Origin of the sequence: Hymenobacter persicinus (assembly GCF_004167665.1) — a bacterium.
GTDB lineage: Bacteria > Bacteroidota > Bacteroidia > Cytophagales > Hymenobacteraceae > Hymenobacter > Hymenobacter persicinus.
The window spans coordinates 1-87,104 of record NZ_SEWE01000017.1; the positions used below are offsets into that span (position 1 = coordinate 1).

Here is an 87,104-nt window from a genome sequence, read left to right on the forward strand (position 1 = left end):
CAGCCCGGCACCTACCGCTCGGCCAGTCTGGCGCTGGCCACCGGCACGAAGGTGCGCCTGCGCATCCGCACGGGCCGCGAGCAGGAGTACGGCTCCGACTTTGTGGCCGTCAAAACCACCCCGCCCATCGACTCCGTGACCTGGAAGGCCGAAACCGACCGGGTGCAGATCTACACCCACGCCCACGACGACACCAAGCAAAGCCGCTACTACCGCTGGACTTACGACGAGACCTGGCAGTTTCGCTCGGCCTTCGATTCGTACTACGAGCTCAAGGATGGCCGGATCCAGCTGCGCACGGAGGATATTTTCACCTGCTGGGGCAATGAAAGCTCCAGCTCAGTACGGCTCACTAACACGCTTAAGCTCGACCAGGACGTGGTGTCGGCCTACCCGCTTACGTTTCTGCTCTCGACTTCCAAAAAGCTGCCCATCAAGTACAGCATCCTGGTGCGGCAGTACGCGCTGACGCCCGAAGAATACGCCTACTGGGAGGAAATCCGCAAGACGACGGAAAACATCGGGGGCCTCTACGACCCGCTACCCACCCAGGTTACGGGCAACGTGCACAACCTCTCGGACCCCGACGAGGTGGTGCTGGGCTTCGTGGGGGCGCAATCGGTGACCCAGCAGCGAATCTTCATCGACAACAAGCAGCTGCCCCAGATTATGCCCACCTGGCGCGCCATCACCGGCTACGAAGCCGAGGTTTGTGGCTTTACTGTCTATCCGCCTCCCCTGGGGCCGCCGCCGCTGCCGGTGAACGTGTTCTTCCGGGACGGGACCTTTGTGCCAATTGATGAAATTTCTCCCCAGCGGAGCTATACTTATTCCACGGCCGAGTGCGTGGACTGCCGCAAGCGCGGGACCAACGTGAAGCCCAGCTTCTGGCCGTAGCGGTTCGGAACCAGTGAAAAGCAACAAAAAAGGACGCCTGCCTGGGCGTCCTTTCTTGTTTGGGCTGACTTCGATGGCGTCTAGTGCGGGGCGCTGAGCACCAGTACTTCCCCGATGCGGACCCCGTCGTCGGACTTGTGGTTCCAGGCCCGGAGCTGGGCCGGCGTGACGCCGTACTGCCGACAGATGCCAAAGAGCGTGTCGCCTTTCTGAACTGTGTGGCGCGTGCCCGCGGCCGGAGCCGGGGTAGTGGGAGCGGCCGGTTTGGTAGCGGGAGCTACTGACTGAGCCGAGGTCGGCGCTTTCGGACTTACCAGAGCCACGGCCGGGGCCGGCTTGCGGGCCTTGTCGGGCGGCAGGGCGATGGTGCCGGTGGGCTCGGGGGCTGCTGGAGGCGGGGCCTGCACCCGGGCCGTGCCCGCAAAGCCGGAGGCGTGCAGCCGCTCGGCGGCCGCTTTCAGCTCGGGCTGCTTGGCGGCGCGGGCATCGAAGCCCCGAAACTGCGGGCTGCGCATCAGGGTCTGCAACTCAATCTGCCAGGGCTGCTGGCGCAGACGCTGGGCCAAAAGCTGCTGCTGTTCCCGCGGCAGGCTGGCGGTGTAGTGGCTCAGGCGCTGATTCAGGGCCGGAATGCTCACCAGAGCTTCGTCGATGAGCTGCACGGCCCGGGCATCGTTGGGCTCGAAGTAGATGCCGCGCAACTGCCGCACACTGGACTGCACCAGCGTGGCCATCACCCGCACGGAATCATCGGAAAGGGCGGCGGGGGCCGTCTGCTGGGCCCAGGCAGCGGGGGCGGCGGTCAGCAGGGCGGCGCCGGCGAGCAGGCCGCGGAAGGGAAAACGCATAAAAACGGGCAATTGAAAACTTATTTAACCGGCTTAATCAGAAGTTCCTCCCCGGGCTTCACGCTGAAGTCGGGCTTGTTGTTCCACTCCATGATCTGCGTGATGGTGACGCCGTAGCGCTTGGAAATGCCGTACATCGACTCACCGGCCAGCACCTTGTGGCGCACCGGGGCCAAGGCAGCGCCCGGGGCGGGGGCAGTGCTGCCCGCGGGTTTGGCCTCGGTGGGCGCCGGGGCTGAGGCCGGCAGAGCCGTCGGGGCGGCTACGCGCAGCGTTTGGCCCAGCCGCAATGACGGATTCGGGGGCAGGTTGTTCCAGGCAATCAGGTCGGCGGGACGCAGGCCGTAGCGGCGGGCAATGGCGTACAGGCTCTCACTTTTCTGCACCACGTGCACGCCCGAAGCCGGCACGGACTCTACGGGGGCCGCCGGAGCGGTAGGGGGCAGCGGGCGGGGCGCCGGGGCGGCTGGCGCGGGTGCCGGCTTGGCGGCCTCCACTGCTGCCGCTGGGGCAGGCTTTACCGTTTCGGCCGGGACGGGCTTGGCCGGGGCTTTCGGAGCCGGCGCGGGGCTTTCCTGACGTACTGGGGCCGCGGGCTTGCTTACCGGAACCGGCTCGGCCGAGTCGGGCTCGTCGCTGGGCTCATCGGCAATGGGGGCGGAGGCGGGGAAAGGCTTTTTGCCGGCCGCGGCGGGCTCGGGGCTGCGCATCGGCGCCGGCGCCGGGGCCGGGCGGCCGGGGCCCGGAACCGGCTTGGAAGCCTGGGCCGCGGGCAGCTCATTGAGGTTTTCCATGTGGTCGTCCGTCACGCTCTCGGGCTGGGTGACGGTGGAGGTAGTTGCGGCCGAGTCGGCTTCGGTGGCGTCCTCGATCAGGCGGCTGTCGGCGGCGGTGCGGCCGGTGTAGACCTCGGCTTCGTCCTTCACCTTGATCTTGACTTTCTTACGGGCTGCCTCGGTTGGGACGGCCGGGGCAGGCTGGGCGTCGGCGGGCCGCTCGAAGGCCGCTACCGCCCCGGCGTCCTTGCTGGGCGCATACTCAATGGCAACTTCCTTGGGTCGGGTGTGCTGGAGCCACAGAATGCGGCCCGTGCGTAGCTCCTCGTTGCGGGGCATGCGGTTTTTGGCCCAGATGGCCTTGGCCCGCACCCCGTACTTCTGCGAAATCGTGGAAACGCTTTCCCCGGGCTGGGCAATGTGGTACTCAACGGCGGCCTTGTCGCGCTTTTTCTGGGTGAAGTAGGGCTGGCCCACCACGATGTTATCGAAGGCGAACAGGTCGTTGTACTGCATGAACCGGCGCATTTTCAGCTTGGCCCGTTCCGCCAGGCTCTCCTTCGTGTCGCCCGGCAGGGCGATGAGGGCCCGCAGGCCGTTGATCTGCACGAATTCGGCGTTTTGAGGGTCCACGGTAGGTTCGTGCAGCAGTTGGCCGCCCACCGTCGCTTTTTGCAGGGATGCCATGGCCGTGAGCTGAATCGGGTCCGTGACGGGTACCAGCAGCGTGTAGGGCTTGTCGGCGGGCACGGCCGTGCCGGCCAGCAGCCAGCGGTTGTGCTTGGCCAGCTCGTTGGCATCGGTTTGCAGGGAAGCCGCCAGGGCCGGCAGCTGCTGCCCGGCCAGGGCCGGAAACTCCTGGAGCAGCATGGCCGGCTTGGGATTTTGCCCGCACACGGGCTCGTAGGCTACTTTGTGGGCCAAAAACGTCAGAATGTACGGGTGGGTCTGCTCCGTAATCTGCATTTCGGTGGCGTTGTAGTCGGTCGGCAGCGTGTAGGGCTTGGCCCCGGTCAGGCCCAGGTTGTAGCTGAGCAGGGTGTTGAGCCAGTTGTGAAACGTGGCGTTGCTGCGCAGAAAATACTTGGCCGCCGCCCGCGACGATACCACGATGTGCTTGCGCTCATCCACGGCCTCGTTCACGACCACGCCCAGCTCCGTGGCCGACTCGCGCTTGAACTGCCAGTAGCCCACCGCGTCGTGAATCGACTGGGCCTCGCCCTGCAGGCCGCTTTCCTGGAGCACCAGGTAGCGAAAATCCTGGGGCATGGCCTCGGCCTGAAACACCCGGTCGATAAGCGGGAAGTAGGCGTCGGCGAGGGCCACGCGGGCCTGGAAGGAGGCGGCGTGACTGCGCAGGGCGTCGGCTTTCTGCTGGACGGCCTTGCGGGCGCCCTCGGTGAGGCGCAGGTGCAGGCCGGCAAAGTAGAGGTCGGCGGGAACCGCGGCATTCTGGCCGGCCGCCAGCAGCGGCAGCACGCAGAGCAGCGTGAGTAAGAGTCGTTTCATAGAAAGCAAAGCCGGAATTCCGGGCGCACTCCTGAAGCTCACCAGATTCCGACTCTACAAAGTAGGCGAAAAATCGGGGGATGACGGGTCCCACGCCGCAAAATCCCCGATATGCTCTGCTCCCGAGGTCGTTGCATCGGGGGCCGTGGCAAAATATTTTGCAACGGCCCCCGATGCAACAACTCAAGTAGGGCTGGTGGCTTGCTGCCCGGTCAGGCCGAAAACATAAGCCCTTCCCCGCGTCGACGGAGAAGGGCATTAGCCATTAAAATGAGCTGGCTCCGCAAAGCAGGCAGGTTCTTCGCGCCGCCTGCGCCTGCGGAAGGATGACGGGCAGGCCAGGGCGTTAGCCGCCGAAGCCACCCCCTCCGCCGCCGCCCCCGGGAGGAGGGCCGCCGGGGCCGCCGCCGGGCGGGCCGAAGCGCCGTTCCCCGCCGCCTTCCCGGGGCGCGTCAGCGGGGCCGGCCCCGCTGAAGTTGCGGATGTTGTAGGTGAACATCAGCATCAGGTAGCGCTGCAGGATGTTGGTGCGCACGTCCTCAGTGTAGGCGTCGGTGATGTTGCGGCTGATGCTGTTGTTCTGGCCCAACAGGTCAAAGGCGTAGAGCTTGATTTCGCCCTGCTGCTTGGCAAAGAGCTTCTTGCCCAGGCTGGCGTTCCAGAGCACGTAGCTTTGGTTGTAGCCCGCCGTCAGGCCCGAGTATGCCACGTGGTTCACGTCGGTTTGCAGCGTGACGCCCTTGACCAGAATCCAGTTCAGGCGCAAAGTGGTGTTCTGGCGGAAGTAGTTGCTGTTGTTCTGGCTCAGCAGCGTGTTGCGGGCGTAGGTCTGGCTGGAGTTCGAGGAGAGGGTAAAGTCCAGCTCGGGGCTGATGTTGGAGCTCAGCACCGCGCCCAGCCCGAAGCTAGGGGCGCGGTTGTAGTTCAAACCCAGGTTCACGATGCCCGGGGTCTGGGAGAAGGTCGCGTTGGCGTTCAGGTTCAGGTTCGACTTGATGACCTTCAGCGGCAGGGTGTAGTTGGCAAAGGAGCGCAGCGAGTACTGCTTGTTCAGGTTCACGGGCCGGGTGATCTGGCCGCCGGCGGGTACGGTCACGCCGCCGAAGTCCTGGGCCCGCTGCAGGATGGTGGTGCTGCTGCCGATGTAGTTGTCGGTGTAGGAGCCGCCGAGCAGGGCGAAGAAGGAGCGCGAGGTTTCGGGCTGGGAGGAGGAGTAGCGCAGAAACAGGTTGTGCGAGTACTCCTGCTCCAGGTCGGGGTTGCCGGTCCGGATCTGAAGCTGGTTGGAGTTGTTGACCACTTCCTGGAGCTGGCTGATGCTGGGGTTCTGGGTGCGCATGTTGTAGTTCAGGCGCAGGTTCTGCTGGCGCGAAAACTTGTACTGCAGCGTCGCGTTGGGCAGCACGTTGTAGAACGTGCGCCGGGTGGTCAGGTCGCGGGGGAAGGTCTGGTCGTTGTCGAGCTTGGCCTGCTGCATCGAGGCGCCGGCGGCCCACTCCACCTTCTCGAACTGGTAGCGGTAGGTCAGGCCCGCCGAGTTCGTGAGGTAGTTGCTGCGAAACACGTTGCTCAGCGCCTCGTTGGGCGTGCGGTTGCCGTCGAGCTGGTCGTAGGTGCGCTTGTCGGAGTCGTTGGGGGCGTAGGAAACCGTGTAGTTGGCCTGCAGCTGGCTTTTCAGGCCCAGCGGCTCGGTGTAGTTGGCACTCACGTTCCAGTTCCAGCCCACCTGGTCGAGGCGGGAGTACTGGTTGGTGGCGGTAACATCCCGGCGCGGGAAATCCAGGCTGTCGATGCTGGTGGAGAGCAGGTAGTTGTCGGCGTTGCGGTTGTTGTAGGCCGTATTCACGCCCAGCGAGAAGGTGCGCCCGCGCAGGGCGAAGCGGTGGCGGTAGAGCACCTGGTTGTTGAGCGTGATGCCGTTCTGAGCCGAGTTGTAGCTGCTGTTGTTGGTGCTCTGGATGGTCTGGGGCACGTCGGAGGAGCCGCTCAGAAAAGTGCGCCCATCGAGGCCGCTGGTGCTGGTGTTGCGCTGCATGGTGAAGCGCGGCTGCCAGAGTATCGAGTTTAGGGTATCAAACTTGTGCTCCAGGCGCAGGCTGAAGCGGTTGTTGATGTTGCGCGCCGTGGCCCGGGAGGTTTCGTCGTAGCCGAGCTTGCGGCCCTGCTCCAGCACGTTGTAGAGGCGGTTGGTGGTGCTAGTGGTGGTGTTGTCGCTCAGGTTGAAGAAGTAGCTGGCCTGCACGTCGGTTTTCTTCTTCCAGGTGTCGGAGTAGTTCAGGCCGATGGCGTGGGTGGTGGAAATGCCGCCGGTCTGGTTTACCAGAAAGTTGCCGGCGCTGCTGCCCCCGCCGCCCTGACCGCCTCCCCCGCGGTTGCCGCCCTGCCCGCCTTGTCCGCCGCGAGGGCCCCCGCCCCGGTTGCCACCCCCGCCCTGGGCCGAGGTGCCAATAACGCCGAGCAAGTCGTCGGTGCCGAAGTTCTGCTCGTTCACGTTGTTGGACTGGGCCACGATGGACAGGCGCTGGCTGCCCTTGAACGAGTTCAGGTTGCCGCTGACCCGGTACTTGCCGTCGTTGAGGCTGGTACTGCCGCTGGTGGGGCCGGCTCCGGCCAAGATGCGCCCAAACTGCCCGTTGCGGAAGCTGGGCTTGGTGGTGATGTTGATGGTTTTCTCGGTGTTGCCGTCGTTGAAGCCCGTGAAGGCCGACTGGTCGCTGCGGCGGTCAAACACCTGGATTTTGTCGATGGCTTCGGCGGGCAGGTTTTTGAGCACGGCGTCGGGGTCGGAGCCGAAAAACTCCTTGCCATCGACCAGAATGCGCTGCACCTGCTCGCCCTGGGCCTGCACCTTGCCGTCGGTGACCGTGACGCCGGGCATCTTGGTAATCAGGTCCTGGGCGTTGGCGTCGGGGTTGGTTTTGAAGGCCCGGGCGTCGTACTGGGCCGTGTCGCCCTTCTGCACGGCGGCGGCGGCCTGGCCCACCACTTCCACGCCCTTCAACGCCACGGCGCCCCCGCTCTGCAGCGTCAGGGCGCCCAGGTTCAGGGGCTGCGTGCCCAGCTCCACGGGGCGGCGCAGGGTGTTGTAGCTCAGAAAGGAAACCGCCAGCACGTAGCGGCCCGGCGCGAGGCCGGTAAACGAAAAGGCGCCGTTGGCATCGGCCGCGGCGCCCTGCCGCACCGAGTCGGGCAGGTGGGTGAGCAGCACGTTGGAGCCAATCAGCGGGGACTGGTCCTTGCCATCCACGACGCGGCCACTAATGGATAAATTCTGGGCCCACGCCCCGGAAACCGAAAACAGACAGAATAGCAGCCACAGCGCTTTTCTCATAACTACCAGCTTAAAGAGTACACAAGCCGGTTAGACGCACCCGCGCAGGTAATGTTTAAGTTTGGTGGGCAAGAATTGCCGCCGGCCCGCCGGGCTTAGCGCTTCCGGACCAGCAGCAGCCCGTCGCGCAGGGGCAGAAACACGTTTTCCACCCGCGTGTCCTGCTGCACCAGGTCGTTGAAGGCCCGCACGGCGTGGGCGTCCTTGTCGGCGGCCCGAAGCGGGTAGGAGGGCAGCACCTTGCCGCTCCAGAGCACGTTGTCGATGAGGATAAAGCCGCCGGGCCGCACCTGGGGCAGCACCAGCTCATAGTACACGGCGTTGTTGATTTTGTCGGCGTCGATAAACACCAAGTCCCAGGCCTGGGGCGGAAGCGCAGCCAGCACGGCCGCCGCGTCGCCGATGTGCAGCTGTACCCGGTCGGTGAGGCCGGCCTCGGCCAGATAGCGGCGGATTCGGTCTTCCTGCTCGGGGTTTTGCTCCACGGTGTGCAGCTCTCCATCCGGGGCCAGGCCCTCGGCTAAGCACAGCGCCGAGTAGCCGGTAAAGGTGCCCAGCTCCAGAATCCGGGTCGGGTGCACCATGTGGCTGACCATGCTCAGCAGGCGGCCCTGGAGCTGCCCCGAGAGCATGCGCGGGGCCAGCACCTGCACGTGGGTTTCGCGGTTGAGGCGGCGCAGCAGGTCGGTTTCGGGGCTGGTGTGGGCCTCAGCGTAGGCCTGGAGTTCGTCGTCGTTGGATTGCACGGGTAGAAGGAGCGTCAGGGGGCAAAGATAGGGGCCCGGCGGCCGCCGCGGCAGTCGAGCTTGGCGGTTGTCGGGCGCGGGCGGCAAACAATCGGGTGGGTAAGCGGCTTATTCAACACCTCATTCGAGCCGGCCCAGGGCTGGCCATTTCATCTTTACGCACTTTCTTCATGTCTACCCCAACCACTTCCACCAACCCCGCCACGTTTACCCTCGGCGACAAAACGGTGAACCGCCTCGGCTATGGGGCCATGCGCATCACCGGCGCCGGCATCTGGGGCCCGCCCGCCGACCACGACGAGTCTATCCGGGTGCTGCGCCGGGCCGTGGAGCTGGGCGTCAACTTCATCGACACGGCCGACAGCTACGGCCCCAACGTGTCGGAGGAGCTCATTGCCGAAGCCCTGCACCCGTACCCCGCCGACCTGGTTATCGGTACCAAGGGCGGTCTGCTGCGCACCGGCCCCAACGAGTGGCCCATCGACGCCAGTCCCAAGCACCTGGAAGAAGCCCTGCACGGCAGCTTGAAGCGCCTTAAGCTCGAGCAGATTGACCTCTACCAGCTCCACCGCGTCGACCCGCAGGTGCCGTTTGAGCGCACTCTGGAGTTTTTGCAGAAAGCCCAGCAGCAGGGCCTGATCAAGCACATCGGCCTGTCGGAGGTCACGGTGGAGCAGATCAAAAAGGCCCAGCAGTACGTCAAAGTCGTGTCGGTGCAGAACATGTACAGCGTCGACAACCGCAAGTGGGAAGCCGAGCTGACTTACACCCGGGAGCAGGGCATGGCCTTTATTCCGTGGTACCCGCTGGCCGGCGGCAACGCCGACGCCCTGGCGGCGCTGGGGCAGCTGGCCGCCAAGCACCAGGCCACGACCCAGCAGATTGCTCTGAGCTGGCTGCTGCACCACTCGCCCAACATCCTGCTCATCCCCGGCACGTCCAAGGTGAAGCACCTGGAAGAGAACATGAAAACGGCCGATATTCAGCTCTCGGCCGAGGACATGCAGACGCTCAATAACATCAGCCCGGCCTAGCTGCTGGCGCTGGAGTAAAGAAAAAGCCCCCGCGACGCGAGTTGCGGGGGCTTTTTAGTTGACGAGTAACTAGTTTTTATGAAAAATATGCCGGCGGTGATACTGGGCCCATTCGGGGCGGAGGCCATGCGCCGGATGCAGTACAAGCTGGCCTGCCAAACCAGCTAAGCTGAAATTGTCCTCCAAACTCCAAGCACCCATATCCAACAGCACATGGTGATTCGGACACAAGCATAGTAAATTATTGAGCGTGTCTGGGCCGTGGTGGGGTGAGCCCAAGGGCTGTACGTGGGCGGCTTCGGCGTAAAGCTTGCGCCCGTTGGCCAGCTGATTACCGCAAACCTGACAGTGATACTCGTACAAATCTTTAACTCGGCGCATCACTCTCGTATCCCGCACTAACCGAGCAGCAGTAGTGATGCGACGGGGTACGGGCGTGTACAGAGCTGCTCGCTCAGCGACTGCATCTTCTGGAGTTACTGTTGCTGCCTGGAGCTCTTCAGACTCAATTTGCTCTAGAAGGAAACGCCAAATCATAAAGCCGGAACGACCTCGCTGATATTCGCAAGAGGTAACACTGTATAGACCGGCGTATTGGTAATAGTCTCCGAGGCTCTTGCTGCGTATTTTACGGATTACTCGGACGGGCGTCTTGTTAGTAAAGCTTAAGTGTAAGGATAGGTTTCCGCCCATCAGTGTTTGATCAGCAACTTGCTTCTTATCCTGATTGCCGCCTTCGCCAGTATACAAAATAGTGCCCCCAGCGTCAAAATCGTCCTCGTAGCCTCCGGACAGTACAATGGCTTCCGCTGGGTTACCCATCAGGTGCGAAATCCCCTTGACCCAATCCCGGTGGAGCCCGGCGGCCTTGACCTCCTTGCGGTTGCGGAACTCATGACCAGGCAGCACACCTGCAATGGCACCCAACACAATAGGAGCAGGAGCTTTTGCCATAACGTTACTCCGGCAAATACTGCAGCACGCTCAGGTTGTCCTCGTGCAAGACCTCATTGGCCAGGTCGCAGAGCTGGTTGGCCGAGATGCTGCGGATCTGGGCGAAGATTTCGTTGATGGACTCGACCCGACCCAGGTCCAGGGTGCTTTTGCCCAGCAGCTGCATCAGCCCGCCATTACTTTCCTCGGCCATGGCCAGCTGGCCCATGAGCTGCTCCTTGGCCGTGTGGAGCTGGCTGGTGCCGAGTGGTTTTTCGCGCAGCAGCTTGAGCTCCTTCTGGACCAAGCCAATGGTGCGCTTGACCTGGTTTTTCTCGGTGCCGAAGTAGATGCCGAACAGGCCCGTATCGGTATAGGGGCTGTAGGTAGAGTCGATGGAATACACCAGGCCGTGTTTTTCGCGCACGCCCAGATTCAGGCGGGAGTTCATGCCGGGGCCGCCCAGGATGTTGTTGAGCATGAAAAACGGCACCCGCCGCGGGTCCTTGATGGCGTAGGCCGGCCCCCCGATCAGGCAGTGGGCCTGGGTGATGGAGCGCCGCTCGAGCTGCTCGGTGCGCTGGTAGCTGGTAAACGGCATGCGGGGCCGGGCACCGAGCCGGGCCGGCAACGGAGCCAGGTACTTATCGGCCAGCTTCTTGACCTCGGAAAAAGGCAGGTTGCTCACCGAGGAAAACGCCAGCCGGTCGGTGCGCACGTTTTCGGCCAGAAACTGCCGGAAGTCAGCCTGCTGGAAGTCGGTCACGCTCTGGCGGGTACCCAGAATGTTGTGGCCCAGGGAATGCTGCCCGTACACCACGGTGTCGAAGTCGTCAATGATGGCGTCCTCGGGGGCGTCCTGGTACATGCTCATCTCCTCCAGAATCACGGTGCGCTCCTTCTCGATTTCGCGCTCCGGAAACACGGAGTTGAAGGTCAGGTCGGTCAGCAGCTCAAAGGCCCGCTCGAAGTGGGTGCTGAGCAGGGAGGCGTAGAAGCAGATTTTCTCCTTGGTGGTGTAGGCGTTCAGCTCCCCGCCCACGGTTTCGAGCCGGTTCAGGATGTGAAACGAGCGGCGCTTCTCGGTGCCCTTGAAGGCCATGTGCTCCCAGAAATGGGCCAGGCCCTGCTGGTGGGGTTTTTCGTCGCGGGAGCCAATGTCAAGCAGGAAGCCGCAGTGCGCAATCTTGGTATGCGGCACCTGCTTGTGGAGCAAGCGGATGCCGTTGGGGTATTCGTGAAAATCGTATTCAGACATTGAGTTGGGTCTTGGAGTCCGGGGTGCCTGGGTTCTTGGACGTTGCCACCCCGCCCCTATAACCGGGCGGCCCGGCCGGTAGTTGCAAAGGTACGAGCGGTGAGATGGTGAAATTGTGAAATGGTGGGTTGACGTTCTGTTTGCGCTACATGCGCCACTGGCGCCGGCTGAACATCAACTCACCATTTCACCACCTCACTATTTCACCGCCTCCGCCTCGGCCAGCACGGCCAGCAACTGGCTGGTTTGGATGCCGTGGGCGCAGTAAAAGTGGTTGAGTGGGCACTGGCGGTAGCCGTGCAGGCCGCAGGGGCGGCATTCGAGTTCCTCGGCCAGCTCTACCACCCGCGCAAACGGGCTCAGGGGGCCAAAGCCGAAGTAAGGCACCGTGGAGCAGTACACCGCGCAGGTGGGCGCGCCCTGGGCCGAGCATAAGTGCATCGGGGCCGAGTCGTTGACGTAGTTAAGCACCGCGCCCCGCATCAGCGCCGCCGAGGCTAATAAGGAGAGCTTACCGGCCAGATTCACCACCTGGGGCAGCCCGCTTTCGGCCAGCAGGCTGGCGCAGGCGTCGGCGTCGGGGGGGCCGCCGATTAGATACACGGTGTACTTGGGCGGCAGGGCCCGCAGCAGCTTCACCCACTGCTCTTGGGGAAATTGCTTCGTGAACCACACCGAGGTGGGCGCAAGGCAGATATAGGGCCCCACGGCGGCGTAGGGCGCCGCGGCGGCCTCGTCGGCGGCGGGAGGGTAGAGGCGGGGCGGGGTCAGGGGCACCTCCGCGGCCGGGTCGAGCAAGTGCAGGTTGCGCGACACCTCGTGGATGCCGGCCCCGATGATGTGGGGCACCACCCGGGTGAAGCCGAAGGAAAATGGGTTTTTATCGAAGCCAATGCGCTGCCGAGCCCCGGAAAAGGCCGTCAGCAGGCCCGTAGAGGCAAAGCGCTGGAGCGTCACAACCCGGTCGTAGCCGGTGGCCCGAATTTGCCGGAGCAGCCGCCACAGGCCGGGATACTTGCTGTGCTTTTTGTCCCAGATCAGCACCTGCCGCACGTGCGGATGGTGGCGCAGCAGTCCCTCGTTGCCCTTGCGGACCAGAAAATCGACGGGCGTGTCGGGCTCGGTCTGGTGCAGGTATTCCAGCAGGGCCGTGGCCAGAATCACGTCGCCGATAAAGGCCGTCTGAATCAGCAGAATGGCGCGGGAAGAAGGCGAGGGTGCGGGCATGAACGAGGCGAAGGGAACGGCAAAACTACGCAGGATGTGGGGTTAATAGAAGTGCCGCCGCAACTAGACAAAACCGGCCGCCGCCTTCGCGCTGCTCGGCTTTCTTTTAACTTGCAGCCCGCCCCTGCCCGGCGCGTCCCTTGTCTTTCACCCCAAGCCCCCTGCTATGCGCTACGGCCCCATCTCGCCCGAACTGTTCATACAAAACCGCCGCAATTTCGTCCAGCAGCTGCCCGCCGCCTCGCTGGCCATTTTCCACTCCAACGACGTGATGCCGACCAATGCCGACGGGCACATGGCCTTCCGGCAAAACAACGACCTGTTCTACCTCTCCGGCGTGGACCAGGAGGAAAGCATCCTCGTCATCTTCCCCGACGCGAAGCTGCCCCAGTACCGCGAAATCCTGTTTCTGAAGGAAACCAGTGACCATATCCTGGTCTGGGAAGGCTACAAGCTGACCAAAGACGAGGCCCGCGCCCAATCCGGGGTCCGTACCATCATGTGGCTCGACTCGTTTGAGCAGGTGCTACCCGCGCTGATGAACGAGGCCGAAAACGTGTACCTCAACACGAATGAGCACATCCGGGCCGTGGTGGAGGTCGAAACCCGGGACGCCCGCCGGGGCAAGGAGTTGCGGGCCGCCTACCCGCTGCACCAGTACCGCCGCGTGGCGCCCATCATGCACCAGCTGCGGGCCATCAAGAGCCAGGAGGAAATCCGGCTGATGCAGGAGGCGGCCAACATCACCGAGAAGGCCTTTCGCCGGGTGCTGGGCTTCGTGCAGCCCGGCGTGTGGGAATACGAAATTGAAGCCGAGCTGTACCACGAGTTTCTGCGCAACCGCAGCCGCGGGCCGGCCTACGGCAGCATCATTGCCTCGGGCGCCAATGCCTGCATTCTGCACTACGTGAGCAACGACCGGGAGTGCAAGGACGGCGACGTGCTGCTGCTCGACTTCGGCGCCGAGTACGCCAACTACGCCGCGGACTTGTCGCGCTCCATTCCCGTCAACGGCACCTTCACCAAGCGGCAGCGCGACGTGTACGAGGCCGTGCTGCGGGTCATGAAGTTTGCCACTTCCCGCCTGATTGCCGGCAACAACATCGAGGACTACCACGCCGAAGTGGGCCGCACCATGGAACAGGAGCTCATCAAGCTCGACCTGCTCAATGCCAACGACGTGCTCAACCAAGACCCCTCGGCCCCGCTCTACAAGAAGTACTTCATGCACGGCACCAGCCACTACCTGGGCCTCGATGTGCACGACGTGGGCGCCAAGTACCGCACCTTCGAGCCGGGCATGGTCTACACCTGCGAGCCGGGCATCTACATCCGCGAGGAAGGCCTGGGCATCCGCCTCGAAAACGACATTCTCATCACCCGCTCCCAGCCCGAGGATCTGATGAAAAACATTCCGCTGGAGGCCGACGACATCGAGCGCCTCATGCGCGAAGCCCGGCAGAAGTAAGGGCTGGCCAAACCGCATACTAAACAGAAGGGCCACCCGGCAATCGGGTGGCCCTTTTTCGTGTTTGGCAGCCTGGGTAAAGTGCCAACTCCTGGTTTTTTTACAAAAAAATGCCCGGTCGCGACTTCCTGAGCAACAGCCGACAAGGCCCCGAAAATGCCACTGGCGGGCTCTAAACGCGGAACTCGGCCGCAACTTTATCCCGGACAATAAGTATAGGCGTGTTACTATGTTTGCTGTCGGGTCCTTGGGCTGGGCGGCGGCAGAGTGAATTCTCTCACCCAAATTCCGTGCTCATGAAACACAATCTAACCTCCTTTCTGGCCCTGGGACTGACGCTGCTGGCGGCGGCCCCGCGCGGGCACGCGCAGACGGCCGACCGTAAAACGGCCCTGAGCCTCTATGGCAGCGCGTACCAGTATAAGGGCAGCCTCGGTTCCGACTTCTGGAAGTGGGACCGTAACGCGTATGGTCCCGGCATCAGCATCAACCGCTACCTCACCCCGGGCCTCGACCTGGGCCTGCAGGGCAGCTACGTGGAGCTCAAGGGCACCAAGGATGCCGCTACGTTCTTCGCCACCAACGTGGTGAACGTGAACCTGGCTCTGAAGCTCAAGCTCAACAACGGCTGGGCCCTGAAGGAAGACGCCGTGGTGCAGCCCTACCTGCTGCTGGCCCCGGGCTTCGCTTACACCAGCCGCGAAGGCCAGGTCCGTACGGTGCGCGTCGATGAAGACAAAATCTACTTCGACGCCTTTGGCGCGGCCGGCATCAACTTCCGCCTCAGCGACGCCGTGGGGCTGTTCGTGCAAACCGGCCAGCACATTCCGCTCAACGCCAACCTCGACGGCGAGCCCAACCGCGACGAAAACAAGATTGACGACCGGTACCTGCAGCACACCGTGGGCCTGACGGTTGCTTTTGGCAAAGCCAAGGACACCGACCAGGACGGCGTGCCCGACCGTAAGGACAAGTGCCCCGATACGCCCACCGGCGTGGCCGTCGACGAAAACGGTTGCCCCCTCGACGGCGACGCCGATGGGGTGCCGGATTACCAGGATAAGTGTCCGACCGAAAAAGGTCTGGCGGCGCTGGAAGGCTGCCCCGACCGGGACGGCGACGGCGTGCGCGACGGTGACGACGCCTGCCCCGACGTGGCCGGCAAAGCCGAGCTCAAAGGCTGCCCCGATGCCGACAACGACGGCGTGACGGATGCCAACGACAAGTGCCCCGACACCCCGGCCGGTACTCAGGTTGATGACAATGGCTGCCCGCTGGTGCTGGATCAGGACGGTGACGGCGTGCCCGATAACGTGGACAAATGCCCCGGTACCCCCGCTGGCGCCCGCGTCGACTCGACGGGCTGCCCCATGGTCGTGGACCCCGCCATTCAGCGCCTCGAAGTGCCGGTGCGGTTCAAAACCAACAGCACCGTGATTGAGCGAAGCTCATATCCGGCCCTGAACAAGATGGTGAAAGCCCTCCAGGACCACCCCGAGTACAGCCTGCGCATCACGGGCCACGCCGACAGCCGCGGTACCGACGAGTACAACCAGGGTCTTTCGGAGCGCCGCGCCGCCTCGGTGAAGCGCTACTTCACGGCCCGCAAGCTCGACCCGAGCCGTATCGTAACCGAAGGCCACGGCGAGAGTGAGCCCGCTGCTCCGAACACTTCGGCGGCCGGCATGGCCAAAAACCGCCGCGTGGAATTCAAGTTCGAGTTCTTCACCACCCCGGCCCCGGCTCTGTAAAGACGTCGCGGTACAGCAAAAAGACCCTCGCCAGCCCGGCGAGGGTCTTTTTTTGTGAGCAAGCTTGCCGTACCCCGCCGGATTTAGCTCTTCGCTGATGCTGCCTGGCGTACTCATGCATAGCCGTGCGGCTGGCGGCTTAGCCTCCTGCGCCCCCGGTCGGGCCGACGGCTCAGACTGGTTACGCTGGAACGGCTGCCAAGAAAAAAGGGACTGCCGGGCGGCAGTCCCTTTGGGGGTTTCGGTGACGGACTAAGGAAAGTTATTTGCTGATTTCGGACTTCACCTTGGGCAGAAACTTAACCAGCTGCTGGAGCTGGTCCTGGGTGAAGTTGCCGGAAATAGCCACCAGCATAAACGATTCGGGGGCGCCATCCACGTTGCCGGTAGCCACTACTTCCTGCACTTTGTCGCCCTGCTGGCGGGCGGCGTAGCGCAGCACGGCCGTGCCCGACTCCGTAACCGGCAGGGGCGTGTACCGCTCACTGGCCAGCAACCCGTCCACTTCCTTGTTGAGCCCATCGGCCACCAACTGCCGGGCGCTGCTCGACGAGGGCACGAAGGTGAGCACCTTCACGCTGCGCACCGCCGACAAAGCCTGGGTCACGGAGTTTTCGCCGCCGAGGCTGCCGACTTTCATCAGCAGCAGCCGGGTGGTGAGGCCCGCCGACCAGTCGTTGACTTTAAAGCCGGAGCGGCCCTCGTACTTGCGGAAAAACTGGTCTACGGTCTTGGCGGGCTGGCCGGGGCCGGCGCTGCGGCAGCTGGTCACGGCCAACAGAGCGGCCATAGCGAAAAAGGTAAGCAGGCGGATTTTCATGGCGTAAAGAGAGTGAAAAATACGAACTGCTACCCTCTACGCAGATTCAGGCCGGCCGTTGGAATCACTCAAACGCCACGGCATTAACGAAAAACACGTCTCGATCCTGTCCGCCTTCCACGCGCACATGCTGAAAGCCATAGGCCAGAAACCGGTTGCCGTACCAGGCCTGCAAGTCCCCGTCGCTGGTGGAGGACGGCTTTTCCGGGTTCTTGGACGCGGCCGTGGTGGTTTGAATCGGCACGCTCAGGTCGTTGGGCGAGGAGGCCGTCCGGTCGATAATCTTGTAGCGGATAACGTCCTCGTCGAGGTAAGCCAGCGCCAGCCGCTTGCCGTCGGGCAGGGGGCGCAGGCGCACGGTAGCCACCAGGTCGTGACTCTTGACGTCTTTCAAAACGAAGGTATTGTCCCACAACAGGTTGCCCCTGCGGTCGAAGCCGCAAACGATGGCGTGGGTGGTGGTGTACTGCTCGAAGCCGCGGGTGCGGTTCAGCAGGTAGTTGTAACCCCGGTTGTAGCCGTAGCCCGGCCCGTAGCCAAAGCCGGGGTTGAAGCCGTAGGTGTTGCCCTGGTAATGCGGGTAATACACTTCCGCCACCAGCACGTAGCCGTTCTGGAAGGGCACCAAGTCGTGCATTAACAGGCGGTAGTGCAGCCGAAACTCCCCCGCCGTGGCCCGGCGCCGCTCCCCGCGCTGCCGAAACCGCGCCTCCCGGGCCGGGTGCATAAAGTCGAAAAAGTGCTTGAGGTTGAAAAAGTCATAAAACCGCAGCGACTCCCGGGCCCCGCTGGGCGTCACGCCGGCCGACAAATCGGTGGCGAACAGGCCCTGGGAGTAGCGGGAGTCGCGCAGGGTGTAGGTGCCGGTCAGCAGCCGCTCGGTGGTGTCGCCGGGGCTGAGCTGGGCCGTGAGCAGGCCCCGGTCGCTGGCCGCCTGCACGTAGTCGGTGCGCAGCAGCTGGCCCTGGGGCGAAAGCTGCTTGACCTGCAGGCGCGACTTAAACCCGTTTGATTGGCTGACCACGAACTTGGCCCGCTTGCTGATGGAGTCGGCCGTGAAGGTGAGGGCCGCGGGAATCTCCTCATACACCGAGGGCAGAAACTGGAGCTGGCCCGTGCGCAGATTCAGCAGCAGTACCGTCACGTGCTGCTCCACCTGCACCGTCACGAACAGATTGCCGCCCAGGGCCTTGGTTTCGTAGATTTCCCGGCTGGTCTTGGTATCGAAAGTGGTGGTGGTGATTTCCCCCGAGCGGCTATTCAACGCGGCCACCCACAGCCGGTGGCCGGGGCTGCTGTCCTGAAACAGGGCGTAGACCATGGGCTCCTCGGCGCAGAGGTCGGTGAGCTCGAAGCCGACGGGCACGTCCAGGGCCTTGGTCCAGCCGGGCTGCAGGGCGTGGTTGAGCTTCTGGAAGCTGAACTTTCCGCGGCGCAGTCCCCCGCTTTCCCGCTCGACCAGCAGCACGGCGCTGCTGTCTTCGGGCAGCACCTGCACGTGCACTTCACTGTTGAAGGGGTGCAAATCCAACTCGAGGCGGGCCGGTTGGGTAGGGGCGTTGGCCGGGGGCAGCTTGGCAGATTGCCGGCGTTGGGCCGAGCCAGCCAGGGACCCGGCCAGCACCAGCAGGAGGGCGAGTAGAGCGTGTTTCATAGCGGGGAGAGCCACTACTGACGGCGTGGCGCTTAGTAAGATACGACGAAGCCCCGGCAAAGTCACCTCCCGCGCCCGATAATTCGCGCGGCTTCCGCTAACTGCCCAGCTCCAGAATCGTGTCGAATTCCTCGGCGCGCAGCGGCATCACCGATAGGCGCGACTGGCGCAGCAGCCCGATTTGGGTCAGGCGGGCGTCCTGTTTGATTTGAGCCAGAGAAACGGGCTGGGGCAGCCGTTCGTGGGGCTGCAAGGCCACGGCCACCCAGCCGCTGCCGGCCTCGGCGGTGGCGTCGGGGGCGGCAGCGGCGTGCACCCGGGCCACGCCCACCACGGTTTTGTCGGTTACGCTGTGGTAAAACAACACCAGGTCGTCGGGCTGCATCTGCTGCAGGTAGTTGCGGGCCTGGAAGTTGCGCACGCCGGTCCAGTCGGTGCCGCCGTCGCGGGTGAAATCAGCCCAGGAATAAGCGCCGGGTTCTGATTTTACGAGCCAATAGTTCATGGCCGCAAGCTACGCAAGAAACCGGCCGCTGGCACAAACGCGGGGCTAGGGCAGACGCCGCAGCTGGAGCAGACTGTCGCGCAGGGAAATGATCTGGAAGCCGAAGCTGCGGCCAGCCCGGGCGGGCAGAATGCGGAGCGTGTTGTTGGGCTCCATCAGCCAGCGGCCCGGGTATACCACCCCGCCCTCGGTTACGGCCGACGGACTATGGCCGGTAAATACGCCCTCGGCGTCGAAGCGGAAACTGTTGCGCGGCGAAAGGCCCGGACGCAGCGAGGTTTCGGGACGAAACAGCCGCACGTCGCTGCCGGGCTGCTCTTCCTCCACCGATTCCACCCAGGTGCGGCCCATGATCTGGGTTTCGAACAGAGCGGGCGCCACGGAATCAGCTTCCTTGTGGCAGCTGGCGAGCAGCAGGGGAGAGAGCAGCAAGAGAAGGGCAGCGCGCATGGTAAGCCGGTGGTTTCACCAGCATAGAGCCCGCGTACGGGGTCAGGGTTGCGGCTAGCGCCAAAAAAAATGCCCCGGCGCGCTACTCCAGGCGGCGCACCTTCAGCACATCCTTGTCCAGGGACACGATTTCGAGGGTGTAGTCCGGGTCGCGCTTGTCGTCGAGGCTGATAACAATTTTAGAACTGCCATCGGCTTTCCAGGTACCCTTGCGGCCTTCGAGGCCGTCGGTGGGGGCAATATCGTACTGGGTGAACAGGCCGTTGTGGTCGAACTGAAAGCCCGTGCGGCCCCGGGCCGGCGGAAAGGCGTAGGTGTTGGGGCGGTACACGCGCACGTCGCCCTGATCTTCTTCCTGGGCGTGGAGCCAAGTGCGTTCCAGTTGTTTCATAACGGGCGCTGAGGTGACGGAGGCGGTAGTGCCGGCATCGGGGTTGCAGGTGCCCGCCAGCAGTACGGTGCTCAAACAGGCCAGACCAAGAAACAAGCGCATAAGCCGAAACCGGAAAAAAAGTGGGGCAAAAATCGGGACCCGGCCCAGCGCGGGCCGTAGCAGCGAATGTACGACATTGCCCCGTACCTTTGACCGCCGCCCTTTTTACTGGTTTTTGGTTCGTAGTTTTTGGTTGTTGGCCGCTGCCGATGACTGAAAACCAAAAACCGAAAACCGAAAACCAAAAACCAAGTGGATAACCGCGCCCTCATCCGTGCCTTTCGCCTCACCGCGTCGCTCATGGAGCTGCACGACGAAAACCCGTTCAAGATCCGGGCCTACGAAGGCACTGCCGCCGTGCTGGACCGCCTGGAAAGCCCCGTGGCCGACATGGACCGCACCGGCCTGCCCGACCGCACGGGCCTGAGCAAAACGGCCGCCGCCAAAGTCGCTGAACTGCTCGATACGGGCACGTTTCCCGAACTGCAGAAGCTGCTCGACACTACTCCGCCCGGGGTGGTCGAAATGCTGGGCATCAAAGGCATCGGGCCCAAAAAAATCCGCTCGTTGTGGCGGGAACTGGGCGTGGAAAGCATCAGTCAGCTGCGCGAGGCCGCCGAAAACGACGAGGTCAGCAAGCTCAAGGGCTTTGGCAAAAAGACCCAGGACATGATTCTGGCGGCGCTGGAGTTCAACCAGGAAAGCCGGGGCAAGCTGCTCTATCCGCAGGCCGAAACTCTGGCCCACGATCTGGCCCAGCACCTGCGCACGGCTCTCAAAACCGAGCAGGTGGCCGTGGCTGGCGAGGTGCGCCGCCGCCTGGAGGTGGTCGAAACTGTGACGCTGGTGGCCGCTACCGCCCAGCCCTGGCAGGCCCACAAGCTGCTCGATACAATGGATGGCCTCACCGCCGATGCCCACCGCTCCGGCCCCTTTGCCTGGCGCGGCACGGCCACGGCCTCGGGCGTGAAAGTGGAAGTGTATCTGGTCAGCAAGGAGGAGTTCGTCAACCAGCTGTTTTTGCTCACGGCCACCGAAACTCACCTGAGCGAGCCGCTGGCCGGGCCCTACGGCTCGCTGCGGCAGCTCGTGAAACGGGAGCGGTTTTACCAGGAAGACGCCATTTACAGCAAGGCCGGCCTGCAGTACGTGGAACCCGAGCTGCGTGAGGGCCTCGGCGAAATTGCCCTGGCCCAGGCCCAGCAACTGCCCCAGCTTATCGAGGAAAAGGATTTGCGTGGCTCGTTGCACAACCACAGCACCTATTCCGACGGCGCCCATACCCTGCGCCAGATGGCCGAGTTTCTGCGCGACAACGGCTACGAGTACCTCGGCATCTGCGACCATTCCCAGGCTGCGCACTACGCCAACGGGCTCAGCCCCGAGCGGGTGCGGCAGCAGCAGCGCGAAATTGACCAGCTCAACCAGGAGCTGGCCCCGTTCCGCATTTTCAAGGGCATCGAAGCCGACATTCTCTCCGACGGCAGCCTCGATTATGCGCCGTCGGTGCTCGAAACCTTCGACTTCGTGGTGGCTTCGGTGCACAGCAACCTGCGCATGGATGAGCGCAAAGCCACCGAGCGGCTGCTGCGGGCCATTGCCAACCCCTACACCACCATGCTCGGCCATCCTACCGGTCGGTTGCTGCTGCGTCGGGAAGGCTACCCCATCAACTACAAGGCCGTTATCGACGCCTGCGCCAAGCACAAGGTTATCATCGAAATCAACTCCAACCCCTGGCGCCTCGACCTGGACTGGCGCTGGGTGCGCTACGCCCTCGACCAGGGCGTGCAGCTCAGCATCAACCCCGACGCCCACCACACCGACGGCTACGCCGACATGCGCTACGGCGTGATGATGGGCCGCAAGGGCGGGCTGACCAAAGCCATGACCTTCAACGCGCTGACCGCCGCCGAAATGGCGGAGTACTTTGCCCAGCGCAAGGCTGGCATTAAGCCCGCCGAGGAGTTCAAGGCGACGCTGTTCGGGTAATTCAGTTACCAGTTGCCGGTCGCGAGTTGCCAGGTCGTTCAACAACCCAACCGGCAACTGGCAACTGGCAACTCATAACCGGCAACTGAAATGAAAATCCTCATTCTGCGCTTTTCCTCCATCGGCGACATTGTGCTGACTACGCCGGTGGTGCGGGCCCTGCACCAGCAGATTCCCGGAGCCCAGGTGCATTTTGCCACCAAGCCGGCTTACCGCGGGTTGGTAGCCAACAACCCGCACGTGGCCAAAGTGCACTGTCTGACCGGCTCGCTGGGGGAGCTGGTGGCCGAACTGCGGGCCGAGCAGTTCGACTACATCATCGATTTGCACAACAACCTGCGCACCCGCCTGCTCAAGCTGCGCCTGGGCGTGCCGGCCAGTAGTTTCGACAAGCTCAACCCGCAGAAGTGGCTGCTGGTGAACTTGAAAATCAACCGGCTGCCGGCCGTGCACATCGTGCAGCGTTATCTGGCCGCCGCGGCCCCGCTGGGCGTCCGGGATGATGGCCAAGGCCTCGACTACTTTATTCCCGCTCAGGATGAGGTCGACGTGACAACGGCGCTGCCCGCTGGCTTTGCGGCCGGCTACGTAGCATTTGCCATCGGGGCCCAGCACGCTACCAAACGCCTGCCTACCGAGCGAATCATCGAGCTTTGCGCCCAGCTACCCGGCCCCGTGGTGCTGCTCGGCGGGCCCGAAGACCAGGCCACCGGCGACGAAATCGTGCAAGCCCTGCAAGCCGGCCTGAGCAACTCCCCAACCCACCATTTCACCAATTCACCATTCAACGCCTGCGGCAAATTCAACCTGAACCAGTCGGCTTCCCTGGTGCGGCAGGCAGCCTCCGTCATCAGCCACGACACCGGCCTGATGCACATTGCGGCGGCTTTCGGCAAGGAAATTACGAGCGTGTGGGGCAATACCGTGCCCGAATTCGGCATGTACCCGTACCGCACGCCGTTTCGGGTCTGGGAAGTGAACGGGCTCGACTGCCGGCCGTGCTCGAAAATCGGGTACGCCCAGTGCCCGCGCGGCCACTTCAAGTGCATGCGCGACCTGCGCTTCGACCTGACGCTGCCCCTGGAGCCCGGCACCGCCTCGCGCCCAGGTCGCACTCCGGCAGGGTAGCGGAAAAGCATCGAAAAACTACTATCTTATAGTCCACACCGATTCCGTTCAGCCATGAGCCAGCCTTCCTACGATACGCTTACCCAGGCCGTGCGCGCCCTGCAGCAGCGCGGCTACACCGACGACTTCAACATCCAGGACGGCCACCTGCACCATCCCGGGCTGGCCATGCGCCTGCATCCCCAGCAGTTTCAGGTGCGCGAGTTTTACCGCTTCGAGGGCGAAACCGACCCCGGCGACGAAAGCGTGGTCTACGCCATTGAGTCGGATCAGGGCGTGAAGGGCTTGCTGGTGAGTGCCTACGGCGCTTATTCCGAGCCCCTCAACGACGAGCTGATGCACAAGCTCAACATGCCCCGCGCCTAGCCCCATGCTCGAGCAGTCCGAAAAAACCGTGGTGGTCAGAGTGGGTGCTGAAGCCCTGCTGGCCGACGTGCAGGCTGGCCGCCACACCTATTTCGTGGATGAGCCCGTGGCCGTTGGGGGCCAGGACCGCGGCCCCACGCCCTACGATTTGCTGCTCTCGGCCCTGGGCGCCTGCACGGCCATCACCCTGCGCCTGTACGCCACCCAGAAAAAATGGCCCCTCGAAGGCATTGAAGTGCGCCTGAGCCACCAGCGCGTGCACGAGCTCGACTGCGAAAAGTGTGAGCAGCCCGGGCAGATGCTGGAGGAGGTGACCAAGGAGCTACGCCTGCTCGGCCCCCTCACTGAGGAGCAGCGCCAGCGCCTGGAAGCTATTTCGCACAAGTGCCCGGTGCAAAAAGCGCTCAGCGGCGGCCTGCGCATCGTCACGCGGCTGATGCCGGCCTAGCGGGCCGTAGAATTACTTTTGTTTGCGTTGAAAACTTTCTGCCAATGGCCCTCTGTACTCACCTCAGTGCCCTGCAAACCCTGATTCCGGCCCCCGCCGACCCCGTCTGCCCCGAGTGCGTGGCCCTGGGCGACACCTGGGTGCACCTGCGCGTGTGCCAGGACTGCGGCCACGTCGGCTGCTGCGACTCATCGAAAAACAAGCACGCCACCCGGCATTTTCAGGCCACGAGCCACCCGGTGGTAACTTCTGCCGAACCCGGCGAACAGTGGGCCTGGTGCTACGTAGACCAGCAAATGGCCGAATACTAACACGGCCGCCTGGCTTTGGACTCCCGGAAATGTACCGTACTCCCTACACCACCGATATTCTTGAAATCACCTTCCGCACCGACACTGGCCTGCTGATCGGGCGCTGGATGCGGCCCGTGTCGCCGGCCGAAATGCGCACCGGCTACGAAACCATGCTGGCCGCCGCCCTGCACTACGACTGCCGACACTGGCTGCTCGATATTCGCCGCCGCAGCCACAGCGACGAGGAAACCGCACGCTGGGTCACCGAGGAATTTTTGCCCCAGGCCGCCGGTCAGCTGCACGGCACGCTCTACATGTCGGTGCTGCTGTCGCCGACTTACCTCTACGAAGTTAACTCCCGGCCCACGCTGGCCGCCCTGCCCGTCGAGACGCACCGCAGCTACCGCATCCAGTACTTCACCGACGAGCGGGAGGCCAACGACTGGCTGGCCGCCAAGGTGGAAAAGTGAGTGCGGCAGCCTGAATTAAAGTGCAGAATAGTGGAAGGCGAAGTCCGGGATTCTTAAGCGGGAGAGCAAGGCTTTAAATTCTGCTGCCGGAAGCGGGCCCAGTAAAGCCTTCTGCACGGTCGGGTCGCTACTGTCGGTGGGTTGGTCAAGTGCCCTGTCGAGCAAGTAAAAGCCTTGCGCTGATTCCACAAAGATGAACTCGGCCGTGTAGCCCGCCCGGCGTACGTTGGGGACTCTTTCAAAGTCCAAGCCGTCGGGGCCGCGGTAATAGAGCGTTTTGTAGGATGCTGCCGGGTCCTGCGCCACGTAGTAAGGTCCGCCAAGTGCCGTTTCGCCCAAGCTTATGCAGGAAGTGCAGAGCATCAGCAGTAGCATCAGGCCATAGCAGTATTTCATTTCAGGATTTTAACAGAAAAGGGCCGCTGTAGCAAATACAGCGGCCCTTTTCAGGGTGCACTATTATCTATACCTAGCCTACCCGATTTTCTCGAAGCCGCAGTAGGAGTGCAGTACCTCGGGCAAACGGATGCCGTCGGGCGTCTGGTTGTTTTCCAGCAGCGCCGCCACGATGCGGGGCAAGGCCAGGGCCGAGCCGTTGAGCGTGTGCAGGAGCTGGGTTTTGCCGCCCTCGGCCCGGTAGCGCAGCTTAAGGCGGTTGGCCTGGTAGGTTTCGAAGTTTGAGGCCGAGCTTACTTCCAGCCAGCGGCCCTGGGCGGCGCTCCACACTTCCAAATCGAAGGTGAGGGCCGAGGTGAAGCCCATGTCGCCGCCGCAGAGGCGCAGCACGCGGTAAGGCAGCTCCAGCTTCTGCAGGAGCCCTTCGATGTGAGCCACCATGCCGTCGAGGGCCGCGTAGCTGTTCTCAGGCTGGGTTATCTGCACGATTTCCACCTTGTCGAACTGGTGCAAGCGGTTGAGGCCGCGCACGTCGGCGCCCCAGGAGCCGGCTTCGCGGCGGAAGCAGGGCGTGTAGCCGGTGTTGCGAATCGGCAGCTGGTCGGCGGCCACGATTTCGTCGCGGTAGAGGTTGGTAATCGGTACCTCCGAGGTCGGAATCAGGAACAGATTGTCCTTGGCGTCGTGGTACATCTGGCCTTCCTTGTCGGGGAGCTGGCCCGTGCCGTAGCCGCTGGCCTCGTTCACCAGAATCGGGGGCTGCACCTCGTCGTAGCCCGCGTCGCGGGCCTGGTCGAGGAAAAAGTTGATCAGGGCGCGCTGCAGCCGGGCGCCCTGTTTTTTATACACCGGAAAGCCCGCGCCGGTAATCTTGTTGCCGAGCTCAAAGTCGATGATATCGTACTTCTTAATCAGCTCCCAGTGGGGCAGCGCATCGGCGGGCAGGTCGGGCTTGGTGCCGCCTTCGCGCACCACCTCATTGTCCTGGGCACTGCGGCCCTCGGGCACGCTGCTGTGGGGCAGGTTGGGTAGCTTATACAGGGTCTGCTGCAGGCCGTCTTCCACCTGGGCCAGCTCGTCGTCGGCCGTTTTGGTGAGCTGCTTCAGCTCGGCCGTGCGCAGCTTCAGGGCTTCGGCCCCGGTTTTGTCGCCGCTTTTCATCAGGCCGCCGATTTGCCGGGCCAGCTCGTTGGCTTCAGCCTGGGCCGAGTCGCGCGAGGTTTGCAGCTCCCGACGGCGCTGGTCGAGGCTCAGAATGGCCGCCACGTCGGCTTCGGCGGTTTTATAGTGCTTTTTAGCCAACCCGGCCAATACCAGCTCGGGGTTTTCTTTCAGAACGGAAACTTGCAGCATAAGGCAGAAATACGCGGATTAGAACGCGGGCAAAAGTAGGTTTTTTTAAGAAGTGCCCTGGCGAAACCACCGAACTTCGCTGTCCAACTGCGTCCAGCTGCGGTTACTGAATTCAAAAAACTGCCCCCGAAGCCGGCAAAGATGCCCAGCCAAAGCGACGGCGGCAGAAAAAAACGAACCAAGGAGTACGCATTGCCGTTCTGCTCCTATAAGGCCCTGGCCGCGGGCTGGTTTGGACGATACGGCACCGATGATAGCACGGGCTTCGGCGGGGTAGAACCGCTTCTCCCCAGCCAGTTAAAAAATCGGTATCCCGTTTGGCGGTTCCGGCGTATTACGCTAACATTGCGTAAGTAAATCGGCAGCTGATGCCGGACCCGGAGTCAGTTTATCCCCGTACGGTCCGAATTATCTCCAGCGCCTCCCGTACTACCCCTCGTTTTTCGAATTCTCAGTGCCCAGCGCCGCGCCGCGGCTGCTCCTCGTTTGCCCGGATTGGCCTGTGTTGCTCCGTGTCGGCTTCGTACCCGCTCGTTTTTCTCCCCCGTTTTAGTGTATGTACAATATTGAAGAGTTGAAGGACCGTCTGCTTTCCGAGCTAAAGGAAATTGCAGAGAAACTGAACGTCGGTAACTTCAAAAAACTCAGCAAACAGGATCTTATCTACAAGATTCTCGATCAGCAGGCCATCACGCCAACTGACAAGCTCCCCAGTAAAGTGAAATCGGCCGATGAGCAGCCCGTAGCGGCGCCGTTGGCTTTTTCAGACGTGGCTCCCGCCGCCCCGGCCGCCCGCCGCGAGCCCGCGGCCCGCACCACCGCCGCCCGCACACCCCGCTCGACGCCCGCCGCCGTGGCCGTGCAGCCGCTGAAAGCCGCGGCGCCCGTTGTGGAAGCTGCCTCATCGGTGGTGGCCGAGGCTCCTGCCGCCCCAGCGCCGGATGCTGCCCCGCCCGCCGAAGCTGCCGACCCCGCTAGCCGCCCCGTAAAAGTGTACCAGCGCCCCGAGCGCCGCAGCCGCACCGACCAGCGCCGCGAAACCGCCGCGCCTGCTGACGCAGAAGCCGCTCCCGCCGTGGTGCTGCCCGAAGCGCCGGCCGTTCCGGCCCCCGCGCCGGCCGCGGAGCCAACGGCTGAAATGCCTGCCGCGCCCACCATGGCGCCCTTCGTGTATCGGGAGCCCCGTCCCGAAAACGGCACCGGCCGCGACCAGCGCGACAACCGGGACCGGGACAATACTCCCCGCGAAAACCGGGAGCCGCGTGACGGCCGCGAGCCCCGTACGGACGCCCCCCGTGGGGAATACCGCAACGATGCGCCGCGGGAAAACCGCGACCAGGGCCGTCGGGAAGACCGGCCCCTGCGTAGCGACCGGACGGACGTGGTGCGGGAGCCCCGCCCGGACCGCCCCGACCGAGAGCAGCGCGAGCAAAGCCGCCGCGAGGACCGTTTTGCCGCCCGTGAGCAGCAGCGCCAGGCCCGCCAGAACGAGCGGAGTGAGCGAGGAGGTGAAACCGGCCAGCAGCGCCCCGTGCGCAACGACTTCGACATTACCATTCCGGGCTCCGGCACGCTGGAAATGATGCCCGACGGCGGCTACGGCTTCCTGCGCAGCCCATTCTACAACTACCTGGCCTCGCCCGACGATATTTACGTCTCGCCCCAGCAGGTGAAGCAGTTTGCCCTCAAAGCCGGCGACACGGTGAAATGCACCATCCGTCCGCCCCGGGAAGGCGAGAAGTACTTCGCCCTGGTGAACGTGGAAGGCATCAACGGCCGCACGGTGGAAGAAGCCCGGGACCGGATTCCGTTCAGCAACCTGACCCCGCTCTTCGCCGAGGAGCGCCTGAAGCTGACCACTAAGTCGACCCAGCTCAGTACCCGCATCATGGACCTGTTTGCCCCCATTGGCAAAGGCCAGCGCGGCCTGATTGTGGCCCAGCCCAAGACGGGTAAGACGGTGCTGCTCCAGGAAATTGCCAACGCTATCAGCGAAAACCACCCCGAAGTCTACCTCATCATCCTGCTCATCGACGAGCGGCCGGAAGAGGTGACGGACATGGCCCGCTCGGTGAAGGCCGAGGTGCTTAGCTCCACCTTCGACGAAACCGCCGACCGCCACGTCAAGATTGCCAGCATTGCCCTCGACAAGGCCAAGCGCCTCGTGGAGTGCGGGCACGACGTGGTGATTCTGCTCGACTCGATTACCCGCCTGGCCCGCGCCTACAACACGGTGCAGCCCGCTTCGGGCAAGATCCTGTCGGGTGGCGTGGATGCCAACGCCCTGCACAAGCCCAAGCGCTTCTTTGGCGCGGCCCGCAACGTGGAGAATGGCGGCTCGCTCACCATCATTGCTACCGCCCTGATTGAAACCGGCTCCAAGATGGACGAGGTTATCTTCGAGGAATTTAAGGGTACCGGCAACATGGAACTGCAGCTGGACCGCAAGCTGGCCAACAAGCGCGTGTTCCCGGCCATCGACATTCCGGCTTCCGGCACCCGCCGCGAAGACCTGCTCATGGGCAAGGAAGAGCTGAACCGCATCTGGGTGCTCCGCAAGTTCATGGCCGACATGACGGCCATTGAAGCTATGGAGTTCCTCAAGGACCGCATCAAGAATACCAAGAGCAACGAAGAGTTCTTGGTGTCGATGAACGGCTAAGTCGAGATTCCTGAATGAAAACAAAAAAGGCCCGCTGCACTGCTGCAGCGGGCCTTTTTTGTTTTCTGCGCCCTGTTACCCGGCCGCGTCGAGCTGCTCCAGGATAAAAGTAATCCGGGTGCCGTCGTAGAAGCGGTAGTGCATTTCGGTGAAGCCGTAGAGGGGGTGAAAGTATAAGTCGAGCGTGTTGCGGCCCAGTCGGCTGTGTTGGCCGACGGCCTCAACCAGCCAGCAGCCGGCCACGTCCCGTTGGCCATAGCGGCGGGTGGTCGGCGCTTGTACCCGGTAGGTGGGTTGAACCGAGCCTTTAAAGTCGCCCCAGCCGCCCAAAATAAACAGCCGGCCGCCGCGCCAGCTGCCACCCGGAGTTAGGTGGGCCGGCTTCACCTGCGGAAACGGCGCTATTTCGGTGTAGGCGTACTGGTTGCTGCGAAACGGGTGCATCCAGATTTCCCGCCGGTTTTCGATAACCCCGGTCACGGTTGTTTTCTGCCACTCGTAGGGCATGGGTGGGCGGCCAGGCTGGCTTTGCGGGTTGGGCCGGGCCGTGAACGTGAGCGAATCGGCGGCGCGGTAGGAATACTGCACGGTGCAGGCCGTCTGCACCCGGGGTTGACCTGCCCAGGGCCGGCCAGACGGCTGCATCGTTATCCGCTCCCGCGAAAGAGTGTCGCCGGTCGGGCTGATGAAAAACGCCTGGTACTGATACGTTCGGCGCGCGTTGAAAATGACCAAGCTGTCGTCAGGACCCGCCGGGGCAGTGGCAGTCAGCAGCGCTAGGGCGCAAGAAACAAGGGGGAGCATAAGTTAGGGAGCCGGCAACGAACCCGGAAGGTTGGCAGGGACGGGAAAATACTTCGTTGGTGGGCGCATGGCGGGGCCGAGTGGGCTGCCGTTGTCACGTCGGCGCCCGGCGCTACCTTTGCGGGCATGGAAACGACCCCCGACCTGCCCGAAATCCTGTATATCTCCGACCCACTCTGCGCTTGGTGCTACGGCATGAGCCCCGTGCTTCAGCGCATTAAAACCGAGTACGCCGGCCGAGTGCAGGTGTCAGTGCTCAGCGGGGGCATGGTGACGGGGGCGGAGGTCGGGCCCATCGGCGAGGTGTGGGCAGATTTGAGCAGCGCCCTGGAGCCGGTGGCCAAGGTGACGGGCGTGGAGTTTGGCGCCGCGTTTCGGGCGCTGGGCGAGGAAGGTCGTCTGGTTCAGAACTCCGAGCCACCCTGCCGGGCCATTGCCATCTTCCGCCAGCTCGACGACGTGCAGCACCGCGCCGTCAGCTTTGCTCACGACGTGCAGCGCGCCTACTTCCACGCCGGCCAGGACCTGAACAATCCGGCCACCTACGAGCCGCTGGTGGCGCGCTACGGCCTCGACGTGGCCGAGTTCCGGCGGCGCTGGGCCTCGGCCGAGGCCGCCCAGGCCACGCAGAAAGAATTTGCGGCCGTGGCCAAACTCGGCGTCAAGGGCTTTCCGACCACGATTCTGCGCGTCGGCAACCAGGGCTACCTGCTGGCCCGGGGCTTCGAGCCCTACGCCCAATTTGCCCGCGGTCTGGAGCAAGCCCTGGCGCAGGCTGGAGAAGAAGCCGGACAGTAGCGGAGCTTAGCCGCCGAAGCCGGGCAGGTGCACCACCTGCTTTTTAAGCGGCGACCAGGCAATGCGCCGCCGGTCTTCCTTGCCCACCAAATACTGAAAGCTGACCGATTTGGGCTGCTTTTTCAGCTCGTCCCAGGTGGGTCGGTCCAGCTCGCCGGGCTGGTAGGCTTCCCGGGCCCCGAGGGCGGGCGTGGAGAAATTCTTGGCGGCAAAAAACTCGTCCATGCGCTTGCGGATAAAGGTTTCTCGCTGGGCTTCGGTGGCGGAGCTGCCGGCCATTTCGTACACCATCGAGGCCTCCAGGTCGGCGGCGCTGAGCATTTCGCGGAAGATAACCTGGCCCCCGGCGTCGGTGATGGTCAGCGTGGCCTCGCCGCCCACCACGGAAGACCCGCGCAGGGCCAGCGTAAACAAATCGGGCGCGGAAAGCGAGGAAAACAGGTGGCGGGCCCGCACTATCTTGAGCGTGTCGGACTGGGCCGTGACGGCCGGCACCCGGGCCGTGTCCATGGGTTCGAGGGCAGCAGCCGAGTCGGCGGGGGCGGTGGTGCCGGCAGTGGTCTGGGCCGAATCGGGGGCGGAGCAGGCGGCCGTGCACAGCAGCAGAGCAGCCAGGGCGGAATAGCGCATCGTCAGCAAAGGTTGGTTGGCCGCAAATACGCAGGCCCGGGGCAAACTGTTGGGCTTGCCGGCCCGGGGCTTACCCGTGGTGCAGCACCAGCATCACGATGAAGGCCGCGCTCAGACACAATGACGACACTTGGTTCATGCGCATGGTGTGGGCAAAGTCGGCCGCGGCCGCATCGTGCCACACGGTCCAGGCCCAGCGCCCGAACAGGTACACCACCGGACCGGTAGCGACCAGGAAAATGAGCAGATTGACCGGCTCCCCGCGCAGCCAGTAGGTGCCCCCCAGCACCGCCGCCCCGAGCAGCAGACCCGCCGCGGCAAACCCAAACGTACCCCGCAGCCCCAGCCACAAACTCAGGGTCAGGTCGCCGCGCTGCCGGTCTTCCTGGTGCTGGTACACCTGAGTGAGCGGGTAGGAGCCGCACAGAAACAGCGTGCTGACCAGCGCCAGCAGCAGGTTGGTGGGTTCCAGCATAACGGCCTTCGGCGCGCCCACGCCCACCTGGGTCATCAGGAAGGTGAAGGCGCCCTGGAACACGACTACCACGAGCGTGCTCAAAAACGGGTATTTCTTGAGGCGGATACCCTCGTAGCTATAGGCCTTGGAAATCAGCAGGTAGATGGCCACCAGCAAAGCGAAAAACGGGCTCAGCAGTGCGGCGCCCAGCACGGCCAGCGCGTCGAACAGCCAGACGAGGTGAATCAGCTCCTCCGATACTTTCGGGGGCTTCTCCAGCCCGCCGATGCTGCCCTCGTCCCGGTCGTAGTAGGAGTTGTAGCCGTTGGAAGCCGGGTAGGCCAGTAGGTGCAACACCACGAACACACCCAGGGCCCGGCCGACATCAATTGGGCCGCGCAGGGCGCTGAGGCCAAACCAGAACACCGGCATCAGGTAAACCGAAAACGGGATGCGCAGCAGGGGCAGCGCCTTTTTGTAGTTGGTAAGCAGCAAGTAGAAAAGAGCAACGAGTGGGAGAGAGGCAACGGCCGCAAAGGTGAGCAAAAGCCGCCACTGCGGGAGCCCCGGTGTTCAGGTGTACGAATTGACTTTCGGCCAGCCTACCAGATAGGTCACCTGCGGACCCCAGGCGTGGCGCGCCCGGCCGGCCTGCCACTGAAAGCGCTGGTCGGGGTCGGCGCGCCGGGCCAGGGCCAGCAGTTGCTCGGGCGGGTAGAGGCGCAGAATGGACACGGTGCCGTCCCAGATGGTAAAGAGCGGAATTAGCGGCACAACATAAGTGAAAAACAGCCGGCTCAGCCGGAAGGGCCGGATAAAGGGCGTAATCAGCAGCTGGGCCACGGGCAGTACGGTCCAGGCCAGCAGGATTTCCAGCCAGTGCTTGCCGGCGCCCTCGAATACGCCGATGCCCGAGTTCTGGCGCACGGCGTCGGCCAGTAAGGCTTCCGCGGCGGCGGGGGCGAAGTGGTGAAAGGCGGAAAAAATCGTGCGAAACCCCGTCAGGGCCGGCGTTACGGCCAGGGCATCCACCGGGGCCGGCTCGAAGTCGATAACCGGGGCGTTGCGCTGGGCCAGGAGCTGCCAGGCGGCGGGCTGGGGGTAGAGGTCGGTGAGCGTGACGCGCAGCTGGTCCAGCTCGGGGTAGCGGCGCAGCGCCAGCGCCACGCCCTCCGTGCCGCCTCCCGCTCCGGCCCCCAGCTCTAGTAGCCGCCGCTGCCCGGTGGCTTGCAACCCTTCGCGCAGCAGCGGCACAATCGGCTGGTAGGTGCGCAGGGCGCTGATCATGAAGCGCAGGTAGTCCATCATGCCCGCCCGGATTACCGACGGAAACCAGGGCAAATCTTCAAACTCAAACAGCTGGAGGCGCAGACGCATGCAATATCAGGGCGTGACGGAAGAAATGGAGCGCAGGTAGCGGCGGTTTAACCAGGGAGTCAGCAGGTAAGCTGCCACCAGCCAGGGCCGGCACACGGCTACGGACCAGGCCAGGCTAACGTCAAGCAGCTCCGACCACGCCGCCCGCAGGTGCAGTACGGGTAACGCGGCTGCCAGGGTTAGGCCCAGCAGCAGCAGGCCGCGCTGCCACACCGGCCAGCGCCGGCCGCGAGTCCGCAGCAGGGTCAGCGTGAGCAGTAGCCCCAGAAAAGCCGGCCAGGAAAAGCGCAGGGCCATGTACGTCAGCAGCAGCAACCCGCCGAGCTCTTCGCCGGGCTCCTGCGTCGGCTCAGCTTGGTCGAAGCCAACCCCCGGCACCAGCGCCAGCAAGGTCCCGACCGATAGGATGAGGACGTATTGCCCCGCCGTGGTCAGCAGCAGGCAACCCAGGGGCCGCCAACGGCGCGGAAGTAGGGGAGGGACAGGAGTCATGGGCCGAGGTGATTTTTTTCGCAGGTTAATCGGCGGGAGCTTGGATTGTAACCTGGTAGTATTAGCTTTGCAATACAAAGTGCTCTGAAAATATGAAGCCAGCTACCGATCCACTAGCCCAACTCACCGAGATTCGCGCCATCATGGAGCGCTCTTCCCGCTTTTTGTCGCTCAGCGGCTTGTCGGGAGTGGGAGCGGGGGTGGTGGCACTGGCCGGCGCGGCCACCGGCCATTGGTACTTGCACACCCACTACGGGGCCCAGGCATTTTTGCGGTTGGTGGAGGGCTCGGCCCAGGAGCGGCAGCAGGCCCTGCCTGCGCTGCTGACGTTGGCGCTGGGCATGATCGGACTGGCGCTGGTGGTGGCGTTTTACTTCACCCGCCGCCGGGCCGCCCAGGACGGCCGCGCCCTCTGGGACGCTCCGGCCCGCCGGCTGCTGCTGAGTCTGGCCGTGCCGCTGACGGCCGGCGGCTTGTTCTGCGTCGGGTTGTATCTTCGCGGCGCGGCATCGTTTGTGATTCCGGGGATGCTGCTGTTTTACGGCTTGGCCCTGCTCAACGCCAGCAAATACACCCTCGACGAAATTCGCCTGCTGGGCCTGACCCAGATCCTGCTGGGCCTAGTGGCCATGCTGCTGCCCGGCTGGGGCCTGATTTTCTTCGCCCTGGGTTTTGGGCTGGGCCACATCGGCTACGGCCTGCTTATGTACAACCGCTACGAAAGGTGAAATAGTGGAGTGGTGAAATGGGGAGTTTGCTGTTCTGACGGTGCCCGCTCCGGCCCGACAGCCGCTCACCCGCTTGCTACCTCACCCGCTCATCCCGCACGACATTGAAACACCTCATCCATACGCTCAATAAGGCTTTCGACAACCGCGTGCGGTTGGGCGTCATGGCGGTGCTCATGGCCAACGAATCAGTGAGCTTCAACGAACTCAAGGAAGCCCTCGACCTGACCGACGGCAACCTCGCCAGCCACGTGTCGGCCCTGGAAAAGGTGGGCTACGTGCTGGTCAGCAAGCAGTTCGTGGGTAAAAAACCTAACACCACCTACCAGGCCTCGAAGGAAGGCAAAACCGCCTTTCAGGACCACCTGACGGCCCTCGAAAAGTTATTGCGCGGCCCCGCGTGATATTTTTTTGCCGATTTACTTTGAAACACAAAGTTCTTTTTAAAAATAAATCATGACTACCTACCCAGTTTCAGCGGCGGCTTGGCCGGCCGCCGCCACGCCCCCGGTGCCCCCGTTTCCGCTCACGGCCCTGCAAAAGCTGCTGCTGCCGGTGGGCGCCATTCTGTTCGACCTGCTGTTCTGGCAGGAACGGGCCGCCCTGAACCTGCTGCTGTACACGGTTTTCGTGGTGGGAGCGGTACTGGCCGGCCTGCCGCGAGCTTCGGCTGCCTGGCGCTCGGGCTACTTCTGGCTGACGCTCCTGGGCACGCTGCTCAGTGCCGGCTTGGTAGCCTACTACGGCTCCGACGCCGCCCGGCTGAGCTGCGTGGCCTCGCTGGCAACCTGGCTGGGCTACGTCAACCAGGCCCACCTGAAGCTGGTCGGCTTTGCCCTGCTCACGGGAGCGGGCAACCTGCGCCCGGCCGCGCGCCGGCTCTGGCAGATGCTGCGGCTGCCGCGCAACGTGGGCGGCCAGGTGAGCCGGGGCTGGTACTACGGTCGGCTGCTGGGCGTGCCCCTAGCGGCGCTGGTATTGTTTCACGTGCTGTTCGTGGTGGCCAACCCCCGCTACGGCGCCCTGAGCAGCCGGTTTCTGGACCTGCTGAGCCAGGCCCTGGAGCAGCTTTTTGCGCGGCTGTCCGTTCCCCACCTGCTGTTTTTTGCCCTGGGTTTGCTGCTGACGGCCGGGGCCATCTTTATCATTCCGGTCCACTTTTTTGCCGACCAGGAGTCGCGCTACGCCGAGTTTGTGCGCCGCAGCCGCGACCGGGTGGCGTCCTTCGCCGTGCGCCGGCCCGATTTCCGCCCCCGGGAGTTTGGGGTGCTGGACCTGCGCCGGGAGTATCTGGTGGCCCTGAGCCTGATCGGGCTGGTCAACGTGCTGCTGCTGGTCGTGAATGCCATTGACATTCGCTGGATCTGGTTTGGCTTCGTGCCCGCCCCGGGCTTCGACCTGACCCAGTTTGTGCACGAGGGCACCTACGTGCTGATTCTGAGTATTCTGCTGGCTATGGGCATTGTGCTGTGGTTTTTCCGCCGCAACCTGAACTTCTACCGGCCGGGACTGCCGACGTTGCGCGGGCTGGCCACGGTGTGGGTGCTGCAGAATGTGGTGCTGGCCGTGTCGGTGGCGCTGCGCAACTACTACTACATCCAGTACACCGGCCTGGCTTATAAGCGCATCGGGGTGTGCGGGTTTCTGCTGCTGACCTTCTTCGGGCTGGCTACGGTGCTGCTCAAAATCTGGCAGCGGCGCTCGGCGTATTCCCTGGTTCGGCTCAACGCCCTGGCCGTTTACGCCGTGCTGCTGCTGGCAGCCGGCAACTGGGAAAGCTGGATTGTGCGCTATAACCTACAGCCCCGCTTCCGCCAAGTCGACTACGGCTTCCTGCTCGACATGCCCGACCGGGTGCTGCCCGAGCTGGCCGCCCGCGAAGCTTCCCTGGCCGGCCGCGACCTAAACCGGGAGGGCGGCCCCGACGTGTGGGTGCCCCTGCCCGAGCTGACGGCCCGGCAGCAGCTGCACGCCCGCATCGTGGGCTTCCAGGCCCAGCAGGCCCGGCGCCACTGGCCCAGCTACACCTGGACCGACTACGAGGCCGCGCAATACTTCGAAACCCACCCCGTCAGCGCCGCCCGCCATGCTCCAGTTCGGAATTAGCCTGCTCATGGTGCTGGTCTGCGCCGGGGGCGTGGCGGTACTGGCCCTGGTGCTGGCCTGGCAGGAGCGGGCCGCCGCCCCCGACGTGCGCCGGCAGCGCCTAGTGGTGCTGGTGCTGCCCGTCGCCAGCGCCGTGCTGGCCCTGCTGCTCGGGGCGGTGTTTCTGCTGCTGCTGATCTGGTCGCCCCAGGGCGCCGAGCTGCTTGCCAGTCGCTGAGCGCATCCTGCTTTTTCCAGTTCGTCTTCTACTTCATTTTGTATGGAAATCAATCGTTCTACGGCCCCGGAGGCCGAAATTACCGCCCTGGGCCGCTGGCTGGCCGGGGCCCAGCAGCTCAAGGATACCATCACCATTCTGGGCATGAACTTCCTGCTGCTGTTCGGCCTGCTGGTCTTTGGGCTGCCCATTCCCGGCCTGGTGCTGTACTTTCTGCGCTGGCGCCTGGTTCGGGGCAAGGGCAGTCGGGCCTACGCCACCCGTCTGTGGGCCTGTAGCCTGGTTCACGAAGTGCTGTGCGCGGCGCTGTTTGCCTCCACCGAACTCAGGGCCGAGCTGCACGAACTGGCCGACTACCTGTGCCTGGGCTACGCGCTGGGCGCGCTGCTGAGCGCAGGCGGCCTGCTGACGACCCTCACCGCCGACTCCACTTCTTACCCCGCTTCCGATGAGCCTGACCCCGCTTAACGAATCTGGGCGCTGGCCCAACGCCGGCCGCAGCCTGAGCGTGCTGGTGGCCGTGGCAGCTGTGCTCTGGCTCTGGGTGCAGCTGCCGGCCTGGTACGCCGCCGGCCACGCCGCCGACGAAACCGGGCAGCGGCTTACTCACTTGGTCTACAACGAGTGGACGGCCCTGGCGCTGGTGGCTGCCGCCAATCTGATTGTAGCCCGGGGGACCACGGCCCCGATGTGGCGGCTGGGGCAGTGCATCGAGCTGCGCGGCATGAAGGGCGCCTTCGTGTTTATTCTGGGGTTGCTGTTTCACCTGCTCGTCGGGGGCTTCGGGGTGGTAGTGCTGGGCCTGACCCTGTTCGACGCGCCCGCCGCCGCGCCCTTTGCGAGCAACTAACGTGCTGCTGCCATGCTCCTGAATTTCGTGCGTCTCGTGCTGCGCCAATGCCCGCCGCTGCTGGGCTGGACGCTGGGCGTAATCGTCTTTGCGCTGCTCAACAGCGGCTTTCACCACGAACTGTGGCCCCACACGCCCCTGGCGCGGCCGGTGTTCATCACCCTGCTCTGGGCCGGCCTGCTCACGCTGCCCTGGCTGGCGGCCCGCGTAGCCTGGCGCCTGGCCGACGCGGTGGCGAGCTTTTTCTGGCAGACGGTGTGGCGGCTGGCGGCGGTGGCCGGCTACGGCGGGGCCGTGCTTTCTTCGGCGGGCGGCGTGGTGGCCATGAGCTTTATGTGGGCCGAGTGGATTTCTTCCCATTAGAGCGGCGGGAACTGCGGCAGTTATGCTATTTTTCAGCCGTTTCCTTGTTCCTTTGGCTTATTGCATCCATGAATATCCTCCAAATCCAGCAGCTGATGCGGCGAGTTACCCCGCGGCTGCTGGGCTGGGCGCTGGGCGGGCTGGTGGGCGTTCTGGTACTCAGTCCCTTCACGCTGGGCTTGTTGTCTGATGAGCAGGTGGCCAGCCGCATGTTTGCTTACCTGGTAGGGCTGTGCCTGCTGCCGCTGCCCTGGATTGGGCCCTACGTAGCCTGGCAGCTAGCCAACCAGGTAACCAGTCCGTTCTGGAAGGCTGGCTGGCGTTTTCTTACCGTGGCAGGCTGCGCCGGAGCGCTGCTGGCGTCCATCGGCATTTACTGGGGAGTCGCGTTTACGCTGGGCTAACACCAACGGTGCGCTGCCCTACCCGGCTGCGGCTAACTCCCGATTCGGCTAAAGGCCCTACTTTCGTTCGTGTCGGGCCGCGGGTAAGCGGTATATTTGCCGGCTAGTTGCCGGGGCTGCGGCCTCACCCGACTCAATTCGCTCCGCATGTCTGCTCCCGAACAGCCCAATTCCACTTCTACCTCCCGCCCCGCGCGCCGCTGGCCCAACCTCGTGTCGCGCACCGTGTGGGCGTTTTTCGTGGTTTTTCTGGGTATTTTTCTGCTCTACCCCATCCTGGTAAAAAGCAATTTCCTGTTTCTGTTCGGCAAGTCGCCGGGCCTGGAAGACCTGGAAAGCCCCCGGGTGGAGCAGGCCTCGGAGCTCTACACCGCCGACGGCGTGCTGCTGGGCAAATACTTCCGCGAAAACCGCGCTCCGGTACCCTACAGCAAGATTTCGCCCCTGCTCATCAAGGCCCTCATTGCCACCGAGGACGTGCGCTTCTACGACCATTCCGGCATCGACCTGACGGCCCTGGCCCGGGCCGTGGCCGGGGGCGGCAAAAACGGCGGCGGTTCCACCCTGAGTCAGCAGCTGGCCAAGAACCTTTACAAAATCCGCCGCGGCGACAAGGGCCTGCTCGGCCATATTCCGCTGGTCAACATCCTCGTCATTAAAACCAAGGAATGGCTGACGGCCGTGGAGCTCGAGCGGCGCTACACCAAGGAGGAAATCCTGAAAATGTACCTGAACACCGTCGAGTTTGGCTCGACGGCCTACGGCATCAAGGTGGCGGCCAAAACCTTCTTCAACACCTCCGCCGACAGCCTCAAGCCCGAGGAGGCGGCCATGCTGGTGGGCGTGCTCAACAACCCCACGGCCTTCAACCCGCGCTTCCATCCCGATGCCGCCCTCAAGCGTCGCAACGTGGTGCTGGAGCGCATGAGCCAGGCCCGGGTGCTGCCCGCCGCCGCCATCGACTCGTTGCAGAAGCTGCCCATCGTGCTGCACTACCGCGTTGAGAAGCACATCGACGGACCCGATACGTACTTCCGCGGGGCCGTGAGCCAGTTTGTGAACAAGTGGTGCGAGGCCAACGGCTACGACATGTACCGCGACGGGCTGAAAATCTATACCACCATCGACTCGCGGATGCAGGCCCACGCCGAAGAAGCCCTGCAGGAGCGCATGAAGCGCCTGCAGCGCGACTTCGACAACTTCTGGCGTAACCGCGGTGGCAACCCCTGGGTGGACGACGAAGGCCACGAAATTCCGGACTTCATCGAAACCCAGATGAAGCGCACCGACCAGTACAAACTGCTGGCCGCGCGCTACAAGGGCCAGCCCGCCCGCCTCGACTCGGCTTTGCACGCCAAGCGGCCCATGAAGGTATTTACCTGGAAGGGCGACGGCGACACCACGCTGGTGCTGTCCCCGCTCGACTCGCTGGCCTACTACAAGCACTTTCTGCACGCGGGTATGATGACCATGGACCCCTTCACGGGCCACGTGAAAGCCTGGGTGGGCGGCATCAACTACCGCTTCTTCAAGTACGACCACGTCAAGCAGGGCCGGCGCCAGGCTGGCTCCACCTTCAAGCCTTTCGTGTACCTGACTGCCCTCGACAACGGCTACACGCCCTGCGACCGAATCCGGGACCAGCGCGTGACTATCAACTACGTCGAGAATGGCAAGCCCATGGAGTGGAAGCCCGACAACGTGACCCGGGAGTACACCGGCATCAACATGACTTTGCGCCACGCCATGGCCCGCTCGGTAAACTCCGTCACGGCCCAGCTCACCGAGAAAGTCGGCTGGGACAACGTGGTCAAGTACGCCCATAAGGTCGGTATCACGAGCCCGCTGCTGTCGGTGCCCAGCATCGGCCTGGGCTCGGGCGGCGACGTGAGCGTGTACGAAATGGTGGATGCCTACAGCACCTTCGTCAACAATGGCTTCCAGAGTGAGCCCCAGTACATTACCCGCATCGAGGACCGCAACGGCAACGTCATCAAGCAGTTTGACCCCAAGCAACGGCGCGCTATTCCGTCGGAAACGGCTTGGCTGATGCTTTACATGCTGCGCGGCGGCATGGACGAGCCCGGGGGCACCTCCCAGGCGCTGTGGGAGTACGAGCTCTGGAAAAAAGACAATCAGATTGGGGGCAAGACCGGCACCACCTCCAACTACTCCGACGGCTGGTACATGGGCGTGACCAAAGACCTCGTGACGGGCGTCTGGGTGGGCGGCGAAGACCGCAGCATTCACTTCCAGGGCTCCCAGCAGGGGGAAGGCGGCCGCATGGCGCTGCCCATCTTCGGGGCCTACATGGAAAAGCTCTACCAGGACAAGGACCTCGACATCACCATGGGCCCCTTCCCGCGGCCGACAACGAAAATCACCAAAAAGTACATCTGCGTGTCGGAGTCGGAGCCGCGGCGCCGCCGGGAAGTGCCCATCGATACCATTGCTACCGACAACCTGCTGGAAAACCTCAACAACGGCGGCGGGGCCTTGCCCGACAGCCTAAAGCTGTAGGCTGAACAACAGGTTTCATTCCATAGAAAAGCCCCGCTGAGCTATTCGGCGGGGCTTTTCTATGAAATTAGGGTTTGAGCCTATGGTTACTCTTCTTCCCCGTAAAACGATTCCAGGGCGCCACGGAGCTCCGGATACTCGAAGCGGAAGCCCTGGTTGAGCACTTTTTGGGCACTCACGCGCTGGGAGCCCAGCACAATTTCGCTCATCTCGCCCATCATCAGCTTCAGGCCAAAGGCGGGCACCTTGGGCAGCACCAATGGGCGGTGCATTACCTCGGCCAGGGTTTCGGTGAATTCTTGGTTCGTGACCGGGTTGGGGGCCACCGCGTTGTAGGTGCCCTGCCACTGCGGCTCCTCGAGCACCTGCATAAACAGCCGGCAGAGGTCGTCGAGGTGAATCCAGGACATAAACTGCTTGCCTGAGCCCAACGGGGCGCCGGCCATCATTTTCACCGTGCGCGCCAGCGGCACCAGGGCGCCGCCTTCGGGGCTGAGCACGATGCCAATGCGCATGAGCACGGTGCGGATGCCCAGCTCCTGCACCCGGCGTCCGGCCTTTTCCCACTGTTGCGACACGTCCACCAGAAAATCGTCGGTGGAAGCGGGCGCGGTGTCTTCCGTGACCAGCGCGTCGCCGCTGTCGCCGTAAATGCCGATGGCCGAGGCCGACAGAAACGTGCGTACGTGCTGGTTGTCTTTGGCCAGTTCACGGGCAATAAGGCTGGTGCCCTGCAGGCGGCTGGTCAGAATCTCGTGCTTCCGCTCCCGGGTCCACTTGCCGTCCGATACGCTGGAGCCGGCTAGGTTAATGATGTAGTCGGCGTAGGGCACGGCGGCCTCGTCGATGGTGCCGGTGGCGGGGTCCCAGCGGAAACTACGGTAGCGGCTCTGGCTGGGGTGCCGACTCAGGATGGCCACCTCGTAGCCGGCATCGATGAGCATATCCGCGAGGCGGGTACCAATCAGGCCGGTACCACCGGTAATGAGGACTTTGCGGGACATGGAAAGAACAGCGGAAGCGCGTGGGTGGGTTGCGGATGGGGAAGAGGCAAAACGGGCTGCAAGCTAACAGCTACCAGCCAAATAGCGACGGGGCTACTTCCCGATCTGGCGCAGAAACTCCGCCCGCAGGGCCGGGTCCGTGGCGAAGGCGCCGCCGTATTCGGCCGTGAGCGTGCTGCTGCCCGTGTCGTTGACGCCCCGGCTCATCACGCACAGGTGGTCGGCCTCGATGAGCACGGCCACGCTGTCGGTGTGCAGGGTTTGCTTGAGCTCCTCGGCAATCTGGCGGGTGAGGCGCTCCTGTACCTGGGGCCGGCGGGCGTAGTACTGCACCACCCGGTTGAGCTTCGACAGACCCACCACGTGTTCCCCGGGCAGATAAGCCACGTGGGCCTTGCCCATAATAGGAACGAAGTGGTGCTCACAGCACGAAAACACGGTAATGTCGCGCTCCACGAGCAGCTGCTGGTAGCCGTAGCGGTTGTCGAAGAGTCGCACGTCGGGTCGGTGTTTGGGGTCGAGGCCCTTAAACCACTCCTGCACGTACATTTTCGCCACCCGGCGCGGGGTACCCTGCAGGCTGTCGTCGGTCAGGTCGAGGCCCAGCAGCAGCATGATTTCGCGGAAATGCTCGGCAATGCCGGCAATCTTGGCCTCGTCGGTCAGGGCGAAAGCGTCGGGGCGCAGCGGGGTGCGCAGCCCGGCGGAGAGGTGAGTATCGGGAAGGCCGGAGCCGTCGGGGGCAGCCGCCGCAGAGTTATCCATGGTATTCTACAAAATTACGGTCCGTCTCGTACAGCGTGACCGACAAGGCAAAGCGGGGCTCCAAGTGAGCCCGCAGCCGGTTCCAGATGACAACAGCAATATTCTCGGCCGTGGGGTTCAGGTCGCGAAATTCGTCGGTGTCGAGGTTGAGGTTCCGGTGGTCAAAGGTATCCAGAATCTCGCGCTTGATCAGGTCGCTGAGCTGTTTGAGGTCGTACACGTAGCCAGTGGCCGGGTCTACCTCGCCGGTGAGGCGGACGGTAAGCTCGTAGTTATGGCCGTGATAGTGAGGGTTGTTGCACTTACCGAACACGCGCTGGTTGTGTTCGTCGCTCCACAAGGGATTGTGCAAACGGTGCGCGGCGTTGAAGTGCTCTTTTCGGCAGACGGTGATGGGCATAGTCAGACTGGAACCGGGTGGAGGTGGTTTTGTTGCTGGGGGTAAATGCCTTATATAGGGCGTAGTCACTGATTTCTAGAGCAATAATTTGGATGCACGAGTGTTTGTTGCAGAAAATTTATATAGTGTATAACTAATTTAATAAAAACCCGACTTCTTAAAAAAAATCAATCGGCGGGTGTATCAACATCAAGCGAGTCTGGTTAAATTTGGTGAGCCAGTCAGCCCACGATAGTGCTGGCCTTTTCTTTTGTAAACTCTTTCTTTTCAACCTTTTCATTGCAATATGAAACCAGGTGTACTTCTCTCCCTACTGTTGGTGTGTGTAATGACGGTGACGGGCTACGCCCAAAAGTCGCCCGTAGACGAGACGGACATGGCCATCAAGGGCATTCCCCGCAAAGGCCAACGCGTTACGATTCAGCTGGATAGCAAACGCGTCGATGATTCGTGGCAGAAACAGCTGAGCGAAAAGTTCGGCAGCAAATTCAAAGCCGATAAAGGTGTCTACACCATGGACGGCGTGGTTATCGAAGACATTTCGAAAACCCCTATCCGCGTTATCAGCAAAGTGGACGCCACGCCAACCGGTACCACCGTATGGTGGTCGATTGACTTGGGCAACGCCTACCTGAGCAAAGATGCCACGCCGGTGCAGTGGAAGTCGTCGGAGAAGTACCTGAAGGACTTCGCCCGCATGCTCTACCGCGAAGACTTGGCCGTGCAGGTTGCCGAAGCCGAAAAAGCGCTGGTATCGTCGCAAAACAACCACATGGCTGTTATCTCGAAGGCTGACGCCATCAAGAAGGACATTGAGAAGAACAAGCTCAAGAAGCAGGAAATTCAGCAGCAGCTGGCCGCTAACGCCGCCGAACTGCTCCAGTACAACAACCTGATTGACATGAACCTCAAGGAGCAGGAAGCTGCCCGCGCCGACATTGTCAACATGCGCGTAGCCCTGGAAGCCGTGAAGGACCGCATGAACAAGATTGAGTAGTACTGCCCCGCTACCCAACAAAAAAGCCCCGCCAGCACTGGCGGGGCTTTTTTGCGTTTAAGCCGGCTGGGTTGTTACTGCATGGCCGCCCGGACCTGCTGCTGGACAAACTTTTCATCCTTCCAGCCTACAATGCGCACCTCGCCGGGGGTGCCGCGGTGCTGAAACCAGAGCCGCAAAACTTCCTTGGCAGCCGGATAATGCTGCAGAAATTCGGCCCAGGTGGTGGTTTCGGGCAGAATCTGCTGGCTGGGCCGGGCCGGAATGGCTAGCACCACCTGTTCGAGTAGGCCGGCCTCGTCGAGCAGCAGCATGCCGATGGGCAGCACTTCGAGCACCGTACCCGCGGGCTGGCTTTCGGCCAGCACCAGCACGCCCAGGGGCCGGCCCGCCGGAAAGCCGGGGGCCGGTGCCGTGCGCGTGCCGGGCACGAAGCCGAAGTTGCCGGGGTAGGGCAGAAACTCTACCTGCCGGTCCTGACCCGCGCGCTGAATGCGCCGAAACTCCTTCGTGGCCGGGTCATACACCTGCTCGTGGTTGGTGCCGGCCGGAATTTCGACCACGACCTGCAGCAGCTTACGCTCCGCCGAAAAGGTCGGCAGCTGGGCGTAATCGGTCTGGCAGCCGACTACGCCCAACAGAGAGCCAACAAGCACGAAAGCAGCGCGGGGAAAGCGCATAGCGAGGACGAAATTATTGAGCCAATTGCTCGTTGAGCAGGCGGAACGGGTTCAGCTGGTTGAGCTTGAGCACGAAGCGGATGCGGTCCGTGAAGTCCTTACGGCCGCTGGGCAAGCCGTTTTCGTACATCGAGCCCGCCACGGGCAGATAAAGCTGGAGCACGTTTGGAATCACGGGCACCACCAGGCCCGCATCGTAGAAGATGTGCTGAGCCTGGGTTTTGCCGTTGGCCAAGGCGAAATACTCCCGGGTAGCACCTAGGTCGGCAAACAGGCTCAGGCCGGTTACCGGCAGGTCGGCCTGCACGTTGAGGGTACTCATCCAGCGCTGGCTGAACACGCCGCCCTGACCGCTTTGCAGCGGCATGTAGCCTTTGAAGGCGCCATCCCGGTCGTCGGTCTGGTGCACCTGGGCCGTGTAGGCATCCGAAATCTGCTGACGGTCCAGGAAGGCCGTCTGGCGGCGGTAGTCGGGGCTGCCGCTCAGGCCCATTACAAAGCCGCTGCTGTCGTTTTGCAGGAAGCGGCCCCCGAACAGGCGCACCGAAATCTTCTTCTTGCGGGCGTAATAGCGCTGGTAGTTGGCCGCGGCCCGCAGCAGCACGGCATTGCGCGAGCCGGTTTCCTGGGCAATAGAGGACGTGAGCTGGTTGAGTTCCACGTGGGCGCCCCAAGTTTGCAGGGCATTGCCGGCCTTGACTTCGTACTCCAAGGTCTGAATGCTGGAAGTTTGCCCGAAGTCCTGGTTTTTAATGGCCGTGTTGGCAATCTTAATCATGTGCTGGGGCCGGTCAAAGGCGGACTTGGGCAGCAGGAACGTGATGCTGGGCTCCACCTTGCGGTACCGCTCGAAGCGCTGCACCGTCAGGCCGGTTACGATCTGGCGGGCCACCGAGCCGGGCAGCACGTTCACGTTGACCGTGGCCACGCCGTTGAGCTCCCTCTGGTTGAAGCTGTACATCGGCATGAGCAGGTAATTCAGGTTTTTATTCACCAGCGGGCTGTTGTAGAAGGCCGCGCCGAGCATGAACTTGTCGGAGGTGTTGGCCCCCAGTACTGGCGCCCAGTTCAGGGTGCTCCGGTCCCAGCGCTCCACGCTGGCTAGGGGCTTGATCTGTAGCTTCTCGAAGCCGCGGAAGGCCCCGCTAACCTTCATCCGGTCGTCGCGGCGGTTTAGCTCGGGCGTCAGATAAGCGGCGTCCACCACCACTGCGGCCACGCCCGCGCGGCGGAAGTCGAGCTGGGTTTCGTCTTCGCCGTCTTCAATGCCAATCAGCGGGGTCCACTGGGTTTCGAGGATTTTACCCTGAGCGTCCACGGTGGAAACCGGCACGGCAAACGGAGCCGGGGAGTCGTTGCGGATCAGCACCTTCACCTGGCTGTCGGTTACCTGCATATCCGACACGGCCGCGTCGTAGTGGGCCGTACCCTGGAGCATGTCCTTGAAAAACCAGTCCAGCTTCTGCCCCGTCGATTCCTCGAACACGGCCTGCATGTCCTCGGGGTAGGGGTGCTTAAACTGCCACTTGTCGTAGTAGGCGTGCATGGCCTTGTCGAACGTGTCCTGGCCTAGGTAGCCGGCCAGGTACTTCAGCAGGGCCGCCGTTTTGCCGTACATGATGAAGCCGTAGTTCAGCATGCCGTAGTCGGCGGAGGTGACGCCGCTCACGGGCTGGTCGAGGCCGCGGCTGGCGACCATCTGGTAGGGCAGCTGGTTCAGGGCCGAAGCATTGAGTCCGTCAATCCCAATCAGGCCCGCCACGGTCTTGGACTTGAGCACCATGCTGAAGTCGCCGGCCAGCGAGTCGGTGCGGGAAGCCACGCGGTTTTCCACGTAGGAGTTCACGCCCTCGTCCATCCAGCCGAAGTCCCGCTCGTTGGAGCCCAGAATACCGTAGAACCAGTTGTGGCCCACTTCGTGAATAATGGCCGAGGGCATCGTCACGGTCACCATCGGGTATTCCATGCCCGAGCCGGCGCTCAGGGCGCCATCCACGGCCGTAGCGGCGGAGTAAGGGTATTCGCCCACCCACTGCGAGTAGTACGTCACGGCCTCGTTCACTTCCTGCAGGCCTTTCACCCACTTCAGCGCGTCAGAGTTGGTGAACAGCACCCAGGTGGTCACGGCCCGGCCCGAAGGCAGCGTGACGCCGCTTTTGAGCACGTTGAAGCGCTTGTCGGCAAACCAGGCGAAGTCGTGCACGCGGTCCTGCTGGTAGCGCAGGGTTTTGGTTTCAGGAGCCGAGGCCGGGAATTTCAGGTCGGTGCCGAAGTCGGCCTCGGTCTTTTTCAGGGCCGTGGCCGCCGCTAGTTGGTCCATGCGCTGGAGCTCGTCGGGGTTTTGCAGTACGCCGGTGGCGCCCACAGTGTAGTTGGCGGGCAGGGTGATGCGCACGTCAAACGAGCCAAACTCGGAGTAGAACTCGCCCTGGTCGAGGTAGGGCATTGGGTGCCAGCCCTTCTGGTCGTAAACGGCCGGCTTGGGGTACCACTGCGAAATCTGGTAGGACTGCCCCACGTGGCCGAAGCGGGAAAAGGAGTCCGGAATTTTCACCCGGAAGGGCGTAGTGATGGTGGCCTTGGCGCCCGGGGCCAGGGGCTGGGGCAAAATCAGCTTGGCAATGTCGGGGTTCTGCGGGTCGTAGCTGAGCTGGGCTGGCTGGCCGTTGACCTTGAAGTCGAGCTGGTCGATAAAGCCGCGCTGCTCGGGCTTGGCAAACTGAAACTTGCGCTTACCGTTGCGCAGCTGCTGCTTGGCAAAGGCCGTGGAGTTGTTTTTGTAGGCGTTGGGCCAGAGGTGAAACCAGACGAAGGTGAGCTGGTCGGGCGAGTGGTTGGTATACTGGATTTCCTCGGTGCCGGTCAGCAGCTGCTGCTGGTCGTCGAGGGTCACGTCAATCGAATAATTGGCTTCCTGTTGCCAATACCCGGTGCGGGCAGTGGCCTGCGCCTGGCTGAGCAGGGGCAGGGCGGCCAGCACCAAGCCAGCGAAGAATTTTTTCATGTAAGAGAATCAGGTAAAACAAAAGCGCAGCGAAAGTACGTTTTCGGCCCGGAAAAGCTGCGGTATGGATAACCCTGGTTGGGGCCGGCCGTTAAGCCTGCTGAAGATAAGCTGCTAACCTAATCACCTAACCCCCCAGCTGCCATGGAAAAGACCGAAGTTCAAAACCAAGTACACCTCGATGCGGCCACCGCTCTGCTGACCGGCAACCTGCAGGAAGGAGCCGAGCGTTCCGGCCTCGACAACACCCTGCAGCGCTGGATTCAGGATATCAAGGATGCCAACAACCCCGAGTTTCACCAGGTCGTGGTCGACCTGCAGGAGCTGAAGGCCCACATGGGCTCGGGCACCTACGACAAGGACATCATCGGCCGCCTGCTGAATCGTCTGGGCGAGAATACCGTCAAGGCCGCCGTCTTTGCCGAAGGAAACACCAAGCCCCGCGTGGAGCAGCTTGGCGAAGCCCTGCTGGCTGCCGCTAAGCAGGTGCAGCACCCCGGCACCGCCAACTCTGCCGAGCATGACCTGCAAAACAGCTAAGCCAATGGCTTGGCACCAAATGCCTGAACACGAAAAAGCCGGCTCCTGGAAAGGGGCCGGCTTTTTTGATGCTGGTATCTTTTCCCGAAGGAAAACGATTAACCGCGACGCTCTTTGATCTTGGCTGCTTTGCCCGACAGGCCGCGCAGGTAGAACAGACGGGCGCGACGTACTTTACCGCGGCGCACCAGCTCGACTTTCTCGATGTTGGGCGACAGCAGCGGGAAAATCCGCTCGGTGCCGATCTGGTTGGAAATCTTGCGCACGGTGAAGGTTTCGCCGTTCGTGCTGGGGTTTTTCCGCTGAATCACAACGCCCTGGAACTGCTGAATGCGCTCCTTGTTGCCTTCGCGAATTTTCACGTGCACGTTAACGGTGTCGCCGGCGGCGAAAGCAGGGAAGCTGGCGCGGCGCTCCTGGGACTCCTGCTGGATAAAATCGAGTAGTACGCTCATGACTGAAAAAAACTAGAAAAAGGACGGCGCCGCCGCCCGGGGTTTCACTTAAGGAGGCGCAAATATAGCGCTCTGTTTTGATGATTACAAATCAAGGAGAGAAATGGTGAGTTGGTGAAATAGTGAGTGTTATTCTGCTGGCACCGTTGGCGCGGAACTACGTCCACCCACGCCGCCAGAACAGCCACTCACCATCTCGCCGTTTCACTATCTCACTTCACTCCCCCAGTAGGTCGGGGCGGCGCTGGCGGGTGCGCTCCAGGGCCTGGTCGTGCCGCCAGATTTCGATCTGGGGCGTGTTGCCGGAAAGCAGGATGTCGGGCACTTTCTCGCCCCGCCACTCCGCGGGCCGGGTGTAGATGGGCGGGGCCAGCAGGTTGTCCTGAAACGAGTCGCTCAGCGCCGATTCCTCGTTGCCGAGCACGCCGGGCAGCAGCCGGACCACGGCATCGGTGAGAATGGCGGCGCCCAGCTCGCCGCCGCTGAGCACGTAGTCGCCCACGCTGATTTCGTGGGTGATGTAGGCCTTGCGGATCCGCTCGTCGATGCCCTTGTAGTGCCCGCAGAGGATGAGCAGGTTCTGAGCCAGCGAAAAGCGGTTGACCAGCGGCTGCCGGAGCGTTTCGCCGTCGGGTGTCATGTAAATAACCGCGTCATAGGAGCGCTGGGCCAGCAGGCCGTCCAGGCAGGCCGCAATGGGCTCCACGCGCAGCACCATGCCGGCCCCGCCCCCAAACACGTAATCGTCAATCTGCCCGTGCTTGTTGATGGCAAACTGCCGCAGGTCGTGGACGTGAATTTCGGCTAGGCCCTTGTCCTGGGCCCGCTTCACGATGGAAACCCCGAACGGGCTGGTCAGCAGCTCCGGCTGGCAGGTTACGATGTCGACGCGCATGCCGCTTATTGTTTAGCCGTCGGCTCGTCGTCGAGCTCGGGGCCGTCGAACTCGTCGGGCTCGTCCTTCTCGCGCGAAGCGGGGGTGAGGTAGACGTCGAGCAAGCCCTCGGGCAGGTTCACAAACAGCTTCTTGGCTTCGTGGTCGGCCCGGGTCACGACTTCGCCCACCACGGGCACCAGAATTTCCTGGCCCTGGTAGCGCATGCCCATCAGATCCTGCTGGGGCATCTCGTAGAAGGTTTCTACCGTGCCCAGTTCGCCCAGTGTTTCATCGACCACGAGGTAGCCAATCACGTCGTGGAAATAGAACTGGTCGTCTTCTAGCTCGGGCAGTTCGGTCAGAGGGCGGTAGAGCTTGGCGTTGCGCAGGGGCTCGGCGGCTTCGATGGTGTCGAAGCCCTTAAGCTTGAGCAGGGCGCGGTTGTCGGCGTGGGGCTGGAGCTTTTCCACGGCGTACTCGGTCAGCTTGCCGGGCGCGGTGGGCATCTCCAGATACACGGACTTGAGCTTGCGGTAATCGTCGAGGTCATTCACGTCCAGGAAGGCCATCACGAAGCCCTTCAGGCCGTGCGTTTTGCCGATGGAGCCCAGCTGGTAACAATCGTCGAGGTTCATAATCAGGGGTGCTTACCGGGGTGGGGAAAAAAAGAAGAGGTGACCAGGAGCCGTCGTTCGTTCAGCCGCCGCAGCTGCTGAATTTCGGAGCCCCTAGTCACCTCTTACCTAACTACCTAAAAACTAGGCGCCGGCTTCTTCAGTCGTTTCGGCCGGAGCTTCAGCTTCGGTCGTTTCGCCTTCAGCAGCTTCTGCTACGGGAGCAGGAGGCGTGTTTTTCTTGCGGATAGCCTCGGCGCGAGCCTCTTTCACTTTGGTCTCAGCAGCCAGGGCAGCCTTTTTGGCTTCGTCCTTAGCCGAGCCCAGCGACGTGCGCTTGCTCTCGATTTTGCTGTCTTTCTGCTCTTTCCAAGCGGTGAAACGCTCGTCGGCAACGTCCTGCGAAATGGCACCTTTGATAACACCCAGCTGCAGGTGCTTGCGGTACAATACGCCACGGTAAGAAAGCATTGCGCGAACCGTATCGGTTGGCTGCGCACCCTTCATGATCCAATCAAAGGCTTTGTCGCCGTCGAAGTTGATCGAAGCAGGGTTGGTGTTGGGGTCGTAGGTACCGATTTTCTCGATGAAACGGCCGTCGCGGGGGGCGCGGGCGTCAGCTACTACGATGTCGAATTGAGCGGCCTTCTTACGGCCACGACGGGCGAGGCGGATTTTAACTGCCATAAACCGGGTTGGTTAAGCGACGCAGCTCGTGCGTCTGGTTGAAAATGAGGTGCAAAGGTAGGGGAAAAGGTGAAGTTGTGAAAGGTGAAATTGTGATTGGGCCCGCTTTAAATAGGAAAGGGTGGCGCACGGCCCGTAACGGCGGAAATGCGGCATAAAATAAGCCCCGGCTGCTAAAGCAACCGGGGCTTGTTAAGTAGGCCAGTGGGGCCGGCCGTTGAGTAGCAACTCACCACGAGCCCAGGCATAATTTCCTCCCTACGCCGCCACGCGCATCTTGGGAGCGGCGGCTACTTTGCGCTTGATCTTGATGATGCCGACCTTGTCCAGGGTCCAGATAACGGAGTAGGTTGGGTCCAGCTCCCACCACTTCACGCCGAAGTTGACGCGCATGGGCAGCTTGTGGTGGTTGTTCTGAAACAGCTCGCCAAAAGCCAGGAAATCCAGGGCCAGGGTGTTCTTGCTGTGGTCGTGGTTGTCGAAGTTCTGGTAGCCGTACTTGTGGCCGCCCCAGTTGACGATGGCGCCGTGAATGGGGCCCATCAGGAAGTGAATCGGCAGCAGCAGGTACATCCACCAGGCAGTGGCAAACTGGGCGTAGAACAGCACGTAGAGCGTGCCCCAGCCCAGGCGGGAGTACCACTTGTCGCCGAAGTTCTCGACGGCGGCCCACTCGGGATAGTCGCCCTCAAACCGCTCGGCGGCGGGGTACTTGTGGTTGAGCACGTCGTTGTAGATGTTCTTGGTCTTCCACATCATGGAGAAGGCATTCGACGAGAACAGCGGCGAGTGCGGGTCCATTTCCGTGTCGGAGTAGGCGTGGTGCATACGGTGCAGCAGCGCGTAAGCCCGCGGCGACAGGAACGAGGAGCCCTGGCAGAGGTAGGTGAACAGGAAGAAGAACTTCTCCCAGAACTTGCTCATCGTAAACATCTTGTGCGCCGCGTACCGGTGCAGGTAGAACGTCTGCGTAAACAGCGACAGATAGTAGTGAGCGACAAAGAAAATCAGGATTGGCATGGGCCGGTCAAATGATGAAAACGCTGACAGCAGGCGGAATAAGCTGCCCGCAGAAGCTCAACGGGGGGCTATAAGTTCCGCTTGCTTCCGCAAAACTACGGTCACGGGTGCCCGTCTTCAATAAACGGACCCAAAAGGCCAAAATATTATTCAGCGAATACCGGCTGGACTTTGCCCGGGTGCGAGACCCACGAAAAAAGCCTCCCCGGGCGGGGAGGCTTTCGTAACGAACTGCGCAAGAAAAGCTAGGCCGGGTAAAACGCCTGGGCGGCTTCCCAGTGCGGCATGGCCGGCACCGGGGCGCGGAAGCACATGGCCTCCTTCGTGACGGGGTGCTCAAACTCGAGCTGACGGGCGTGCAGGGCAATGCTCACGTCGGGCAGGGGGGAGAGGAAGCCGTACTTCACGTCGCCGACAATGGGCGTGCCCAGGCCCGTGGCGAGCTGCACCCGGATCTGGTGGGGGCGGCCCGTGATGGGGTTCACCTGCACCAGAAAGCGGTTGCCGGCCTGGCCCAGCACTTGGTAGTCGAGGTCGGCCTTGAGGCCCTGGCTGTGGCGCTCGGTGTAGGCTTTGGTCACGTTGCGAATGGGGTCCTTGACCAGCCAGTGGGTGAGGTGGCCGCTGGTCGGGTTCGGGCACTTGCCCACCAGCGCCCAGTAGGTTTTGGTCACCTTGTTGTCGCGGAACATCTCGTTGAGCCGGCTCAGGGCCTTGCTGGTTTTGGCCAGGGCCACCACGCCGCTCACGGGCCGGTCGAGGCGGTGGGCCACGCCGACGAAGGCGGCCCCGGGCTTCTTGTACTTGAACTTCAAATACTCCGCCGCCTTGGCCGACAGGGGCTCATCCCCGGTGTTGTCGCCCTGCACGAGGATGCCGGCGGGCTTGTTGATGATGAGCAGGTGGTTGTCTTCAAACAGGATTTCTTCCTGCTCCGACCAGATATTCGGACGATTCACTGAAAAGGTACTTATGAAGTATGGATTACGAAGTATGAATTGCCCGGATGGCGGATTCAGCTAATTCAGAATGCATACTCCAGAATTCAGAATTAATTTAATACGCTTCGTCCTGGGTGGGGAAGTTGCGGTCCTTCACGTCTTTCACGTAGCGGGTCACGGCGTCGCTCATCAGCTCGCCCAGCTCGGCGTAGCGGCGCAGGAAGCGCGGCTTGAACTCTTTGGTGATGCCCAGCATGTCGTGCACGACCAGCACTTGCCCGTCCACGTCGGGGCCGGCGCCGATACCGATAACGGGAATTGTAAGCTTTTCGGCGACTTGCTTGGCTAGGCTGGACGGAATTTTTTCGAGCACCACGGCAAAGCAGCCCAATTCCTGGAGCAGCAGGGCATCTTCGATGAGCTTCTGGGCTTCGGCTTCCTCCTTCGCCCGCACGGTGTAGGTGCCAAACTTGTAGATGCTCTGGGGCGTGAGGCCCAGGTGGCCCATCACGGGGATGCCGGCCGTGAGGATGCGGGTAATGGACTCCTTGATTTCGGCCCCGCCCTCGAGCTTGATGCCGTGCCCACCCGACTCCTTCATGATGCGGATGGCCGAGCGCAGGGCTTCCGAAGAGTTGCCCTGGTAGGATCCAAACGGCATGTCCACCACTACGAAAGCGCGCTTCACGGCCCGCACCACGCTCTGGGCGTGGTAAATCATCTGGTCGAGGGTGATGGGCAGGGTGGTTTCGTGGCCGGCCATCACGTTGGAGGCCGAGTCGCCGACGAGCAGCACGTCGATGCCGGCGCCGTCGAGCAGGGTGGCCATCGAGAAGTCGTAGGCCGTGAGCATGGATATTTTTTCGCCGCGTTGCTTCATGGCCAGCAACTGGTGCGTGGTCACGAGTTTCACTTCTTTATGCTGCGACATGTCCGGGTGATTAGGGGATGAGGGAAGTCCGGCCGAGAGCAAGCCGGGCCCAAAAGTGCCAAAATTCCGGCACTTGCCCGGACCGACTGCCGAGCTTGCCCCCGGCGTGGCCGTGTACCCGCCTGAGCCGGGGCCGCTTAACGGGTGAGGAAACTACGGTTGCGGTTCAACTTCAGGTCCTGCAGCAAGGACGACTTGGCCGCAATGGTCACGAAGTAGCCGCGGGTGGTGCCGAAGGGAAACCACTGCCCGTTGATCTGCCAGCAGTGCAGGTCGCGGAACACGTTCAGGGACGTGTACGACACCGTCTGGTTTTTAAAGTCGTAGCCGGTGCTGTAGCCGAAGCGCAGGTTGGGCGTCAGCTTCACCGAGCCGCTCAAGCTCAGACCCGCCGTGATGGGCGAAGGCCGCAGGCGGCCGGGACGGGCGGGCAGCGGACCCGGGTCGGTGTAGGAGGCCGTGAAGTTGCTGCTCAAATCCCAGGGCAGCTCGAAGTCCACGTAGTCTTCGTAGGGGTTCACCGGCTGCGGGTTGCCCAGGGCAGGGTCGTTGGTGGGCGCCACCGTGCGCGGCACCACTGACTTCTTTTTGCCCTGCACGGGGTTGAACTGGTAGCTCAGCGAGAGGTTGGCATTCGATAGGCGGGCCAGGCGGCGCTTGGACTGGTCGAGCAGGTACTTGTTGATCAGCAGCCCGGTGGAGTCGCGCTGGTAGAATTCGAAGTTGGCCGCCAGCAACACGTTCAGCTTGCGGGCCACCTGGGTGCGGAAGGTCGAAGACAACGGTGACAGGCGCAGGGATTCGGCGGCGAAGTTGTAGCCAATGTTAAAGTCGAGGCCGTCGATGAGGCTGACCTTCTTGAAGGGCGTGGTGCCGGTGGTGTCCTGGGTGTCGCGCACCTTCATTTCCACCGAGTTCTGCAGGCTGAAGCTCACGGCGCTGACCTGGCGGCCGCTGGGCGTACCGTACAAGAAGCCCTGGTAGCGGGAAAAGCTGATGGGGTTGAGCAGGCGGGTATTGTCGCCGGGGTAGCGCGGGTCTTCCTGGTTGTAGCGCAGCCCCGAGCTGTTGGTGAGCGGGCCCAGGTTGGTGCCGATGGCGTAGAAGTTGCGGTTACTGGTAAAGTCCGGCGAGTACTGGTAGCTCAGGTTGGGCGTCAGCTTGTGGCGGATGGCCTCAATCTTCTTGCCCTTGATGACGTACACCCCGTAGACGTTGGTGCCCAGGTTCAGGCCCGAGGAGTACGAGTACACCCGGTTGAAGCCCCGCACCGTGTCGATGCGCACGGCTTGGGCGGCCGGGATGTAGGTGTAGTCGAGACGCTTGCCGTACCAGGTTTCGCCGTAGTTGAACGAGGGCTGCAGGCTCAGGTGCTTCAGCACGGTGTAGCTGCCCAGCGAAATCTGGAAGGCGTGCTGTAGACCGGTCTGGGAGTTGCGCAGGATGGTGCCCAGGTTGCTGAACTTCACCGGAATCTGGTTGCCGACCACCGTGCCGCCGAGCAGCGGAATGCCGTTGGCCAGGGCCCGGGCCTGCTGGTAGTTGCTGATTTTATTCTGGCCCGTGAGGGTGTAGGCCACCGAAAACTGCTGGTACAGCGGCCGGGCCTTCAGCCCGAGCAGCTCGTAGAGATACTGCCGGGCCACGCCCACGGTCACGTCGGGCAGGGTGAAGTCCATGGCGCCGGTGCCGGTGTTCTGGCTCTGGCTCAGGTTCAGGGCGTAGTTGACCGGCGAGTTGCGGATCTGCTTCTGGTAGCTGATGGTGGAGCTAAACGAGGGTGTCAGGCGCAGGCGGGTGTCGTACTGGTTTTGCTGGTTGTAGTCGGTGCTGCCGGCCTGCACGCTGGCCGAGAACCGGCCGCCGCCGGGCCGGGGCGTGGGCGTGTGGTTCCAGGTCAGCCAGAACGTTTTCGGCGCCCGGGGCTTGCGGTAGGTCTGGTCGGTGTTGACCGAGGTCGGGGCCAGAATCTGGCTGGCGGGGCGCTGGCTGAAGCTGAAGTTCAGGCGCCCATCGTAGGTGTAGCGCTTCAGATACTGCATTTCGGCCGTGGTGCCGAAGCCCCCGAACGTGGCCGCGTTGCCGGAGTAGATGTCGCCGGTCAACCGGACACCAATATACTCGTTGGGCACCCAGTAGTAGCCGCCGTTGCGCAAAGCGAAGCCCCGGTCGGCGGTCTGGCCGAAAGTCGGAATGATCAGGCCCGAAGCCCGGCTCTTGTTCGGCATCGGGAAGTAGCCGAACAGAAAGCCCAGGGGCGTGGGAATGTCGCCAACGACGAGGTTGAAGGGGCCGGTCACCACCTTTTCCTTCGGAATGACCTTCATCTTGGTGGCGTTGATGAAGAAGTGCGGGTGCTCCAGGTTGCAGGTGGTGTAGCGCCCGTTGCGGCCGAAAATCTCGTTCAGCTCGTTTTTCTTGATGGTTTCGGCGTGCACGAAGCCTTCGCCCTCCGACGTGACGGCATCCGTAATACGGCCCTTCTTGGTTTTGAAGTTGTAGTTGATGCGCCCGGCGGCGTAGGTGGTGGCCCCGTCCTTGAACACGGGCTTGTCGCGCACCTTGCCGGTGGTGTCGGCCGCGCCCTCGGCCGTGAGCAGGTTCTTGGCGTAGTCGACCGTGATACGGGCGGCCTTGAGCGACATCTCGCCATAGTCGACCGTGGCTTTGTCGTAAAGAATTGCCTGCTTGTTCTCGACCTCAAACCGAATCGAGTCCTTGGCCGCGTACTTCACCGTGGTTTTGATGTCGCCGGTGGGGGCGGCCGCCACGCGCAGGGAGTCGCTGCGGCGGGTGGTATCAAGCGCAATGCTACCGGCCTGACCAGCCCGGCGGATGCGGGCCGTATCGGCGGGCAGCGGGTTGGTGGCCGGCCGGCCGTCGACGTTCAGGGGGCGCACCGCGGCCGGTGTGGAGGCCTTGGCCGGGCGGCGCTGCCCCCAGGCAGCGGGCCCGGACCCCAGCCCGAGCAACACCAAAAGCAGCAGAAATGCCGGGCGCATCGGGTAGGGATAAAGAGAGAAAAAGGACCGGAGGGGGGGCGTTGGCAATGCCACGTAGTTTTTAATCGTTTATTTTGTGGCTGTTTGCAAAGATAATGGGTAGCTCCCCCAACTAACGAACTCTGTGCGGAATATTGTCGCTCTTTGCGCTGCGGGCCTGCTTTTTCTGGCGGGACCAACGCGGGCCGTGGCTCCCGGCACGCCGGGGCTACCGCCCGCCAAATACCACCTGCGCACCGTCGTACTCGATGCCGGCCACGGCGGCAAGGACCGCGGCTGCGCTGGCGTGAAGGCCCGCGAGGCCGATGTAGCCCTGAAAATCATTCTGGAGCTGGGCCGGCAGATTGAGGAAAACATGCCCGACGTGAAGGTGGTCTACACCCGCAAAACCGACGTGTTCGTGGAACTCACCGACCGGGCCGGCATTGCCAACAAGCATGCCGCCGACCTGTTCATCTCGGTGCATTGCAACGCCAGCGCCCCCTCGGCCTACGGCACCGAGGTCTGGACCATGGGGCCGCACAAGACCGACGCCAACTTGGCCGTGGCCAAGCGCGAAAACGCGGTAATCTTACAGGAAGACAACTACAAGGCCAACTACAACGGCTTCGACCCGACCTCGCCCCAGAGCCATATTTTGTTCTCGCTCTACCAAAGTGCCCACGTCGTGAACAGCATCCGCTTCGCCCAGAAAGTGGACCGGCAGTTTCGCACCACCGTGGGCCGCAGCTCCCGCGGGGTGAAGCAGGCGGGCTTCCTGGTGCTCTGGAAATCGACGATGCCCTCGGTGCTGATTGAGTCGGGCTTCCTGACCAACCGGGCCGAGGAGCAGTACCTCAACGATAAATCGGGGCAGTCGTATATGGCAGCAGGAATCTACCGGGCCTTCCGGGATTATAAGAACGAACTCGAAGCTATGAACGGGGAGTAGGGGGCCTAGCGCCCCGTGCGGCCCCTTTCGCCGGCCCAATCACCTCATTTACCAGCTGACCCAACGTGTCGAAAGAAATAAAAGTGGCCCTTTTGGGCATCGTCGCTTTGGCGGCTCTCTACATTGGCTTTAACTTTCTGAAAGGCAGTAATTTGCTCTCGTCGGATCGAACCTATTACGCCAAGTACGACAACGTGGACGGCCTGACCGTCGGCAACCCGGTTATTCTCAACGGCATTAAAGTCGGGCAGGTGAAGCAGATGGAGCTGCTGCCGGCCGAGCACAACCGCATCCGGGTATCGCTGGAGCTGCAGAAGGGCATTACCGTCGGCGACTCCACCGTGGCCAGCCTCTCGGGCTCGTTGCTGGGCAGCAAGACCATCACCCTGTTTCTGGGCAAAAACTCCACGGTGTACGATGGGGGCGAGGAGCTCAAATCCTACACCGTGGCCAGTATCACCGACGCCTTCCAGGCCAAGGCCCTGCCCGTGCTCGGCACCGTCGACTCCACGCTGATCAAGGTCAACAGCTTTCTGAACAAGGACGCCCGCGTGAGTTTGCAGGCCACCCTGCTCAACGCCCAGGGCTCGACGGAAGCGTTGAAAAACCTGCTGGTAATGAACCAGCGCAACATCAACCAGATTACCACGAACATGGCCCGCCTGACCAGCGACCTGAACGTGACCAGCAAGAAGTTTGACCGCATCGCCGCCAACTTCGCCGTGCTCAGCGACTCGCTGAAAAACGCTCCGGTGGGGCCGGCCATGCGCAAGCTCAACGCCACCATGACGGAAGCCCAGACCGCCATGACAGGCGTCAACAAGGCCCTGACCGACCAGAAAGGCTCGTTGGGTAAGCTCATCAACGACTCCACGCTCTACAACAACCTCAGCGCCACGGCCGCTAGCTCCAACGCCCTGATCAAGGATTTGCAGGCCAACCCTAAAAACTACGTGCACTTCTCGGTGTTCGGCGGCGGCAAGGCTAAAACCAAGACTGAAACCACCAAAAAGCCCAATGGTGAGGTGGAAGTAGAGAAAAAGACGGTGCAGCCCGCCCCCGTAGTGGTAGCCCCCGAAAAGTAGGCCGCCCGGCCGCAGCCAGAAACCCTTACCTTTGAATCCGCCCCGCTGGGGCGGATTTTTTTATGCACTCCAGGTGAAATGGTGAGCTGTCGTTCTAGCGGCGCAAATGGCGCATAGCCGCACCAGTGGAACGACAACTCACCATTTCACAACTTCACCACCTCACCACTACCCCCTTCCCACCCGCATGGACCTCGAATTCAACAAAAACGAAGACCAACTCAAACAACTCACTTTCCAGCTCCGTCAGAAACTGCAGCGCGTGGCCCTCGGGGGCGGCGAAAAGCGCATTGCGGCTCACAAGGCCAAGGGCAAGCTCACGGCCCGGGAGCGGATTGACTATCTGCTCGACAAGGGCACCGAAAGCTTCGAGGTGGCGGCTTTTGCCGGCGAGGGACTGTATAAGGAGGAAGGGGGCTGCCCCAGCGGCGGCGTGGTAGTCGTGATTGGCTACGTGAAGGGGCGGCAGTGCGTGGTGGTAGCCAACGATGCCACGGTGAAGGCCGGGGCCTGGTTCCCGATTACGGCAAAGAAAAACCTGCGGGCCCAGGAAATCAGCATCGAAAATAAGCTGCCCATCATCTACCTCGTCGACTCGGCGGGCGTGTTTCTGCCCATGCAGGACGAAATCTTCCCCGACAAGGAGCACTTCGGCCGCATGTTCCGCAACAATGCCGTGATGAGCTCCATGGGCATCGTGCAGCTGGCCGCCATCATGGGGCCCTGCGTGGCCGGGGGCGCCTATCTGCCCATTATGTCCGACGAGGCCATGATTGTGGACGGCACCGGCTCGGTGTTCCTGGCGGGCTCCTATTTGGTGAAGTCGGCCATCGGGGAAAGCATCGACAACGAGACCCTCGGCGGGGCCAGCACCCACTCCGAAATTTCGGGCGTCACGGACTACAAGTTCAAAAACGACCAGGAGTGCCTCGACCACATCCGCAACATCTTCGACAAGATGGGCGAGCTGCCCAAGGCCGGCTTCAACCGCGCCGCCGCGGCCGCGCCCAAGCTGGAGCAGAAGGAAATCTACGGCCTGCTGCCCTCGGACCGCGCCAAGCCCTACGACATGATGGACATCATCAGCCGGCTGGTCGATAACTCAGAGTTTGAGCCCTACAAGGACCTCTACGGCCAGACGCTGATCTGCGGCCTGGCCCGCATCGACGGCTGGGCCGTGGGCATCGTGGCCAACCAGCGCAAAATCGTGAAGAGCAAGAAAACCGGCATGCAGATGGGCGGCGTCATCTACTCCGACTCGGCCGACAAGGCCGCGCGCTTCATCATGAACTGCAACCAGAAGCGCATTCCGCTGGTGTTTCTGCACGACGTGTCGGGCTTCATGGTAGGCTCGCAGAGTGAGCACGGTGGCATCATCAAGGACGGGGCGAAGATGGTCAATGCCATGGCCAACTCGGTCGTGCCCAAGTTCACCGTCATCGTCGGCAACTCCTACGGGGCCGGCAACTACGCCATGTGCGGCAAAGCCTACGACCCCCGCCTGATCGTGGCCTGGCCCACGGCCCAGCTGGCCGTGATGAGCGGCGCGGCCGCCGCCAACACGCTGCTGCAAATCCAGGTGGCCGCGCTCAAAGCCAAGGGCGAAACCATCACCCCCGAAGCCGAAAAGGAGCACCTGGACCGCATCAAAGCCCGCTACGACGAGCAGCTCTCGCCCTACTACGCCGCCGCCCGCCTTTGGGTCGACGCCATCATCGACCCGCTGGAAACCCGCAAAGTCATCAGCCTGGGCATTGAGGCGGCGAATCATGCGCCGATTGAAAAGGCGTATAACGTGGGGGTGATTCAGGTGTGATTTGATGATTTTTTAACTCTCTAAACTGAATTACAATGCCAGTAGATTTTTCAGATATCTTGGTTGTTGGAGTTTCTTCAAGGGCATTATTTGATCTTGAAAAGGAAAATGAGATTTTCGAAAAGCAGGGAATAGAGGGTTTTAGAAAATATCAGCAGGAAAACGAGGATGTGCCATTGAAATTTGGTACTGCATTTTATCTAGTTCAACGCTTGTTAGACTTGAATCTGCAGGCTAGTAAAAGAATCGTTGAGGTTGTTGTGATGTCTCGCAATAGCCCAGAAACGGGAGTTAGAATGCTTAATTCCATCGAGAAACATGGTCTTGATATCACTAGAATTGCATTGTCAGGAGGTGAGCCACTAGCCCCGTACATAGATGCTTTTGATATCGACTTGTTTTTATCAAAAGATGAGAAAGATGTTCAAGCTGTTATTGACTCTAAAGTTTCTGCAGCTGCAACAATATATGCCCCACCTGCTTCTTTCAACTCTGATGATAAAAAAGTGAAAATTGCTTTTGATGCAGATGCAGTTCTCTTCTCTGAAGAATCAGAGCATAGGTATAAAACGGAAGGTATGGATGCATTTCATAAATATGAGTCTGAACATACAGATGATCCTTTGAAAGAGGGGCCATTTGCTAAGCTCTTAATCAAACTTTCAAAAATTCAAGAACACCTGCCAACAAGAATTGAGCTATCATCACTTCGGCTTGCAATTGTTACTGCAAGAAATGCTCCCTCACATATGAGAGTAATCAAAACGCTAAGGAAATGGGGCGTTTATGTAGATGAAGCTTATTTTTTAGGCGGATTGCCAAAGGATAAAGTTTTATCTGCATTCGGCGCACACATATTTTTTGACGATCAAGAAGCGCATCTTACAAGCGCGAGTAAAGTTGTTCCCTCGGGTCGAGTTCCATACTCCACTGATTCTGTCATGAATAGTGTAGAGTAACGTAATCTTTTGCTGCAACCCCGGCCCGCCCCAACATCCTCGTTGCGGCGGGCCGCTTTTTTGTCTATTCTGCGCCCAAATCCATACCCGCATGCTTTCCCTAACCCGCACCGACTCCGACAACCGGGACTTCCAGTCCTTAGTCACCCTGCTCGACCACGACCTGGCCGTGCGCGACGGCGCCGACCACGCCTACTACGCCCAGTTCAACCAGATTGCCAGCATCCGCCACGCCGTGGTGGCCTACCAGGACGGGGAGGCCGTGGGCTGCGGGGCATTCAAGGAGTTTAGCCCGACCGAGGTGGAGGTCAAGCGCATGTTCGTACCCGAAGCCCGGCGGGGGCAGGGCATTGCCCGGGCCGTGCTGGCCGAGCTGGAACGCTGGGCGCGGGAGGAAGGCTACGCGGCCGCCGTGCTCGAAACCGGCAAGAAGCAGCCCGAAGCCATCCGCCTCTACGAGAAAAGCGGCTACGAATACATTCCCAACTACGGGCAGTACGCGGGCGTCGACAACAGCGTGTGTTTGCGCAAAACCCTGGATTCGCAGCCGGCTGCCCACTAGATTAAATCCAAGCCCAGGCAACGGCAGGTTGGCTTGGGCACTCTACTTACCGGGCGGGGCTCCGGCACCGCGTCTTATTTTCTGCTCATATTCTTACAACCCCGCATGAAATTACCCTTCCTTACCCTGGGCCTGCTGGCCGCCTGCCTTTCTTCCGGCTTCGGCCAAGGCACCAAAGACTTGATTAAAGGCATTGAAGCCGAAAAGCCCACCCCGCAGGTGGAAGTGCTGCTGCTGGGCAGCACCCATTTCGGGCAGAGCGGCTTCTACAAGGATGCCCCCAAGGCTGACCTGTTTTCGGCCCCGCGCCAGCAGGAAATAGCCGAAATCAACCGGCTGCTGGCCCGTTTCCGGCCCGACATGATCATGATTGAGGACACGCCCCAGGAGCAGCCCACCACCGACAGCCTCTACACCCTCTACCGCACCGATAAGCTCCAGCTCGAAAGCCTGCCCTACGGCCGGGCCGAGCAGTTTCAGTTCGGCTACCGGCTGGCTAAGCAGTTGGGGCATCCGCGCGTGTACGGCGTGGATGCCTACGAGAGCATCTCCAACCGCATCCTGCAAAACGGCACCAACCTCGAAAGCTTCACCAAGGACTGGGGGGTCTTGAACAAATATGCCGGGCAGGCCGATATGCGCTTCAAGCAGGGCGAAATCACGCTCAAGGACTACCTGAACTTTATGAACGCCCCCGCCACCCTCGACCTCGTCTACCGCACCCTGCTCGTCAACGCCGCCCGGGTCAAGCAGGGCACGTTCGTGGGTCTCAAGCCCGAGGATGCCGCCAAAAACGTGACGGACCCTTACTACATCGGCGCCGAGTACATGACGCTGTTCTACGAGCGGGAGGCGAAAATTTACTCCAACATCGTCACGGCCCAGCAGGCCAACAAGGGCAAACACCTGCTCGTGATTATGGGCAGCCGCCACGCCGCCACCCTCAGCCGCCTCTTCGCCAACGACCCCGAGTACACGGTGGTGCCGGTGAGCAAGTATCTGAAGTAAGTGTGGACCTGAAGCGGGTATAACGTGGCCTCCCGCATTCGTGGGAGGCCAGGTTTTTATTTTCCGGGGCCATCCGCGAATGCGGGAGGGCAGGGGCGAGGTCACCCCACCGCTCCCGCATTCGCGGATGCCTCGGGGTTCAGTTTCCGGGCTCTCCCGCATTCGCGGGAAGGCTGGGGTGACTTCTCCCCGGCTTCCCCGCGAATGCGGGAGAGCCGGGTAACGGTGGTTGGGAGTAGGCTATACTCCGGCACCCATCCGCCCCGCCCGGCCGTATAGCCCAGGGACTTTCAACCCCAGGACCTATGGCCAAAACTACCATTGCCGAACTGCTCGTGGATGCCCTCCAGCTGGCCCGCGTGCGGCATATCTACGGCGTCGCCGGCGACTCGCTCAACGCCATTACCGACTGCATCCGCACCCGCGAGGGTATCGAGTGGCTGCCCATGCGGCACGAGGAAACCGGGGCCCTGGCCGCCGGGGCCGAGGCCCACCTCACCGGCAACCTCACCGTGTGCGCCGGCAGCTGCGGCCCCGGCAACCTGCACCTGATCAACGGCCTCTACGACTGCCACCGCAGCCGGGTGCCCGTGCTGGCCATTGCCGCCCAGATTCCAACCGGCGAAATCGGCAGCAACTACTTCCAGGAAACCCACCCCGAGCTGATTTTTCAGGAGTGCAGCCACTTCTGCCAGATCATCCAGCACCCCGACCAGCTGCCCCACCTGCTCGAAATTGCCATCCAGACGGCCCTGTCCCAGCGCGGCGTATCGGTCCTCATCATCCCCGGCGACGTGCTGAAGATGGAAGTCGAAAAGGTGGACATCAGGATTCCGGCCTTGCGCGGCGTCTCGAAGCTACGCCCCGCCGAGGCTGACTTGCAGGAGGCCGCGGCCCTGCTGAACGGGGCCGAAAAGGTCACCATCTTCGGGGGCGCGGGCTGCGCCGACGCCCACGCCGAGCTGCTCCAGCTGGCCGAAACGCTCAAGGCGCCCATCGTGCACGCCCTGCGCGGCAAAGAGTTTATCGAGTACGACAACCCCTACGACGTGGGCCTGACTGGCCTGCTGGGCTTCGCTTCCGGCTACCATGCCGTGATGGACTGCGACGTGCTGCTATTGCTGGGCACGAGCTTTCCCTACCGGCAGTTCTACCCCGACAACGCCAAAGTCATCCAGGTCGACGTACGCGGTGAAAACATCGGCCTGCGCACCCAGGTGGACTTGGGGCTGGCCGGCGACGTAGGCGAAACCCTGCGCGGCCTGCTGCCGCACCTGCAGAATAAAACCGACCGCAGCTTCCTCGACAAGGCCCTGGACCACTACCGCAACTCCCGCGAAAACCTCGATGACCTGGCCACCGGCACCCCCGGCAAGCCCCTGATTCACCCCCAGTACCTGACCAAGCTGCTCAACGACCTAGCCGCCGAGGACGCCATTTTCACCTGCGACGTGGGCACGCCCACCGTCTGGGCGGCGCGCTACCTGAAGATGAACGGGAAGCGCCGCCTGCTGGGCTCGTTCAACCACGGCACCATGGCCAACGCCATGCCCCAGGCCATCGGGGCCCAGCTCACCTATCCCGGCCGCCAGGTTATTTCCCTATCCGGCGACGGGGGCTTCGCCATGCTGATGGGTGACTTTCTCACCCTGAAGCAGCTCAACGTGCCGGTGAAAATCGTCATCTACAACAACAGCGCCCTGGGCTTCGTGGAGCTGGAAATGAAGGAAGCCGGTCTGGTCAGCTACGGCACCGCGCTGGATAACCCTAACTTTGCCGCCTTGGCCGAGGGCTGCGGGGTGAAGGGCTTCCGCATCGAGGACCCCGCCGACCTGCCTGCCCAGCTTGCCGCCGCCCTGGCCCACCCCGGCCCCGCCCTCATCGACGTGGTGGTGAACCCGCTGGAGCTGTCGATGCCGCCCACCATTGAGGTGAAGCAGGCCGCCGGCTTCAGCCTCTACGCCCTGCGCGCCGTCATGAACGGCCGCGGCGACGAAGTGCTCGAACTGGCCACCAGCAACCTGTTCCGGTAGGGAAGAAGGAGGTCGGCTCCTGCAAAAAGAACGTCATTCTGAGCGCAGTCGAAGCATTTTGCGGGCTAACGTTGCCAAAGTAACTGTCATGCCTAGCGCAGCGAAGCACCTCTGCCGCGGTGGTAATTTACCGTGCCGAGTGAAGCGGGCACGACGCTACGCTGCGCTCGGAGTGATGGTCTTTTTCGCCTCCCACTCATCTTATCCCGCCGCTTTTCGCCCGATATTGCCGGCTGAGCTGCGGCGGCGGCCTCGGGGAACGATACGCCTGCCGCGTTGTTGACAAAAGATGGACGCAGCCCGACCAAACGGGCATTGGTCCGTATCTTTAACCTCTGAGCTATACCAACCGAGTGGCGCCAGGTCCACTCCACCTGCCTGAATGACGAACAAAGAAATCAAAGCCCTTATTTCCCTGCTCGACGACCCGGAAATTGCGTCCCAGATTCAGGGCAAAATCCAGTCGTTGGGCGAAAGTATCATACCGTTTTTGGAGGAGTCGTGGGAGGAAAGCCTGGACCCAACCCAGCAGCAGCGCCTCGAAGACCTGATTCACAATCTGCAGTTTGAGGGCCTGCAGCAGCGTTTGCGGGTGTGGCGTGACTCGGGTGGCGAAAATCTGCTCGAAGGCATGTGGCTGCTCAACTCCTACCAGTATCCCGACGCAGACCTGCAGGCCCTGAGCCGGGCCATTGAGCAGCTGCGTTTCGAGGTCTGGACCCTGCTGCGGCCCGACATGCACCCCGCCGACCAAGTGCAGGCCCTGAACTACGTGCTGTTTCGCACCCATAAGTTTTCGGCCAACACCCAGAACTTCCATTCCCCGGCCAACTCCATGTTGCACCTGGTGCTCGAAACCCGGCGCGGCAACCCGCTTACGCTCTGCGTGATTTACCTGCTGGTGGCCCAGCGCCTGAACCTGCCCATCTTCGGCGTCAACCTGCCCAATCTGTTTGTGCTGACCTATCAGCCCGATGATTTGGCCGTGCTGCCCTTCTACATCAACTGCTACAACCGCGGCCTGATCTTGTCGCGCACCGACATTGAGCACTACGTCAGCCAGCTGAACCTGTCGCCAAACGACATTTTCTACGAGCCCTGCACCCACCTCGACATTGTGCGCCGGGCCTTGCGCAACCTGATGATGAGCTTCGAAAAAATGCAGGAACCCGGTAAGTCGGCCGAAGTAGCCAAGCTGCTGGCCATCCTCACCGACGACACTACCGCCACCGATACCGACCCCAAGGAAGACGACGGCGCCGACGAATAGCAGCCGTTTAAACACCAAAAAGCCCCACCGCACGAGTTGCGGTGGGGCTTTTTAATGCGGGGAAAGATCGACTGTCGGCGGACTACAAATCCTTGATCCGGCAGCCCGAAACCATTTTGCTGGCGGTGCCAACCGACTTGCCGGCCAGTACGTTGTCCAGGGCCTGGGCCAGGTATTGCTCCTTAACGTAGCTTTCGACCTGGGCATTGTCGTCGATGGCCCCCCGGTAGCGGACCGTGAAGCCGTTGCCGGCCGGGGTCAGTAGAAATGCCTCGGGAGTTTTAGTGGCCCCCAGCGCGGCTTTGGCTTTCTGGCCTTCGTCGGTGAAGTACTCCAGCTCGGTGCCGGTGGTTTTCACCTTGAGCTTTTCGGCATCGGGGTCGAAGCTGGCCTCCAGGTTGATGGGCGCGTTGATGAAGAGAAACTCCACTCCGCGGCCGCTGTATTTGCTTTTGAGGTCGTTCAAGCGGTTTTGGTAGAGCTTGGAAAAGGCGCAGCTCGGATTAACAAACACCACGACTACAGCCTTGCTCTTGGCGTAGCTGCTTAGCGCCACGTCCGCGTTGGCCGCCGATTTGAGCGTGAAGTCGCCCACGGTATTCTGGGCGCGGCCCGTCGTGACGGCCAGGGCGCCAAACAGCAGGGCTACGGCGGCAATAATGGAAATTCGGCGAAAAGACATGCGCAGGGAAAGTCAGTGAAGGGCGGAAGGAGCCTCGGGCTCGAAACAGTACGTAAGTACGTAATCTGGGGCCAAAAGCTGGTAGTGAATCTGGTGTTGGCTGCGGAAGTTTTCTGTGAGCAAGTGTCCCGTCAACACACCTGCCTCCCGCAGCCCAAACGGGTTGAGCTGAATCTGCTCTTTAAACACCAGGCCCCGGCGACTGTGCAGCTTGTAAAGCGTCTCCTTGGCACTCCAATAGAGACTATTTTTAGCTTCGTTGTCGCCGGCGTCGGCTCGCTCGGTTTCCGATAAAAACCTGGGAGCCAACTTTTGAGCTTTAGCCCGGATCAGTTCAACATCTGTGCCAACCCGCCCGCGGGCGGCCACCACTCCCGCCACCCACTGCCCCGAGTGCGACAACGATACGGCGTAATCGGGCAGTTGCTCGAAGTAGGGGCGGCCGTTGGCGTCATTGCGCAACAGGGCGGGAGCGGCGGTGAAACGGGCCAGCAGGGCGTGGGCCAGGGCCCGGCCGGCCAGCCATTGCAGGGTGCGATTCTCGTCGCGGCCCGCGGGCTGGAGCGGGGCGTACTGCTCGGCCTGGGGCACCACGGCCAGCAAGTCAGTTGGCAAATCGGTGAGGTGCCACAGGCCCAGCAGAGCATCCGGGGCGAGCGGCGTGACGGTGTGCAGGGGCATGAGCGTGGGGGAGAAGCAGGCGGGAAGAAAGCGCAAAGCACGCACATTGGGGGCATAGTTGGGCGCAAGGGCTAATCCGAGGTTACCTTTCGGCCTTCTTTTCACTTTGCCGCCGCTATGCCCGCCCTCTTTCGCCCCCAGCTGCACAAACTGGCCACCCTGACCGGCCACCGGGACTGCGTGTACGCCCTGGCCGGCAGCGCCGCCGAGCCCACAGTTTTCTCGGCCGGCTCCGACGGATTTGTAGTCGCCTGGAACCTCGACGAGCCGGCCCGGGACGGGGAGTTAATTGCGCGGGTGGAAAATTCGGTGTACGCCCTGCGCTACCTGCCCGCCCGGCGCCTGCTGCTGATTGGTCACAACTTCCAGGGCCTGCAGGTGATTGACCTAACCGAAAAGAAGCTGCTCTACGCCACTGCCCTGCCGCCCGCGGCCATCTTCGACATCGTACACTCCGCGGCCCGCGGCCGGATGTACGTGGCCCTCGGCGACGGGACGCTGGCCGTACTCCACGACGACGATTTTCGGGTGGAGAAGTTGCTGCGCCTGTCGGAGAAAAGCCTGCGCTGCCTGGCCCTGCACGAGGAGCGCGGCGAGCTGGCCGTGGGTGGCAGCGACGCGCTGGTCCGGGTGCTCGACCTGGATTCATTGGCGCTGAAATACACCGCGGAGGGCTCGACCAACTCCGTCTTCACGGCCGCGTATTCGCCCGACGGGCGCTGGCTGCTCACGGCGGGGCGCGACGCCCACCTGCGCATCTGGGACGTGGCCGCGGGCTACGCCGCTCACCAAAGCGTTGTGGCGCACCTGTTTGCCATCAATCACCTCGCGTATTCGCCCGACGGGCAGTTTCTGCTGACCTGCAGCATGGACAAATCCATCAAGCTCTGGGACGCCGAAACCTTCCGTCTGCTGCGCGTCGTGGACAAGGCCCGCAGCGCCGGGCACGGCACCTCGGTCAACAAGTTATTTTGGTCAGCCAGCCGGAAACGGGTAGTTTCGTGTAGCGACGACCGCAGCCTTGCCGTGTGGGAGCTGGTCGCCGACCCCACCGCCCTATGAAGATTACTGCCCTCGATATCCGTCAGAAAACCTTTGAAAAAGCCTTTCGGGGGCTTAACAAAGAAGAAGTTGAAGCCTTCCTCGTCACGCTCTCCCAGCAATGGGAGCGGATGGGCGACGAAAACCGGGAACTGCGCCTCAAGCTCGACCACGCTACCCAGGAAGTAAGCAAGATGCGGGAGGTGGAAACCTCGCTCTACCGCACCCTCAAAACGGCCGAGGACACCGGCAACAGCATCACGGAGCAGGCCCAGCGCGAGTCGGAGCTGCGCATCCGCGAGGCCCAGCTCAAGGCCGAGCAGATCTTGTCGGATGCTCGCCAGAAAGCCCGCGCCGTGGTGGACGACGCCTACAAGCAGGCCGAAAAAACCATTGCCGAGATGCAAGCCGAAGTCAATGGCCTCGGCCAGCAGTGCCAGGGCCTCGAAAATCAGCTCGAAGGCCTCGTGCGCGACTTGCAGCGCCTGGCCGCCGACTCGCTCGATAAAGTGGAAAAAGTGAAGGCCCGGCCGAAAGCTTCGGTGGCCGCCATCCTTTCCCGGGCCGCCAGCGTAAAGGTGAATCGACCTGATCCTTCACCTGAAACTGATTCTGCCATGTTTGTAGGTTCCGCCTCTACTTCTTCCGCGGCCGCCGTGGCCGGCGCCTCCGCCGTCAGCGGTATTGCCACCACTGTTGACCAGCCGCGCCGGCCCATTGGCCCCCAGCCCGGCAGCTACAACCCCAAGCCCGGCCAGCAGCCCGACCCGCATCCGGAGCCCCAGCCGGGCCAGGAGCCCGATCCGGGCGCTCCGGCCCAGACGCCCGGTCCGGACATTCGGCCCAATCCCGCCCCGAACGAAAACCCGGGCATTGCCAACCCCGAGCGGATTCACCAGCCCGGCCCAGCCACCGTGCCGAACCCCGTAGAGCCTTACGTGGAGCCGGCCCGCCCCGATATTCAGCCCGTCGGCCCCAGCCACCCCGAAATTGCCCCGCCTTCCCCCGCCACTCACCCCGGCATGGCCGCGGCAGCAGTTGCGCCGGCGGAGAAGTCGTTTTTTGATGAAATCTAGCCCCGGGCTCGATACACCCCATTGCCAGCAGCCGACCCTTTCCGGGCCGGCTGCTTTTTTTGGCCAGTAATCGGTTGTGCGGGCTAGAGGCCGGCATTACCTTCTAATGCTGAGGCGGGTGGCAGCGCCGCTATCCAACGTTCAAACTCATCACTTCACCATTTCACCGCATGGGACAGGTTGCACTCGAGGGCATGGAGTTTTTTGCCTACCACGGCTACTACGACGAAGAGCAGAAAATCGGCAACCGGTACAGCGTCGACCTGTACGTGAAGGCCGACCTACAGGCTGCCGGAGTATCGGACGAGCTGCAGTCGACGGTGAACTATGTGGTGCTGTACGGCATTGTGGCCGAGGAAATGCGGGTGCCGGCCCGATTGCTGGAGCATGTTGGCCACCGCATCCTCGACCGGATCCTGGCCGAACTGCCGGCCGTGCGCGCGGCCCGCGTGCGGGTGTCGAAGTTTAATCCGCCCTTCGGCGGCCTCTGCTACCGCTCGGCTATTACGTTGAAAGCCAAGCGCAAGCTGCAACGGTAGGCGAAGGTCTATGTCTTTGCAAAGCCAGTCCCGTGGGGCTGGCTTGCGAGCTTTAGGAAATTTATACGAAAATATTCGTAACCAACGCTTGCATCTACGACGGCTTTCGTATATGTTTGACATACGAAATGTGTCGTACTGAAAAAGAGCCGAGAATATGAGTAAGTCCCCCATCCCCAAGCCCACCGAATCGGAGCTGGAAATCCTGCAGGTACTCTGGCAGCAGGGGCCCACCACCGTGCGGGCCGTCAATGATGAGCTCAGCCGCAAGCGCGACGTGGGCTACACTACCACCCTGAAGCTGCTCCAGCTCATGCTCGATAAGGGCCTCGTGCTGCGCGACGACGACAGCCGCACCCACGTGTACCGGGCGGCCGTGCGGCAGGAGGAAACCCAAAGCCTGCTGCTCGACCGGTTTGTGGAAGCCACCTTCGGCGGCTCGGCCATGAAGCTGGTGATGCAGGCGCTGGGCAACCGGCGCACGTCGAAGGAGGAGCTGGCGCAGATTCGCAGCCTGCTCAATGATATGGAAGATCAGAAAGAAGGCACCGATAAAGCAACTCCCGATGAACTGGCTTGAGAATGCACTTTCCCCCGCCTTGGTGCGGGCCCTGGGTTGGACCATCGTGCACTCCCTGTGGCAGGGCGCGGTAGTGGGGCTGGCCCTGGTGGGGCTGCTGCTGGTGCTGCGCCGCCACTCGGCCCAGGTTCGCTACAACGTGGCTTGCGTGGCGCTGGCCACCATGCTGGGCCTAGCGCTGGTGACGTTTGTGCGCCACTACGCCATTGCCCTGCAGACTCCGACGGCCGCAACCGCTGCCCCAGCGTTGTCCGCCGCCGGTCTGGCGGCCCCGGCTACTTCCCCGGACGTAGTGCTGACGGCTCCCGAAACCGGGCCGGCCGTCCTGACCGGCGGCCTCGACGCCTGGCTGCACTACTTCGACCAGAACCTGCCCCTGATTGTGGCCGCCTGGCTGCTGGGGTTGCTGGCCATGACGCTCCGCATGCTGGGCGGGCTGGCCTACATCCAGCGCCTGCGCCACTACCGGGTGCAACCGCTGGCCGCGCACTGGAATGAGCGGCTGGAAGTGCTGGCGGCCAAGGCTGGTCTTAACCGTACCATTACTCTGCTCGAATCGGCGCTGGTGAAGGCGCCCCTGGTGGCGGGCCACCTCAAGCCCGTGATTCTGCTGCCCCTGGGCACGGTGCTGGGCCTCACGCAAAGCCAACTGGAAGCCATTCTGGCCCACGAGCTGGCCCACATTGCCCGCCGCGACTACCTGGTAAACATCCTGCAGTCGGTGGCTGAAATCCTGTTTTTCTACCATCCCGCGGCCTGGTTTATCACGGCCTGCCTGCGTACGGAGCGCGAGAACTGCTGCGACGACGAGGCCACGGCCATCTGCGGCGATCCGCTGACGCTGGCCCGGGCCCTGGCCGCGCTGGCCGAAATGGGCCAGGACGTGACTCCGGTACCCCAGCTGGCCTTGTCGGCCGTGGGTCCTGATGGCTCACTGCTGGGCCGCATCCGCCGGCTGGTGCAGCGCCGGGCTGCTCCCACGTTCTCGGAAGGCGTGATGGCTGCGCTGGTGGTGATGGGCGGCCTAGTGCTGCTGGGCCTCACGGCGGCCGTGTCGATGGCTAGCCCCCGGCCCTGGGCCGACAAAGCCAAAGAGCTGGCCGGGCTGATAACTCCCGTGGACAACGCCCTGTGGCTGCACCGCCTGGAGGTTGCGCATCAGGATACGCTGCCCCCAACGCCGGCCCTGACCGCCGGCGGCCAGGACGACGACGACAAAGACAAGAAAAAGCGCAAGTACAAAGACAAGGACGGCAACAAGCGCGTCGTGATTGTGAACGGGGAACCCGACGCTGGCTACGGCCGCGGCGACGGCACCGTGGTGGTGAAGCGCGACAAGAAGGGCCGGGCCACCGAAATCATCGTCGATGGCCGCCGGATTGACTTGCAGGAAGACAACAAGAAAGCCAAGGGCGGCAGTACCGAAGTTATCCAGTTGGCTCCCCAAGACCGCGCCGACAGCCGCCGCCGCACCTGGTCGAGCGACGACTTTGCCTTCAACTTCAACGACGACTCCCGCAACTTCGGCATGTCGGAAAAGGACCGCCGGGAGCTGGAGCGCTCCTTGCAGAAAATGAAGCTGGATTTGCGCCTGAACCTGGACGAAGCCCAGAATTCAGCCAACCGGGCCGCGGCCAAAACCTACGTGTACCGCGACGGCAACCGCACCGAGATTCGCAACGGCAAAACCATCCGCATCATCGATACCGAAAAGATTGAGTCGGATGCTATGCGCACGGCCGAGCAGTCGATTCGGGAGGCTTTGCGGACCGAGAAAAACCCCGAAGCCCGCGAGAAGCTTCAGCAGGAGCTCGACCGGCTGCAGCAGCGCCGCGAGGAGCAGCGTCAGGAGCTGGAAGAACGCCGCCAAGATCTGGAGGAGAGCCGCCGCGAGCGGGAAGAAGAGCGCCGCAGCCGCGAAGAGGAGCGCCGCGACCGGGAGGATGAACGCCGGGAGCGGGAAGAGGAGCGCCGCCGCGACAACGAGGAAACCCAGGCGGCTCTGGTGCGCGAGCTGCGCGCCGACGGCCTGATTTCGGACTCCGACAACTACCAGTTTTCGGTGAACACCCAGGACCTGGTCGTGAACGGCAAAAAGCAGTCGGCCGCCCTGCGCGACAAGTACCTGAAGCTCATCGAGGCCGAAACCGGCCGCAAGCTCACGGCCGGCAACACCTACGGCATTACCCGCAACACCAATTCCACGACCATCGACGACGACGGGCCCACCCCGCCCCGGGCGCCGCAGGCCCCGCGGGCTCCCCGGGCCCTGACGGCCCCCACGCCGCCGCGGCCCCCCAAAGCCCCGCTGGCCCCGCGCAAGCCCACCATCAACAACACCGTCATCGGCGACCAGCTGCGCAAGGACGGTCTGATTGGCAAGGACGACAAATCCTATCAGCTGCAACTGAACCAATCGGGCATGCGGGTGAACGGGCAGAAGCAATCCGATGCTGTGGCGAAAAAGTATCGGGAGCTGCTCAACCACGGCGACGACAAGAATTTCAATCTGAATATTTCTGTATCGGAATAGTGGTGTTGGTGCTAAAAAGGCGGTTTGCGGTGAGCAGGCCGCCCTTTTTTTGCCCAATCCGTCCGGCCTGAGCAACCCTTTTCGCGTTGCCGCCATCTGTTAGCCCGCTGCCCTCATTCTCTCTCTCCCTGATTTTATGCGCTTACGAGTCCTCTTGTTGTGTTGGTTTGGACTAGTTGCCACCCTGGCCCGGGCGCAGGACGTACCCGCCGCCCCGGCCCCTACCGGCGCGGCCACGGCGGCGCCCAAGCGGCAGTTGCCGGCCGTGCGCATCACCGAGGTTATCAAGCTCGACGGGCAGCTCGACGAGGCCGCCTGGCAGCAGGCCACGCCGGCCACCGACTTCATTCAGAACCGGCCCAACCCCGGCCCCCACGAAAAGCACCCGACCGAGGTGCGCATCCTCTACGATGACGCGGCCATCTACGTCGGGGCGGTGATGCACGACGTGAGCCCCGATTCGATTCTGCGGGAGCTGACCCCGCGCGACGGGTTCGGCAACACCGACTTTATCGGCGTCTTCTTCGATACCTACCACGACCAGATCAACGGCTACGGCTTTTTCGTGACTACCGGCGGCGTGCAGATGGACTGCCGCTATTCCCCGGCCGGGGGCGAGGACTTCAACTGGAACGCCGTCTGGGACTCGCGCACGGCCGTGCGGGGCACCGACTGGGTGGCCGAAATGCGGATTCCGTACTCGGCTATTCGCTTCAGCTCGGCCGAAGCCCAGCTCTGGGGCATCAACTTCATGCGTCAGCGCAAGCGCGACAACCAGGCTTTCTTCTGGAACGAGGTCAAGCCCCAGGTGGATGGCTTCGTGAACCAGTGGGGTGAGCTGCGCGGGGTGACGGGCATTAAGTCGCCGCTGCGGCTTTCGCTGACGCCCTACGTGTCGGCCTACGTGAACCATTATCCCTTCAAGCAGCAGGGCATCCGCAACACCAGCACCAGCTTCAACGGCGGGGCCGACATCAAGTACGGCATCAACGAAAGCTTCACCCTCGACGCGACGCTCGTGCCCGACTTCGGCCAGACCCTGAGCGACAACCAGGTGCTGAACCTGTCGCCGTTTGAAGTGCAGTACAATGAAAACCGCGCGTTTTTCACCGAGGGCACCGAGCTGTTCAACAAGGGCAACCTATTCTACTCCCGCCGGGTGGGGGCCACGCCCATCGGTTTCGGCGACGTGAAGGGCCAGCTGCGCAAAAGCCGGCGCCTCGACGACGGCGGCCGGGTACCGGGCGAAGTCGTGGTGACGAACCCGGGCGTGACCCGCCTGCTCAACGCCACCAAAGTATCGGGGCGCACCAGCAAGGGCCTGGGCGTGGGCGTGTTCAACGCCCTGAGCAACGACGTGTACGCCACCGTGCGCGACTCCGTGGATGGGTCGGAGCGGCAGGTACTGACCCAGCCCTTCAGCAACTACAACATCGTGGTGCTCGACCAGAGCCTGAAAAACAACTCCTACGTGTCGCTCATCAACACCAACGTGACGCGCTGGGGCAGCACCTACGACGCCAACGTGACCGGCGGGCTGTTTCGGTTTGCCAACAAAAAGAACTCCTACGCCGTGGACGGGCGCCTGATTTATTCGCGCCGCCGCGGCACGGTCTTCAACTCCGCCGACGCCATTGACGACCAAAACGGCTACAAGTACCAGGTGAGCGTGGGCAAAATCAGCGGCAACTTCACCTGGAACGTGGGGCAGGGCATCGAGTCGGACACCTACAACCCGAACGACTTGGGCATTCTGTTCGGCAACAACAACATCAGCCAGTACGCCAACTTCAACTACAACAAATACAAGCCCTTCTGGAAGGTCAACAACCTCTACACCTGGTGGAGCATCAACCACTCGCTGCTCTACCGGCCCACGCGCTACCAGAACATGAATTTTGCCGGCGGCGCCAACACGACCTTCACCAAGAGCTTTCTGACCACGGGCTTCAACTTTGACGTGAACCCGGTCAACCACGACTTCTACGAGCCGCGCACCTACCCGCTGGGCGAGTACTACGTGCGCGTGCCGGCCAACGTGAACGTCGGCGGCTTTGTCTCGTCGGATTACCGCAAGAAATTCGCCCTCGACCTGAACGGCGGCGTCCGCGCCTACGCCCAGGACGACCGGTTTGACCGGCCCCGGCGGCTGGGCATCGGGGCCACCATTTCCCCGCGCTACCGGGTCAACAACAAGCTCAACTTCCGCTACAGCCTCGACTGGAGCCGGAGCCGCAACCAGATTGGCTTTGTCAACGGCGGGCTCAGCAATGATGAGCCCCTGGATAAGGTTTTCGAGGGGCAGCGGCCGCTGGGCCGGCGCCGCGTGACGACCATCACCAACACCGTGTCGGCGGCCTACACGTTCACTAACCGCATGTCCTTGACGGTACGCACCCGCCACTACACCAGCACCGTGCAGTACAACGAGTTTATCGGGCTGGCCCCGGGCGGCAAGGAAACCACGGTGGCCTATCAGCGCAACCGCGACAACACGTTCAATGCCTTCAACGTGGATGCGGCCTTCTCGTGGTGGTTTGCGCCGGGCTCCCAGGTCAGTATTGTCTGGAAAAATGCCAACGCCACGTCCCTCGACGCCAACGCGGCCACGCCCCTGTATTTCGACAACCTGAGCAATACCATCAACACCCCGCACAACAACTCGGTGTCGGTGAAAGTCCTCTACTACCTCGACTACCTGGCCCTGCGGCCCCGGCGGGCATCGTAAGTTCGAGGCAGAATAGCTAACTAGCCGGACCAGTCCCACCGGGGCGGGTCCGGCTTTTTTACCCCTTATTCTTACCCTATGCTTTCCCGCGCTTCCCGTTTTTGCGCCGCCGGCCTCGGCCTGCTGCTGGCGCTGCCCCTGGCCGCCGCCGCCCAAACCACCGCCCCACTCGACAGCCTGCGCGCCCAGAGCCAGCGCGCGGCCAAGGCCAAGCGCTACGCCGAGGGCGCCGCGCTGTCGGTGCAGCTCAGCCGGGCCGAGAAGTTCCAGTCGGCCAAGAGCGGCGCGCTCTACAACGCGGCCTGCTACTACGCCCTGGCCGGGCAGCCCCAGGCGGCGGTGCAGGCTTTCGATAAGGCTCAGCAGCTGGGCTGGAACCAGGCCAGCTGGGCCCGCCAGGACACCGACCTGAACTCGCTGCGGCAGCTGCCCGCTTTCCAGGTGGTGCTGGCCCGCATGCAGCGCATCGAAGACCGGCAGCGCGACCCGCGCAACGCCCAGCTCGTCACGACCGACATCACCAACTTCTGGCGGGCCTACGACCTGGCGGCCAAGGACCCGGCCCACCGGGAGCAGATTTACCAGCGCGAATACTTCGACAAGGGCACCGTGGGCCTGCAGGACTACTACGCCCTGAAGATTCAGGACACCAAGAAGTTTGTGGCCAACCTCGACGCCAAGCCCGAGTTTTACCGCGCCATCCGCCCCAACACCCTGCAGATTGCCTCCCTGACCAAGCAAATCCGCGGGGGCTTTATCCGGCTCAAGGAGCTCTACCCGGCCGCGCGCTTTCCCAACGTGTACTTCGTTATCGGGCGCTTCACCTCGGCCGGCACGGCTTCCGGCAACGGCATGCTCATCGGGGCCGACCAGATGAGTGCCTCGCCCAGCACGCCCCGCGGGGAGCTCAACCTGTGGGCCCGCAACAACCTGGGCAACCTTCAGGACTTGCCGGCCGTGGTGGCCCACGAGCACATTCACGCCCTGCAAAAGCCCACCACCGACCTGACTTTGCTGCGCGGGGCCATCAACGAGGGCATGGCTGACTTTCTGGCCGAGCTGACCAGCGGGCAGAACCCCAACCGCCGCCTGCAAACCTACGGCCTGGGGCACGAGAAGCAGATCTGGGCCGACTTCAGCCGGGAAATGACCGGCACCAACTGGGACAACTGGATTGCCAACGGCCGCCAGGAAACTGCCGACAAGCCCGCCGACCTGGGCTATTTTGTCGGCTACCAGATCTGTAGGGCCTATTACAACGAGGTGGCCGATAAAAAGCAGGCCGTCTACGACATGCTGAACCTGGCCGACTACCCCGGCTTTCTGAAGCGCAGCCGCTACGCCGAAAAGCTGGCCGCCCGCTAACCCATTTTCCCGAGTTCTATGCTCACTCACCTGGGCCTGATCAGCCTGCTGGTTCCCGACTACGACGAAGCCCTGGCCTACTACGTGGGCGTGCTCGGCTTCGTACTGCGCGAAGACACCGACCTGGGCCAGGGCAAGCGTTGGGTCCGAATTGCACCCTCGGCAGCGGCCGAAACCAGCCTGCTGCTGGCCCGCGCCGCCACGCCCGCTCAGGTGCAGCAGATGGGGCAGCAGGGTGGGGGGCGGGTCTGGCTGTTTCTGCACTCCGACGACTTTGCGGCCGACTACGCCCGCCTGCGGGCCCGGGGCGTGGCGTTTCTGGAGGAGCCCCGCCAGGAAAGCTACGCCGCCGTTGTGGTGTTTCGCGACCCGTACGGCAACAAGTGGGACCTGCTGGGCCCGCCCGCGGAGCTAACCTGAAAAAGCGCGTCAGCCAGCCGGAAAGAATGCTTCCGGCTGGCTGACGCGCTTTCAAAGAGTGCAGCAACTACTTTTTGGGGCGCAGCATCAGGTAGTCGAGGTAGTAGAGCACCTTCACCGACACCGAGTTGTTGTGCGGGGTGTTGATGGTGGCGTTGAAGTTGTCGAAGTACTGGGGCGTGGCCTGCTCGGCCAGCAGGGACGTGGCGCTGGCGTTTTTCCAGACGATGCTGATCTGGGAGCCCGGCGCAAACCACCACGAATACACCGCATCCACGTTGAAGGCGTTGTAAGTGTTGTCGCGGTTGCGGGCGTAGTCGGCCGGCGTCTCTTTGCCGCCCGGGGCCAGGGTCACGAAGTCGGCGTACTGCACGGTGCTGGTGTAGTGGCGGGTGCGCACCGTCAAGGACATACGGTTGGTGAACGTGTAGGCCGCCGACACCACGTTCGAAACCGTGGCCACGTTGCGGCGGCCCAGCAGCACCTGTCCCAGCCAGGGCTGATCCAGGGGCTCGTCGTTTTTCAGGCCACCGTTGACAAAGCCAATCTGATTCGTGGCCCGGCTCCAGTCGAGCGAGTAGCGCAGGGTGAAGTGGTCGTTGAAGCGGTAGCGGGGGTAGAAGCCAAAGCTGTAGAGGGCGCGGCGGGGACGGCTCAGGTGCTCATCCAGGGCGTAGGTGCGGTTGCCGGCATTCATGCCCAGGGCAAATTTCTTGCGGGTGTCGGAGTTGAAAAACACCACCAGACGGGTGCTGCCCGGCACGCGCACGTAGTACTCGCCCAGCGGATAGGTGCGCGGCTCGTAGAAGTCGTTGCTGGCCTGGTCCACGTTCATATCGAAGCCGATCTGCAGAAAGCTCTTGGTGAACGTGGTGTTGCCGCCGAGGTAAAAGCCCAGGTTCTGGTAGCGCGTGGGCCGGTAAAGCAAACTGTGGTTGACCTCGCTGAACAACGACAGGTTGTTGACCTTCCAGAAGGGCTTGTATTTGCGGTAGTTCAGGTAGGCGCCCTGGCTGATGTTGTTGTTGCCGAACAGAATGCCCAAGTCGTTCGGGTTGTAAGTGTCCGACTCGATGCCCTGGTTCACGCCCCAGGTCAGGTTGCCGCTGACTTTGCCCACGCCCACCTGGTACTTGTAGCCGTCCTGGTCACTGACTTTCTCCGACGAGTTGAACTGGGTGCCGCGGCGGCGCGAGTACACCAGGCGGCCGTCCACGGCGTAGGTGTTGGTTTTGTCGTTGAAGCTGAACAGTCCGCCGGTTACGTTGGCGTCGTAGGTGCTGCCGGCCCGGGTCACGTTGGTGTTGATGAGCGACACGTAGGAGTTGTGGGGCAGGCTCTGGTCGAGTACGGCAATGCTGTAGTTGCTCAGCGGCTGGGTCAGCACCTGCCGCTCGTGTCCGTCCAGGGTGTCGCGCAGGGTGGCGTACACGTCGTTGCTGACGGCGTTGAACAGGCCGATGCCCAGGCCCTGCTTGGTCCGTCCCGACACCTTGGTGGCGTTGAGCAGGCGGGTTTCGGCGGGGTTGCGGCGGATTTTCTCGTGAGCACCCGCCTTCAGGCCGTAGAAGCCGATGGGCGTGGCCCCCACCCGGCGGGAGTAGAACAGGTTGCCCTTGTTGAACAGCTCGGTGCCCTCGGTGAAAAACGCGCGGTTCTCGTTGAACTGCACCTCAAACGGCGAGAGGTTCAGCACCTGGTTGTCGCTCTGCACCTGGCCGAAGTCGGGCACGAGCGTCGCGTCGAGGGTGAAGCTTTCGTTGATGCCCCACTTGATGTCGGCCCCGCCGTTGAAGCTGGTGCTAGTGCGGCGGGTGCCCTCGGCGTTGAGGGGGTTGTGGTTGACGTAGCTGCTCACGTAGGGCGTCAGGGACAGGCGCAGCGGGGGCTGCACGTCGCGCACCCCGCGCAGCTCGCCCCACTGGTTCACGAAGCCATTGACGGCGGGCTTGACCTCGTTCCAGAAAAACTGGGCGTTGTCGCGCTTGCGCTGCCGGGCGAAGTTGAGCCCCCAGAGCTGCTCGGGCGCCTTGCTGAAGCGGATAGCCGAGTACGGAATCCGCATTTCGGCCACCCACTCGGTGCCGCGCTGGCTGGTGCGGGCATCCCAGACGGCGTTCCAGTTGAAGTCTTCACCGCCCGCCGGGGAGTAGCGCGCGTCGAGCTGCACGCCGCTGGTGGTCACGGTGAAGTTGTAGCCGTTGAGCTGGTCGTGGTAGGTGTCCAGGAACACCGAGAAGATGTCGGTGTTGCCAAACTGGTCCCGGGCCGTCATTTCCCGCAGAATGGAGTCGGGGCTCACGTCGTGCATCACGGCCCCGATGTAGAGGTTGGCGTCGTCGTAGAGCACGCGCACCTCGGTCTGGTTTTTCTCCGGCACGCCGGGGTTAGGACGCTGCTGCACGAAATCGGATGCCACGGGGGCCTGCTGCCAGACGGCCTCGTCGAGCAGGCCGTCGAGCTTGATGGCCTCGGTGATGCGCACGGCCTGGAGCTGCCGCTTCGGCGCGGCCGTGGCAGAAGTCGTAGGGGCAGTGGCCGGAGTCTGGGCCGCGGCGCGGAATGGGCTCCAGCTCAGCAGCAGGAGCAGCGGAAAAAGGGAACGCCGAATAAAGGTGGGAAGCATACTGCGTGCGTTTTAGCGAGGTGGGAGCCGGCGCCGCGGCCCGAACCGGCCGGGCATGGCGGGGGCGGGCAGCCGCAGAAGCGGCGCAAAAAAGCGGGGAGCCGGAAAAAAAGGTGGGGCTGTTGCAGCAGCCCCGGCCGGGAGCGGGAAAAGACAGTCGGGCTTTTCCCGGGGCCGGACCAGCCGCGCGGGCCGCTGGTCCGGACTAGAAGAAGGCTGTTATTTGGCCTTGCGGATGTAGATGTTGCCGTTCAGGGTTTTCATCATCACCTCGGCGCCGCCCCCGTTGATTTTGCCGTAGGTCCAGTTGTCCACGTTCACCCGGTAGGTGCCGTCCTTGGCCGTGCGGGTCACTTTCGGGGCCCCGCCGTCCACGGTCAGGTCGAAATCGGAGTAGATGTCGCCGTGCTCCGACTTGAGCTTGACGGCCGTTTTGGCCTTGGCCGGGAAGGTCACGTCAATCTTACCGTTGACGCTGGAAAAGGCCATGGGCGCATTCGGCGTCACGTCAGTGAAGCGGGCCACCACGCTGCCGTTCACGGTGTTCAGCACGGCTGAGCCCGCCACGTCGGTGAGCTGAATCGAGCCGTTCACGTTCGAGACTTCCAGCTCCCCGCTCACGTTGTCGACGGTGATGTTGCCGTCGTTGACCGTCCCGATCTGTAGGGAAAACTGCCGGGGCACCTTGATGGTGAAGTCGACGGGCTGGGGGCCGGGCTGGGAGCGGACGTACACGTGGTTGGCCTTTTCCTGGGCCGTCACGTCGAGGCCATTGACCTTGGAAATGCGCCGCATCCCGTTGCTGGTTTCGTTCGAGTCGCCGCCCCGGTCGCGGCCGGCGTGGCCGTTCACGTCGATGACGACTTCCTTGCCGCCGTAGCCTTCCACCCGGATGGAGCCACCGACGAGCTTCAGGTGCAGGGTGCCGGGCTTGCCGGGCGAGCTGAGGGCCACTACGAGCTGCTGGTCCTTGTTTTGGGCCGCCAGGGGGCTGCCCCCGGCCAGGGTGCTCAGGGCCAGGAGAGCGAAGAAAATGAGCTTGTTCATTTGGTTTGCTGCTTGATGGTGACGTCGCCGTTCAGGGTTTCGAAGCGGAAATCAGGGCCGCCTTTGCCCAGCCGCACGGCCGTCTCTTTGCTGAGTTTATACTTGGTGCCCTGGCCGTCGCGCTGCTGGTTCTGGGTCACGCGGGCCGGCAGCACTTCGGTTTTGGGAAAGTCCGTGTAAAGCTCCCCGTGCATGCTTTTGAAGTACACGTCGGCCGATACGCTGGTCGGGTAGCTCACGGTGATGTTGCCGTTGATGGTTTTGTAGGACGAGGCCTGGCTCGGGGCCGCCGCGTAGCTCACGCTCACGTCGCCGTTGATGGTGTGGGCCTGGGTGGCTTCCCGCACGTTGCGCAGGGTCACGTCGCCATTGATGTTGCGGGCCTGGAGCGGCCCGCTCACGTCCTGCACCAGCACCTGCCCCCCGTTCACGGTCGAGACGATGACGCGCATCGAGGCTGGCACTTTTACCACGAAATCGAACTGGTAGCGGTAGTCGATGTCACCGCTGTTGTAGCTGTTGTTGCGGCGGGGGCGCGAGTCCTGGGGACCCTGCTGATACACGACCACGCTGTCGTTGCGCTGAATAAAGCCGAGCTGGGCTTCCTTTTTACCCAGGGCCAGCTGCTCGGCGTTGTCGGCGCGGATGGTTTTGGTGGCTTCTACCACCACGGTCTTGCCGTTGTAGCCTTCCACCGTTATCGAGCCGAAGATGTTGTACAGCGCCAGGGTGCTGCGGCCGGCCTCACCGGTGAGGGCAAACTCGCGCTTGATCTGCTCTTTGTCTTCGCGGTCCTGGGCTTGCAGCGAGAGGCTAGGCAGCCACAGTAGGAGCCAGATCAGACCGAATATCGGGGTGAGTTTCATGGGATGTCGGGGGCGTTGAAGGGTGGGGAGCCTGGTCGTTCGACAAGGTCTCAATGCTTTGTTCGATTTTGCTTTTCACCTGCTGGTTCAGGTTTTCCTGCTGGAGCAGCTTGCGCAGGGGCCGCACCGAGCGGCGGTCCTGGAGCTGCACCATCAGGTCGGCCAGCGCCGACTGCACCAACGGCGAGTCCTGCTGGGTCAACGACTTGATCAGTCCCTGGCGCACCATGGGCTCCTCCGTCAGGCTGCTGAGCACTTCCAAGGCGGCTAGGCGCACGTTCACGTTGGGGTCCTGGTTGAGCGTGCTTAGCAGCGCGGCCAGCACCCGCTCGTTGGTGGGGGCCACTTCCTCGGCGTTGCTCACGGCCTTCAGCCGCTGCACGGCCGAAGGGTTGGCCAGCTGCTCCAGCAAGTGCACCTGCTGCACGGCGGCGGGGTTAGAAGCCGGCTGGGAAGCAGCAGCCAGCGGCGGCGAATCAGGCCCGACCGTTTCCGGCCGTCCTTTCAGGCCGTAGCCCACCACGAGGCCCACCACCAGCAAGGCCACGCTGTAGGCCAGGCGCAGGGCGTAAGCCGGCTGCCACCACTCGCGCAGCCGCTCCAGCAAGCCGGCCACCGACCAACGATGCTTCTGGACTTCAGCGGCCTGAAACTCGGCCAGCATGGAGTAGAAGCGGGGTCGCAGCTGCTCACTGGGCTCGGGCGTGGGCACCGTGCCCAGCGCGTCCCAGAGTTGGCGGACGGCCGTTAGTTCCTGCTGGCAGGCGGGGCACTGGGCCAGGTGGGCTTCCACGGCCCGCTGGTCTGCGGCCGACAAGTCGCCGGCCAGCCAGCCCAGCAGCTCGGGCTGCACGCTTTCACAGTTCCTGTTTGCTTCCATTTTCGAGTTTCAAGTAGATGTTCTTCAGCTGGCCCAGCGCCCGGTGCGCGCGCACCTTCACGGCCCCAACTGTGGTGTCGAGCAGCTGCGCTATCTGCTCGTATTTAAGCTCCTGGAAGCGGCTTAACACCAATACTTCCCGTTGCTCGGCGCTGAGCTGGCCCAGCGCCTGGTGCAGCAGCTCCACATCCTGGGCCTGCTGCAGGCCGGCATCGGCGGTGGGGCCGCCGGCCAGTTTTTCGGCCCAGTCCGCAATGTCCTGGTGGTGGGCCGAGGGTTTGTTTTTCTTCGCGGCGTCGGCTAGCACGTTGCGCGCGAGGTGGTACATCCAGGTCCGAAACTCGCCCTCCCCGGTGAAGGTGTGGCGATACTTCAGCATGCGGTAGAATACGTTCTGCACCAGGTCCTCACTGGTGGCCGGGTGGCCGTTGGAATGGTAGAAAAAGCCGTACAGCGGCCGGTGGTACCGTTCGAACAGCAGGGCCATCTTCTCGACCTGACCAGCCTTCACCTGCAGCATGAGCGAATTGTCGGTAAGCGTGTTCAAGCGGCCGGGGATGAGGAGGTGGGAGCGTATTCGGCGGTGGAAACTGCGCCTTTTTGGGAAGGTTACAGCCGGCGGCGAAAAATATTTCGCCGCCGGGTTTCGAGCCCACGAAAGGGTCAGTAGGGACGCATATTTGCGTCTTAATCGTTGTAGAGAGTTTCGCTGAGCAGTCCTGCTCGTTCCGGCAGGAGACGCAAGGTTGCGTCTCTACATCTGCCTTACTGGAAAACTACAACCCCAGCAGTTCCTCGGCTGCGCCGAAGGCCGACTTGGTGCCGGCTTTCACCTGTTGCTCTAAGGCGGCCAGGTGCCGGGCTACCTCCGGGCGGGCGTAGAAGCGGGCTTCCAACGCCTGGCGGATGGTTTCGTGGAGCCAGTGCAGGTTTTGCTCCTGGCGGCGGCGCTGAAAGTAGCCACTCTGCTGGGTCTGGGCCCGGTACTGCTCCACCACCTGCCACACCTCGGCCACGCCCTGGCCCGTCACGGCCGAGCTAACCGTCACCAGCGGGTTCCAGCCGCTGGGCGCCAGCGGAAACAGGTGCAGGGCGTTCTGGTACTCGCGGCGGGCCAGCTTGGCGGCCCGCTCGTTGCCGCCGTCGGCCTTGGTGATGGTCACCGCGTCGGCCATTTCCATGATGCCTTTTTTGATGCCCTGGAGCTCGTCGCCGGCCCCGGCCAGCATCAGCAGCAGAAAGAAGTCGACCATGCCGTGCACGGCAGTTTCGCTCTGGCCCACGCCCACGGTTTCCACGAAAATCACGTCGAAGCCGGCCGCCTCGCACAGCAGCATGGCCTCGCGGGTGCTGCGCGTGACCCCGCCCAGGCTGCGGCCGGCCGGGGAAGGGCGGATGTAGGCCGCGGGGTGGGCCGCCAGCAGGTTCATGCGGGTTTTGTCGCCCAGGATGCTGCCCCCGCTGCGCTGGGAGCTCGGGTCCACGGCCAGCACGGCCAGCTGCTTGCCCTGCTCGTTCACCAAATGCAGCCCCAGTGCCTCAATAAACGTGCTTTTGCCCACGCCCGGCACGCCCGTGATGCCTACCCGCACCGAGCGGCCCGCCCGGGGCAGCACCGCGTCGAGCACCTGCTGGGCCAGCTCCTGGTCGGTGGGCAGGGTGCTTTCGACCAGGGTAATGGCCTGGCTCAGGCGCACGCGGTTGCCGCTGAGGATGCCGTCGGCGTAGTCGGAAACGGAAAAGCGGCGGGCCATCGGCGGGGAAGCGGGAATAATCGGCGAAAATCTGCCGGCCGGCAGAATATTGGAGGTGCAAACTACCCCATAATAGTACATTTGAAAAACTGTCGTCTATTTCCGGCCGCCCCTGATTCTACCGCTACCCGCCATGCCCGCCATTCTGAAACGCTCCCTGCTTGCCGCCTTGCTCGCCATGCCCAGCCTGGGCTGGGCCCAGAATGAGCTGAGCAACTTCACCGCCACCGGCCGCGGCGGCGTCGCCACCACCTTCGCCACCGACTACCAGGCCATCGGCATCAACCCCGGCAACCTGGGCCGGGTGGGCGGGGCCAAGTTTGCCTTCACCATCGGCGAATTCGGGGCGGGCATCGGCTCCCAGTCGCTCACGCGCACTCAGCTCAAGAAGTTTGTGTACCAGACCAACGACCAGCTCAGCAGCGCCGACAAGCTCGAGCTGGCCCGACAGTTCACCTCCGACGACGCGCTGAACGTAAACGTGGACGCCACCACGCTGGGGCTGGCCGTGGCCGTGCCCGGCATCGGTAGTATCGCCGTCAGCAACCGCCAGCGGATTGCCAGCCACGTGGGGCTCAATAAAAATGCCGCCGAAATAGCCTTTCTGGGCAAGGATGCGCCCATTTTTCAGAACTACAACATCCAGACCTCGCCCCTGATTTCGGAGGCCCTGGCCGGCACGCAGGTGCAGATGGCCTGGCTCAACGAGTTTAACGTGGCCGTGGGCACCCGCCTGATTGATTTGCCGCTGGTGCAGCTCTCGGCCGGGGCCGGCTACCGCTACATTCAGGGCGTGGGCATCGTGGACGTGCGCGTGAGTGAGGGCAAGGTGGAAGCCTACGGCTCGATGTCGCCGCTGTTCAAGATTGACTACGGCAGCCTGGTCAACAACCCCTCGTTCAACCTGCGCCAGCGCGCCAACGGCCTGCAGCCCGTGGGCACCGGCCACGGCTTCGACCTGGGCCTGGCCCTGGAGGCCGGCAAAAAAGTGCGTTTGGGCCTGGCCGTGACGGACATCGGCCACATGACCTGGGAAGGCAACCTGGTGACGGCCAACGACCAGAAGCTGAAGCGTCTGCGCTCCACCGGCATCGGCAGCTACGACTTTTTCAAGGAAGCTGCCCAGATCTTCTCCGCCGGCTCCGACAGCCTCTTCAGCTACCAGCCCAGCGCCCAGCGCAAGGCCGACTTGCCCACCAAGCTCCGCGCCGGGGCCGGGCTGCGCATCAGCGAGTACTTCGAAACCGGCCTCGACGTGACCTTGCCCCTGAACAAGGTGGCCGGCAACATTTCCGCGCCCTTCGTGGGCCTGGGCGTCGATTTCAAGCCCGTGCGCTGGGTGCGGCTGAGCAGTGGCGTATCGGCCGGAGCGGGCTACAGCGTGAGCGTGCCCCTGGGTGTTACGTTCACCTCGGGCTTCTACGAGGCCGGTATCAGTACCCGCGACGTGGTCGGCCTGCTCACGGCCGAAAACCCGTACCTGTCGGCGGCGGCGGGCTTTCTGCGGTTTAAATTCGGGACGGTACAGTAGCCGCCCTACCGCTGCGGAGTAGTTGTCGGACGAGCCGGCGCCGGGCGTTTAACCGCCGGCGCTTTGCTCGTCCGCACTGTTTTCGGAGCGGCCGGCTTACGCACGACTTTCGAGGCAGCCGGAGCTTTCTTGCCGCTGGCTTTCCGTACCGGGGCCTTTTTCACGGGCGCTTTTTTCACCGGGGCTTTCACGGCGCCTTTAGCGGGCTCGGCGCCGTATTTCTTCTGGGCCGAGCTGGGGCCGTTGCTCACGAACAGGTCGAATTCCACGCGGCGGTTGCGGCTGCGGCCGGCCTCGGTGGCGTTGGTGGCAATGGGGTGCAGGGCTCCGTACCCGCGCAGCTCCACGCGGCCGGCCGTCACGCCCTTATCGAGCAGATACGTGCGGGCGGCGGCGGCCCGCTCCCGGGAAAGCGACAAGTTGAAAGCGGCCGGACCCTGGCTGTCGGTGTGGCCCACGATGCTCAGGGAGTAGTCGGGGTATTGCGCTAGCAGGGGCACCAGCGCGTCGAGGGTGGGGTAGGAAGCAGGCAGCAGGATGGCGCTGTTGCGGGCAAACTGGATGGCGCGGGTGGCATCACGCAGGCTCTGCCGGGCCGCCACGCTGATTTCCGGGCAGCCCCCGTTGCGGGCCGGGCCAGCCGTGGCGGGGCAGCGGTCCTGGGTGTCGGGCACGCCGTC

At 62.8% G+C, this 87,104-nt stretch carries 81 protein-coding genes; 40 read left to right on the top strand and 41 right to left on the bottom strand.

Going from position 1 to position 87,104, the window contains the following annotated elements:
* Positions 1 to 897, top strand: an 897-nt coding sequence (locus EWM57_RS09795) for a DUF4249 domain-containing protein (RefSeq protein ID WP_129920966.1), incomplete at its 5' end; no start/stop codon positions are given.
* 80 nt (positions 898 to 977) lie between these two features.
* On the opposite strand, the gene EWM57_RS09800 is transcribed toward EWM57_RS09795, so the two are convergent.
* The 4 genes from EWM57_RS09800 to EWM57_RS09820 all read right to left on the bottom strand — a co-directional run bounded on the left by EWM57_RS09800 (position 978) and on the right by EWM57_RS09820 (position 8,107).
* Complete coding sequence (locus EWM57_RS09800) at positions 978 to 1,745, bottom strand: LysM peptidoglycan-binding domain-containing protein (protein ID WP_129920967.1); 768 nt, start codon at positions 1,743 to 1,745, stop codon at positions 978 to 980.
* Positions 1,746 to 1,765: 20 nt separating this feature from the next.
* Positions 1,766 to 4,030 (bottom strand): LysM peptidoglycan-binding domain-containing protein, encoded by a 2,265-nt coding sequence (locus EWM57_RS09805; RefSeq protein ID WP_129920968.1) that lies wholly within the window; start codon positions 4,028 to 4,030, stop codon positions 1,766 to 1,768.
* A 346-nt stretch (positions 4,031 to 4,376) separates the two neighbouring features.
* Positions 4,377 to 7,361 (bottom strand): outer membrane beta-barrel protein, encoded by a 2,985-nt coding sequence (locus EWM57_RS21140; protein ID WP_165370473.1) that lies wholly within the window; start codon positions 7,359 to 7,361, stop codon positions 4,377 to 4,379.
* Positions 7,362 to 7,456: 95 nt separating this feature from the next.
* The gene (locus EWM57_RS09820) at positions 7,457 to 8,107 is read right to left on the bottom strand and encodes an O-methyltransferase (protein WP_129920969.1); all 651 of its coding nucleotides are present in this window, start codon (positions 8,105 to 8,107) and stop codon (positions 7,457 to 7,459) included.
* A 170-nt stretch (positions 8,108 to 8,277) separates the two neighbouring features.
* On the opposite strand from EWM57_RS09820, the gene EWM57_RS09825 reads away from it, so the two are divergent.
* The gene (locus EWM57_RS09825; RefSeq protein WP_129920970.1) at positions 8,278 to 9,141 is read left to right on the top strand and encodes an aldo/keto reductase; all 864 of its coding nucleotides are present in this window, start codon (positions 8,278 to 8,280) and stop codon (positions 9,139 to 9,141) included.
* A gap of 69 nt (positions 9,142 to 9,210) precedes the next feature.
* Here the strand turns inward: EWM57_RS09825 and EWM57_RS09830 are convergent, their stop codons facing one another.
* From EWM57_RS09830 to EWM57_RS09840, 3 genes are all read right to left on the bottom strand, one after another.
* The gene (locus EWM57_RS09830; protein ID WP_129920971.1) at positions 9,211 to 10,095 is read right to left on the bottom strand and encodes a YDG/SRA domain-containing protein; all 885 of its coding nucleotides are present in this window, start codon (positions 10,093 to 10,095) and stop codon (positions 9,211 to 9,213) included.
* 4 nt (positions 10,096 to 10,099) lie between these two features.
* Positions 10,100 to 11,332 (bottom strand): M16 family metallopeptidase, encoded by a 1,233-nt coding sequence (locus EWM57_RS09835; protein WP_129920972.1) that lies wholly within the window; start codon positions 11,330 to 11,332, stop codon positions 10,100 to 10,102.
* A gap of 198 nt (positions 11,333 to 11,530) precedes the next feature.
* Positions 11,531 to 12,559 (bottom strand): glycosyltransferase family 9 protein, encoded by a 1,029-nt coding sequence (locus EWM57_RS09840; RefSeq protein WP_129920973.1) that lies wholly within the window; start codon positions 12,557 to 12,559, stop codon positions 11,531 to 11,533.
* 166 nt (positions 12,560 to 12,725) lie between these two features.
* Between EWM57_RS09840 and EWM57_RS09845 the strand changes: the two genes are divergently transcribed.
* Both EWM57_RS09845 and EWM57_RS21830 read left to right on the top strand, forming a co-directional pair.
* The gene (locus tag EWM57_RS09845; RefSeq protein ID WP_129920974.1) at positions 12,726 to 14,027 is read left to right on the top strand and encodes an aminopeptidase P N-terminal domain-containing protein; all 1,302 of its coding nucleotides are present in this window, start codon (positions 12,726 to 12,728) and stop codon (positions 14,025 to 14,027) included.
* Positions 14,028 to 14,323: 296 nt separating this feature from the next.
* Positions 14,324 to 15,778 carry an OmpA family protein gene (locus tag EWM57_RS21830; RefSeq protein WP_129920975.1) on the top strand — a complete coding sequence of 485 codons (1,455 nt, stop codon included), beginning with the start codon at positions 14,324 to 14,326 and terminating at the stop codon, positions 15,776 to 15,778.
* A 262-nt stretch (positions 15,779 to 16,040) separates the two neighbouring features.
* On the opposite strand, the gene EWM57_RS09855 is transcribed toward EWM57_RS21830, so the two are convergent.
* From EWM57_RS09855 to EWM57_RS09875, 5 genes are all read right to left on the bottom strand, one after another.
* On the bottom strand, positions 16,041 to 16,568 hold the full coding sequence (locus EWM57_RS09855; protein WP_165370474.1) for a DUF4252 domain-containing protein: 528 nt from the start codon (positions 16,566 to 16,568) through the stop codon (positions 16,041 to 16,043).
* A 94-nt stretch (positions 16,569 to 16,662) separates the two neighbouring features.
* The gene (locus EWM57_RS09860; RefSeq protein WP_129920977.1) at positions 16,663 to 18,252 is read right to left on the bottom strand and encodes a hypothetical protein; all 1,590 of its coding nucleotides are present in this window, start codon (positions 18,250 to 18,252) and stop codon (positions 16,663 to 16,665) included.
* Between the two features lie 97 nt (positions 18,253 to 18,349).
* Positions 18,350 to 18,757: an EVE domain-containing protein gene (locus EWM57_RS09865; RefSeq protein WP_129920978.1), complete on the bottom strand. Its 408-nt coding sequence runs from the start codon at positions 18,755 to 18,757 to the stop codon at positions 18,350 to 18,352.
* 45 nt (positions 18,758 to 18,802) lie between these two features.
* A complete protein-coding gene (locus tag EWM57_RS09870; protein ID WP_129920979.1) occupies positions 18,803 to 19,207 on the bottom strand; it encodes a hypothetical protein in 405 nt (134 codons plus the stop codon).
* 82 nt (positions 19,208 to 19,289) lie between these two features.
* On the bottom strand, positions 19,290 to 19,700 hold the full coding sequence (locus EWM57_RS09875; protein ID WP_129920980.1) for a hypothetical protein: 411 nt from the start codon (positions 19,698 to 19,700) through the stop codon (positions 19,290 to 19,292).
* 192 nt (positions 19,701 to 19,892) lie between these two features.
* Between EWM57_RS09875 and EWM57_RS09880 the strand changes: the two genes are divergently transcribed.
* From EWM57_RS09880 to EWM57_RS09905, 6 genes are all read left to right on the top strand, one after another.
* On the top strand, positions 19,893 to 21,632 hold the full coding sequence (locus tag EWM57_RS09880; RefSeq protein WP_129920981.1) for a DNA polymerase/3'-5' exonuclease PolX: 1,740 nt from the start codon (positions 19,893 to 19,895) through the stop codon (positions 21,630 to 21,632).
* Positions 21,633 to 21,722: 90 nt separating this feature from the next.
* Positions 21,723 to 22,760: a glycosyltransferase family 9 protein gene (locus tag EWM57_RS09885; RefSeq protein ID WP_129920982.1), complete on the top strand. Its 1,038-nt coding sequence runs from the start codon at positions 21,723 to 21,725 to the stop codon at positions 22,758 to 22,760.
* Positions 22,761 to 22,814: 54 nt separating this feature from the next.
* Entirely contained in the window at positions 22,815 to 23,126 is a 312-nt protein-coding gene (locus tag EWM57_RS09890; protein WP_129920983.1) for a phosphoribosylpyrophosphate synthetase, read from the top strand.
* 4 nt (positions 23,127 to 23,130) lie between these two features.
* Positions 23,131 to 23,574 (top strand): OsmC family protein, encoded by a 444-nt coding sequence (locus EWM57_RS09895; RefSeq protein WP_129920984.1) that lies wholly within the window; start codon positions 23,131 to 23,133, stop codon positions 23,572 to 23,574.
* Positions 23,575 to 23,618: 44 nt separating this feature from the next.
* Entirely contained in the window at positions 23,619 to 23,885 is a 267-nt protein-coding gene (locus EWM57_RS09900) for a UBP-type zinc finger domain-containing protein (RefSeq protein WP_129920985.1), read from the top strand.
* A 29-nt stretch (positions 23,886 to 23,914) separates the two neighbouring features.
* Positions 23,915 to 24,337, top strand: a complete 423-nt coding sequence (locus EWM57_RS09905; RefSeq protein ID WP_129920986.1) for a hypothetical protein — start codon at positions 23,915 to 23,917, stop codon at positions 24,335 to 24,337.
* 15 nt (positions 24,338 to 24,352) lie between these two features.
* Here the strand turns inward: EWM57_RS09905 and EWM57_RS09910 are convergent, their stop codons facing one another.
* On the bottom strand, positions 24,353 to 24,733 hold the full coding sequence (locus EWM57_RS09910) for a hypothetical protein (protein ID WP_129920987.1): 381 nt from the start codon (positions 24,731 to 24,733) through the stop codon (positions 24,353 to 24,355).
* A gap of 78 nt (positions 24,734 to 24,811) precedes the next feature.
* Entirely contained in the window at positions 24,812 to 26,086 is a 1,275-nt protein-coding gene (gene serS, locus EWM57_RS09915) for a serine--tRNA ligase (RefSeq protein ID WP_129920988.1), read from the bottom strand.
* 556 nt (positions 26,087 to 26,642) lie between these two features.
* Between serS and rho the strand changes: the two genes are divergently transcribed.
* The gene (rho, locus tag EWM57_RS09920) at positions 26,643 to 28,748 is read left to right on the top strand and encodes a transcription termination factor Rho (protein ID WP_129920989.1); all 2,106 of its coding nucleotides are present in this window, start codon (positions 26,643 to 26,645) and stop codon (positions 28,746 to 28,748) included.
* 75 nt (positions 28,749 to 28,823) lie between these two features.
* Here rho and EWM57_RS09925 read toward each other — a convergent pair whose 3' ends face one another.
* A complete protein-coding gene (locus tag EWM57_RS09925; RefSeq protein ID WP_129920990.1) occupies positions 28,824 to 29,552 on the bottom strand; it encodes a hypothetical protein in 729 nt (242 codons plus the stop codon).
* A 126-nt stretch (positions 29,553 to 29,678) separates the two neighbouring features.
* On the opposite strand from EWM57_RS09925, the gene EWM57_RS09930 reads away from it, so the two are divergent.
* A complete protein-coding gene (locus EWM57_RS09930; RefSeq protein WP_129920991.1) occupies positions 29,679 to 30,350 on the top strand; it encodes a DsbA family protein in 672 nt (223 codons plus the stop codon).
* A 6-nt stretch (positions 30,351 to 30,356) separates the two neighbouring features.
* Here EWM57_RS09930 and EWM57_RS21790 read toward each other — a convergent pair whose 3' ends face one another.
* The 4 genes from EWM57_RS21790 to EWM57_RS09950 all read right to left on the bottom strand — a co-directional run bounded on the left by EWM57_RS21790 (position 30,357) and on the right by EWM57_RS09950 (position 33,306).
* A complete protein-coding gene (locus EWM57_RS21790; protein ID WP_129920992.1) occupies positions 30,357 to 30,980 on the bottom strand; it encodes a hypothetical protein in 624 nt (207 codons plus the stop codon).
* A 70-nt stretch (positions 30,981 to 31,050) separates the two neighbouring features.
* On the bottom strand, positions 31,051 to 31,932 hold the full coding sequence (locus EWM57_RS09940; protein WP_129920993.1) for a UbiA family prenyltransferase: 882 nt from the start codon (positions 31,930 to 31,932) through the stop codon (positions 31,051 to 31,053).
* A gap of 78 nt (positions 31,933 to 32,010) precedes the next feature.
* Complete coding sequence (locus EWM57_RS09945) at positions 32,011 to 32,814, bottom strand: class I SAM-dependent methyltransferase (protein WP_129920994.1); 804 nt, start codon at positions 32,812 to 32,814, stop codon at positions 32,011 to 32,013.
* A gap of 6 nt (positions 32,815 to 32,820) precedes the next feature.
* On the bottom strand, positions 32,821 to 33,306 hold the full coding sequence (locus EWM57_RS09950) for a hypothetical protein (RefSeq protein ID WP_129920995.1): 486 nt from the start codon (positions 33,304 to 33,306) through the stop codon (positions 32,821 to 32,823).
* Positions 33,307 to 33,398: 92 nt separating this feature from the next.
* On the opposite strand from EWM57_RS09950, the gene EWM57_RS09955 reads away from it, so the two are divergent.
* The 9 genes from EWM57_RS09955 to EWM57_RS09995 all read left to right on the top strand — a co-directional run bounded on the left by EWM57_RS09955 (position 33,399) and on the right by EWM57_RS09995 (position 40,494).
* A complete protein-coding gene (locus tag EWM57_RS09955; RefSeq protein ID WP_129920996.1) occupies positions 33,399 to 34,034 on the top strand; it encodes a hypothetical protein in 636 nt (211 codons plus the stop codon).
* A gap of 104 nt (positions 34,035 to 34,138) precedes the next feature.
* A complete protein-coding gene (locus EWM57_RS09960; protein WP_129920997.1) occupies positions 34,139 to 34,438 on the top strand; it encodes a winged helix-turn-helix domain-containing protein in 300 nt (99 codons plus the stop codon).
* 52 nt (positions 34,439 to 34,490) lie between these two features.
* Positions 34,491 to 36,140 carry a DUF4153 domain-containing protein gene (locus tag EWM57_RS09965; protein WP_129920998.1) on the top strand — a complete coding sequence of 550 codons (1,650 nt, stop codon included), beginning with the start codon at positions 34,491 to 34,493 and terminating at the stop codon, positions 36,138 to 36,140.
* Positions 36,121 to 36,357: a hypothetical protein gene (locus tag EWM57_RS09970; protein WP_129920999.1), complete on the top strand. Its 237-nt coding sequence runs from the start codon at positions 36,121 to 36,123 to the stop codon at positions 36,355 to 36,357. The genes EWM57_RS09965 and EWM57_RS09970 overlap by 20 nt, the downstream gene beginning before the upstream one ends.
* Before the next feature lie 42 nt (positions 36,358 to 36,399).
* Positions 36,400 to 36,825 (top strand): hypothetical protein, encoded by a 426-nt coding sequence (locus EWM57_RS09975; RefSeq protein ID WP_129921000.1) that lies wholly within the window; start codon positions 36,400 to 36,402, stop codon positions 36,823 to 36,825.
* Entirely contained in the window at positions 36,806 to 37,207 is a 402-nt protein-coding gene (locus tag EWM57_RS09980) for a hypothetical protein (protein ID WP_129921001.1), read from the top strand. The genes EWM57_RS09975 and EWM57_RS09980 overlap by 20 nt, the downstream gene beginning before the upstream one ends.
* Positions 37,208 to 37,219: 12 nt before the next feature.
* Positions 37,220 to 37,570: a hypothetical protein gene (locus tag EWM57_RS09985; protein WP_129921002.1), complete on the top strand. Its 351-nt coding sequence runs from the start codon at positions 37,220 to 37,222 to the stop codon at positions 37,568 to 37,570.
* A gap of 68 nt (positions 37,571 to 37,638) precedes the next feature.
* Entirely contained in the window at positions 37,639 to 37,974 is a 336-nt protein-coding gene (locus EWM57_RS09990; protein ID WP_129921003.1) for a hypothetical protein, read from the top strand.
* 147 nt (positions 37,975 to 38,121) lie between these two features.
* A complete protein-coding gene (locus EWM57_RS09995; RefSeq protein ID WP_242510034.1) occupies positions 38,122 to 40,494 on the top strand; it encodes a transglycosylase domain-containing protein in 2,373 nt (790 codons plus the stop codon).
* An 86-nt stretch (positions 40,495 to 40,580) separates the two neighbouring features.
* Here the strand turns inward: EWM57_RS09995 and EWM57_RS10000 are convergent, their stop codons facing one another.
* From EWM57_RS10000 to EWM57_RS10010, 3 genes are all read right to left on the bottom strand, one after another.
* Positions 40,581 to 41,498: a TIGR01777 family oxidoreductase gene (locus EWM57_RS10000; RefSeq protein ID WP_129921004.1), complete on the bottom strand. Its 918-nt coding sequence runs from the start codon at positions 41,496 to 41,498 to the stop codon at positions 40,581 to 40,583.
* 93 nt (positions 41,499 to 41,591) lie between these two features.
* On the bottom strand, positions 41,592 to 42,263 hold the full coding sequence (gene folE, locus EWM57_RS10005) for a GTP cyclohydrolase I FolE (protein ID WP_129921005.1): 672 nt from the start codon (positions 42,261 to 42,263) through the stop codon (positions 41,592 to 41,594).
* A complete protein-coding gene (locus tag EWM57_RS10010; protein ID WP_129921006.1) occupies positions 42,256 to 42,663 on the bottom strand; it encodes a 6-pyruvoyl trahydropterin synthase family protein in 408 nt (135 codons plus the stop codon). Before EWM57_RS10010 ends, folE begins: the two co-directional genes overlap by 8 nt.
* A 286-nt stretch (positions 42,664 to 42,949) precedes the next feature.
* On the opposite strand from EWM57_RS10010, the gene EWM57_RS10015 reads away from it, so the two are divergent.
* Positions 42,950 to 43,660, top strand: coding sequence for a hypothetical protein (locus tag EWM57_RS10015; protein WP_129921007.1), 711 nt, complete (start codon positions 42,950 to 42,952; stop codon positions 43,658 to 43,660).
* Positions 43,661 to 43,734: 74 nt separating this feature from the next.
* On the opposite strand, the gene EWM57_RS10020 is transcribed toward EWM57_RS10015, so the two are convergent.
* Both EWM57_RS10020 and EWM57_RS10025 read right to left on the bottom strand, forming a co-directional pair.
* Positions 43,735 to 44,340, bottom strand: coding sequence for an inorganic diphosphatase (locus EWM57_RS10020; RefSeq protein WP_129921008.1), 606 nt, complete (start codon positions 44,338 to 44,340; stop codon positions 43,735 to 43,737).
* A 13-nt stretch (positions 44,341 to 44,353) separates the two neighbouring features.
* A complete protein-coding gene (locus tag EWM57_RS10025) occupies positions 44,354 to 47,344 on the bottom strand; it encodes a M1 family metallopeptidase (protein WP_129921009.1) in 2,991 nt (996 codons plus the stop codon).
* Positions 47,345 to 47,488: 144 nt separating this feature from the next.
* On the opposite strand from EWM57_RS10025, the gene EWM57_RS10030 reads away from it, so the two are divergent.
* Positions 47,489 to 47,884, top strand: coding sequence for a hypothetical protein (locus tag EWM57_RS10030; protein ID WP_129921010.1), 396 nt, complete (start codon positions 47,489 to 47,491; stop codon positions 47,882 to 47,884).
* A gap of 98 nt (positions 47,885 to 47,982) precedes the next feature.
* On the opposite strand, the gene rplS is transcribed toward EWM57_RS10030, so the two are convergent.
* The 8 genes from rplS to EWM57_RS10070 form a co-directional block, all read right to left on the bottom strand.
* Positions 47,983 to 48,339: a 50S ribosomal protein L19 gene (rplS, locus tag EWM57_RS10035; RefSeq protein ID WP_129921011.1), complete on the bottom strand. Its 357-nt coding sequence runs from the start codon at positions 48,337 to 48,339 to the stop codon at positions 47,983 to 47,985.
* Positions 48,340 to 48,556: 217 nt separating this feature from the next.
* Complete coding sequence (trmD, locus tag EWM57_RS10040) at positions 48,557 to 49,234, bottom strand: tRNA (guanosine(37)-N1)-methyltransferase TrmD (protein ID WP_129921012.1); 678 nt, start codon at positions 49,232 to 49,234, stop codon at positions 48,557 to 48,559.
* A 5-nt stretch (positions 49,235 to 49,239) separates the two neighbouring features.
* Positions 49,240 to 49,851, bottom strand: a complete 612-nt coding sequence (gene rimM, locus EWM57_RS10045) for a ribosome maturation factor RimM (RefSeq protein WP_129921013.1) — start codon at positions 49,849 to 49,851, stop codon at positions 49,240 to 49,242.
* A 123-nt stretch (positions 49,852 to 49,974) separates the two neighbouring features.
* Positions 49,975 to 50,517 carry a 30S ribosomal protein S16 gene (locus tag EWM57_RS10050; RefSeq protein ID WP_129921014.1) on the bottom strand — a complete coding sequence of 181 codons (543 nt, stop codon included), beginning with the start codon at positions 50,515 to 50,517 and terminating at the stop codon, positions 49,975 to 49,977.
* 258 nt (positions 50,518 to 50,775) lie between these two features.
* Positions 50,776 to 51,537: an acyl-CoA desaturase gene (locus EWM57_RS10055; RefSeq protein WP_129921015.1), complete on the bottom strand. Its 762-nt coding sequence runs from the start codon at positions 51,535 to 51,537 to the stop codon at positions 50,776 to 50,778.
* 245 nt (positions 51,538 to 51,782) lie between these two features.
* The gene (locus EWM57_RS10060) at positions 51,783 to 52,496 is read right to left on the bottom strand and encodes an RluA family pseudouridine synthase (RefSeq protein ID WP_129921016.1); all 714 of its coding nucleotides are present in this window, start codon (positions 52,494 to 52,496) and stop codon (positions 51,783 to 51,785) included.
* 97 nt (positions 52,497 to 52,593) lie between these two features.
* The gene (gene panB, locus EWM57_RS10065) at positions 52,594 to 53,409 is read right to left on the bottom strand and encodes a 3-methyl-2-oxobutanoate hydroxymethyltransferase (RefSeq protein WP_129921017.1); all 816 of its coding nucleotides are present in this window, start codon (positions 53,407 to 53,409) and stop codon (positions 52,594 to 52,596) included.
* A gap of 137 nt (positions 53,410 to 53,546) precedes the next feature.
* Complete coding sequence (locus tag EWM57_RS10070) at positions 53,547 to 56,411, bottom strand: putative LPS assembly protein LptD (protein WP_129921018.1); 2,865 nt, start codon at positions 56,409 to 56,411, stop codon at positions 53,547 to 53,549.
* Between the two features lie 166 nt (positions 56,412 to 56,577).
* Here EWM57_RS10070 and EWM57_RS10075 point away from each other — a divergent pair, with 166 nt between their 5' ends.
* The 8 genes from EWM57_RS10075 (at position 56,578) to EWM57_RS10110 (ending at position 66,075) form a co-directional block, all read left to right on the top strand.
* The gene (locus EWM57_RS10075) at positions 56,578 to 57,342 is read left to right on the top strand and encodes an N-acetylmuramoyl-L-alanine amidase family protein (protein ID WP_394345412.1); all 765 of its coding nucleotides are present in this window, start codon (positions 56,578 to 56,580) and stop codon (positions 57,340 to 57,342) included.
* A gap of 65 nt (positions 57,343 to 57,407) precedes the next feature.
* Positions 57,408 to 58,427 carry an MlaD family protein gene (locus tag EWM57_RS10080; RefSeq protein WP_129921019.1) on the top strand — a complete coding sequence of 340 codons (1,020 nt, stop codon included), beginning with the start codon at positions 57,408 to 57,410 and terminating at the stop codon, positions 58,425 to 58,427.
* 187 nt (positions 58,428 to 58,614) lie between these two features.
* Complete coding sequence (locus EWM57_RS10085) at positions 58,615 to 60,243, top strand: acyl-CoA carboxylase subunit beta (RefSeq protein ID WP_129921020.1); 1,629 nt, start codon at positions 58,615 to 58,617, stop codon at positions 60,241 to 60,243.
* Between the two features lie 35 nt (positions 60,244 to 60,278).
* Entirely contained in the window at positions 60,279 to 61,202 is a 924-nt protein-coding gene (locus EWM57_RS10090; protein WP_129921021.1) for a 5'-nucleotidase, read from the top strand.
* 91 nt (positions 61,203 to 61,293) lie between these two features.
* Positions 61,294 to 61,764 carry a GNAT family N-acetyltransferase gene (locus tag EWM57_RS10095; RefSeq protein ID WP_129921022.1) on the top strand — a complete coding sequence of 157 codons (471 nt, stop codon included), beginning with the start codon at positions 61,294 to 61,296 and terminating at the stop codon, positions 61,762 to 61,764.
* 105 nt (positions 61,765 to 61,869) lie between these two features.
* Entirely contained in the window at positions 61,870 to 62,772 is a 903-nt protein-coding gene (locus EWM57_RS10100; RefSeq protein ID WP_129921023.1) for a DUF5694 domain-containing protein, read from the top strand.
* A gap of 305 nt (positions 62,773 to 63,077) precedes the next feature.
* Positions 63,078 to 64,805, top strand: a complete 1,728-nt coding sequence (gene poxB, locus EWM57_RS10105) for a ubiquinone-dependent pyruvate dehydrogenase (protein ID WP_129921024.1) — start codon at positions 63,078 to 63,080, stop codon at positions 64,803 to 64,805.
* A gap of 382 nt (positions 64,806 to 65,187) precedes the next feature.
* Positions 65,188 to 66,075 (top strand): transglutaminase-like domain-containing protein, encoded by an 888-nt coding sequence (locus tag EWM57_RS10110; protein ID WP_129921025.1) that lies wholly within the window; start codon positions 65,188 to 65,190, stop codon positions 66,073 to 66,075.
* A gap of 82 nt (positions 66,076 to 66,157) precedes the next feature.
* Here the strand turns inward: EWM57_RS10110 and EWM57_RS10115 are convergent, their stop codons facing one another.
* Both EWM57_RS10115 and EWM57_RS10120 read right to left on the bottom strand, forming a co-directional pair.
* Positions 66,158 to 66,757 carry a redoxin domain-containing protein gene (locus EWM57_RS10115; RefSeq protein WP_129921026.1) on the bottom strand — a complete coding sequence of 200 codons (600 nt, stop codon included), beginning with the start codon at positions 66,755 to 66,757 and terminating at the stop codon, positions 66,158 to 66,160.
* A 12-nt stretch (positions 66,758 to 66,769) separates the two neighbouring features.
* Complete coding sequence (locus EWM57_RS10120) at positions 66,770 to 67,474, bottom strand: 4'-phosphopantetheinyl transferase superfamily protein (protein ID WP_129921027.1); 705 nt, start codon at positions 67,472 to 67,474, stop codon at positions 66,770 to 66,772.
* A gap of 81 nt (positions 67,475 to 67,555) precedes the next feature.
* Between EWM57_RS10120 and EWM57_RS10125 the strand changes: the two genes are divergently transcribed.
* From EWM57_RS10125 to EWM57_RS10160, 8 genes are all read left to right on the top strand, one after another.
* Entirely contained in the window at positions 67,556 to 68,500 is a 945-nt protein-coding gene (locus EWM57_RS10125) for a WD40 repeat domain-containing protein (protein WP_129921028.1), read from the top strand.
* A complete protein-coding gene (locus tag EWM57_RS10130; protein WP_129921029.1) occupies positions 68,497 to 69,555 on the top strand; it encodes a DivIVA domain-containing protein in 1,059 nt (352 codons plus the stop codon). The genes EWM57_RS10125 and EWM57_RS10130 overlap by 4 nt, the downstream gene beginning before the upstream one ends.
* A gap of 170 nt (positions 69,556 to 69,725) precedes the next feature.
* Positions 69,726 to 70,094 (top strand): dihydroneopterin aldolase, encoded by a 369-nt coding sequence (gene folB / locus EWM57_RS10135; protein ID WP_129921030.1) that lies wholly within the window; start codon positions 69,726 to 69,728, stop codon positions 70,092 to 70,094.
* A 157-nt stretch (positions 70,095 to 70,251) separates the two neighbouring features.
* Positions 70,252 to 70,674, top strand: a complete 423-nt coding sequence (locus EWM57_RS10140; RefSeq protein ID WP_129921031.1) for a BlaI/MecI/CopY family transcriptional regulator — start codon at positions 70,252 to 70,254, stop codon at positions 70,672 to 70,674.
* Positions 70,661 to 73,207: a M56 family metallopeptidase gene (locus EWM57_RS10145; protein WP_165370475.1), complete on the top strand. Its 2,547-nt coding sequence runs from the start codon at positions 70,661 to 70,663 to the stop codon at positions 73,205 to 73,207. Before EWM57_RS10140 ends, EWM57_RS10145 begins: the two co-directional genes overlap by 14 nt.
* A gap of 136 nt (positions 73,208 to 73,343) precedes the next feature.
* The gene (locus EWM57_RS10150; RefSeq protein WP_129921033.1) at positions 73,344 to 75,935 is read left to right on the top strand and encodes a DUF5916 domain-containing protein; all 2,592 of its coding nucleotides are present in this window, start codon (positions 73,344 to 73,346) and stop codon (positions 75,933 to 75,935) included.
* A gap of 78 nt (positions 75,936 to 76,013) precedes the next feature.
* Positions 76,014 to 77,300: a TPR end-of-group domain-containing protein gene (locus EWM57_RS10155; protein ID WP_129921034.1), complete on the top strand. Its 1,287-nt coding sequence runs from the start codon at positions 76,014 to 76,016 to the stop codon at positions 77,298 to 77,300.
* A gap of 18 nt (positions 77,301 to 77,318) precedes the next feature.
* The gene (locus EWM57_RS10160; RefSeq protein ID WP_129921035.1) at positions 77,319 to 77,720 is read left to right on the top strand and encodes a VOC family protein; all 402 of its coding nucleotides are present in this window, start codon (positions 77,319 to 77,321) and stop codon (positions 77,718 to 77,720) included.
* A gap of 67 nt (positions 77,721 to 77,787) precedes the next feature.
* Here the strand turns inward: EWM57_RS10160 and EWM57_RS10165 are convergent, their stop codons facing one another.
* The 6 genes from EWM57_RS10165 to meaB form a co-directional block, all read right to left on the bottom strand.
* Positions 77,788 to 80,346 (bottom strand): DUF5916 domain-containing protein, encoded by a 2,559-nt coding sequence (locus EWM57_RS10165; protein ID WP_129921036.1) that lies wholly within the window; start codon positions 80,344 to 80,346, stop codon positions 77,788 to 77,790.
* Between the two features lie 219 nt (positions 80,347 to 80,565).
* Positions 80,566 to 81,393, bottom strand: coding sequence for a DUF4097 family beta strand repeat-containing protein (locus tag EWM57_RS10170; RefSeq protein WP_129921037.1), 828 nt, complete (start codon positions 81,391 to 81,393; stop codon positions 80,566 to 80,568).
* Positions 81,390 to 82,259: a DUF4097 family beta strand repeat-containing protein gene (locus EWM57_RS10175; RefSeq protein WP_129921038.1), complete on the bottom strand. Its 870-nt coding sequence runs from the start codon at positions 82,257 to 82,259 to the stop codon at positions 81,390 to 81,392. Before EWM57_RS10175 ends, EWM57_RS10170 begins: the two co-directional genes overlap by 4 nt.
* Positions 82,207 to 83,139, bottom strand: coding sequence for a zf-HC2 domain-containing protein (locus EWM57_RS10180; RefSeq protein WP_129921039.1), 933 nt, complete (start codon positions 83,137 to 83,139; stop codon positions 82,207 to 82,209). Before EWM57_RS10180 ends, EWM57_RS10175 begins: the two co-directional genes overlap by 53 nt.
* Complete coding sequence (locus tag EWM57_RS10185) at positions 83,117 to 83,686, bottom strand: RNA polymerase sigma factor (RefSeq protein ID WP_317128172.1); 570 nt, start codon at positions 83,684 to 83,686, stop codon at positions 83,117 to 83,119. The genes EWM57_RS10180 and EWM57_RS10185 overlap by 23 nt, the downstream gene beginning before the upstream one ends.
* 229 nt (positions 83,687 to 83,915) lie before the next feature.
* The gene (meaB, locus tag EWM57_RS10190) at positions 83,916 to 84,893 is read right to left on the bottom strand and encodes a methylmalonyl Co-A mutase-associated GTPase MeaB (RefSeq protein WP_129921040.1); all 978 of its coding nucleotides are present in this window, start codon (positions 84,891 to 84,893) and stop codon (positions 83,916 to 83,918) included.
* Positions 84,894 to 85,026: 133 nt separating this feature from the next.
* On the opposite strand from meaB, the gene EWM57_RS10195 reads away from it, so the two are divergent.
* Complete coding sequence (locus tag EWM57_RS10195; RefSeq protein ID WP_129921041.1) at positions 85,027 to 86,424, top strand: DUF5723 family protein; 1,398 nt, start codon at positions 85,027 to 85,029, stop codon at positions 86,422 to 86,424.
* A gap of 5 nt (positions 86,425 to 86,429) precedes the next feature.
* Here the strand turns inward: EWM57_RS10195 and EWM57_RS10200 are convergent.
* Positions 86,430 to 87,104, bottom strand: a 675-nt coding sequence (locus EWM57_RS10200) for an OmpA family protein (protein ID WP_165370476.1), incomplete at its 5' end; no start/stop codon positions are given.

Coding starts and splice junctions, on each gene's coding strand:
- EWM57_RS09800 (WP_129920967.1), bottom strand. CDS start 1,745: ATGCGTTTTCCCTTCCGCGGCCTGCTCGCCGGCGCCGCCCTGCTGACC.
- EWM57_RS09805 (WP_129920968.1), bottom strand. CDS start 4,030: ATGAAACGACTCTTACTCACGCTGCTCTGCGTGCTGCCGCTGCTGGCG.
- EWM57_RS21140 (WP_165370473.1), bottom strand. CDS start 7,361: ATGAGAAAAGCGCTGTGGCTGCTATTCTGTCTGTTTTCGGTTTCCGGG.
- EWM57_RS09825 (WP_129920970.1), top strand. CDS start 8,278: ATGTCTACCCCAACCACTTCCACCAACCCCGCCACGTTTACCCTCGGC.
- EWM57_RS09830 (WP_129920971.1), bottom strand. CDS start 10,095: ATGGCAAAAGCTCCTGCTCCTATTGTGTTGGGTGCCATTGCAGGTGTG.
- EWM57_RS09835 (WP_129920972.1), bottom strand. CDS start 11,332: ATGTCTGAATACGATTTTCACGAATACCCCAACGGCATCCGCTTGCTC.
- EWM57_RS09840 (WP_129920973.1), bottom strand. CDS start 12,559: ATGCCCGCACCCTCGCCTTCTTCCCGCGCCATTCTGCTGATTCAGACG.
- EWM57_RS09845 (WP_129920974.1), top strand. CDS start 12,726: ATGCGCTACGGCCCCATCTCGCCCGAACTGTTCATACAAAACCGCCGC.
- EWM57_RS21830 (WP_129920975.1), top strand. CDS start 14,324: ATGAAACACAATCTAACCTCCTTTCTGGCCCTGGGACTGACGCTGCTG.
- EWM57_RS09855 (WP_165370474.1), bottom strand. CDS start 16,568: ATGGCCGCTCTGTTGGCCGTGACCAGCTGCCGCAGCGCCGGCCCCGGC.
- EWM57_RS09860 (WP_129920977.1), bottom strand. CDS start 18,252: ATGAAACACGCTCTACTCGCCCTCCTGCTGGTGCTGGCCGGGTCCCTG.
- EWM57_RS09865 (WP_129920978.1), bottom strand. CDS start 18,757: ATGAACTATTGGCTCGTAAAATCAGAACCCGGCGCTTATTCCTGGGCT.
- EWM57_RS09870 (WP_129920979.1), bottom strand. CDS start 19,207: ATGCGCGCTGCCCTTCTCTTGCTGCTCTCTCCCCTGCTGCTCGCCAGC.
- EWM57_RS09875 (WP_129920980.1), bottom strand. CDS start 19,700: ATGCGCTTGTTTCTTGGTCTGGCCTGTTTGAGCACCGTACTGCTGGCG.
- EWM57_RS09885 (WP_129920982.1), top strand. CDS start 21,723: ATGAAAATCCTCATTCTGCGCTTTTCCTCCATCGGCGACATTGTGCTG.
- EWM57_RS09890 (WP_129920983.1), top strand. CDS start 22,815: ATGAGCCAGCCTTCCTACGATACGCTTACCCAGGCCGTGCGCGCCCTG.
- EWM57_RS09895 (WP_129920984.1), top strand. CDS start 23,131: ATGCTCGAGCAGTCCGAAAAAACCGTGGTGGTCAGAGTGGGTGCTGAA.
- EWM57_RS09900 (WP_129920985.1), top strand. CDS start 23,619: ATGGCCCTCTGTACTCACCTCAGTGCCCTGCAAACCCTGATTCCGGCC.
- EWM57_RS09905 (WP_129920986.1), top strand. CDS start 23,915: ATGTACCGTACTCCCTACACCACCGATATTCTTGAAATCACCTTCCGC.
- EWM57_RS09910 (WP_129920987.1), bottom strand. CDS start 24,733: ATGAAATACTGCTATGGCCTGATGCTACTGCTGATGCTCTGCACTTCC.
- serS (WP_129920988.1), bottom strand. CDS start 26,086: ATGCTGCAAGTTTCCGTTCTGAAAGAAAACCCCGAGCTGGTATTGGCC.
- rho (WP_129920989.1), top strand. CDS start 26,643: ATGTACAATATTGAAGAGTTGAAGGACCGTCTGCTTTCCGAGCTAAAG.
- EWM57_RS09925 (WP_129920990.1), bottom strand. CDS start 29,552: ATGCTCCCCCTTGTTTCTTGCGCCCTAGCGCTGCTGACTGCCACTGCC.
- EWM57_RS09930 (WP_129920991.1), top strand. CDS start 29,679: ATGGAAACGACCCCCGACCTGCCCGAAATCCTGTATATCTCCGACCCA.
- EWM57_RS21790 (WP_129920992.1), bottom strand. CDS start 30,980: ATGCGCTATTCCGCCCTGGCTGCTCTGCTGCTGTGCACGGCCGCCTGC.
- EWM57_RS09945 (WP_129920994.1), bottom strand. CDS start 32,814: ATGCGTCTGCGCCTCCAGCTGTTTGAGTTTGAAGATTTGCCCTGGTTT.
- EWM57_RS09950 (WP_129920995.1), bottom strand. CDS start 33,306: ATGACTCCTGTCCCTCCCCTACTTCCGCGCCGTTGGCGGCCCCTGGGT.
- EWM57_RS09955 (WP_129920996.1), top strand. CDS start 33,399: ATGAAGCCAGCTACCGATCCACTAGCCCAACTCACCGAGATTCGCGCC.
- EWM57_RS09965 (WP_129920998.1), top strand. CDS start 34,491: ATGACTACCTACCCAGTTTCAGCGGCGGCTTGGCCGGCCGCCGCCACG.
- EWM57_RS09970 (WP_129920999.1), top strand. CDS start 36,121: ATGCTCCAGTTCGGAATTAGCCTGCTCATGGTGCTGGTCTGCGCCGGG.
- EWM57_RS09975 (WP_129921000.1), top strand. CDS start 36,400: ATGGAAATCAATCGTTCTACGGCCCCGGAGGCCGAAATTACCGCCCTG.
- EWM57_RS09980 (WP_129921001.1), top strand. CDS start 36,806: ATGAGCCTGACCCCGCTTAACGAATCTGGGCGCTGGCCCAACGCCGGC.
- EWM57_RS09985 (WP_129921002.1), top strand. CDS start 37,220: ATGCTCCTGAATTTCGTGCGTCTCGTGCTGCGCCAATGCCCGCCGCTG.
- EWM57_RS09990 (WP_129921003.1), top strand. CDS start 37,639: ATGAATATCCTCCAAATCCAGCAGCTGATGCGGCGAGTTACCCCGCGG.
- EWM57_RS09995 (WP_242510034.1), top strand. CDS start 38,122: ATGTCTGCTCCCGAACAGCCCAATTCCACTTCTACCTCCCGCCCCGCG.
- EWM57_RS10000 (WP_129921004.1), bottom strand. CDS start 41,498: ATGTCCCGCAAAGTCCTCATTACCGGTGGTACCGGCCTGATTGGTACC.
- folE (WP_129921005.1), bottom strand. CDS start 42,263: ATGGATAACTCTGCGGCGGCTGCCCCCGACGGCTCCGGCCTTCCCGAT.
- EWM57_RS10010 (WP_129921006.1), bottom strand. CDS start 42,663: ATGCCCATCACCGTCTGCCGAAAAGAGCACTTCAACGCCGCGCACCGT.
- EWM57_RS10015 (WP_129921007.1), top strand. CDS start 42,950: ATGAAACCAGGTGTACTTCTCTCCCTACTGTTGGTGTGTGTAATGACG.
- EWM57_RS10020 (WP_129921008.1), bottom strand. CDS start 44,340: ATGCGCTTTCCCCGCGCTGCTTTCGTGCTTGTTGGCTCTCTGTTGGGC.
- EWM57_RS10025 (WP_129921009.1), bottom strand. CDS start 47,344: ATGAAAAAATTCTTCGCTGGCTTGGTGCTGGCCGCCCTGCCCCTGCTC.
- EWM57_RS10030 (WP_129921010.1), top strand. CDS start 47,489: ATGGAAAAGACCGAAGTTCAAAACCAAGTACACCTCGATGCGGCCACC.
- rplS (WP_129921011.1), bottom strand. CDS start 48,339: ATGAGCGTACTACTCGATTTTATCCAGCAGGAGTCCCAGGAGCGCCGC.
- trmD (WP_129921012.1), bottom strand. CDS start 49,234: ATGCGCGTCGACATCGTAACCTGCCAGCCGGAGCTGCTGACCAGCCCG.
- rimM (WP_129921013.1), bottom strand. CDS start 49,851: ATGAACCTCGACGATTGTTACCAGCTGGGCTCCATCGGCAAAACGCAC.
- EWM57_RS10050 (WP_129921014.1), bottom strand. CDS start 50,517: ATGGCAGTTAAAATCCGCCTCGCCCGTCGTGGCCGTAAGAAGGCCGCT.
- EWM57_RS10055 (WP_129921015.1), bottom strand. CDS start 51,537: ATGCCAATCCTGATTTTCTTTGTCGCTCACTACTATCTGTCGCTGTTT.
- panB (WP_129921017.1), bottom strand. CDS start 53,409: ATGTCGCAGCATAAAGAAGTGAAACTCGTGACCACGCACCAGTTGCTG.
- EWM57_RS10070 (WP_129921018.1), bottom strand. CDS start 56,411: ATGCGCCCGGCATTTCTGCTGCTTTTGGTGTTGCTCGGGCTGGGGTCC.
- EWM57_RS10085 (WP_129921020.1), top strand. CDS start 58,615: ATGGACCTCGAATTCAACAAAAACGAAGACCAACTCAAACAACTCACT.
- EWM57_RS10090 (WP_129921021.1), top strand. CDS start 60,279: ATGCCAGTAGATTTTTCAGATATCTTGGTTGTTGGAGTTTCTTCAAGG.
- EWM57_RS10095 (WP_129921022.1), top strand. CDS start 61,294: ATGCTTTCCCTAACCCGCACCGACTCCGACAACCGGGACTTCCAGTCC.
- EWM57_RS10100 (WP_129921023.1), top strand. CDS start 61,870: ATGAAATTACCCTTCCTTACCCTGGGCCTGCTGGCCGCCTGCCTTTCT.
- poxB (WP_129921024.1), top strand. CDS start 63,078: ATGGCCAAAACTACCATTGCCGAACTGCTCGTGGATGCCCTCCAGCTG.
- EWM57_RS10110 (WP_129921025.1), top strand. CDS start 65,188: ATGACGAACAAAGAAATCAAAGCCCTTATTTCCCTGCTCGACGACCCG.
- EWM57_RS10115 (WP_129921026.1), bottom strand. CDS start 66,757: ATGTCTTTTCGCCGAATTTCCATTATTGCCGCCGTAGCCCTGCTGTTT.
- EWM57_RS10125 (WP_129921028.1), top strand. CDS start 67,556: ATGCCCGCCCTCTTTCGCCCCCAGCTGCACAAACTGGCCACCCTGACC.
- EWM57_RS10130 (WP_129921029.1), top strand. CDS start 68,497: ATGAAGATTACTGCCCTCGATATCCGTCAGAAAACCTTTGAAAAAGCC.
- folB (WP_129921030.1), top strand. CDS start 69,726: ATGGGACAGGTTGCACTCGAGGGCATGGAGTTTTTTGCCTACCACGGC.
- EWM57_RS10140 (WP_129921031.1), top strand. CDS start 70,252: ATGAGTAAGTCCCCCATCCCCAAGCCCACCGAATCGGAGCTGGAAATC.
- EWM57_RS10145 (WP_165370475.1), top strand. CDS start 70,661: ATGAACTGGCTTGAGAATGCACTTTCCCCCGCCTTGGTGCGGGCCCTG.
- EWM57_RS10150 (WP_129921033.1), top strand. CDS start 73,344: ATGCGCTTACGAGTCCTCTTGTTGTGTTGGTTTGGACTAGTTGCCACC.
- EWM57_RS10155 (WP_129921034.1), top strand. CDS start 76,014: ATGCTTTCCCGCGCTTCCCGTTTTTGCGCCGCCGGCCTCGGCCTGCTG.
- EWM57_RS10160 (WP_129921035.1), top strand. CDS start 77,319: ATGCTCACTCACCTGGGCCTGATCAGCCTGCTGGTTCCCGACTACGAC.
- EWM57_RS10165 (WP_129921036.1), bottom strand. CDS start 80,346: ATGCTTCCCACCTTTATTCGGCGTTCCCTTTTTCCGCTGCTCCTGCTG.
- EWM57_RS10170 (WP_129921037.1), bottom strand. CDS start 81,393: ATGAACAAGCTCATTTTCTTCGCTCTCCTGGCCCTGAGCACCCTGGCC.
- EWM57_RS10175 (WP_129921038.1), bottom strand. CDS start 82,259: ATGAAACTCACCCCGATATTCGGTCTGATCTGGCTCCTACTGTGGCTG.
- EWM57_RS10180 (WP_129921039.1), bottom strand. CDS start 83,139: ATGGAAGCAAACAGGAACTGTGAAAGCGTGCAGCCCGAGCTGCTGGGC.
- meaB (WP_129921040.1), bottom strand. CDS start 84,893: ATGGCCCGCCGCTTTTCCGTTTCCGACTACGCCGACGGCATCCTCAGC.
- EWM57_RS10195 (WP_129921041.1), top strand. CDS start 85,027: ATGCCCGCCATTCTGAAACGCTCCCTGCTTGCCGCCTTGCTCGCCATG.